The 115,343-nt window shown below is 35.5% G+C and carries 109 protein-coding genes, 1 other RNA gene, 1 pseudogene and 2 other annotated features (2 of these 113 running past the window's edge); of the genes and pseudogenes, 81 read left to right on the top strand and 30 right to left on the bottom strand.

Features of this window, described 5'->3' with window-relative positions:
• The 24 genes from BKP37_RS03615 to BKP37_RS03505 all read left to right on the top strand — a co-directional run.
• On the top strand, positions 1-563 hold the 3' portion of the coding sequence (locus BKP37_RS03615; RefSeq protein WP_071308317.1) for a glutathione ABC transporter substrate-binding protein. The gene continues 1,030 nt to the left of window position 1, outside the view; only the last 563 of its 1,593 coding nucleotides appear in the window; its start codon lies off the left edge, out of view; it ends in the stop codon at positions 561-563.
• 403 nt (positions 564-966) lie between these two features.
• Complete coding sequence (locus BKP37_RS03610; RefSeq protein WP_071308316.1) at positions 967-1,494, top strand: cytochrome c3 family protein; 528 nt, start codon at positions 967-969, stop codon at positions 1,492-1,494.
• 5 nt (positions 1,495-1,499) lie between these two features.
• Positions 1,500-2,972, top strand: coding sequence for an ammonia-forming cytochrome c nitrite reductase subunit c552 (locus BKP37_RS03605; RefSeq protein WP_084034528.1), 1,473 nt, complete (start codon positions 1,500-1,502; stop codon positions 2,970-2,972).
• Positions 2,973-3,566: 594 nt separating this feature from the next.
• Entirely contained in the window at positions 3,567-4,070 is a 504-nt protein-coding gene (locus BKP37_RS03600; protein ID WP_071308314.1) for a cytochrome c3 family protein, read from the top strand.
• A gap of 25 nt (positions 4,071-4,095) precedes the next feature.
• Positions 4,096-5,541 carry an ammonia-forming cytochrome c nitrite reductase subunit c552 gene (locus BKP37_RS03595; protein WP_071308313.1) on the top strand — a complete coding sequence of 482 codons (1,446 nt, stop codon included), beginning with the start codon at positions 4,096-4,098 and terminating at the stop codon, positions 5,539-5,541.
• 269 nt (positions 5,542-5,810) lie between these two features.
• Complete coding sequence (locus BKP37_RS03590) at positions 5,811-6,812, top strand: hypothetical protein (RefSeq protein ID WP_071308312.1); 1,002 nt, start codon at positions 5,811-5,813, stop codon at positions 6,810-6,812.
• Between the two features lie 15 nt (positions 6,813-6,827).
• On the top strand, positions 6,828-7,268 hold the full coding sequence (locus BKP37_RS03585) for a cytochrome c maturation protein CcmE domain-containing protein (RefSeq protein WP_071308311.1): 441 nt from the start codon (positions 6,828-6,830) through the stop codon (positions 7,266-7,268).
• Positions 7,269-7,364: 96 nt separating this feature from the next.
• Positions 7,365-9,344 carry a heme lyase CcmF/NrfE family subunit gene (locus BKP37_RS03580; protein WP_071308310.1) on the top strand — a complete coding sequence of 660 codons (1,980 nt, stop codon included), beginning with the start codon at positions 7,365-7,367 and terminating at the stop codon, positions 9,342-9,344.
• A complete protein-coding gene (locus BKP37_RS03575; protein ID WP_071308309.1) occupies positions 9,344-9,838 on the top strand; it encodes a cytochrome c-type biogenesis protein in 495 nt (164 codons plus the stop codon). Before BKP37_RS03580 ends, BKP37_RS03575 begins: the two co-directional genes overlap by 1 nt.
• Positions 9,839-9,849: 11 nt before the next feature.
• Positions 9,850-10,326: a cytochrome c-type biogenesis protein CcmH gene (locus BKP37_RS03570; RefSeq protein WP_071308308.1), complete on the top strand. Its 477-nt coding sequence runs from the start codon at positions 9,850-9,852 to the stop codon at positions 10,324-10,326.
• Positions 10,327-10,339: 13 nt separating this feature from the next.
• Positions 10,340-10,699: a hypothetical protein gene (locus BKP37_RS03565; RefSeq protein WP_071308307.1), complete on the top strand. Its 360-nt coding sequence runs from the start codon at positions 10,340-10,342 to the stop codon at positions 10,697-10,699.
• The gene (locus BKP37_RS03560) at positions 10,699-11,094 is read left to right on the top strand and encodes a hypothetical protein (protein ID WP_071308306.1); all 396 of its coding nucleotides are present in this window, start codon (positions 10,699-10,701) and stop codon (positions 11,092-11,094) included. Before BKP37_RS03565 ends, BKP37_RS03560 begins: the two co-directional genes overlap by 1 nt.
• A 15-nt stretch (positions 11,095-11,109) precedes the next feature.
• Entirely contained in the window at positions 11,110-11,811 is a 702-nt protein-coding gene (gene ccmA / locus BKP37_RS03555) for a heme ABC exporter ATP-binding protein CcmA (protein WP_071308305.1), read from the top strand.
• Complete coding sequence (locus BKP37_RS03550; RefSeq protein WP_071308304.1) at positions 11,808-12,491, top strand: heme exporter protein CcmB; 684 nt, start codon at positions 11,808-11,810, stop codon at positions 12,489-12,491. The genes ccmA and BKP37_RS03550 overlap by 4 nt, the downstream gene beginning before the upstream one ends.
• 6 nt (positions 12,492-12,497) lie before the next feature.
• Positions 12,498-13,235: a cytochrome c biogenesis protein gene (locus BKP37_RS03545; protein WP_071308303.1), complete on the top strand. Its 738-nt coding sequence runs from the start codon at positions 12,498-12,500 to the stop codon at positions 13,233-13,235.
• A 15-nt stretch (positions 13,236-13,250) separates the two neighbouring features.
• Positions 13,251-13,379 (top strand): CcmD family protein, encoded by a 129-nt coding sequence (locus BKP37_RS19055; protein WP_084034527.1) that lies wholly within the window; start codon positions 13,251-13,253, stop codon positions 13,377-13,379.
• A gap of 40 nt (positions 13,380-13,419) precedes the next feature.
• Complete coding sequence (locus BKP37_RS03540) at positions 13,420-13,938, top strand: peroxiredoxin family protein (RefSeq protein WP_071308302.1); 519 nt, start codon at positions 13,420-13,422, stop codon at positions 13,936-13,938.
• Between the two features lie 468 nt (positions 13,939-14,406).
• Positions 14,407-14,877: a tRNA adenosine(34) deaminase TadA gene (gene tadA / locus BKP37_RS03535; protein WP_139193046.1), complete on the top strand. Its 471-nt coding sequence runs from the start codon at positions 14,407-14,409 to the stop codon at positions 14,875-14,877.
• A 193-nt stretch (positions 14,878-15,070) separates the two neighbouring features.
• Positions 15,071-15,336, top strand: an RNA gene (gene ffs, locus BKP37_RS03530) — signal recognition particle sRNA large type.
• 329 nt (positions 15,337-15,665) lie between these two features.
• The gene (gene dnaX, locus BKP37_RS03525) at positions 15,666-17,345 is read left to right on the top strand and encodes a DNA polymerase III subunit gamma/tau (RefSeq protein WP_071308301.1); all 1,680 of its coding nucleotides are present in this window, start codon (positions 15,666-15,668) and stop codon (positions 17,343-17,345) included.
• A gap of 19 nt (positions 17,346-17,364) precedes the next feature.
• Positions 17,365-17,676, top strand: a complete 312-nt coding sequence (locus tag BKP37_RS03520; protein ID WP_071308300.1) for a YbaB/EbfC family nucleoid-associated protein — start codon at positions 17,365-17,367, stop codon at positions 17,674-17,676.
• 261 nt (positions 17,677-17,937) lie between these two features.
• Positions 17,938-18,534 (top strand): recombination mediator RecR, encoded by a 597-nt coding sequence (gene recR / locus BKP37_RS03515; RefSeq protein WP_071308299.1) that lies wholly within the window; start codon positions 17,938-17,940, stop codon positions 18,532-18,534.
• 17 nt (positions 18,535-18,551) lie between these two features.
• Positions 18,552-18,779: a YaaL family protein gene (locus tag BKP37_RS03510; protein ID WP_071308298.1), complete on the top strand. Its 228-nt coding sequence runs from the start codon at positions 18,552-18,554 to the stop codon at positions 18,777-18,779.
• A gap of 82 nt (positions 18,780-18,861) precedes the next feature.
• Positions 18,862-19,125 (top strand): pro-sigmaK processing inhibitor BofA family protein, encoded by a 264-nt coding sequence (locus BKP37_RS03505; protein WP_071308297.1) that lies wholly within the window; start codon positions 18,862-18,864, stop codon positions 19,123-19,125.
• A gap of 618 nt (positions 19,126-19,743) precedes the next feature.
• Positions 19,744-20,196 (top strand) — a sequence feature (most likely nonfunctional fraction of RNA operon).
• A 550-nt stretch (positions 20,197-20,746) separates the two neighbouring features.
• Here BKP37_RS03505 and BKP37_RS03495 read toward each other — a convergent pair.
• Complete coding sequence (locus BKP37_RS03495) at positions 20,747-20,941, bottom strand: sigma factor G inhibitor Gin (RefSeq protein WP_139193045.1); 195 nt, start codon at positions 20,939-20,941, stop codon at positions 20,747-20,749.
• A 226-nt stretch (positions 20,942-21,167) separates the two neighbouring features.
• Here BKP37_RS03495 and BKP37_RS03490 point away from each other — a divergent pair, with 226 nt between their 5' ends.
• From BKP37_RS03490 to rsmI, 8 genes are all read left to right on the top strand, one after another.
• Entirely contained in the window at positions 21,168-22,598 is a 1,431-nt protein-coding gene (locus BKP37_RS03490; RefSeq protein WP_071308296.1) for an aminotransferase class I/II-fold pyridoxal phosphate-dependent enzyme, read from the top strand.
• 16 nt (positions 22,599-22,614) lie between these two features.
• A complete protein-coding gene (gene tmk, locus BKP37_RS03485; RefSeq protein WP_071308295.1) occupies positions 22,615-23,247 on the top strand; it encodes a dTMP kinase in 633 nt (210 codons plus the stop codon).
• Between the two features lie 405 nt (positions 23,248-23,652).
• Positions 23,653-23,982: a cyclic-di-AMP receptor gene (locus BKP37_RS03480; RefSeq protein WP_071308294.1), complete on the top strand. Its 330-nt coding sequence runs from the start codon at positions 23,653-23,655 to the stop codon at positions 23,980-23,982.
• A 12-nt stretch (positions 23,983-23,994) separates the two neighbouring features.
• The gene (holB, locus tag BKP37_RS03475; RefSeq protein WP_071308293.1) at positions 23,995-24,981 is read left to right on the top strand and encodes a DNA polymerase III subunit delta'; all 987 of its coding nucleotides are present in this window, start codon (positions 23,995-23,997) and stop codon (positions 24,979-24,981) included.
• A 6-nt stretch (positions 24,982-24,987) separates the two neighbouring features.
• Positions 24,988-25,821: a PSP1 domain-containing protein gene (locus BKP37_RS03470; protein ID WP_071308292.1), complete on the top strand. Its 834-nt coding sequence runs from the start codon at positions 24,988-24,990 to the stop codon at positions 25,819-25,821.
• A gap of 7 nt (positions 25,822-25,828) precedes the next feature.
• Positions 25,829-26,182 (top strand): DNA replication initiation control protein YabA, encoded by a 354-nt coding sequence (yabA, locus tag BKP37_RS03465; RefSeq protein WP_071308291.1) that lies wholly within the window; start codon positions 25,829-25,831, stop codon positions 26,180-26,182.
• A 186-nt stretch (positions 26,183-26,368) separates the two neighbouring features.
• Positions 26,369-27,106 carry a tRNA1(Val) (adenine(37)-N6)-methyltransferase gene (locus tag BKP37_RS03460; RefSeq protein WP_071308290.1) on the top strand — a complete coding sequence of 246 codons (738 nt, stop codon included), beginning with the start codon at positions 26,369-26,371 and terminating at the stop codon, positions 27,104-27,106.
• A gap of 166 nt (positions 27,107-27,272) precedes the next feature.
• Entirely contained in the window at positions 27,273-28,139 is an 867-nt protein-coding gene (gene rsmI, locus BKP37_RS03455; RefSeq protein ID WP_071308289.1) for a 16S rRNA (cytidine(1402)-2'-O)-methyltransferase, read from the top strand.
• Positions 28,140-28,340: 201 nt separating this feature from the next.
• On the opposite strand, the gene BKP37_RS03450 is transcribed toward rsmI, so the two are convergent.
• Positions 28,341-28,628 (bottom strand): transition state genes transcriptional regulator AbrB, encoded by a 288-nt coding sequence (locus tag BKP37_RS03450; RefSeq protein WP_071308288.1) that lies wholly within the window; start codon positions 28,626-28,628, stop codon positions 28,341-28,343.
• Positions 28,629-29,520: 892 nt separating this feature from the next.
• Between BKP37_RS03450 and metG the strand changes: the two genes are divergently transcribed.
• The 29 genes from metG to BKP37_RS03305 all read left to right on the top strand — a co-directional run bounded on the left by metG (position 29,521) and on the right by BKP37_RS03305 (position 61,117).
• Positions 29,521-31,470 carry a methionine--tRNA ligase gene (gene metG / locus BKP37_RS03445; RefSeq protein WP_071308287.1) on the top strand — a complete coding sequence of 650 codons (1,950 nt, stop codon included), beginning with the start codon at positions 29,521-29,523 and terminating at the stop codon, positions 31,468-31,470.
• Between the two features lie 114 nt (positions 31,471-31,584).
• Positions 31,585-32,352, top strand: coding sequence for a TatD family hydrolase (locus BKP37_RS03440; protein WP_071308286.1), 768 nt, complete (start codon positions 31,585-31,587; stop codon positions 32,350-32,352).
• Positions 32,353-32,582: 230 nt separating this feature from the next.
• On the top strand, positions 32,583-33,812 hold the full coding sequence (locus tag BKP37_RS03435; protein ID WP_071308285.1) for a resuscitation-promoting factor: 1,230 nt from the start codon (positions 32,583-32,585) through the stop codon (positions 33,810-33,812).
• Between the two features lie 287 nt (positions 33,813-34,099).
• Complete coding sequence (gene rnmV, locus BKP37_RS03430) at positions 34,100-34,660, top strand: ribonuclease M5 (protein WP_139193044.1); 561 nt, start codon at positions 34,100-34,102, stop codon at positions 34,658-34,660.
• Positions 34,653-35,528: a 16S rRNA (adenine(1518)-N(6)/adenine(1519)-N(6))-dimethyltransferase RsmA gene (rsmA, locus tag BKP37_RS03425; RefSeq protein ID WP_071308283.1), complete on the top strand. Its 876-nt coding sequence runs from the start codon at positions 34,653-34,655 to the stop codon at positions 35,526-35,528. Before rnmV ends, rsmA begins: the two co-directional genes overlap by 8 nt.
• A gap of 575 nt (positions 35,529-36,103) precedes the next feature.
• Complete coding sequence (yabG, locus tag BKP37_RS03420) at positions 36,104-37,000, top strand: sporulation peptidase YabG (RefSeq protein ID WP_071308282.1); 897 nt, start codon at positions 36,104-36,106, stop codon at positions 36,998-37,000.
• A 284-nt stretch (positions 37,001-37,284) separates the two neighbouring features.
• A complete protein-coding gene (gene veg, locus BKP37_RS03415; RefSeq protein ID WP_071308281.1) occupies positions 37,285-37,551 on the top strand; it encodes a biofilm formation stimulator Veg in 267 nt (88 codons plus the stop codon).
• Between the two features lie 190 nt (positions 37,552-37,741).
• A complete protein-coding gene (locus BKP37_RS03410) occupies positions 37,742-37,921 on the top strand; it encodes a small, acid-soluble spore protein, alpha/beta type (protein ID WP_071308280.1) in 180 nt (59 codons plus the stop codon).
• Between the two features lie 462 nt (positions 37,922-38,383).
• The gene (gene ispE / locus BKP37_RS03405) at positions 38,384-39,247 is read left to right on the top strand and encodes a 4-(cytidine 5'-diphospho)-2-C-methyl-D-erythritol kinase (protein WP_071308279.1); all 864 of its coding nucleotides are present in this window, start codon (positions 38,384-38,386) and stop codon (positions 39,245-39,247) included.
• A gap of 57 nt (positions 39,248-39,304) precedes the next feature.
• Positions 39,305-40,150 carry a pur operon repressor gene (gene purR, locus BKP37_RS03400; protein ID WP_071308278.1) on the top strand — a complete coding sequence of 282 codons (846 nt, stop codon included), beginning with the start codon at positions 39,305-39,307 and terminating at the stop codon, positions 40,148-40,150.
• A complete protein-coding gene (locus BKP37_RS03395; protein WP_071308277.1) occupies positions 40,150-40,524 on the top strand; it encodes a RidA family protein in 375 nt (124 codons plus the stop codon). Before purR ends, BKP37_RS03395 begins: the two co-directional genes overlap by 1 nt.
• Positions 40,525-41,025: 501 nt before the next feature.
• Complete coding sequence (gene spoVG, locus BKP37_RS03390) at positions 41,026-41,319, top strand: septation regulator SpoVG (RefSeq protein WP_071308276.1); 294 nt, start codon at positions 41,026-41,028, stop codon at positions 41,317-41,319.
• 290 nt (positions 41,320-41,609) lie between these two features.
• A complete protein-coding gene (gene glmU / locus BKP37_RS03385; RefSeq protein ID WP_071308275.1) occupies positions 41,610-42,983 on the top strand; it encodes a bifunctional UDP-N-acetylglucosamine diphosphorylase/glucosamine-1-phosphate N-acetyltransferase GlmU in 1,374 nt (457 codons plus the stop codon).
• Positions 42,984-43,011: 28 nt separating this feature from the next.
• Positions 43,012-43,962 carry a ribose-phosphate diphosphokinase gene (locus tag BKP37_RS03380; RefSeq protein ID WP_071308274.1) on the top strand — a complete coding sequence of 317 codons (951 nt, stop codon included), beginning with the start codon at positions 43,012-43,014 and terminating at the stop codon, positions 43,960-43,962.
• Positions 43,963-44,204: 242 nt separating this feature from the next.
• Positions 44,205-44,837, top strand: coding sequence for a 50S ribosomal protein L25/general stress protein Ctc (locus BKP37_RS03375; protein ID WP_071308273.1), 633 nt, complete (start codon positions 44,205-44,207; stop codon positions 44,835-44,837).
• Between the two features lie 133 nt (positions 44,838-44,970).
• Positions 44,971-45,528 carry an aminoacyl-tRNA hydrolase gene (pth, locus tag BKP37_RS03370; protein WP_071308272.1) on the top strand — a complete coding sequence of 186 codons (558 nt, stop codon included), beginning with the start codon at positions 44,971-44,973 and terminating at the stop codon, positions 45,526-45,528.
• A gap of 172 nt (positions 45,529-45,700) precedes the next feature.
• Positions 45,701-45,931, top strand: a complete 231-nt coding sequence (gene fin, locus BKP37_RS03365) for an anti-sigma-F factor Fin (protein ID WP_071308271.1) — start codon at positions 45,701-45,703, stop codon at positions 45,929-45,931.
• 157 nt (positions 45,932-46,088) lie between these two features.
• The gene (mfd, locus tag BKP37_RS03360) at positions 46,089-49,616 is read left to right on the top strand and encodes a transcription-repair coupling factor (protein WP_071308406.1); all 3,528 of its coding nucleotides are present in this window, start codon (positions 46,089-46,091) and stop codon (positions 49,614-49,616) included.
• Positions 49,617-49,873: 257 nt separating this feature from the next.
• On the top strand, positions 49,874-50,413 hold the full coding sequence (gene spoVT, locus BKP37_RS03355) for a stage V sporulation protein T (protein ID WP_071308270.1): 540 nt from the start codon (positions 49,874-49,876) through the stop codon (positions 50,411-50,413).
• Positions 50,414-50,688: 275 nt separating this feature from the next.
• The gene (locus BKP37_RS03350) at positions 50,689-52,278 is read left to right on the top strand and encodes a putative polysaccharide biosynthesis protein (protein WP_071308269.1); all 1,590 of its coding nucleotides are present in this window, start codon (positions 50,689-50,691) and stop codon (positions 52,276-52,278) included.
• Between the two features lie 99 nt (positions 52,279-52,377).
• The gene (yabN, locus tag BKP37_RS03345) at positions 52,378-53,838 is read left to right on the top strand and encodes a bifunctional methyltransferase/pyrophosphohydrolase YabN (RefSeq protein WP_071308268.1); all 1,461 of its coding nucleotides are present in this window, start codon (positions 52,378-52,380) and stop codon (positions 53,836-53,838) included.
• A 65-nt stretch (positions 53,839-53,903) separates the two neighbouring features.
• Positions 53,904-54,179: an RNA-binding S4 domain-containing protein gene (locus tag BKP37_RS03340; protein ID WP_071308267.1), complete on the top strand. Its 276-nt coding sequence runs from the start codon at positions 53,904-53,906 to the stop codon at positions 54,177-54,179.
• Between the two features lie 267 nt (positions 54,180-54,446).
• The gene (yabP, locus tag BKP37_RS03335) at positions 54,447-54,755 is read left to right on the top strand and encodes a sporulation protein YabP (protein ID WP_071308266.1); all 309 of its coding nucleotides are present in this window, start codon (positions 54,447-54,449) and stop codon (positions 54,753-54,755) included.
• Entirely contained in the window at positions 54,752-55,339 is a 588-nt protein-coding gene (gene yabQ, locus BKP37_RS03330) for a spore cortex biosynthesis protein YabQ (RefSeq protein ID WP_071308265.1), read from the top strand. Before yabP ends, yabQ begins: the two co-directional genes overlap by 4 nt.
• A gap of 35 nt (positions 55,340-55,374) precedes the next feature.
• Entirely contained in the window at positions 55,375-55,755 is a 381-nt protein-coding gene (locus BKP37_RS03325) for an FtsB family cell division protein (protein ID WP_071308264.1), read from the top strand.
• A 70-nt stretch (positions 55,756-55,825) separates the two neighbouring features.
• Entirely contained in the window at positions 55,826-56,299 is a 474-nt protein-coding gene (locus tag BKP37_RS03320) for a S1 domain-containing RNA-binding protein (protein WP_071308263.1), read from the top strand.
• 558 nt (positions 56,300-56,857) lie between these two features.
• Positions 56,858-59,296 (top strand): stage II sporulation protein E, encoded by a 2,439-nt coding sequence (spoIIE, locus tag BKP37_RS03315; protein WP_245712440.1) that lies wholly within the window; start codon positions 56,858-56,860, stop codon positions 59,294-59,296.
• A 158-nt stretch (positions 59,297-59,454) separates the two neighbouring features.
• Positions 59,455-60,183, top strand: coding sequence for a VWA domain-containing protein (locus BKP37_RS03310; protein ID WP_071308261.1), 729 nt, complete (start codon positions 59,455-59,457; stop codon positions 60,181-60,183).
• Complete coding sequence (locus BKP37_RS03305) at positions 60,155-61,117, top strand: protein kinase domain-containing protein (RefSeq protein ID WP_071308260.1); 963 nt, start codon at positions 60,155-60,157, stop codon at positions 61,115-61,117. Before BKP37_RS03310 ends, BKP37_RS03305 begins: the two co-directional genes overlap by 29 nt.
• 194 nt (positions 61,118-61,311) lie before the next feature.
• Here BKP37_RS03305 and BKP37_RS19880 read toward each other — a convergent pair whose 3' ends face one another.
• Positions 61,312-61,467 (bottom strand): hypothetical protein, encoded by a 156-nt coding sequence (locus BKP37_RS19880; RefSeq protein WP_169823072.1) that lies wholly within the window; start codon positions 61,465-61,467, stop codon positions 61,312-61,314.
• A 42-nt stretch (positions 61,468-61,509) separates the two neighbouring features.
• On the opposite strand from BKP37_RS19880, the gene BKP37_RS03300 reads away from it, so the two are divergent.
• From BKP37_RS03300 to lysS, 17 genes are all read left to right on the top strand, one after another.
• Complete coding sequence (locus tag BKP37_RS03300; RefSeq protein WP_071308259.1) at positions 61,510-62,265, top strand: threonine/serine exporter family protein; 756 nt, start codon at positions 61,510-61,512, stop codon at positions 62,263-62,265.
• A 16-nt stretch (positions 62,266-62,281) separates the two neighbouring features.
• Positions 62,282-62,725 carry a threonine/serine exporter family protein gene (locus tag BKP37_RS03295; protein ID WP_071308258.1) on the top strand — a complete coding sequence of 148 codons (444 nt, stop codon included), beginning with the start codon at positions 62,282-62,284 and terminating at the stop codon, positions 62,723-62,725.
• Positions 62,709-64,100: a tRNA lysidine(34) synthetase TilS gene (gene tilS / locus BKP37_RS03290; RefSeq protein ID WP_071308257.1), complete on the top strand. Its 1,392-nt coding sequence runs from the start codon at positions 62,709-62,711 to the stop codon at positions 64,098-64,100. Before BKP37_RS03295 ends, tilS begins: the two co-directional genes overlap by 17 nt.
• Before the next feature lie 180 nt (positions 64,101-64,280).
• Positions 64,281-64,820 carry a hypoxanthine phosphoribosyltransferase gene (gene hpt, locus BKP37_RS03285; RefSeq protein ID WP_211271421.1) on the top strand — a complete coding sequence of 180 codons (540 nt, stop codon included), beginning with the start codon at positions 64,281-64,283 and terminating at the stop codon, positions 64,818-64,820.
• 71 nt (positions 64,821-64,891) lie between these two features.
• On the top strand, positions 64,892-66,898 hold the full coding sequence (ftsH, locus tag BKP37_RS03280; protein WP_071308255.1) for an ATP-dependent zinc metalloprotease FtsH: 2,007 nt from the start codon (positions 64,892-64,894) through the stop codon (positions 66,896-66,898).
• Positions 66,899-67,251: 353 nt separating this feature from the next.
• Entirely contained in the window at positions 67,252-68,019 is a 768-nt protein-coding gene (locus BKP37_RS03275; protein WP_071308254.1) for a type III pantothenate kinase, read from the top strand.
• 78 nt (positions 68,020-68,097) lie between these two features.
• A complete protein-coding gene (gene hslO, locus BKP37_RS03270) occupies positions 68,098-68,976 on the top strand; it encodes an Hsp33 family molecular chaperone HslO (protein WP_071308253.1) in 879 nt (292 codons plus the stop codon).
• 184 nt (positions 68,977-69,160) lie between these two features.
• Positions 69,161-70,084, top strand: a complete 924-nt coding sequence (cysK, locus tag BKP37_RS03265; RefSeq protein WP_071308252.1) for a cysteine synthase A — start codon at positions 69,161-69,163, stop codon at positions 70,082-70,084.
• A gap of 523 nt (positions 70,085-70,607) precedes the next feature.
• Complete coding sequence (locus BKP37_RS03260) at positions 70,608-71,954, top strand: anthranilate synthase component I family protein (RefSeq protein ID WP_084034543.1); 1,347 nt, start codon at positions 70,608-70,610, stop codon at positions 71,952-71,954.
• Between the two features lie 13 nt (positions 71,955-71,967).
• On the top strand, positions 71,968-72,546 hold the full coding sequence (gene pabA / locus BKP37_RS03255) for an aminodeoxychorismate/anthranilate synthase component II (protein ID WP_071308251.1): 579 nt from the start codon (positions 71,968-71,970) through the stop codon (positions 72,544-72,546).
• Between the two features lies 1 nt (position 72,547).
• A complete protein-coding gene (pabC, locus tag BKP37_RS03250; RefSeq protein ID WP_071308250.1) occupies positions 72,548-73,402 on the top strand; it encodes an aminodeoxychorismate lyase in 855 nt (284 codons plus the stop codon).
• Positions 73,403-73,406: 4 nt separating this feature from the next.
• Entirely contained in the window at positions 73,407-74,234 is an 828-nt protein-coding gene (folP, locus tag BKP37_RS03245; RefSeq protein ID WP_071308249.1) for a dihydropteroate synthase, read from the top strand.
• A gap of 3 nt (positions 74,235-74,237) precedes the next feature.
• Positions 74,238-74,603 (top strand): dihydroneopterin aldolase, encoded by a 366-nt coding sequence (gene folB, locus BKP37_RS03240; RefSeq protein ID WP_071308248.1) that lies wholly within the window; start codon positions 74,238-74,240, stop codon positions 74,601-74,603.
• Positions 74,596-75,129 carry a 2-amino-4-hydroxy-6-hydroxymethyldihydropteridine diphosphokinase gene (gene folK / locus BKP37_RS03235; protein ID WP_071308247.1) on the top strand — a complete coding sequence of 178 codons (534 nt, stop codon included), beginning with the start codon at positions 74,596-74,598 and terminating at the stop codon, positions 75,127-75,129. Before folB ends, folK begins: the two co-directional genes overlap by 8 nt.
• Positions 75,081-75,287, top strand: coding sequence for a helix-turn-helix domain-containing protein (locus BKP37_RS03230; protein ID WP_071308246.1), 207 nt, complete (start codon positions 75,081-75,083; stop codon positions 75,285-75,287). Before folK ends, BKP37_RS03230 begins: the two co-directional genes overlap by 49 nt.
• A gap of 25 nt (positions 75,288-75,312) precedes the next feature.
• Positions 75,313-76,314, top strand: a complete 1,002-nt coding sequence (gene dusB / locus BKP37_RS03225; protein WP_071308245.1) for a tRNA dihydrouridine synthase DusB — start codon at positions 75,313-75,315, stop codon at positions 76,312-76,314.
• A gap of 255 nt (positions 76,315-76,569) precedes the next feature.
• On the top strand, positions 76,570-78,066 hold the full coding sequence (lysS, locus tag BKP37_RS03220) for a lysine--tRNA ligase (protein ID WP_071308244.1): 1,497 nt from the start codon (positions 76,570-76,572) through the stop codon (positions 78,064-78,066).
• A gap of 552 nt (positions 78,067-78,618) precedes the next feature.
• Positions 78,619-78,977: a sequence feature (16S ribosomal RNA rRNA prediction is too short), on the top strand.
• Positions 78,978-79,403: 426 nt separating this feature from the next.
• On the opposite strand, the gene BKP37_RS03215 is transcribed toward lysS, so the two are convergent.
• The 9 genes and pseudogenes from BKP37_RS03215 to gnd all read right to left on the bottom strand — a co-directional run bounded on the left by BKP37_RS03215 (position 79,404) and on the right by gnd (position 88,031).
• Complete coding sequence (locus tag BKP37_RS03215; protein ID WP_071308243.1) at positions 79,404-80,270, bottom strand: Cof-type HAD-IIB family hydrolase; 867 nt, start codon at positions 80,268-80,270, stop codon at positions 79,404-79,406.
• Positions 80,271-80,567: 297 nt separating this feature from the next.
• Positions 80,568-81,566 (bottom strand): C-terminal binding protein, encoded by a 999-nt coding sequence (locus BKP37_RS03210; RefSeq protein WP_139193042.1) that lies wholly within the window; start codon positions 81,564-81,566, stop codon positions 80,568-80,570.
• 7 nt (positions 81,567-81,573) lie between these two features.
• The gene (locus BKP37_RS03205) at positions 81,574-82,470 is read right to left on the bottom strand and encodes an AEC family transporter (RefSeq protein ID WP_071308241.1); all 897 of its coding nucleotides are present in this window, start codon (positions 82,468-82,470) and stop codon (positions 81,574-81,576) included.
• A 24-nt stretch (positions 82,471-82,494) separates the two neighbouring features.
• Positions 82,495-83,448 (bottom strand): sugar kinase, encoded by a 954-nt coding sequence (locus BKP37_RS03200; RefSeq protein WP_071308240.1) that lies wholly within the window; start codon positions 83,446-83,448, stop codon positions 82,495-82,497.
• 230 nt (positions 83,449-83,678) lie between these two features.
• Complete coding sequence (locus BKP37_RS03195; RefSeq protein WP_139193041.1) at positions 83,679-83,942, bottom strand: HPr family phosphocarrier protein; 264 nt, start codon at positions 83,940-83,942, stop codon at positions 83,679-83,681.
• Between the two features lie 37 nt (positions 83,943-83,979).
• Positions 83,980-85,248 (bottom strand): TRAP transporter large permease, encoded by a 1,269-nt coding sequence (locus tag BKP37_RS03190; RefSeq protein ID WP_071308239.1) that lies wholly within the window; start codon positions 85,246-85,248, stop codon positions 83,980-83,982.
• 12 nt (positions 85,249-85,260) lie between these two features.
• Positions 85,261-85,785, bottom strand: coding sequence for a TRAP transporter small permease (locus tag BKP37_RS03185; RefSeq protein ID WP_071308238.1), 525 nt, complete (start codon positions 85,783-85,785; stop codon positions 85,261-85,263).
• Between the two features lie 161 nt (positions 85,786-85,946).
• Positions 85,947-86,996 carry a TRAP transporter substrate-binding protein gene (locus BKP37_RS03180; protein WP_071308237.1) on the bottom strand — a complete coding sequence of 350 codons (1,050 nt, stop codon included), beginning with the start codon at positions 86,994-86,996 and terminating at the stop codon, positions 85,947-85,949.
• A 139-nt stretch (positions 86,997-87,135) separates the two neighbouring features.
• A pseudogene (gene gnd, locus BKP37_RS03175) lies at positions 87,136-88,031 on the bottom strand (phosphogluconate dehydrogenase (NAD(+)-dependent, decarboxylating)).
• A gap of 234 nt (positions 88,032-88,265) precedes the next feature.
• Between gnd and BKP37_RS03170 the strand changes: the two are divergent.
• Together BKP37_RS03170 and BKP37_RS03165 are read left to right on the top strand one after the other, a co-directional pair.
• On the top strand, positions 88,266-89,114 hold the full coding sequence (locus tag BKP37_RS03170) for a MurR/RpiR family transcriptional regulator (RefSeq protein WP_071308236.1): 849 nt from the start codon (positions 88,266-88,268) through the stop codon (positions 89,112-89,114).
• 13 nt (positions 89,115-89,127) lie between these two features.
• A complete protein-coding gene (locus BKP37_RS03165) occupies positions 89,128-90,654 on the top strand; it encodes a gluconokinase (RefSeq protein WP_425424968.1) in 1,527 nt (508 codons plus the stop codon).
• Positions 90,655-90,873: 219 nt separating this feature from the next.
• Here BKP37_RS03165 and BKP37_RS03160 read toward each other — a convergent pair whose 3' ends face one another.
• The 14 genes from BKP37_RS03160 to BKP37_RS03095 all read right to left on the bottom strand — a co-directional run bounded on the left by BKP37_RS03160 (position 90,874) and on the right by BKP37_RS03095 (position 109,251).
• A complete protein-coding gene (locus tag BKP37_RS03160) occupies positions 90,874-91,962 on the bottom strand; it encodes a LysM peptidoglycan-binding domain-containing protein (RefSeq protein WP_071308235.1) in 1,089 nt (362 codons plus the stop codon).
• A gap of 519 nt (positions 91,963-92,481) precedes the next feature.
• Positions 92,482-94,182 (bottom strand): methyl-accepting chemotaxis protein, encoded by a 1,701-nt coding sequence (locus tag BKP37_RS03155; protein WP_084034524.1) that lies wholly within the window; start codon positions 94,180-94,182, stop codon positions 92,482-92,484.
• A 296-nt stretch (positions 94,183-94,478) separates the two neighbouring features.
• Entirely contained in the window at positions 94,479-96,143 is a 1,665-nt protein-coding gene (gene ilvD, locus BKP37_RS03150) for a dihydroxy-acid dehydratase (RefSeq protein ID WP_071308233.1), read from the bottom strand.
• A 17-nt stretch (positions 96,144-96,160) separates the two neighbouring features.
• A complete protein-coding gene (locus tag BKP37_RS03145; protein ID WP_071308232.1) occupies positions 96,161-97,042 on the bottom strand; it encodes a dihydrodipicolinate synthase family protein in 882 nt (293 codons plus the stop codon).
• A 330-nt stretch (positions 97,043-97,372) separates the two neighbouring features.
• Complete coding sequence (locus BKP37_RS03140; protein WP_071308231.1) at positions 97,373-98,653, bottom strand: ABC transporter substrate-binding protein; 1,281 nt, start codon at positions 98,651-98,653, stop codon at positions 97,373-97,375.
• Positions 98,654-98,747: 94 nt separating this feature from the next.
• Complete coding sequence (locus BKP37_RS03135; protein ID WP_071308230.1) at positions 98,748-99,575, bottom strand: carbohydrate ABC transporter permease; 828 nt, start codon at positions 99,573-99,575, stop codon at positions 98,748-98,750.
• A complete protein-coding gene (locus BKP37_RS03130) occupies positions 99,575-100,504 on the bottom strand; it encodes a carbohydrate ABC transporter permease (protein WP_139193056.1) in 930 nt (309 codons plus the stop codon). Before BKP37_RS03130 ends, BKP37_RS03135 begins: the two co-directional genes overlap by 1 nt.
• 232 nt (positions 100,505-100,736) lie before the next feature.
• Positions 100,737-102,332 carry a response regulator transcription factor gene (locus BKP37_RS03125; RefSeq protein WP_071308228.1) on the bottom strand — a complete coding sequence of 532 codons (1,596 nt, stop codon included), beginning with the start codon at positions 102,330-102,332 and terminating at the stop codon, positions 100,737-100,739.
• On the bottom strand, positions 102,313-104,112 hold the full coding sequence (locus BKP37_RS03120) for a sensor histidine kinase (protein WP_071308227.1): 1,800 nt from the start codon (positions 104,110-104,112) through the stop codon (positions 102,313-102,315). The genes BKP37_RS03125 and BKP37_RS03120 overlap by 20 nt, the downstream gene beginning before the upstream one ends.
• A 118-nt stretch (positions 104,113-104,230) precedes the next feature.
• A complete protein-coding gene (locus BKP37_RS03115; RefSeq protein ID WP_071308402.1) occupies positions 104,231-105,196 on the bottom strand; it encodes an ROK family glucokinase in 966 nt (321 codons plus the stop codon).
• Between the two features lie 144 nt (positions 105,197-105,340).
• Complete coding sequence (locus BKP37_RS03110; RefSeq protein ID WP_071308226.1) at positions 105,341-106,393, bottom strand: Gfo/Idh/MocA family protein; 1,053 nt, start codon at positions 106,391-106,393, stop codon at positions 105,341-105,343.
• Positions 106,394-106,418: 25 nt separating this feature from the next.
• A complete protein-coding gene (locus BKP37_RS03105) occupies positions 106,419-107,387 on the bottom strand; it encodes a sugar phosphate isomerase/epimerase family protein (protein WP_071308225.1) in 969 nt (322 codons plus the stop codon).
• Positions 107,388-107,475: 88 nt separating this feature from the next.
• Positions 107,476-108,501 carry a Gfo/Idh/MocA family protein gene (locus BKP37_RS03100; RefSeq protein WP_071308224.1) on the bottom strand — a complete coding sequence of 342 codons (1,026 nt, stop codon included), beginning with the start codon at positions 108,499-108,501 and terminating at the stop codon, positions 107,476-107,478.
• A gap of 12 nt (positions 108,502-108,513) precedes the next feature.
• A complete protein-coding gene (locus BKP37_RS03095) occupies positions 108,514-109,251 on the bottom strand; it encodes a ThuA domain-containing protein (protein WP_071308223.1) in 738 nt (245 codons plus the stop codon).
• Positions 109,252-109,806: 555 nt separating this feature from the next.
• On the opposite strand from BKP37_RS03095, the gene BKP37_RS03090 reads away from it, so the two are divergent.
• Complete coding sequence (locus BKP37_RS03090) at positions 109,807-110,583, top strand: AraC family transcriptional regulator (protein ID WP_071308222.1); 777 nt, start codon at positions 109,807-109,809, stop codon at positions 110,581-110,583.
• A 109-nt stretch (positions 110,584-110,692) separates the two neighbouring features.
• On the opposite strand, the gene BKP37_RS03085 is transcribed toward BKP37_RS03090, so the two are convergent.
• The 4 genes from BKP37_RS03085 to BKP37_RS03075 all read right to left on the bottom strand — a co-directional run.
• Entirely contained in the window at positions 110,693-112,441 is a 1,749-nt protein-coding gene (locus tag BKP37_RS03085) for a methyl-accepting chemotaxis protein (RefSeq protein WP_071308221.1), read from the bottom strand.
• A 319-nt stretch (positions 112,442-112,760) separates the two neighbouring features.
• Positions 112,761-114,440 (bottom strand): glycoside hydrolase family 13 protein, encoded by a 1,680-nt coding sequence (locus BKP37_RS03080; protein ID WP_071308220.1) that lies wholly within the window; start codon positions 114,438-114,440, stop codon positions 112,761-112,763.
• A gap of 102 nt (positions 114,441-114,542) precedes the next feature.
• Positions 114,543-114,737 (bottom strand): HPr family phosphocarrier protein, encoded by a 195-nt coding sequence (locus BKP37_RS20935; protein WP_169823071.1) that lies wholly within the window; start codon positions 114,735-114,737, stop codon positions 114,543-114,545.
• A 71-nt stretch (positions 114,738-114,808) separates the two neighbouring features.
• Positions 114,809-115,343: the 3' portion of a glycoside hydrolase family 13 protein gene (locus BKP37_RS03075; RefSeq protein ID WP_071308219.1), read on the bottom strand. 1,223 nt of this gene lie beyond the right edge of the window; 535 of the gene's 1,758 nt are visible here — the last part of the coding sequence; the start codon falls outside the window, past its right edge; its stop codon occupies positions 114,809-114,811.

The raw sequence follows: 115,343 nt of genomic DNA, 5'->3' as shown, positions 1-115,343 counted from the left end.
GTTTTAATGAAACTGTTTCTCCAATTAGCTACGATGTTGAAAAAGCTAAAGAACTTTTAGCAGAAGCTGGTTATGAAGATGGTTTCAAAACAACGATTTGGACTAATGACAACCCTGCTCGTATGGATACTGCAGAATTTGTACAGTCTCAATTAAAAGAGATTGGTGTTGACGTAGAAATTGAAGTTATGGAGTGGGGTGCATATTTAGCGGGTACAGCTAGTGGTGAACATGATATGTTTATCCTTGGTTGGGTAACTGTTACAGCTGACGCTGACTATGGTATGTATGCATTATTCCATTCTAATAATCATGGTGAGGCTGGTAACCGTTCATTTATTGCAAATGACGAACTAGATGAGATTTTAGATGCGGCGCGTCAAGAATCTAATCCAGAAGTACGCCATGAACTTTACACACAAGCACAAGAAATTCTTGTAGAAGAAGCTCCAATGCTTTACACACACCACCAACAATATCTTGTAGGTGTTAGTGAGAATGTTCAAGGTTTCTGGCAACATCCAAATGGAATGTTCCAATTAGGGAATGTAACAATAAAATAAGGATGATAACGTAAAAGGGGCTGACTCTTAGATCGCATTATGCGTTTCTACAGAGTTAGTCTCTTTTTGTTGTTTGTTTTCATAAAATTAAACATTTTTTTGAAAGAAAATATAAAAAGGTTGGTTCAAATATTAAATAGTAGCTACTAAATACACTAAATAGTGCTTTTTTAGCCCGCGAGAATAAATTTTTGCTTTTTTCTTTTTGGATAAATCATCGTTCACAACTACGTCACAAAAAAAGTGATTTTTATCACATTGTGGGAAAATGTATGAAAGTATGATAAAAGCATAGAGAAAAAAATCATTTTTACTTTTATACATGTTCTTAGTTTCGGTATTAAGCTCCGTTATTAGGTGTTTAATCAATAGTGTACTTACTTAAGAAAGGGGAGAGAGACCGGTGAGAGATTTGCTGAGAAAACTAGACAAGAAAGTTTTATTATTTACTTTGATTGGTATTTTTGCAGGTATCGTTCTTTTTGCAGGGACTGCTGGAACGATGAAAGCGACGGATACGGGTGAGTTCTGTTCTAGCTGTCACATCATGGGGACGGCATTTGAAACTTTCGCAAATTCTAATCATGCTGCATTAACTTGTAATGATTGTCATGCACCACGTGATAGTTTTACAGCTAAAATGGCCTTTAAAGCAAAAGCAGGGGTAGGTCATATGTACATGAATACTCTTGGAGCTAGTAAAATTCCTGATGTATTACATGCCACAGCCGATTCGCAAGAAGTTATTAATAACAATTGTATTAGTTGTCATGAACCAGGGTTACAAAACGTAGATCACAGTGGTGCATATGATAGCTGTATCGATTGTCACCGTCAAGTACCGCATAATAAAGGTGACTTTAGACCGGCTGAATGGTTTGAGCCTGGACAATTTAAATTTGCAGAACCAACTAATAATAGAAAGGAATGAATATAATGCGTAGCACTAACAAAAAATCGCTTTTGTTACTAATAATATCTGCCATCTTAATGCTTGTATTAGTAGGGTGTTCAGGATCTCAAGCGCAAGAGAAAGAGCCAATGAACACTGGACTAGATCCAAACGAATGGAATAACTTAGCATTTAAAGATAAGTTTCCTCTACATTGGGAAAGTTATATGAAAAACATGGAGAATGAAAAAGAAGTAGTACCCAAAAATGATCCTTCAATTGAGCCACTTTTACCGATTGTTTGGAACGGATTTGGTTTTGCGGTTGAATATAACTTAACACGCGGTCACACATATGCGTTTGAAGATCAAATGAATGTTAGACGAATTACTGGAAACCCAAATGCAGTTTCTGCTTGTATGTCATGTAAGACAACTGTCTTCCCTGCAATGATTGAGGAGTTTGGTCCTGAACGTGCATATAAACTTAACTATCATGAAGAAGCACTACCATGGTTAGAAGAATTCGCAGGCGATGATAAAGGTATGATGACTGATGGTAAAGGAAATGTTGCTGAGTGGGGCCATGCATCTGTTGGATGTGCTACATGCCATGATCCTGTAACTATGGAATTACGTATTTCTCTTCCGCAATTAACTGACGCATTAGATAGATTAGGGTTTGATTATGAAAATGCAACCCAACATGATATGCGTTCTCTAGTTTGTGCCCAATGTCATGTTGAATACTATTTCGATCCATTAAATGATTTACAAACAACATTCCCTTGGGGGTATGGATTAACATTTGAAGATCAGTGGGAATACTCTGAGTACCAAGCTTCAAGAGAAGGTGGTTTTAAAGGTGAGTATGTTTCTACTATTTCTAATACACCAATCTTAAAAGCTCAACATCCTGAATATGAATTATGGAGCTATGGTCCTCACCAAACAGTATCGTGTGCGGATTGTCATATGCCATATCAAAGAGTAGACGGTAAGAAAAAGATTTCATCCCACCGTTGGGGCTCACCACTATTAACAATTGAAGAATCTTGTCGCACTTGTCATGGTGATAAGTCACAAGACTATTTAGAAACCCGTGTGGGAGATATTCAAAAACGTCATAAAGAACAATTATTAAGAGCACAAGATATTGGTGCAACTGCTCACTACTATGTAAACCGTATGATTACTCGTGGTGTTGATGAAGAAAAGATTAAAGAAGTTCAAGCGCTAGTGCGTGAAGGACAATGGTTCTGGGATATGCCTGCTGCTGAAAATTCGTATGGGTTCCATAATCCAGACGGTGCGATGGCGTCATTTGCAAGATCAATTGATCGATCTCAAGAAGCTATTCTTGTTGCTACAAGAGCATTAATGGCTATCGGGGAAGATATTGATGAGTTAGAGCGTCAAATTGAAGTAACAAAACAAAATGTTATCAATGAAACAGTTTCTCATGAAAAACATAAGCAGGCAATTAACGAATGGTTCCCGAATGTTCGTGATAACTAGTTTATAATTTTAGCAACTCCTTTCAAAGATCATCACTTTGAAAGGAGTTTTTTTATATTTTTCAACTTTTTGTTCATGAATTTGTCACAATGAAATGTGATGATGATCACAGTTGTGGCATTTTTGCTCATGTTAAAAGTTGTTTTGTGTGCCAGTCATTTCTAAACATATCAATAGTGAAAAAATGATTTTTTTTAACAAAATCTCTATATCCTTTGATAATAAGCTTCAAAGCGACATGACTAGGAGGTGAGAATATTCTATATATAAAGGTTAAGAGTTTTTTTGCATAATCACAATTTATAAATTTCTAACTTGAAAACTGTCTAGCTCCAGGCGCGCGCCTTGCGCTTTTCTTTTTAAGTTTGTTCAAAAAATGTTCACAAAGATGAGTGATATTTCTCACAGTGGTGTCAAAGGTTTGAACGTAATCTTATAGTAGATTATATAATTTTGTGTGAAATTATGATTTTAATGTTGAATGGTTTTACATACCAAGGACTTGTTAGGTACTAATTTTAGGTAATATTCCATTTAACTATTACCTAGTTAACCTATAAAATTACTAAAGATACTTTTGGGAGGGGGGAGAACGTGAAAAAACTACTAGAGAAACTGAACAAAAAACTTCTACTGTTTACATTAGTCGGTGTCTTTATTGGTATAGTAGGGCTTGCTGTAACAGAGGGGGCGATCAACGCTACTGATACTCCAGAGTTTTGTGCTAGTTGTCACGTCTATGAAAGAACAATAACAACATTTAATAACTCTAATCATGCTGCTCTTAACTGTAACGATTGTCACGCACCTACAGATAGTAAAATCGCAAAATATACGTTCAAAGGAATTAGTGCAGTAAGTCATGGTTATATGACAACAATTGGTGCTAGTAAAATACCAGATGTCATTCATGCCACTGCAAAATCTAGAGAAATTATTGAGAAAAACTGTATTAGTTGTCATGAACCAGGGTTACAAAATATTTCACATGACGCTAAAGGCTCATGTATTGATTGCCATCGTCAAGTACCACATATGAGTGGTGATTTCCGACCTGATGAGTGGTTTGAACCAGGTAATTTTGAGTTTAATAGGTAATTAATAGTTGAAAGGGATGAAATAAATGGGGAACTTCAAGAAAAAGTCACTTTTGTTAATAGCGTTGTATTTCTTGTTGCTCACAGCCTTAGTGGCGTGTAGTAGTTCTGAAGCAAAAGAAAATGAACCTATGGACACAGGTTTAGACAAAAATGAATTTTTGAATATAGCATTTAAAGATCAATTTCCTCTACAATGGGAAAGTTACATGAAAAATATGGTCAATGAAAAGGACGTTATTCCTAAAAGTGATCCTTCAATCGAACCGTATCTTCCGGCTTTATGGAGTGGGTATGGATTTGCAGTTGAGTATAATACAACACGAGGTCACACATATGCCTTAGAAGATCAAATTAATATTAGACGAGTTACAGATAAGACAGGTGGTTCATGCTTAACATGTAAATCATCTGTAGTACCTCATCTACTTAGTGATGAAGAATTTGGAGATGAATATTGGGCAGCTAATTTCAATAATGAAATTCTTCCACGTATTACTGAACTTGGGGCTCCTGGAGTTAGTGAAGAATTAGGAGAATGGGGGCATATTTCAATTGGTTGCTCAGATTGTCATGACCCGGTTACAATGGAATTGAGAGTGACTCGACCATCTTTCACAAATGCAATGGAAAGAATGGGAGTAGATTTATCACGAGCAACTCAAAATGATATGCGTACTTATGTATGTGCACAATGTCACGTAGAATATTATTTTGAACCAGAAAAGAATAAAGTAACATTCCCTTGGGACTTAGGTTTACGAGTTGAAAATATATATGAATATAAAGAAACAATTGCTAAAGAGCAAGGTTTTGATTACGATTGGATACACCAAATTTCTGGAACTCCTTCACTAAAAGCTCAGCACCCTGAATTTGAGTTATCTAGCTATGGGCCGCACGGAACAGCAGGTGTTTCTTGTTCAGACTGTCATATGCCTTACCAACGTGTCGATGGTAAAAAGAAAATCTCTTCTCACCGGTGGGGATCTCCTTTAGAAACTATAGAAGAATCTTGTCGCACATGTCACGGTGATAAAACACCAACACAGTTAGAGGATCGTGTTAAAGACATTCAAGAACGTCATAAAGTTGCATTACTAGAGGCTCAGGAGTTAAACACAATTTCCCATTACTATGTGAACCGCATGATCACTGCAGGAGTATCAGAAGAAAAAATTGGAGAAGCACAGCAACATGTTAGAAAAGCTCAATGGTATTGGGATTTTATAGCTGCTGAGAATTCTTATGGTTTTCATAACCCTGATGGATCAATAGATGCGTTTAGAATTTCTTCAATTGAATCTCAAGCAGCAATTGTTAAGGCTACTGAAGAATTAGCAAAATTAGGTGAAGATATTGAAGAGTTGAAACGCCAAATTGAAGTAACGATGCAAACTATTTATGATGAAGAAGATCATTTTGAAAAACACAAACATGCAATAAATGAATGGTTCCCAGCACAATATTAAAAAAATATGTAAAAACACCGCAAATATTTTGTGGTGTTTTTTTCTTTAGTTTTGGCAATAATGGATTTTGTTAGTTTTAACATCGTTTTTAATGGTTTTTTGTAATTGTTGTTTAATATTGGAAAATCCCACATTATCACATAAATCAGTCACAGTTATTTCACTCTCTCCTGTGACATTTTTCACAGTTATTAAATCGATTACATTATAAAGTCAAACTAGGGAGTATTTATATAGAGACATAGATGAATAGAAGGGGAGAAATATATATGAAAAGGAAATTTAGAGGCTTTGTCCTATTTGCACTGATCCTCTTAATACAAATAACCATCTTACCAGTAAACGAGGTATATAGTAGTGAGGCTGAAATTTCTTTAACAGAATTAGATATAAAAGTAATGCCAGAGTTTATAAATCCTGAAGATTGGGATGATACTATTCCTTCTTTGCTAGTTGGTTATCATGGAACATTTACTAACCATTCTGATAGCGTTTTTAATGGTGAAATTACAATAAGTGTTCCTACTCATTTGCCACTTTTTAAAGAAGGTTTTGTGGCTCAATTTAAAGATCCAACTGATACTCAACCAACAGAAGAGGCCTATACAGTTAATTTTGAGGAGCAATACTTTTCTTGGTCTCCATCGAACCCTATCCAACCTAATGATGAGTACTATTTCGTTTTGGAATATTTCAGTGCTCCTATCGAAGGAGAGGTTGAACGAAATTTCCAATATGAATATATTCCAGACTCTGATATTCAATATTTGAGTTTAACATTTTACGCCCCTTTTCAAGCAGAAAATTTTCAAATTAATAAAGAAGCAGATTTAATAACACAATCATTTGGAGTAGAAATACAAGTTTTTGAGTATAACGATATAAAACAAGGTGAGATTCTTGATTTTAACGTTTCTTATAAGAAGGATAGTATCGTAACTACAGTTGAAGCATTTAACGACTTCACGATGCCTAATGATGAAACACACGCAGGTCTTAACCAACAAGCACCTATACAAAATCAAGGTAATGAATCTTTTATGAATGCTGAAAATATTGTCATGGTAATATTAATGTTCCTAATGATAGGAGCTTTTATCTTTATTATTATTCGCAAAAAGAATATGCCACAAACTCAAACTAAAGAGAATAAAGACACGCCGAAAAAGATTGTTAATAAAGATGAAGAAATAAAAAAGCTTAGAAAATTATTAGCCGATGGGCAAATTGATGAAAGAACATATAAAGAAAAAAGATCAAAGTTAGATTAAAGGGGAGGCGTTAAGATGAAGAAAAATACTAAAGTTTTACTGGGTGGAAGTACAATTATTATAGCTATCTTAATATTATTAATTGCTGCAACACCAGGAGCTAGTGGTACGGAGATCCCTCTTCACGAAGCAATCACAAACCCAGAGAAATACAAGGATCGTTACATTACGACAGAAGGATTCCTAATTGAAGATTCTATTGATTGGAGAGCAGATGAAATAGAGCTACGCTTTGATATTGTTGATGAAGATGGGAATGTGCTATCTGTTTTCCACGATCGTCCGAGGCCAGATAACTTTTCAGAAGGAGTTATTGTTATCCTAGGGGGGTATATTGAACCAGGGGAACCGTTCCGAGCAGAACGTGTCCAAACGAAATGTCCGTCAAAATATGAAGGAGAGGATCCTTCTAACTATGATGCTGAGTTCCATAAAGAGCTTCTAGAGAACGATTAAGAAACAATACACTAAGGGTATTTAGGCCTTGCAGGGTTACTCCTTGTGAAAGGCCTCTTTTATCTTAGTGATCTAAAAACAAAGAAGGTGAACATCGTGCATATTATCGGAAATTTATCAATTTATTTGGCGTTAGCTTTATCAATTTATGCATTTATTATATTTATTTTAGGGATATATAAACAAGATCAAAGGTTAGTAGATAGTGGGAAAGCGGCTACTTTAGCTGTCTTTATTTTAGCGACTATTTCCATGGCAATATTATTTATTGCCTTAGGTACTAGTCAATTGCAGTTTGAGTATGTTGCATCATACACGAGTACGGATCTACCTTTAGTTTATAAGTTAGCAGCTTTATGGGCAGGGAATGCAGGCTCTTTACTACTTTGGACATTTTTCTTAACGATGTATACCTTTATGGTTGCATATTCAAAGAAAATGAAAAACAATCCATTAACCCCTTATGTTTGTTCGATTATGCTAGCTAATACAATTTTCTTCTACCTTATATTAAGTTTTGTAACGAAACCATTTATATTGCTAGATTATGTTCCAGCTGAAGGTCGTGGATTAAATCCGATGCTACAAGACCCTGGAATGCTTCTTCACCCGGTGACCTTATATCTAGGTTATGTTGGATTAGCAGTACCGTTTGCTTTTGCAATTGCTGCACTAATTATTAAAAATATCGATGCTTTTTGGCTTCGCATGACTAGACGTTGGACGATCGTTGCTTGGGTGTTCTTAACTTTAGGAAACGTAATTGGTGGTTATTGGGCATACATGGAATTAGGTTGGGGCGGTTATTGGGCTTGGGACCCAGTAGAAAATGCCTCATTTATGCCGTGGTTAACGGTAACTGCATACTTACACTCTGTCATGATCCAAGAACGAAAAGGTATGTTGAAAATCTGGAACATTAGTTTAATTATTCTTTCTTATGCGTTAACACTCTTTGGAACGTTTTTAGTAAGGAGTGGAGTGCTAACTTCAGTACATGCCTTTGGTGATTCAAATCTAGGTGCGTATTTCTTAATCTTCATGGCGTTAGCAGTTATATTCTCTTTATATATTTTAATGAGTAGATATCATTTATTGAAACAAGATAGTGGTCAGTTTGAATCGTTTTTATCAAAAGAAAGTAGTTTCCTAGTTAATAATTTAATTTTAGTTGGTGGTACGTTTGCGGTGTTTTGGGGAACGATTTTCCCGTTAGTATCTGAGGCAGTAAGGGGCTACAAGGTAACAGTAGGGATTCCGTTTTTTAACACAGTTATGTCACCAATTTTACTAGCGTTAATTTTTGTTATGGCTGTTTGTCCTTTAATTGCTTGGCAACGCTCAACGACTAAGAATTTACGAGATAACTTCTTAATTCCGGCGATTATTAGCTTAGTTATTGTTGGTTTGTTAGCAGGCTTAGGAATGAGAGCCGCTTATCCGATCATCTCCTATGGTATTATTTCGTTTATGATACTAACACATATTTTAGAATTTTACCGTGGAGTGAAGGCGAGAAGAAAAGTAACAAAAGAATCGGTTCCAGTAGCTTTATATTGGTTAATGGTTAAAAATCGCCGACGTTACGGTGGGTATATCGTACACTTTGGTATTGCTCTTATGGCAATCGGAATTGTTGGTTCAAACTTTGATAGTGAAACGATGAAAACTATTCCAAAAGGCGGAACGATTGAAATTGAAGACTATGTTTTAACGTATGAATATATTGCACAACGTTCGGAAGGCTTAAACGATGTAGTATTTGCTAATATTCGTGTACAAAGAGATGGTAAAGAAATTGGTTATGTCCAACCTGAACGAATTTTTTACGGGAATTGGGAAGAACCTTCAACAAATGTGGCGGTATTAGGAAACCTTCGTGAAGATTTATATGTCGTTTTAAGTGCTTGGGAAAGTGATGAAAGAGCAACTTTTGTTGTTAAGGTAAATCCGTTAGTTCGTTGGGTTTGGATCGGTAGTTATGTATTAGTTCTAGGATCAATCTTTGCAATCTGGGGTGGGAAATATGGAAACATTACACCAAGGTATAAAGGTCCAAATAGGAAGGTGTCGTAATGAAAAAAGTCTTTTTTGTTTTGGTGCTCCTGTTGTCAATGGTTGCATTGCCTGTTTCTGCCGTTGATCAATACGACTTTAAATCACAAGAGTTTAAAGAAGTGGCTAGTCAATTTATGTGTATGTGTGGCTGTGGTCAAGATCATTTCGAATGTAATATGCAAGGTTGTGGTTTAAATGATGCCTTTAAACAAGAAATGAAAGAAATGATGGATGATGGGCTAAATAAAGATGAAATAAAAGATTACTACGTGAGTATGTATGGTGAGGAAATCTTAACAGCACCAGAAAAACGTGGGTTCAGTCTTGCTGCATGGATATTGCCATTTTTTGTACTAGGTACTGCTGGAACTGGCCTTTTCTATGTTATTCGAAAATGGATCAAAGTAAACCGTAGTTCTGAGAATGTAAGTTCTGATACTACGGACCTTGATGAGACAGAAGATGAAATTCTGAAATCAATCATTGACGAAGAACGTAAAAAATATTATTAGGATGTTGAATAGTGAAAACAATTATAACAACAATATTATTTTTCATAGTTTTTCTTAGCTCAAATGTAGGTTTAGTTAATGGAGAGTTTTATGATATAAACTCTCCTGAAGTAAAAGAGGTTGCTAGTAAGTTTTCAATGCAAGGTCATGAAAATCATGATTTGGCAACCTGTGCAACAAAACAACGATATTATGAAGATATCGCAAGTCTATTAAATGAGGGTAAGAGTGAGCAAGAGATCCTTGATTACTATTACAGTATGTATGGCGAAGAAGGGTTAATAGTACCTGAAAAACGTGGTTTTAGTTTAGCTGCATGGATTACGCCTTTCTTTGTATTGGGTGTGGCTAGCTTTATCCTATTTATAGGGTTAAAAAATATTATTATAAATAAAAAAGGAAAACTTTTTGAGAAAACTAAAGTAGAGAATGTAGAAGATGAAATTATGCAATCGATCATTGACGAAGAACGTAAAAAGTACTACTAGGATGTGAGAGCTCATGGCTTATATAGTTGCTTTATTAATAACGGCATTTTGCTTGTATATTGTAATTACTCCTTTATTAAGACCGAAAGTGGAGTTAGAGGCAGTAAAAATAGTAGATGATATGGATGATATTTCGCTAAAAAATATCTATGCAACACTAAATGAATTAGAAATGGATTATCATATGCAAAAGTTGTCTGAAGAAGATTATAGTAGGTTAAAAGTTGAATATGAGAAACTAGCCGCAGAATTTATTGCAAAAGAAAATCGTGATAAAACAACGACAAACACAAATGAAAGTGTAGTGAAAGATATTGAAGCTGAAATAGAAGAGGAGTTGGCGAAACTCCGAAAAGAAAGAAGGGGAGATTAATGATCGACCTGATTTTGGCTTCAGCAATCACACGTTCTTCTCCTGCATTTCATAACCCAGGCCATTTGCGAATGTGGTACGATTCGCCACTTAGAAACTTTGACGCCCATCTTTTTACTGCGATTATCGTGATGATTATTTTTGCAGGCGTAGGTTGGTTTGTATACTTTCAAATGAAAAATAGAGCATCAGAAGAGAAATTGGAAGCGAACACAGATGAAAAGAAGTTCCATGATTTAGTTGTAAAACAAAAAGTCATTATGAATAAGTTGTTAGAGTTAGAAGAAATGAAAAAAACAGGTAACCTTTCAGATCAAGAATACGAAACCAAAGCTAAAGCATACCGTGAGCACCTTGTAAAAGTGAAAGTGCAATTGCAACAGTTTATGGACTAAAAAGGAGATAAGACCATGATTGAAACAAAAGGACTCATTAAAACAATCGGAGACAAAATGATTCTTCGTGGTATTAACCTTTCAATTGAAAAAGGAGAAACTGTTGCAATACTAGGGCCGAATGGAGCTGGCAAAAGTACAGTGCTGAAAATTTTGGGTGGTTTAGTTAAAGCTAGTTCTGGCGAAGTGAAAATTGCTGGACTGGATATGAAAAAAGATTCTTATGATAGCAAAAGAAAAATAGGATTTTTAGCGCATAATAGTTTTTTATATGATCATTTAACGCCATTAGAAAATTTGAAGTTTTTTGGAAAGCTTTACGGTGTTCAAGATGTTGAAGAACGAGCGAAAAAATTAATTGATGAAGTAGGGCTTAGTTTTTTTATGCATGATCCAGTTAGATCGTTTTCACGTGGGATGATTCAAAGAATTGCTATCGCCCGAGCGATCATTCACGATCCTGAGATTTTATTGTTTGATGAACCACACACAGGCTTAGATCAACAAGCTATTCAGCTATTAAATAAAGTTATTTTGCGTATGAAACAGGAAGGTGCGACGATTATAATGGTCACACATGATTTTGGGCAAGCCTTAGAAACTTGTGATCGATTCGTCATTATAAAGAATGGTAAAGTAGTTGATGATTTACAAAATATCGAAAAAAATCTTGAAGCCATAACTGAAAAATACATGGAACAGGTGGCAAGTCTATGAACAACTTATTCAGATCAGCCTTTATTATAGCTGGTAAAGATCTTTATTCCGAATGGAAAACAAAGCAAATCGTTTCAACGATGCTCATATTTTCTGGGCTTGTTATCGTAACCTTTAGTTTTGCTTTTGACCCATCTAATAATACTGTTCGTGCCATCATTCCTGGACTGATTTGGGTTATTACTATTTTTGCAGCTATTCTAGGTTTAAATCGTTCCTTTTTGTCTGAAACAAAAAACGACAATCTTTACGGAATGATTGTTTCACCTACTGATCCTTCTAGTATTTACTTAGGAAAAGTTTTAGCTAATTTTGTTTTCGTATTGTTAGTTCAACTTATTTCCATTCCGGTATTATTTCTATTATTTGATTTCCGCTTTGTTGGGAACTTAGCTTTGTTTGTAGGAGTAGTTTTTTTAGGTACATTTGGGTTTATTAGTGTAGGCACATTTTTAGCAGGGTTAGCAGCTAATTCTAGAAGCAGTGAAATGCTTTTACCGATTTTACTGTTTCCTATTGTAAGTCCGCTTCTTATTGCTGCTGTTCAAGCAACAAGAATTCTATTAATAGATATAGAGCAACTATCAAGTGCAATTTCTTGGATGCAGTTAATGGGAGTTTATAATTTACTCTTTTTTGTATTATGTTTAATTCTTTTTGAATATGTGTTGGAGGTGTAAAAGGGTATGAATAGTAAAAGTGGGGACTTAACTGATATCCCAAAAGAAACCCTTTCGTATAAAATTTTGTTTTATATTTCTATTCCGATGATGGTTGTGGCCTTATATTTAGCATTTGTTTGGACTCCTGTTGAAGCTGTGATGGGTGTCGTACAGAAAATATTTTATTTCCATGTAGCTTCTGCTTGGGTTGCTTTCTTCGCCTTTTTCGTTGTAGCTTTGTTTAGTATTCTGTATCTAATTAAACGAAACAGAATATTTGATTTATACGCAGGTTTCTCTGCAGAAATTGGGGTTGTCTATACAGCTATTGTCTTAACAACTGGTCCAATATGGGGACGGTCTTCTTGGAACGCTTGGTGGAGTTGGGAGCCAAGACTGACGACTACTTTAATCATGTTTTTTATGTATATTGCTTACATTATGATTAGAAAAATGGAAGGTCCTTGGGAAAAGAAAGCCCGTCTTGCTTCCGTGTTTGGTATCATAAGCGTTATTAATGTACCAATTGTATTTATGTCAATTCGGTGGTGGAATTCGAGACTTCATCCTGTAGTTTTTGGTGAAGGAGCGAATGAGGTCGGTGGCGGAATTGAACCATCAATGCTATTTGCTCTTATTTTCTCAGTCTTCACAATGACAGTGGTATATTTTGTGCTCTTACAAAAAGGAGTCTATATTGAAAAACTTAAAATTCATGCAGATCGTATAAAAGAACGTATGCAAGAAAAGATGCTTGGTTAAAGGGGGATATTTGATATGGCATACTTATTTGCGGCTTATTCAGTTATTTGGTTATTGTTAGCAGGATATATTTTTACTCTTGGTAAACGTCAGAGTGATATTGCAAAGCAACTGAAATTTCTACAAGAGTTAGAAAAAAAGTGATTGTTTTACAACCTCAAGTGAACAAGGCGGTGGTTTGTTAATGAAAAAAACAAAAGTAGTACAGATGATCGTTTTAGTTTTTGTTATTGCGATGTTAGCCACCATGGTCTTAGGTTTACGATCAGTTGGTAATACTGTAGGTATTGGTGAAGAGGCATACGATTTCGAATTACAAGATTTAGACGGTAATACCCATCGACTTTCTGATTACCGTGGTGAAATTGTTATTTTAAACTTTTTCGCTACATGGTGTGTTTCCTGTGTTGCTGAAGCACCTGAACTTGAAAAGTTTAACGAAGAATTTAAGGATGAGATGAATTTATTTATCGTTGTTAAAGGAGAGCCTTTAAACACTGTAAAAAGGTATGTTGAAGAAAAAAATTCAAACAAAACGTACATTCTTGACTTTAACAATCATGTATCGAGACGTTTTGGTGCACTTGGACAACCTGAGACGATTATGATTAACGAAGAAGGTATCATTGTTGAACATTTCATTGGTGGGGTAAACCGAGACTTTTTAGGAGTTAAACTAAAGGAATTACAAGGTTTAAGATAATTAATAATTCAAAAAGGGACCGGTATGGTCTCTTTTTTCAGTATCAGAATTTATAAATTTCTAACCTGAAAACTGTCTAGCTTCAGTCGCCATCGGCTCGATCACTTCAGTCAAGGCTCTGATTTCACTGACTTCCTGGTTTGCTTCTTTGATGATGCTTCATGCTACTTTGCTTCGAGGAAGCCTACTTCGAAGCATTGCTGTCAGACGCAGAAGCACATAGATTGCGGTCAAAGAGCAGACCGCTACTTGCCGACCTTCCAGTGTTTGTCTCCGTTAGGCAGGCGCCTTTTGCTTTTCTTATTTATACTACTAAAAGAGTTTTTTCTAAATAAGTCATACTCAGCATTTATACACGAGTGTTGTCAAATAAGGTTGATAGTTGTTTAATGAAATTAACATTATGGATTTTCATTATGGTATGAAGGTATAGCATTGGAAGTATGATCATGAAGTGGAGGTTAAGAAGTGTTTGTAGAAGAAGATATTTTATTTATGAGGAAGGCGCTTGAGGTTGCTCAACAAGCTGAAAATATAGATGAGGTACCAATTGGTGCTGTTGTAGTTAAAAATGGTGTGATTATTGCCACTGGTTACAATAGACGTGAGATTGACCAGAGAGCTATTGCTCATGCGGAGTTATTAGCGATAGATGAAGCTTGTCGAGTGTTGGGTACATGGCGTTTAACGGACTGTACTTTATATGTAACACTAGAGCCTTGTCCAATGTGTGCTGGGGCTATTGTTCAATCAAGAGTTGAGCGAGTTGTTTATGGTGCGAGTGACCCAAAAGGTGGTTGTGGAGGAACGATTTTTAACCTTTTAAATGAGGAACGTTTTAATCATCAGTGTGTCGTTGAAAAAGGTGTATTAGAACAAGAATGTGGCGAAAGACTAACCAACTTTTTTAGAAAGTTAAGGAAAAGAAATAAAAAATAATTAAAAAACATCAACTTTTAGGAAGAAAGGTCAAATTGAGTTTATTATAGTATGAGCTTTAAAACATAGCCTTTTCCTTACTTTAACTACCTTTCCTAAAACAAGTCTCCTCGTCCACTTGCTTTTTTTTATGAAAACGTCTATACTAAATTATGCGTCACACAAATGGCGCGTAAAAAAGTTTATAAATTTGTCGTGCTAGGTGGGGAGGTAGCGGTGCCCTGTACTCGCAATCCGCTATAGCGAGACGGAATCCCTTCCCTAGGTCTTGTTATCGTGGGGTCTGCCCTAAGTAAGTGGTGTTGACATTTGGGTTCTACGCAACGGAAACCCATGAACCCTGTCAGGTCCGGAAGGAAGCAGCAGTAAGTGGCCCCTTCCGTGTGCCGTAGAGTCGCCTGAATCGAGCTAACTGCTTAGGTAACGCCTGGGGTAACTTGATCAAAGGAAGGTGCACGGCAGTAAATTTATAAAGGAGCAATTCTCAAATGAGAGTTGCTCCTTTTAATGTCTTCAAGTTAATGAGTACGTTGTTGAAGGCAAAACTTTATTTATAGGAAAACGATAAAATCACAACTGATTTTATCGTGTGTATATTATCATTATATCGCTTCCTTAAACCTTGAGAATTTTAAAAATGAAGAAGGAAGTTACCGCTATTATGAAGTTTAGATCAAACATAATTATACTTATCACGAAAGTGTACTAATCTACATTATATACACTTTGAAATCTATCAATTGAAAAGGTATAATATTTACTAGTGAAGTTCCCCGGGAGGTGAACAAATGAGCTATCAAGCATTATATCGAGTGTGGCGTCCGAAGCAACTTAGTGATGTGGTCGGCCAAGAGCATATTACAAAAACAATAAAAAACGCACTCATTCAAGAGAAATTATCCCATGCGTATCTTTTTACAGGACCTAGGGGAACAGGGAAAACTAGTGCTGCTAAAATTATCGCTAAAGCGGTTAATTGTCAATGTGCACCGGTTGATGAACCTTGTAATGAATGTGAAGCTTGTATTGGTATCTCAGACGGTTCTATTGTTGATGTTATTGAAATTGATGCCGCATCAAATAATGGAGTAGACGAGATTAGAGATATTCGAGACAAAGTTAAGTTTGCTCCAAGTAGTGGTATTCGTTATAAGGTATATATTATTGATGAAGTCCACATGTTATCTACCGGAGCATTTAATGCTCTGTTAAAAACGTTAGAAGAACCTCCGAAACACGTTATTTTTATTTTAGCTACAACAGAGCCACATAAAATTCCTTTAACAATCATTTCTAGGTGTCAGCGATTTGATTTTAAAAGAATTACAAGTGAAGCTATGATTAGTCGAATGCAATTTATTTTAAGTCATTATGACACTAACGTTAATCAGGATGCTTTGTCGATGATCGCTAGAGTATCTGAAGGTGGTATGAGGGATGCATTGAGTTTATTGGACCAAGCGATCTCTTATTGTGATGAAGAAGTTTTATTAGAGGATATACTTACAATAACGGGAGCGGTTTCTCAAGGGCTTTTGATGGAAGTAGCAGATGCTCTAGTTACAGCTGATGTAGTAAAAGCATTAAATTCTGTTGATAAACTTGTATCTGCAGGAAAAGATCCAACTCGGTTTATAGAAGATTTTATCTTCTTTTATCGAGATATGTTATTGCACAAAACGGCACCTCAGCTTAGTGGTGTACTTGAAAGAGTATCGGTCGATGATAAGTTCATTAACATTAGTGAAAAAACTAATACGAGTTGGATTTATCAAACCATTCAAATTTTAAATGAAATTCTTCAAGATATGAAATGGTCGAGTCATCCTAAAATTTTTATTGAAGTTGCGATTGTGAAGATTTGTAATACTCAAATTCAGGTAAATGAAGCAAAAGGTGAAGACTACCAACTATTAGTGAAAAAAGTTGAGTTTTTAGAAAAACAATTAGCGAATATTCAAACTCTACCTCAAACGCACTCCAACCAGTCGCAAGAAAAACCAAAGAAAAATCAAGGTCAATTCAGAGGCGGTGCTAGGAGTAGTGTTAGTTCAAATCAAGTAAAAGAAATGCTTAAACAAGCTACAAAACAAGATTTGCAGCGTATAACTAGTAGTTGGGGACAAATAATGGAATTAGTTAAGAAGCAAAGTGTACCAGCTCATGCATGGTTGTCTGATAGTAAACCAGTTGCAGCTTCTAAAAATATGATCTTACTTGCTTTTCAAAATGAAATGCATAGAGATATGGTTGATTCGAAATTCCGTCAGATGATAGAACAAATATTAGTTAACGTTTTTTCAGATCAACTTAAATTTTTGACCATATTAACAAATCAATGGGAAGGAATAAAAGAAGATTTTGTTAGAGAACAACGTGGTGATGCGGATCCGACTTCTGATGGTGATCCGATTGTTGAGGAAGCTATGAAATTAGTAGGTTCAGAGTTAATTGAAATAATTGATTAATGAAAGCGAGGAAAAAGTGATGAAAAACATGGGAAATATGATGAAACAAATGCAAAAGTTACAAAAACAAATGGCTAAGGCTCAAGAAGAACTTAAAGAAAAAACGGTAGAAGCAACTGCTGGTGGTGGAATGGTAAAAGTCATCGCTTCTGGGGAAAAGAAGATTCTTGAAGTGATCATTTCAGAAGAAGTTGTTGATCCGGATGATATTGAAATGTTACAAGATTTGATTTTAGCTGCAACAAATGAAGCATTAAATAAAGTTGATGATTTAATTAATCAAGACATGGGTAAATTTACAAAAGGTATGAATATGCCAGGTTTATTCTAAACTAATGGTTGTAGTTGAGTAAGGGTGCTGTGTGCTTTTTTTGTTAAGCTTTCAGTGCCCTTATTTAATCAAGTTACTGATTTTTAGTTACTGATACTACTTTGAGAAACTGCATGTACTTTGCTTCAAGGCAAACTACTACGAAGCGGTGCTTGCAGACGCAGAAGTACTGGGGAGCCGAGAAATGACCTCTGTCAGAGGGGTTTCATACCTATTGCTCATAATCAAGGCGCTTGCGCTTTTCTATTAGGAGGAAAACACGTGCAATATCCTGAACCGATATCGAAATTAATTGAAGGATTTATGAGATTGCCAGGAATTGGTCCAAAAACGGCGACCCGACTGGCTTTTTTTGTATTGGATATGAAAGAAGATGATGTTTTAGATTTTGCAAAAGCTTTAGTTAATGCTAAAAGGGATCTTACTTATTGCTCTGTTTGTCATAACATTACTGATACTGATCCTTGCTATATTTGTGAAGATACAAGAAGAGATAAATCAATTATTTGTGTTGTACAAGATGCCAAGGATGTTATTGCGATGGAAAAAATGAAGGAATATCGAGGGTTATATCATATTTTACAAGGTGCAATATCCCCAATGGAAGGAATTGGTCCAGAGGATGTTAAAATTCCAGAGTTATTAAAGAGGCTTCAAGATGATACCATTCAAGAAATTATCCTAGCTACAAATCCTAATATTGAGGGTGAGGCAACTGCTATGTATATATCTCGTCTAGTGAAACCGACGGGAATTAAAGTGACTAGAATTGCCCACGGTCTTCCAGTTGGTGGTGACTTGGAATATGCTGATGAAGTTACACTTTCAAAAGCGATAGAGGGTAGAAGAGAACTATAATAAAAAGGGGTAATGAGATGCGGCTTTTTAAGAGGAAAGGGAAAATAAGAAAGCTTGAAGATCAACGTTTAGTGTCTCATATTGAAGAATTAAAAGTAAATCTTGTTAATCAAACTGAATTAGTGAAAAAGAGTTTGGATCCATCTGGAGAAGTATTATTTAACCTTAAATTAACTGAAGCGAAATATTTATTTTTATTAAAAGAAGCAAGATGTAGAAAAAAGAACATAGGTAAATCTTATTAAAGATTTCCTGTGTTCTTTTTTTTATAGTTCAGAATAGGATGATATTAGAGAAGCTTGTCACAAAGTTTAGGAGGGGAAGATTGTGGATCCTATTATTATTGTAGCTTTATTAAGTGGTATGGTATTTTTATTACTTATATTAGGGGCGCCGATTAAACCGTTACGTTTTATTGGACAAGGAATGATTAAAGTAATTATTGGTGCATTGTTTTTATTCTTTTTAAATGCTTTTGGTTCGGTTTTTGACTATCAGATACCAATTAACTTAGTCACCGCATCAGTGTCAGGCTTTTTAGGTATTCCGGGTTTAGTGGTTTTGGTCGCGATTGATCATCTAATTTTATAGAAGACCTGAGTCAAGAACTCATGGTCTTTTTTACAAAGTAAGAAAGTAAAAAAATTCTAACTTAGAACCGTCTAGCGTAAGCAGCCTACGAGCTCGGTCACTTCAGTTAAGCTAGTGCTTTCAATTATGAAACACATCTCTAAATGGCTTCGTGCAGTTTTGCTTCTGCGAAGCCTTTTTTAGACCGCTGCTAGAAGAGCAGCTGCATTTAAAGTTGTGGTTGAGACATTTATATTTTAATATAAAAAAATATTTATAAATACTTGCATAGTTTATGGAGTCATGGTATATTATAAAAACGTCATTCGGAATTCATTTTTCGTCAAAGACTGACAAAATTAGTTGTTGACAACTAATTATCCGAGTGGTATGATAATACACGTCGTGTTTGATTGGAGTTTTAGTAAAATCGAACGAAAAAAAAGATTGACAACGGAATGTTACATTGGTATAGTTAAATCCTTGTCGATTTAAAGACGAAAGTATTGTTCTTTGAAAACTGAACACACAGCCAAGCGAATTAAAGAGATAGTAAATATCTCGTCAATGAATTTAAATTTTTGAGCTTTATCAAACACTTTTATGGAGAGTTTGATCCTGGCTCAGGACGAACGCTGGCGGCGTGCCTAATACATGCAAGTCGAGCGAACTCAATTAAAGCTTGCTTTATGAGAGTTAGCGGCGGACGGGTGAGTAACACGTGGGCAACCTGCCCTGTAGACTGGGATAACTTCGGGAAACCGAAGCTAATACCGGATAATCTTTGGAGCCTCATGGTTCTAAAGTGAAAGTTGGGTTTACCTAACACTACAGGATGGGCCCGCGTCGCATTAGCTAGTTGGTAAGGTAACGGCTTACCAAGGCGACGATGCGTAGCCGACCTGAGAGGGTGATCGGCCACACTGGGACTGTTATCTAGTTTTGAAAGAATGATTTCTTTCAACTAAATATATTATCTAGTGGCGATAGCGAAGAGGTCACACTCGTTCCCATGCCGAACACGATCGTTAAGCTCTTTTGCGCCGATGGTAGTTAGGGGCTTCCCCTTGTGAGAGTAGGACGTTGCTAGGTAAGTTAAAGAACACATTCCAATGGAGTGTGTTCTTTTTGTTTTCGGAAATTGAGTATTTGCGTTAAGTGGTGCTGCATCTGCGTCTGCTAGTATCGCTTTGAAGTAAGCTTCCTCGATGCAAAGCAGCACGTAGTAAATTCAAAGAAGTATATTCATGAGGTAAACGAAGTCAGTAGCTTTTCTGCGTCTAAGAGTGTCGCTTCGCAGTGTGTTTCCTCGATGCAATGCTGCAGTATGCATATTCTAAAGAAATAACTCATGAAGGCCAATGCAAGGCTGCTGCATAACAAGCTTTAATTTTAACTTAGGGAAATAGCATTAGTAGAACATATATTTAATAAGGAAATGTTATATAAATAAAGGTACGTACGTTACTGAATTTAATGAAGTAGGATAAAAATGGTAACGTAAGCCCTGAAATGTGCTTGAACTAATTTAATAACAGCTAAACGGGCCCATGCTTTTGTTTAATTATCAACTAGTAATTGCTGTTAGTGTCATCCTGGAAAAATATCAAAAAAAAAAATAGACCCTTTAAGTAAGAGCCTTCTAAGAGATATTTAACAATGAGTGCTTTAATTTTCTTAATTTTTGTAAGTAGTACCTGTAAAATTCGTCACTTACATCAGAATTTACAATTTCTCGTTCACAGTTTTCACAAATATAAATATCGCAAATATGAATTCCATTCTCATTATTTTGTTCACAAACCGAACACTTTTCTACGCATTGTTTTTCTTTCATTATTGTGTTCACCTCCATAGTCCAATCATTTCCAATGAAAGGTAAACTATACATAAAAAATTCTGATTTTTATTAAAATAGTAACTCTTTTAATTATATGCATGAAATCACCATATTGTGTATGTCTTCATTAATGTAACAATGATTTTTATCATTATAGTCAGAAATTCGTTATAATAGGTGAAGTGATAATTAAACATTACTATATAAAAGGAATTGAATACGTATGGATCAAAAAAGGATACCTCTTTTCGAAGCTCTATTAGCACATAGAAAACGTGAACCACTTTCTTTTCACGTTCCTGGACATAAAAATGGTGCAGTATTTTCAGAATACGGCGCAGAATTATACCGTCCTTTATTATCAATGGATGTAACAGAACTAACTGGCTTAGATGACTTACACAATCCTACAGGAGTAATCAAACAAGCTGAGAATTTAGCTGCAGATTGGTATCGGTCAAAACAATGTTTTTTTCTTGTAGGTGGTTCAACTGTAGGAAATTTAGCAATGATTATGGCAACCTGTAAAGCAGGTGAGACAGTTCTTGTTCAAAGAAACAGTCATAAGTCAATTTTAAATGGGCTAAGATTAGCAAAAGTTCACCCTATTTTTTTGCAGCCTGAATTTGACGAAATTGCTCAAATACCTACAAATTTAAAAGAGGCTTTTGTCTTAGATACAATTAATAAATATCCATATGCAAAAGCATTGATCATTACTAATCCAAACTACTATGGATATTCAATGTCATTAGAAAGTATTATTAAAGAAGCACATAAACATAAGATGGTGGTATTAGTTGATGAGGCACATGGAGCTCATTTCAGTCATCCTTCTAATTTCTTTCCGAAGTCAGCTCTTGAATATGGAGCAGACATTGTTGTTCAATCAGCTCATAAAACATTACCAGCAATGACAATGTGTTCGTATTTACATTATAATAGCTCGCTCATAAGTTTAAAGAAACTTACTTATTATTTACAATTGTTACAATCGAGTAGTCCATCTTACCCCTTGATGGCCTCTCTTGACTTAGCTAGACATTTCCTAGCATCTATATCAGAAAAAGATATAGAAAAGACAATCTTTGATATAAAAACTTTTAAAGATGATATTAATAAAATTCCGCAGTTAAAAATTGTTGAAAATAAGCTATATAAGACTGATCCTTTAAAGGTGACGATACAATCATGCTGTGAACTTAGTGGGTATGAATTGCAACAACTTCTAGAAGAAGAAGGAATCTATACTGAATTAGCAGATCCAAATAATATATTAATGGTCATGCCTTTACTAAATACAATAAACCTTCGCAGAATAGGAGAAATAATAAAATGTAAAATAAAAGATTATAGTGTTATCGAGCGTTCAACAGTAACTCACCGCTTATTTGAAAAAAAGTGTACAAGTTTAGCCCTTTCGTATGAAGATATGGAAGATGAAGAGGAAGAACTTGTACCGTTAACAAAGTCAGTAGGGCGAATTATTTCTGAAGAAATTACGCCATATCCTCCAGGTGTACCTTTGTTAGTAACTGGAGAACAAATTGAAATGGAGCATGTTAAGTACCTGTATGAACTAAAAGAAGTAGGAGCTTATCTTCAAGGAGAAGACATACATAAAGTAGGAGTTAAAGTTTTTAAAAAAAGATAAAGTGAGGACACATAGGATGAATGAAAAATTTATTACTTTTGAAGGTGGCGAAGGGGCTGGGAAGACTTCTGTAATTCAAGAACTATCTGCCTCCTTTGATCAAAAAGGTTACCAATTTATTACTACTAGAGAACCAGGTGGAATAGATATAGCTGAAAATATTCGTGAAATTATACTAGATACAAAGAATACTGCAATGGATGGCCGAACTGAAGCATTATTGTATGCTGCTGCTAGAAGGCAGCATCTCGTAGAAAGGGTAGTACCTGAGTTGAGGGCAGGTAAAATTGTTCTGTGTGACCGGTTCTTAGATAGTAGCTTAGTTTATCAAGGAATGGCTAGAGGTATTGGTTTGGAAGAAGTTTATGCGATAAACTCTTTTGCCATTGAAAATTGCATGCCAAAACTAACCATTTATTTTGATATTGAACCAGAAAAGGGGTTAGCAAGGATAGCCAATAATACAGGTCGAGAAATTAACCGTTTGGATCAAGAGAATATACAGTTTCATTATGAAGTTCGTGAAGGTTACTTAAAATTATTGAGAATGTATCCCGAAAGAATAGTCTTGGTTAATGCGGACAGGACTTTAGAAGAAGTCGTAGCTGAAACAAAAAGGATAGTAGAAGATTTTTTGGAAATGAATTAATATAACTTAGATACATTAAAGAGTTATTAAGATAATCAATTCAAATATCATATTCATTATTTTTCTACCACGAAATTATATAGTTTCGTATCTCACTTTTAGTGTTACGAAATTTACTCAAATATAAAAGAGATTATAGTTAGTTGTTTCCTGAAGTTACCTCCTTATGTAAAGTTGTAATATGAGTAAAGTAAGATCTATATATTGAAATTCATGAAGAGAATTCAAAAAAATGGACCACTTTGAAGGATTTTTCCTATTAAAAATCGTATATTATCTTAACAAATTTTCTATAATAGTCGTCTAAAGCGAAGTTCTGTTATAATAGGGAGAAATAATACAAGCTTTTGATTTACATGTAATTTTTATAATATCAAAGGTAGCTTTCTTAAGGAGGTATGAATAATGAAACTTGTTGTTGCAGTTATTCAAGACAAAGATAGTAGCAACCTAGCCAGTACCTTAGTCGCTGCAAATTTTAAAGCGACAAAGCTTGCTAGTACTGGTGGTTTCTTAAAAGCAGGAAATACTACCTTTATTATTGGTACAGAAGATGAACGCGTCGATGATGTGTTAGAAATTATTAAAGATAGTTGCAAAAATCGAGACCAACTAGTAGCTCCAGTTTCTCCAATGGGTGGAAATGCTGATACATATATTCCTTATCCAGTGAATGTAAAAGTTGGTGGTGCTACTGTTTTTGTACTGCCAGTAGATCAGTTTGAAAAATTTTAGGTGTGGTAAACAATGACTTGGAATGAAATAAAAGAAACACAAGAAAAAGTTGTGAAAATTATTACAAATAGTATTCGAAAACAACGCCTTGCTCACGCCTATTTATTTGAAGGAGCAAAAGGGACTGGTAAAAGAAAGGTAGCTCTTCAATTAGCAAAAACATTTTTTTGTGATGAAAAAGAAGGCGTAGAAGCTTGTGGGACATGTTCTGATTGTAAACGAATCGAATCGGGAAATCACCCAGATGTTCATATCATACAACCAGATGGACAAACAATAAAAATTGACCAAATACGTAACTTGAAAAAAGAATTTTCTTATCGTGGGATGGAATCTATTCGTAAGTTTTATATTATTGAAGATGCCGAAAAAATGACGATAAGTGCGGCTAATGGTTTATTGAAGTTTCTTGAAGAACCTGATGGACAATCAATTGCTGTATTAACAACAACAGAAGTACATCGAATCTTAAGCACAATTTTATCGAGAACACAAATTCTCTCCTTTGTACCACTAACACCATTAAAATTAATGGAAACCCTTGAAAAAAATGGTGTTATAAAGCCGATTACAAGGCTTTTAGGTCAGCTAACAAATGATATTGAAGAAGCTTACCAGCTTTACCATGATGATTGGATTGTACAAGCTCGAGCCATAATGATACAATTAGTAGAAGAAGTGTCTACAAGACCGCATCAGGTTTTCCTCACTTTACAAGAAAATTGGTTTCCTCACTTTAAGGAGAAAAACCAATTAAATTTAGGGTTAGATCTACTATTACTTTGGTATCGGGATGTATTACGTACCTTAATAGCAACTGAAGATCAACTCATATTTGTTGATCATACCGATAAATTAGAACGACAAGCTTTAAATAGCTCCCAGAGAAAAGTTGGCCAGCAAATGGCTGCTATTTTAGAAGCAAAGAGACGTCTAAGTGCAAATGTAAATCCTCAACTACTGATGGAACAATTAATGATGAGGTTACAGGAGGGATAGTGTATAGTGCATCAAGTAGTAGGTGTCAGATTTAAAAAAGCGGGAAAAATATATTATTTCTCCCCTGAAGATATAGACGTACAAAAAGGTGAGCTAGTAATCGTTGAAACTGCTAGAGGCATTGAGTACGGAAAAGTCGTCATTGGTAAGAAAATTGTTGACGATCAAGATGTAGTTTTCCCTCTCAAAAAAGTAGTTCGTATCGCAAATGAAAATGATAAAACTACAGTAGAAGAAAATAAAGTAGCGGCTAAAGAAGCTTTTGAAGTATGCCTAGAGAAAATCCAAGAGCATAATTTAGATATGAAGTTAGTCGATGTTGAATATACATTTGATCGCAATAAGGTATTATTCTATTTCACAGCAGACGGTCGTATAGACTTTAGAGAGCTTGTTAAAGACTTAGCAGCAATATTTAGGACAAGAATTGAACTTAGACAAATTGGTGTACGTGACGAAGCAAAGATGCTAGGTGGAATTGGTCCTTGTGGAAGGATTTTATGTTGTTCATCGTTTTTAGGCGACTTTGAACCGGTGTCAATTAAAATGGCTAAAGATCAAAGCTTGTCTTTAAATCCAACAAAAATATCAGGTCTTTGTGGCAGATTAATGTGTTGTTTAAAGTATGAAAATGACAACTATGAAAATGCTAAGCAAGAACTTCCGGATATCGGTAAAACAATCCAAACTGTCCATGGAAAAGGTCGGGTCATTGGTCTAAATATTTTGGAAAAATTGGTGCAAGTTGAGCTGGTTGATGAGCGAATTATGGAATATACAATCGACGAGCTGATAAATAATGGAGCAATAACTACTCATACCACAAATATTGAGGTGTAAAGCTAACGTGGATAAAAAAGAGGTCTTTTCGCGAGTAAGTCTTATGGAAGAAAAGATAGGTGGCCTTTACCGTGAACTAGGAGAGTTGAAAGAACATTTAGCACTCCTTTTAGAAGAAAATCAGCATCTTAAGATTGAAAACGACCATCTACGTTCTCGGATTGAAGTAAAAACGGAACAGAAACCAAAAAAGCAACTAAAAGAAGTAAAAGAAAAAAATGAAAAGGTCGATATAGGTGAAGGATATGATAATCTAGCTCGACTTTATCAAGAAGGATTTCACATTTGTAATCTTCATTACGGAAGTATTCGTAAAGAAGGAGACTGTCTCTTCTGTTTGTCGTTCTTAAATAAAAAGTAATGTGCATAGAGATGGACTTTAAAGTCTGTCTCTTTTTTTATGAGTAGAAACTCCTTTCAAAATCACTAGCTTTTTCTCATATGAAAAATAAAGTATAATCTAGACGTAAGAAACTTGTAGATGTTAGAAAATTAGATTTTTTACCATCTACAAACTAAAGGAAGTTATAAATGAGAGGATCCTATTATGGTTAAAATAGAGCATGATGAACGTATCGATTACTTACCAAACCAAAAATTAAAAATTATTCAAAGTCCCACTGTATTTTCCTTTTCTATGGATGCAGTCCTACTATCAAAATTCTGCTATTTACCAATTCAAAAAGGAAAAGTTGTTGATTTGTGTAGTGGGAATGGAGTTATTCCATTACTATTAAGCGAAAGATCTAAAGCAATAATTGTAGGAATTGAAATTCAAGATCGCCTATACGATATGGCTTTGCGAAATGTTAAGCTAAATAACTTAGAAGATCAAGTACATTTTTTTCATGACGATATTAAAAATGTGGTACCTAAACTTGAAAAAGGCCAATTCGATGTAGTAACTTGTAATCCACCATATTTTAAAACAGTGACTGAAAAAGAGTGGAATGAAAATAAACACTTTGCTATTGCCAGACACGAAATATATTGTAGCCTAGAAGATGTTATTCGGATAAGTAGTGATCTTGTAAAACAAAAAGGAAAAGTGGCACTCGTTCATCGGCCCGAACGTTTAATAGATATCATTTCTTTGATGCAAAAATATCAAATCGAACCAAAACGTATTCAGTTTATTCATCCCAAAAAAGGAAAAGAAGCAAATATTCTACTTATTGAAGGGATAAAGAATGGTAATTCAGGAGTAAAGATATTAGAGCCCATCATTGTTTATAATAATGACGGTACATATACAGAACATTTTAAGGAGATTTACTTCGGTTAATATAAGTAAATAAGTTGCTACACATAATTTCCGAATTTTTTTAAGCCTTGTTTATAAAAAAAGGGTTAGAATCGAAAGAAGAAGCGTAACAAGTTGAATATTCGATAAAGAATTTAACGAGGCAAAAAGAAGGAACGGTTAATTAAAAAGGAGGGCTGCATGAATAATGTGGATTCAACAGAGTTTCCGTAATATTGAAGAAGGTGCACTATACTTAGTTCCTACGCCTATTGGAAATTTAGAAGATATAACGTACCGGGCATTGACTATTTTAAAGGAAGTCGATGTAATAGCCGCTGAGGATACAAGACAAACCAAAAAGTTATGTAACCACTTTGAAATTTCAACAAAATTAGTTAGTTACCATGAGCACAATAAGGAATCGAGTGGGAATAAATTATTAGAAGAAATAAGAACAGGAAAAAAAGTGGCGTTAGTTAGTGATGCAGGGATGCCGGCAATTTCTGACCCTGGTTATGAGCTAGTTGCCAGTTGTATAGAAGAAGAAATAGCAGTTATACCATTACCAGGTGCAAATGCGGCATTGCCAGCACTAGTAGCCTCAGGATTACCAACAGAATGTTTTTTCTTTTATGGTTTTTTACATAGACAAAAAAAAGAGAAAAAGAAACAGCTTGAGGCAATTGCAATGGTAAAAAGTCCGATTATCTTTTATGAATCTCCTCACCGTTTGAAAGAAACGTTACAAATACTATTGGACCAATTTGGTGATAGGAAGATATCAGTGTGTCGTGAGCTTACAAAAAAATTCGAGGAATTTCTTCGAGGACAAATAAGTGAAGTCATTGAATATTATGAACAGGAAGATCCAAGAGGAGAATACTGTTTAGTTGTAGAAGGTTCTGTTGAAGAATTTAAAGAAAATGAAATTGAGTGGTGGTCGGAGCTTACTATTATTCAACATATTGATCATTATATTGCATTAAAGCTTTCTTCTAAAGAAGCAATAAAGCAAGTTGCAAAAGATCGTGGATTACAAAAAAGAGAAGTTTATCAATTATATCATAAATAAGATAGATGATTTTTCAAAGAAAAAAAGGCTGACAATCGTTAGCCTTTTTGGTATATGTCGTTTGATCCACTGACGTGGTGATGAATAAACGCTCTATATTTTTTTCTGATATGAGTTCAATTTCTTCGATCTGGCTAGTACAATCACTTACTATCCGAAAATATTATGATATAATGAAATATAAAGCGCTTTCTTCAAAGGTTATTTATTTGTATTAGCAACGTAGTTCTGAAGCTCTGCAATAATTTCCTTTGCACCATTTGGACTTAAGATAATTTTTCCACCAGCAAGTGATAGATTCTCGTCATTAACTTCACCAGTTACTTGGCAAGTCATATTTGGTTTATATTTCTTTAAAATGATTTTATCACTGTCAACATAGATTTCTAAAGCATCCTTTTCTGCAATATCAAGTGTACGGCGAAGTTCGATTGGAATAACCACACGACCTAACTCATCAACTTTACGAACAATTCCTGTAGATTTCATAAATTTACCTCCTAAAAAATTTTCTTTTATTTATCGACTGATTCTTCAAAATTCGACATTTTTCTCTGCAAACTAAGAATACCAGTGTTTCCAAAAGAAGTCAATTAATTTATTCAAATTTTTACAAGTTTTCTAGATTTTTTTAATCTCGACTCATGGTAAAATATTGATTTAACAATATTCTACCCAAAATGCTTTTGGTTTAAAAGTAAAATTTTGAAAGAAATTAAAAATATATTTTTTACATTTTTTTGATTGGTTTTAAGCAATAATCTATTGTTGTTTCGACAAAATACTACTAAGACTGATATGAGTTCGACATATTCAACAAACTTTGTTTTGTGCAGGCGGGTTTTTTTATTATTTTTTTGGGTAAACTTGACAATGGTACAGTTGTTTAGGTATATTTTTGCCAGGGGAACTGTAGTATTTTTGAACCATAAAGAAAATCAAAAAAATTCATACGCTTCCATTGAAAAGATAAGTAAAAAGGAAGACCTATTTGGAAACTTAAAGAACCTATGCTTTCGCTAACATATCCATGCGAACACTGAGTTCTTAGTCGATGCAGAGAGCCAGGGGAGCTGAAAACTGGTATAGGGTGAACTTTTGAAAATGGTCTTGGAGGATTTGTCTTCGAGTTGTTAATCAATAAGGGGACAACGCATACTTGGCGTTATTAAAGTATAGTTACTATTGTGGCTAGTCGTCGTTAAAGAACTTTTTATGGTGAGAATAACGATTCAGGACTTTTCTTAAGTAAGTAGTAACTTTTTGAGCCTTGTTTTCGTAAGAAGCAAGGGAAATTGGGTGGTAACACGTGAGAAAACTAACTCTCGTCCCTTTATAAGGGCGGGGGTTTTTTATATTTTTTTAGGAGGTAAACCAAATAATGTCGAAGAAAACATTCTATCTTACAACACCAATTTATTACCCGAGTGATAAGTTGCATATTGGTCATGCTTATACAACGGTTGCGGGTGATGCTATGGCCAGGTACAAACGTTTACGTGGCTATGACGTTATGTTTTTAACTGGAACTGATGAACATGGACAAAAAATTGAACGAAAAGCTGAGGAGAAGGGTGTTAGTCCACAACAATTCGTAGATACGATTGTTAATGGTATTCAAGATTTATGGAAAAAGCTCGATATCTCTTACGATGATTTCATTCGTACAACTGAATCTAGGCATAAAAAGATTGTTCAACAAATTTTTGATCAGTTATTGAAACAAGGGGATATCTATTTAGATGAATATGAAGGGTTATACTGCACTCCTTGTGAGTCGTTTTACACAGAGAGACAATTAAAGGAAGGTAACTGTCCTGATTGTAACCGACCTGTTGAAAAAGTAAGAGAAAAATCTTATTTCTTTAAAATGAGTAAATATGCAGATAGGTTATTAAAATATTACGAGGAAAATCCTCAATTTATCCAACCAGAATCAAGAAAAAATGAAATGATTAATAATTTCATTAAACCAGGGTTAGAAGATCTTGCTGTTTCTCGAACGTCATTTGAGTGGGGAATAAAAGTTCCAAATGATCCAGAACACGTTGTTTATGTATGGATTGATGCTTTATCAAACTACATTACAGCTTTAGGGTATGGATCTGAAAATCAAGAGAAGTATGAGAAATATTGGCCGGCAGATGTTCATTTAGTAGGTAAAGAAATTGTTCGCTTCCATACAATATATTGGCCAATCATGTTGATGGCTTTAGATCTACCTTTGCCGAAAAAAGTTTTTGGTCACGGGTGGCTCTTAATGAAGGATGGAAAAATGTCGAAATCGAAGGGTAATGTCGTTGATCCAGTACCATTGATTGACCGCTACGGTTTAGATGCATTACGTTACTATCTACTTCGTGAAGTTCCTTTTGGTTCTGATGGTGTCTTTACTCCTGAGAGTTTTGTCGAAAGAGTAAACTTTGATTTAGCAAATGATTTAGGAAATCTATTAAATCGTACGATAGCAATGGTCCATAAATATTTTGATGGAGAAATTCCAGAATACGTAAAAGATACTACTGAATTTGATGCAAGCCTTATACAACTTGTTGAAGAAACAAAAGTTAAAGTCGAAGAAGCAATGGAAGATATGGAGTTTTCCGTAGCATTATCAGCGATTTGGCAGCTTGTTAGCAGAACTAATAAATATATTGATGAAACACAACCATGGGTATTGGCGAAATCAGAAGAAAATCATAAAGAATTAGGGTCTGTTCTTTACCATTTAGCCGAAGCATTGCGTCATATTTCTATATTAATACAGCCGTTTATGACAACTACGCCAAAGAAAATTTGGGATCAATTATCTATTACTGAGGAACAAACGAAATGGGATAGTATGAATGAATTCGGTGTACTTCATTCAGGAGTGAAAGTGGCAAAAGCAGAACCGATCTTTCCTAGGTTAGATGTGGCTGAAGAAGTCGCTAAAATCGTTGAAATGATGGAAGGACCTTCGCAAAAGCCTGTAGTTGAGGAGCCTCAAGTAGAAGCACCTGAGGTTGATGAAATTACAATTGATGATTTCTTCAAGGTTGATTTAAGAGTGGCCCAAGTTTTAAAAGCAGAGCCAGTGAAAAAGGCAAATAAGCTTTTGAAAATTCAATTAGATCTAGGTTATGAACAGCGTCAAGTTGTTTCAGGGATAGCCGAATATTATAAGCCTGAGGAGCTAGTTGGAAAAAAAGTGATTTGTGTGACAAATTTAAAGCCGATTAAGCTCAGAGGAGAATTATCACAGGGGATGATTTTAGCAGCTTCCCACGGTGGAAAATTAACATTAGCGACAATAGAACAATCACTACCAAATGGTTCACAAGTTAAGTAAATATAATTTTTAGAATGTAGAATGTTGAATTGCCGGTCTGATACTTTATGTATAACTGAAATATTCGGCATTCTACATTTTCAATTTTTATTAATTAAGTGGAGGTATTTATCGATGTTATTCGACACGCATGCTCATTTAAATGCGGATCAGTTTGAGGAAGATGTTGAAGAAGTAATTAAGAGGGCGCAAAAACAAGGTGTATCGAACATTGTTGTCGTCGGTTTTGATGAAAGGACAATCAAGGGAGCGCTTGAAATTGCTGAAAAGTATGAATTTATTTACGCCGCAGTTGGTTGGCATCCAGTCGATGCTATTGATATGACAGATGATCATTTAATTTGGCTTGAAGAATTAGCAAGTCATCCGAAAGTTGTTGCATTAGGGGAAATGGGCCTCGATTATTATTGGGATAAATCTCCTAAAGAAGTACAAAAGGAAGTATTTCGTAAGCAAATTCATCTGGCAAAAAAAGTGAGGCTTCCTATCATCATTCATAATAGGGATGCGCACGAAGACGTTGTAAAAATTTTAAAAGAAGAAAATGCTAATGAAGTTGGAGGTATTATGCATTGCTTTGGTAGTAGTTTAGAAATTGCCAAACAGTGTCTTGATATGAATTTTTATATTTCCTTTGGTGGTCCTGTTACGTTTAAGAATGCTAAACGACCGAAAGAAGTAGCCAAGGAAATTCCCCTAGAACGTTTATTAATTGAAACAGATTGTCCTTATTTAGCTCCACACCCTTTTAGAGGAAAAAGAAATGAACCAAGTTATGTTACGTTAGTAGCAGAGGCAATTGCTGAACTAAAAGAAATAACTTATGAAGAAGTTATCGAAAAGACAACTGAAAATGCAAAGAGAGTTTTTTCCATAAAGTGATATCGAATTTAATCAATTTATGCGTAATTATGTCTATCAAAACCTAGCTTCTATTTTGTTCTACATGAAGGGGACCGCACATATGCTAGTCTTGTCGAAAGGTTTTTGTTCCTTTTTTTTCTTTTTTTATGGATAATTCAACATAAGACAATCAAGGGAGGGATTTATTGCCATTGACAATAATATTGTAACTCTATATAATTCGGTCCGTAGAGAGGGGAGTTTTTAACATGACAGCAAACATGAAAAAACTTTTTTCCGTTGCTACATCTGGAAAAGGGTTAATCATGTCCATCGTTAGTATGATATTACTGGTTGGTGTTATCAGTTTCTCGGTACACGAGTTTACGAAAAGCACTGTTACTCTAGTAATAGACGGAGAAGAAAGATCTCTGAAAACTCATGCCAAAACTGTAGATGAACTAATGTTGGAAAATGAAATTTTAGTAGGGGAACATGATTACATTGAACCGTCGTTAGATACTGAGTTAACAAACGATGCCAATGTTGTTTGGATTCCCGCAGTGCTAGTCCATTTTACAAACAATGGTGAAAAAACACCAATATGGACCACATCGAGTACGGTACAAGATTTGTTTAACGAATTAAATATAGACATTGGCAGTTATGATAGGGTAGAGCCAAGTCTAGAAAAAGCTCTTGTTGAAGATATGCAAATCAATTATGAGTCCGCTTTTACTGTCACGCTAAATAGTGACGGTGAGGAAACAGAAGTATGGACGACTTCGACAACTGTCGCTGATTTTTTAAAAGCAGAACAGGTCATTCTAGGAGAGCTTGATAGAGTAGAGCCAGAGCAAGAAGAAATTGTAAAAGCTAATACCGAAATCAATGTCATCAGAGTAGAAAAGGTCACCGATGTTGTGGAAGAAGCAATAAACTTTGCCACTGTAACGAGAAATGACAACTCGATTACAAGAGGATCTGAGCGTGAAGTTCAAAGTGGTCAAAAAGGAAAAGTTGCAAAACATTATGAAGTTATTATCGAAAATGGAAAAGAAGTTTCACGAGAATTGATAAAAACTGAAACAATTCAAGATAGTCGTGATCGAATAGTAGCAGTCGGAACAAAACAAGTGACACAATCTGTTTCTCGTAGTAGCAGTCCTACTAGTACGAGTAGTGGGTCACAAGGAGACTGGGTTACATTTCAGTCGACAGCGTATACTGCCAATTGTGCGGGTTGTTCAGGAATTACTAGTACAGGGGTAAACTTAAAAGCCAATCCTAATAGTAACGTAGTTGCTGTTGATCCGAGTGTAATTCCGTTAGGGTCAGTTGTTGAAATAAAACATAACGGAAGGTTATTAGGTCGATATAAAGCGGCTGACACAGGTGGTGCTATAGTTGGACGGAAAATTGATATTTTTATGTCTAGCAAAAACTCTGCCATAAATTGGGGTCGTCGAAACGTACAAGTAAGAGTAGTAAATAATTAGATTTCGCATTAGGGGGGGTGACTATAAGTCATCCTCTTTCTTTATGACCTTTCTTGTATCGTATATATAGACGCTATATACTATGAATTAGTTTCACTAATAAGAGAGAAACGCGAAATTTTTTTGAAGTGTTTTAAAGTGATGCATTAATGATTTCGTAATGGAGGTTTATGTCTGTAAGATAGTATTCATTTAAGTTAGTGTGTTCTTAACTAGATATAGCTTTATGTGACTCGATTATTGCGTTATGAAATTCACTTATTAAGAAAATGGAAAATGGAGGCTATATGAAAATAAAAGAAATTATCGTCGTTGAAGGTAAGGATGATACTGTTGCCGTTAAAAACGCCGTAGATGCCGATACAATCGAAACAAGTGGGTCTGCCATAGGTAAGAAGGTTATCGAGCAAATTAAGTTTGCAAAGGACCGTAGAGGCGTTATTGTGCTAACGGACCCTGACTATCCAGGTGAAAGAATTAGAAAAATAATCAGTGAGCAGGTTCCTGGTTGTAAACATGCATTTTTGCCTAAAAAAGAAGCGATTTCAAAAAAGGGCAATAATCTTGGTGTGGAAAATGCTACAGCTGATGCAATTAGGTTAGCGCTGAAGGATGCTCAACAAGAGTCGGATGATTGGCTAGAACAAATTAGTTCAGACGATTTAATGGCCTTTGGGTTAATCGGTGGAAAAAATGCTAGAAAACGAAGAGAACGGTTAGGTGATCTTTTAAAAATTGGTTTTACTAATGGAAAACAGCTTTATAAACGGTTACTTATGTTTAAAATAACAAAAGAAGAATTTTCTGAAGCAATTTGTCAAGTGTTAAAGGAGGAAGAAAATGAGTAAGGATATAGCGACACCCAATAGAACGAAGGATATTTTAAAAAAGTATGGGTTTACTTTTAAGAAGAGTCTTGGTCAAAATTTTTTAATTGATACTAACATATTAAATAATATTGTTGATTGTGCAGATCTTGAGAATGAATCAGGGGCAATTGAAATTGGCCCTGGTATCGGAGCTTTAACAGAGCAAATAGCGAAAAGATGTGAAAAGGTAGTTGCCTTTGAAATCGATCAACGATTATTACCGATTTTAAAAGAGACGCTTTCTGCGTACCCTCACGTTACAGTGGTTCACTCCGACGTGTTAGAGGCTGATATACATAAAGTTATACGTGAGAACTTTAAAGAGAACCAAGATTTAATGGTTGTAGCTAATCTACCGTATTATGTGACAACACCTATTCTGTTAAAGCTTCTTGAAGAAAAGTTACCAATTCGCGGGATTGTTGTAATGATACAAAAAGAAGTTGCTGAGAGGATTGCTGCGAAACCAGGAACAAAAGATTATGGTTCATTATCAATTGCTGCACAATACTATGCAGAGGCACGAACAGAGATGATTGTTCCTAAAACAGTATTTGTACCTCAACCGAATGTTGATTCGGCTGTATTAAAACTTACATTAAGAAATGAACCCCCAGTGAAGCTTAAAGATGAGGGATTTTTCTTTAAACTGATTCGTGCAAGTTTTGCCCAACGTCGCAAAACGTTAATGAATAACCTTACTAACAATTTATATACAAAAAATGAAAGAGAAAAACTAGAAAAAGTTTTACAAGAGTGTGAAATTGATCCTACTAGAAGAGGAGAAACGTTAAGTATGGAAGAGTTTGCGTTATTAGCAAATGCTCTCATAGATATGGAAATATAAAGTTGTAAATATTGGATAAAGTTTCAGTATTAATAAACAAGAATTTTTAAATGATAAGCAAAAAACGTACAGAGTCTGTACGTTTTTTTGCTTATCAGAATTTATAAATTTCTAACTTGGAAACTGTCTAACGCAAGCAGCCTACGAACTCGGTCACTTTAGTCAAGTTTCTGACTTCACTGACTTCCTGGATTGCTTCTTTGATGATGCTTCATGCTACTTTGCTCCTGCGATTACTCGTCGCACGGAAAACAATTGCTCCTGCGATTACTCGTCGCACGGAAAACAATTGCTCCTGAGCAAATGGAGTGGCAAAGTAGCAGCTGCTCGCCACCAAGGCGCTTGCGCTTTTCTTGTGCTTTTTTAACTGTTGTGAATTTAGGACAAATCTCTTTGGTTTAAAAAAGTACTTTAATATTTTGGTGGAGAGAAGTTCTTATGATTAAAGTCGTAAAAACTACTAACCGCAAACTAGATATAGTATCTTAGTGGCGATAATGATGGATTATGAAATTCATTAAGTGTCCGCACTGTTTTACACCTTCTCTCATAGGCTGTAGATGAGGAGGTGTGCTATGAAATTCAAAGTCGGCGATTTTGTTTTGAGAAAATCATATGATTATGATATATTATTCCGAATTTATCAAATAGATAATGACAAAACTGTCACAATTGTAGGGGAAGAGATGAGACTCATTGCAGACGCTCCAATAAATGACCTAGTTTTAGTCAATGAACAAGATAGAAAATTGAGACATGAAGAAGAAAAGAAGAAACAAGAAAATTGCTATCGGTTATTTAGACAAGATAGTCGTATGTTAAGGCAAAAGAGTGAATATGTGATGACGGCTGGATACCGATCAAATAGTTCCTATTTTGAACTTCCTGGAAGGATTTTGCACATTGATGGAGATCCTGTATATTTGAAGAGGTGTACAGATTTGTATGAGAAACTAGGTGTCCCTATTTATGGTGTCCATATGGAAGAAAGAGAGATTCCTTTACAAATTACCTCTTTATTAGAAATGGTCCGACCGGATATCCTTGTTGTTACTGGTCATGACGCATACATGAGCAGTAAAGGTGATCAAAATGAGATGAAAGCTTATAGAAATACAAAATATTTCGCAGAAGCTGTAAGGGAAGCTAGGAAATTTGAACCGCATATTGATCATTTGGTTATTTTTGCAGGCGCTTGTCAATCTTACTTTGAAACTTTAATAAGAGCTGGGGCTAATTTTGCAAGCTCTCCTGACCGAATAAACATTCATGCCTTAGATCCAGTATACATTGCAGCGAAAGTTAGTTTAACGTCGTTTATGGATAGTGTAAGTGTCTGGGAATTGTTAAGAAATACACTAACCGGAGAAAAAGGTTTAGGTGGTATTGAAACAAGAGGGCTATTAAGAAGGGGAATGCCAACCAAGAATGATGATGAAATTTATTACGATAGAAAGAATGATAAGAAATAAAATCTTTTCTTTTTCTACGTTTATTGACAAAAAGCAGGAGCGGCATTGCTCCTGTTTAATTTCTGTAGTAGTAAAAAAAGACTGAGTTATAGGAATTCATAGTGCATAAAAATTAATTTACATAATATCTAAAATATAAGCCATACTAAAATTTGTGATATTTAGTCAAAAAAAGTTGAAAAAATAGTATTGACAATCGATTCATTTCCTTGCTATAATTTTAATTTTGTTTGACATTATTGCTCGATTATGTTACACTTTAACTAAGTGAGGTGGTTTCAATAATGGGAAAAACGTTAGTTGATATTAAGCGAACGTTAGACGCTAATATTGGAAAGAGGATTACAATAAAAGCGAATGGTGGCCGCAGAAAGACTGTTGAACGTTCTGGTTTACTTGAAGAAACATACCCGTCTGTATTTATTATTAAGCTAGATGAAGAGCAAAACGCCTTCGAAAGAGTGTCTTACAGTTATACAGACGTTTTAACAGAGACCGTACAATTAACTGTGTGTGAGGATGAAAGCCCTACAGCTGTAGAGGTTGAATAGTTACTAGTTGGAAAAGAGGTATGCTCATATGAGGTTTGACTTCTCCCTAGAAAAGTATTTATTAAATACTTTTTAATGGAGGTGCCAAATTTAGACATGTGAGTATACCTCTTTTTGTTTTGATAAAATTAGTTCTCAGCAGGTTATACTATTAATGTCGTAACATTTCTACAACAAAGGAGTTGTTTGTGTGGCCAGAAGGCGAGGAGTTATGTCTCAGCAATTTAAAGAAGAGCTAGCTAAAGAGCTTGGCTTTTACGATGTTGTCCAAAAAGAAGGCTGGGGTGGAATACGTTCGCGTGATGCTGGAAATATGGTCAAGCGCGCCGTAGAGATTGCTGAACAAAAGCTTGCTAATAAAAGGCAATAGCAATAACAATAACTAGTTTTGTTACGATAACTGGCTCGTTAGGGGATGATCCTTAAATGAGTCAGTTTTTTTACTGTATCAGAATTTATAAATTTCTAACTTGAAAACTGTCTAGCTCCAACGTCGTAACGACTAGAAAGCTTGCTCGCCCCAGTCAAGCTACTGACCTAAATTACTACATGAAAGGAAGCCTGCTTCAGAGCATTACTAGAAAGCGCAGAAGCATAATTTCTTTTTACACCTAGAGCTGTGACGCTTGTGCTTTTCTAATAGGCTTAAGAAAAATATACATTTAATCTTAATTCAAAGGTTATATACTTCTTTCTACTAGGTAATGCTGATAAAATCTAATAGGAGTAAGCGCTAGAAAATTTTGTCATGATTTACATGAAATTTGTGGTTTGTAGAGGCAACAAATGATAAAATAGCCTAAGCATATGGAACAGTAGAAGGTGATTTAAGATGAAGATATCTATAAAAGCTCCTGCGAAAATTAACTTATCTCTTGATGTTCTTCATAAAAGGGAAGACGGTTTCCATGAAGTTGAGATGATCATGACGACAGTTGACTTAGCAGATCGTATTGAATTAACTTTATTAAAAGAAAATCGTATTATCGTTGATGTTTCTGAGGGTTTTGTCCCAAATGACAGTAGAAACTTAGCTTATCAAGCAGCTCAGTTATTAAAGGACCGCTATCAAATTAATAAAGGCGTACATATTTCAATTAAGAAAAATATTCCGGTTTCAGCTGGACTTGCAGGTGGTAGTAGTGACGCAGCTGCTACTCTGCGAGGTTTAAACAAACTTTGGAGTTTACATTTGAGTATAGATGAATTAGCGACTCTAGGGGCATACATCGGTTCAGATGTTTCTTTCTGCGTTTATGGTGGCACGGCATTAGCAACAGGTAGAGGTGAAAGGATTGAACATATTACCGCCCCACCTCCTTGTTGGATAATATTAGTGAAACCTCCTATCGGTGTATCTACTGCAGAAATATATCGGAACTTAAAGGTAGATCAGATTGACCACCCTGATATAAATGAGATGATATCAGCAATTAACAGCAGTGATTATGAAAATATTTGTAAACAACTAGGGAACGTACTAGAGTCAGTAACGTTTAAGCTCTATCCAGAGGTGCAACGAATTAAAGAGCAGATGATCCGCTTTGGCGCTGATGGTGTATTAATGAGTGGGAGTGGTCCAACTGTTTTTGCCCTCGTCAAGCACGAATCGAGAGCCGCGCGCATTTATAATGGTTTAAGGGGTTTTTGTAATGAAGTATACGCTGTACGATTACTGGGAGAACGTTACTATTGATAAAATCCGTACAAAAGTGTAGTATTACTGTTAAATATTCGGGTTTTGGAGGTAGTTATGAAGAAGTTTCGTCGAAGTGGCCGTTTAGTAGACATGACCAATTACTTAATACATAATCCACATCAGTTAATACCGTTAACTTATTTTGCAGATCGATACGAGTCGGCAAAATCGTCTATAAGTGAAGATTTAACAATCATTAAAGAAATGTTTGAAGATCAAGAGATTGGTTTGTTATTAACAGTAGCAGGTGCTAGTGGAGGAGTAAAGTATATCCCTACAGCTAGTAATGATGAAATAGTGGTATTTCTCGAAGATTTGTGTCAAAAGTTAGAGGACCCTAATCGCGTATTGCCAGGTGGTTATTTATACATGATGGACATCATAGGTAATCCAAAGCTTATGAATGAAATTGGTCGTTATTTTGCCACTATGTTTGCAAATAAGAAAGTCGATGTAATTATGACTATGGCCACTAAGGGAATACCTTTAGCGTATGCAGTAGCTACTTATTTAAACGTTCCTGTTTGTATTGTTAGACATGAACATCGTATTACAGAAGGCTCTCTCGTTAGTATTAATTACGTATCTGGATCGTCGAAGAGAATACAGACAATGTCTTTAGCTAAACGAAGCCTTAAAGAAGGCTCAAATGTTTTAATAATCGATGACTTTATGAAAGCCGGTGGAACGGTACGAGGGATGATAAATCTTGTAGATGAATTCCAGTCAAATGTTGTTGGTACTGGTGTATTAGTTGAGGCTAATCATCAAGAGGAAAGGCTTGTTGACCAATATATTTCAATGACTAAATTGTCAGAGGTTAATACTAAAGATAAATTAGTGAAAGTAGAATTTGGAAACTTCTTTGAAAAACTAAAACAAATGAAGGAGAATGAGTAATGAAGATTGTACAAACATCTGCAGCTCCAGCTGCTATTGGTCCTTATTCACAAGGAGTAGTTGTAAATAATTTGTTTTATAGTTCGGGTCAAATACCGTTAAAGCCTAATGGGGAACTGGTTGAGGGAAATGTTCAAGAGCAAACGGAGCAAGTGCTAAAAAATATCGATGCTGTGTTAAAGGAAGCTGGTGCATCAGCTGAAACAGTAGTAAAAACTACAGTTTTTATTAAAGATATGAACGATTTTCCTTTAATTAATGAAGTGTACGAAAAATACTTTTCAAACCATAAACCAGCTAGATCTTGTGTTGAGGTAGCTAGATTACCGAAAGATGTATTGATTGAAATAGAGGTAATTGCTTTAGTTAAGTAAGCTTGCTTTTAGCAATGTCTAGTGTTGGTTAAGAGAATGATAAAAACGAAGTGGCTAATATTTGGGATGGTATATTTGATAAAAAACCAATACCCAAATATTAGCTTTTTTTACAGTATCAGAATTTATAAGTTTCTAACTTGGAAACTGTCTAGCTTCAGCGCCTACGAGCTCGGTCACTTCAGTCCTTTTCGGAAGCCAAAGAGCGGCTTCTGTCAAAGGCCGCCCCAGTGAAGCTACTACTTGGATTACTTCGAAGCTGCTTTGCGACGAGCAAACGGAGTGGCACAGGAGCAGCTGCTCGTGACCAAGGCGCTTGCGCTTTTCTTGTTAATAAATAGGCGCATATGTTTATTAGATTTGGAAATTTTGTGAACGTTGTTTAAAAATGAAGAAAACTAAGTTTATTTTTATAATTTTTCGTTTTTTTAAGAAGGAAATGAAGATTTAGTGTTGAATTTATTAAAAGACTTATTTAACTGGAAAAAGGTGGTGGCAGAAGTGGAAGTAACAGACGTGAGACTACGCCGTGTTAATACGGAAGGGCGCATGCGTGCAATAGCATCCATTACGATCGATCATGAATTTGTTGTCCATGACATCCGAGTGATTGACGGAAATAATGGTATGTTTGTAGCAATGCCAAGTAAAAGAACTCCAGATGGCGAATTTAGAGACATCGCACATCCAATTTCCTCTCAAACGAGAGAAAAAATTCAATCAGCAGTATTAGCTGAATATGAAAAAGCTGGAGATATTGAACAAGTTGAATATGAAGAAGCAGGTGCTTCATAACAACAAATACCGAAATGACTAAGGGTTTATAAAATCCTTAGTCATTTTTTTTGCGAAAATTTTTCGGTGGTATTTAAATCTAAGACACGCGAATAGAGTTTGTAAATTCCTGTAAAAACGTTTGTCCTTATTCTATATAAAATGTATATTTTTAGTAATAAATCAAAATCTTATAAGTAAATGTACACATATTCTAAAAACGTTTTTAACGAAATGTTAATGTTAGCTTGAAAAGACAACCGTTTTAAGATATATTCGTAATGGAAAAAAAGAACCGTTGGAGGATAGCTATGAACAATCGTTTTGCGGTAATCTTAGCCGCTGGTCAAGGGACTAGAATGAAATCCCGACTTTATAAAGTTCTTCATTCTGTTTGCGGTAAACCTATGGTACAACATGTAGTGGATCAAGTCTCCCAAATTGGGGTTGAAGAAACTGTTGTTATTGTTGGACATGGTGCCGAAAAAGTAAAAGAACAATTAGGTAACGGAGTAACGTACGTATTACAAGAAGAACAGTTAGGAACGGGTCATGCAGTTATGCAATCGGAGTCTTTGTTAAAGGATAAAGATGGAGTTACTATTGTACTCTGCGGTGATACACCTCTCATTACGAAAGAAACGATGGAAGAGTTACTAAATTACCATGAAGAACTTGGAGCAAAAGCTACTATCCTTACAGCAGAAGCTAGTAACCCTACTGGTTACGGGAGAATAGTACGAGATCAGAGTGGGGTAGTTAAGAAAATTGTCGAACAAAAAGATGCGTCAGAAGAAGAGCTTTCGATAACTGAAATTAATACAGGAACTTACTGTTTTGATAATAAAGCACTTTTTGAGGTGTTAAAATTAGTAGGAAACAATAACGCGCAAGGTGAGTATTATTTACCAGATGTTATTGAAATTTTACAAAAAGAGAACCAATTAATTGCGGCATACCAAACGAGCAGCTTTGATGAAACATTAGGAGTTAATGATCGTGTTGCCTTATCAAATGCAGAAGAAATTATGAAAAAGCGCATTAATGAAATGCATATGAGAAATGGTGTTACACTCATTGACCCTCAAAATACGTATATCGAGGCTGATGTTACTATAGGGAGGGACACTATTATTCTTCCTGGGACAATGTTAAAAGGAAAAACAATTGTAGGTGAAGATTGTCAAATCGGACCTAATACAGAACTAATTAATAGTTCGATAGGAAACGAAACTTTTATTAAACAATCGGTTGTATCTAATAGTGAAATTGGAAATCATGTTACTATCGGTCCTTTCGCACATATTAGACCAGAATCACAAATTGGTGATGAAGCGAAGATAGGTAATTTTGTAGAGGTTAAGAAATCTACATTTGGTAAAGGGAGTAAAGCGTCTCACTTGAGTTACATTGGTGATGCCCACATAGGCAATGATGTTAATTTAGGGTGCGGATCTATTACTGTTAATTATGATGGAACAAATAAACATTTAACAAAAGTTGAAGATGGAGCATTCATTGGTTGTAATTCAAATTTAATAGCACCGGTGACAATCGGTGTTAACGCATATGTGGCAGCAGGTTCTACAATTACTCATGATGTGCCAGGAGATGCATTAGCTGTTGCGCGAGAAAGACAAACAAACAAACCTGATTATGCCAAGAAGTTAAAAGGAAAAAAATAAGTATTTATTCATGGGGGTAAGTCCGATAATGGTCAAATATGATGATCCAAGTTTAAAAGTATTAACGTTAAATTCAAATCCAATGCTAGCAGAACAAATTGCAGAAAAGATTGGTGTTCCACTATCAAAAAGCTCAGTAGCGAGATTTAGTGACGGTGAAGTTCAAATTAACATTGAAGAAAGTATTCGAGGTTGTGATACATTCGTTATTCAATCGACTTCAGCACCTGCTAATGAACATATTATGGAATTATTAATCATGATCGATGCATTAAAGCGTGCATCGGCAAAAACGATAAATGTTGTATTACCTTATTATGGTTATGCACGTCAAGACCGTAAAGCAAGAGCTCGTGAGCCGATCACAGCTAAACTAGTTGCAAACTTACTGGAAACAGCAGGTGCAACTCGTGTTATTACATTAGATCTACATGCTACGCAAATTCAAGGCTTTTTCGATATTCCAGTTGATCAACTTCAAGCTGTGCCTCTTCTTTCGGATTACTTTAAAGAAAAGCAACTTGATGACATCGTAATCGTATCACCAGACCATGGAGGTGTAGTTCGAGCAAGAAAAATGGCAGATCGACTAAAGGCTCCAATTGCAATCATCGATAAGCGCCGTCCTAAGCCAAACGTATCAGAAGTTATGAACATTGTCGGCAATATTGAAGGTAAAACAGCTATTATTATTGATGACATCATTGATACTGCTGGAACAATTACTCTAGCAGCAAATGCATTAGTAGAGAGCGGAGCGAAAGAAGTTTATGCATGTTGTACACACCCAGTTCTTTCTGGTCCGGCGATTGAAAGAATTGCAAATTCAAAAATTAAAGAATTAGTTGTTACAAACTCAATTCCATTAAGTGAAGATAAATTAATTGATAAGGTTAAGCCGTTGTCTGTTGCTCCGTTATTAGCAAAAGCTATTATTCATGTTCATGAAGAAAGATCTGTAAGTGTACTTTTTGATTAAGTTCTTTATTTAATGAATAAATAGTTTACTAAATAGGATTTAATATAGTTATTGCTTTAAGAAGCTACGTTTAGTTGGGCGACATGGTTCTTGACTAGATGTAGCTTAAAGTTCACTTTTTAGGGGAATTCAAATTTACAATAATTTTGATTATGAAATTTTTTCATAGTAATTATTGGTTAAAAAGCCTCGGTAATGGGTACACCATATAAAGTAATGAAAAATTATGAGGTGAAAAAACAATGGGAACTATGTTGAAAGCAAGTAATCGAGATGAACTAAAAGGATCTGAGTTAAGGGCACTTCGAAAAGAAGGCAATGTCCCTGCAGTTGTTTATGGGAAAGGCCTCCCTAGTGAAGTGATTTTTGTGAATGGAATAGACTTTTTAAAGACAATAAAGGTTACTGGTAAAAATGGGATTATCTTTTTGGCAACGGATAGTGGGACTCATGAAGTAATCGCTAATGATATTCAAGTTGATGACTTGAAAGGTGATCTTATCCATGTTGATTTTTACAAAGTTAACATGAAGGAAAAGATGGATGCTAATGTACCGGTTCATTTAGTTGGTGAAGCAGCAGGAATTGCAGATGGTGGTATCATTCAGCAAACTCTTTATGAAGTTTCTGTTCGATCATTACCAGCTGATATACCTGAAGCAATCGAAGTTGATATTACACATATGATGATAGGTGACTCCTTACAAGTTAGGGATTTACCAGTTAGTAATAAATATGAAATCAACAATGAGCCAGAAGAAGGGATCATGTCAATTTTAGCACCAACATTAGCAAATGAGCCAGACGAACAGCAAGAAAAAGCTGATAAAGAAGAAGTCCAAGCTGAAGCTGAAAATTCAGCGCAAGAAGAATAAAATTTGTAAGGTATAGCCGTTAGGTTATGCCTTTTTATGTAATTAAGGATTTATTAAAGGAATTCATAAAGTTTTAGCGAATGTAGGGAAGATAGATATTTATGTGTTAGTGAAGGAAAGCGAGGAAATATAGGTGAAGTTAATTGTTGGACTTGGTAACCCAGGAAAAAAGTATGAGGATACTAGACATAATGTTGGGTTCCATGTAATAGACCAGTGTGCCAAAAACTTAAACATTACCTTAAATCAAGAAAAGTGGAAAGGTTTATTTGGCTATGAGACCATTGGTGGTGAAAAGGTATTTTTATTAAAACCGCTTACCTATATGAATTTATCAGGTGAAGCAGTTCGACCTTTAATCGATTTTTATAAAATCGATATCGATAATGTACTGGTTGTTTATGATGATTTAGATCTACCACCAGGAAAAATACGCCTACGGCAAAAAGGTGGTCATGGTGGGCATAATGGTATAAAATCATTGCTAGCCCATTTAGGTACCGAAAATTTTAAAAGGATTAGAGTTGGTATTGGAAGGCCTGAATCTGGAATTGCGGTAGCTAATTATGTTCTTAGTACTTTCCCCCCAACCGAAAAGCAAGATGTTCATGATTCTGTTCAACATGCAGCGAATGCTTGTGAAAGTTGGTTAAGTAAAGACTTCCTGAATGTGATGAATAGTTTTAATTAATAACTGCATAGAATACCTCCCTATCGTTCATACTATAATAAGAATTTTTCATGTCTTTTACTTTGTGTGTTTTTTAGTTAAAGTGGTTCTTCTCATCTTACTAAGAAGAGTGAAAAGAGACTTTTACATACTAAAGGCGAGAGAAAAATGTTATGATTAGGGAGGAATATTTATGACTATCCATTATCAGTGTCGCCATTGTGGGATTTCTGTAGGAAAAATAGAACAAAATCAAATAGAAGCTCAAAAATTAGGATTTCATCAGTTAGATCAATCTGAGAGAACTGAAATGATCAGATATGATGAAACAGGAGATATTCACGTTGATACGATTTGTGAAGACTGCCAGGAAGCATTAGAGCGAAATCCGCATTTTCACGAAAATCAAACGTTTATTCAATAATTCAGGGAAGTTAATATTTTGTACGAGACGCTTAGCTTTGGTGCCTACCAAAGCATTTTCGCTTTGGTTAAAACAAGTAATTGAATATGAGCGGAAGTTGAAAAAACATTTTTCGAGATAAAGAGGTACAATGTATATAAAGGGGGAGGCAAAAGCTTTGTTCGGTTTGAAAAAGTTTTTTTTACAAGATGATGATGTAAGAGCCGTTTTGGATGGTATTGAAGCTCAGTTGACTGAACAGATGATATCAGGGCTAACAGGCTCGGCAAGAACTTTATTGCTAGCTTCCATATTTGAACAATCGAAGCGACCACAATTAATAGTTACCAATAATCTATTTCAAGCACAAAAATTATATGATGATTTAGTTAGTCTTGTGGGAGAGGAGCTAGTTTATCTATATCCTGTAAACGAGTTAATCTCGTCTGAAATTGCTGTTGCTAGTCCAGAAATGCGAGGGCAACGAATAGAAGTTTTAAATTTTTTAAGTAAACAACAATCAACAGGAATCGTAATTGCGCCAATTTCAGGCTTAAGACGGTTGTTACCACCTAAAGATATTTGGAAACAGTCTCAAATAGTATTTAAAGTGGGCGATGAGATTAATGTTGAGCAAACACTAAAAAGATTAGTGCAGGCTGGTTTCCAAAGGTCTGATATGGTTTCTAGTCCGGGGCAGTTTAGTTTACGCGGCGGGATTATTGATATTTACCCTTTAACAGAAGAAATGCCTTTAAGAATTGAATTATTTGATACAGAAGTAGATTCAATTCGATTTTTTGACGTCGATTCTCAAAGATCTCAAAAACAGTTAAAACATATAAATATAGGACCAGCTCAAGAAGTTATTTTGGAAGAAAAAAACTATGAGTTAGGAGCGAAAAGGTTAAAGGAAGGTTTATCTACTACTTTAACAAAAGTAAAAAATGCAAAAGTTAAAGAAGCATTAGTAGATCAAATAAATTACGAAGTCGAGCTATTAAATAGAAAAAGTTCATTTGAAGGTATGTACAAATACATGTCTTTGTACTATGACAAAGTAACGACCCTCATTGATTATTTGCCAGAAAATGGTGTCGTTTTCATAGATGAAATTAGTCGTGTGCAAGAAATGGGTGTCAATCTTGAAAAAGAAGAAGCCGAATGGCAAACAACATTATTAAGTCAAGGTGCTATTATTTCTGAACTTACGATGTCAAAAAATTTGGATGAAATGATTCAACAGACAAACGTCCCATTTGTTTATTTTTCACTTTTCTTACGGCACGTTCCTCATACGAGTCCAAAAAATATAGTTAATTTCAACTGTAAAACAATGCAAAACTTCCATGGTCAATTAAACCTTTTAAAAAGCGAAGTAGATCGATGGTTAAAAGCAGAGTATAAAATTGTGATTTCTTCAGCTGATCTAGAGCGGGCTAAGCGAATGGAAGATATTTTGGAAGATTATAAGATTGGTGCAAACTTATTAGAAAGTTCTTCTGAACTTGTTGGTGGTTCATGTCAAATTACTGTGGGCCAATTAACAGGTGGCTTTGAGTTGCCTCTACAAAAGCTAATTGTGATAACAGAAGAAGAGATATTTACGAAAAAAACAAAACGACCAAAAAGAAAACAAAAGCTTTCAAATGCCGAAAGAATTAAAAATTATTCTGAGTTAAAAGTTGGAGACTTGGTTGTTCATATTAATCATGGGATCGGAAAGTATCTAGGTATTCAAACCTTAGAGATTAATGGAATCCATAAAGACTACCTCCATATTACGTATGCAGGGAATGACAAGTTATATGTTCCAGTTGAACAAATTGATCAAGTTCAAAAATATGTTGGTCAAGAGGATAAAGATCCTAAGATTTATGCTTTAGGTGGCACTGATTGGAAAAAAGTTAAGAAAAAAGTTCAATCTTCAGTTGAGGATATTGCTGATGACTTAATTAAGCTTTATGCAGAAAGAGAGGCTAGTGTAGGCTATGCGTTCTCAAAAGATAGTCTCGAACAAAGAGAATTTGAAGGATCTTTCCCGTATGAAGAAACCGAAGATCAGCTTCGTTGTATTCAGGAAATAAAAGAAGATATGGAAAAACAACGGCCAATGGATCGCCTACTTTGTGGTGATGTTGGGTATGGGAAAACAGAAGTAGCAATTCGTGCTGCGTTTAAGGCAATAATGGATGGAAAGCAGGTTGCATTCTTAGTTCCAACAACTATTTTAGCTCAACAGCATTATGAGACGATCCGTGAGCGTTTTAGTGACCATCCAATTAATATTGGCCTGTTGAGCCGTTTTAGAACAAGAAAAGAGCAAAATGAGACACTTAAAGGGTTGAAGTCAGGAGCCGTAGATATTGTGGTTGGAACACACCGCCTCTTATCTAAAGATGTTATTTATAAGGATTTAGGGTTGCTAATTATTGATGAAGAACAGCGTTTTGGTGTTACACATAAAGAGAAAATTAAGCAACTAAAAGCGAATGTAGATGTATTAACATTGACAGCCACACCGATTCCAAGAACATTGCATATGTCGATGTTAGGGGTTCGTGACTTATCGGTTATTGAAACTCCACCAGAAAACCGTTTTCCGGTTCAAACCTATGTTGTTGAATATAACGAAGGTCTAGTACGCGAAGCAATTGAAAGAGAGTTAAGTAGAGGTGGGCAAGTATACTTCCTATATAATAGAGTAGAAGATATTGCTCAAATGGCTGATAAAATTGCTATGCTCGTGCCGGATGCAAGAGTATCGTTTGCCCATGGAAAAATGAATGAAACTGAGTTAGAGTCTATTATTATTGATTTTCTAGAAGCGAACAGTGATGTTTTAGTAACAACAACGATCATTGAAACTGGTGTAGACATTCCAAATGTGAATACGTTAATTGTATATAATGCTGATAAAATGGGCTTGTCACAGCTATATCAGTTAAGAGGACGGGTAGGACGCTCCAATCGCGTAGCCTATTCTTATTTCACGTATCAAAAAGATAAAGTTTTATCTGAGGTTGCAGAAAAAAGGTTACAAGCAATTAAAGAGTTTACCGAGCTAGGGTCTGGATTTAAAATTGCCATGCGAGATTTATCTATCCGAGGAGCAGGAAACTTATTAGGAGCGCAGCAGCATGGTTTTATTGCTTCTGTAGGTTTTGATTTATATTCCCAAATGCTAAAAGAGGCAATCGAGGAACGTAAAGGAGATAAGGGAACAGAAGCTGTTCGAAACCAAGTAGAACTGGATCTAAACGTCGATGCCTATATCCCAGAGTCATACATTAATGATTCAAAGCAAAAGATTGATATGTATAAGCGTTTTAAGTCCATCGAGTCAAAAGAAGATATTGAAGATCTTCAAAGTGAGATGATCGATCGTTTTGGCGATTTCCCACAAGAAGTAAATTATTTATTAAAAATAGCTTCTATCAAATTGCTAGCTCAAAAGGAACAAGTAGAATCGATAACAGAAGACCCTCAACAATGTTCCATTGTCTTAACAGAAGAAGAAAGTCAACGTATTGATGGAGTGAAGCTTTTTGAAATGATTAGTAAAATGGGCCGTGAGTTTTCAGTCGGAACATCTGGGCAAAAAATAAAAATAAATATTAAAACAAAATCGTTTACATCAATACGATATTTGGAGATTCTCGAAGAAATATTAACAAAAATTTGGACAGTGAAAAAAGAAGAGTAAGTAACGACCTATTTCGTCATTTGACGATGCCTTTTTGAATAATGTTCACTAAAAAAGAAAAACTAAGCTTGCCGTGATAAAAATGGTAAAAGCCAGTTATTACAATTAAGCAAATAATTGAAGAAATGGTGAATAGTTCTTACTTAAAGAAGGATAATAAGACTAAGAATTAAGTATTAATTTCTTAGTTCTAAGCTAAAGAAATTGATTCCTTAACATCAAGTAACTACAACAAAGAAAGTGAGGCATCATCAGAAATGAAAGCTACTGGAATTGTACGTCGAATTGATGATTTAGGTCGTGTAGTAATCCCAAAAGAGATACGCCGAACGCTAAGAATTCGTGAAGGCGATCCATTAGAAATTTTTGTCGATAGAGACGGAGAAGTGATCCTAAAGAAGTACTCCCCAATTTCTGAGTTAGGTGACTTTGCCAAAGAATATGCGGAAGCGCTTTTTGAAAGTTTGAATCATGTCGTTCTTATAGCTGATCGCGATACATATATAGCTGTTGCGGGCGGTTCAAAGAAAGATTACTCTAACAAAAATATTGGTGAAATTGTTGAGACTGCTATGAATGACAGACAGTCTATCGTTCAAACAAGCCAGGGTGAATATAACATTGTAGGGGATTCTACCGAAGAGATTACATCATATGTAGTTGCCCCTATTGTAGCAAACGGTGATCCAATTGGTGCTGTAGTTATGTTATCAAAAAATGATCGAACAATGGGTGACGTTGAACAAAAATTGTCTGAAACAGCAGCTGGATTTTTAGCAAGACAAATGGAACAATAAAAGTAATAAATATAAGAGCCATTAGAAGGGTTATTGACCCTTCTTTTTCTATTTCCCTAAAAATATATCAATAAATTTTTTCCTGCTGGTTCCATCATACAAATTTGGAGAGCATTAACTATATTTAGTTAAATTGAAATGCTTCGGTATGGACTGGTGTGATTGAAAGAGTATGATTATGGAATTGGCTCATTTGATAAAACATTAGAAATACTTGGAGTTGAAACGGTATGCTATAATAGCAAGAGTTTTGTGAAAGGTTTAGGTGGAATAAAATGCAAAGCGAATTGAATAAAGGAAAGAAGCTATGGAAGGGTGCATTGTATTTGTCCCTCGCGGCGGTCGTGATAAAAATCTTAAGTGCGATTTATCGGGTACCATTTCAAAACATCGTTGGAGATGTAGGGTTTTATGTTTATCAACAAATTTATCCTATCTATGGAGTTGCGGTTGCTTTATCTACATATGGATTTCCGATCATTATTTCTAGGTTGATTTTAGAAAGAAAAAATGAGCGTCATACAATTATTAAGAGTGCTTTTTGGAGCTTACTAACATTCAGCTTTTTAGGCTTTATCCTTATTTATTTTACTACTCCAACGTTAGCTAAATTTATGGGCGATGAAAATTTAGAAACCCCTTTAAGAGCCGTTTCGTTTATCTTTTTTATCATCCCTTTTCTTTCTGTATTGCGAGGTTTTTTTCAAGGTCAGGAGGAAATGTTGCCAACAGCTGTTTCTCAAGTTAGCGAACAATTCTCTCGAGTATGTGCCATTTTATTTGTTACCTATATTTTTATCATAAATGGTTATGGACCCTATGCTGCGGGAACGGGAGCGGCAATAGCTTCAGTTATTGGAGGTTTTATTGGTTTTTTTGTCCTTTTATTTTATTATCAAAAATATAAAAAAACTGATCCACCTCTACACAACAAACGAATAAGTATGGACATAGTAAAAATCATTTTTATACAAGGGATTATGGTATGTCTGAGTAGTCTTTTATTGATTATTTTTCAACTTATTGATTCAATCACTGTATTAAGAATTTTACTCGAAAATGGGGTAGCTTTAGAAGTTGCAAAGGTATCTAAAGGAGTCTTTGATCGTGGACAACCTCTTGTGCAGATGGGTACAGTAATTACAACGTCTTTCTCTTTAATAATCGTGCCGCTTATTGCGAAAGTAAATTTAGAGGGAAAACAAGATTTAGTCAAAAAGTATAGTGGCCTTGCCTTTCGTATTAGCTTTCTCATAGGTGCAGCGGCCTCAATAGGTCTTGCAGTCATTATAGATCCTACTAATGTGATGCTTTTTAAAGACGATAAAGATTCTGTTGTGCTTGGTACTATGGGTATGGCGATATTTTTTACATCTATTTTTCTAACTACATCAGCTATTTTACACGGGTTAAACAAAGTTTATGTTACTGTTGTTCATGTAATAGTTGGTTTACTCGTTAAATTAATACTTAATCTTTGGTTAATTCCTGTACACGGTACATTGGGTGCAGCCATGGCTACGGTAATCTCATGTGCTATCTGTGCAAGTTTAAATTTCTATGTGTTACGAAAGAACAATGTTTTGCCGACGATACACTATCCAAGGGGAATTAAGACAATCCTTTCTTTGGTGGTAATGGGGTTAGTTACTTTTATATGGAAGCAAAGTAGTTTAATTATTTTTAATGATTTAGTCTATAGTCGAATTGGTAATGCATTTATTGCTATAAGTAGTGTAACCATTGGAGTTTTTATATTATTAATATTGATGATTATAAATAAGCTATTTTCAGAAGATGAGTTAGAACATATACCGAAAATTAGAAAGCTTGCAGCGTTTATGCAGTCAAAAAATAGTACATAACTAGGTTATTGTTATTAAAATGTTCATCAGGCTTATGTTGTTAAATTCAATAGAAATGTTATCTTATAAACTTAATACACATCTGGAAGGAGCAAGGTAATGGGGAAAATTGTTATTTTAGGTTTAGGGGCTGGAGACCTTAATCAAATGCCTTTAGGTATATACCATACGTTAATGAAGTCTGAAAATGTGTATCTCCGAACGAAAGAACACCCAGTTGTCGAACAACTTGAAGCTGAAGGATTTACTTATCAATCCTTTGACCACGTATATGAAAATAATGACCAATTTAAAGATGTTTATCAAGAAATCACATCCCAACTAATAAAAAAAGCAAAAGAAAAGGATATTGTTTATGGTGTTCCTGGTCACCCTTTTGTTGCTGAAAGTACTGTACAGTTACTAGTACAACAATCAAAAGAACACAATATTACTTTAGAGATAGTTGGTGGGCAAAGCTTTCTAGATAATATGTTTCAAGCCCTACAAATTGACCCTATTGAAGGCTGTCAAATTGTTGATGGGACGGCGCTTTTAAAAGCGGAAATACAAGTAAGACATCATATAATCATTTGCCAAGTCTACGATGCGTTTATTGCAAGTGAAGTGAAATTAACTTTAATGGATCTATTACCTGATGAATATGAAGTTACGATCGTCACTGCAGCAGGGAGTAGCCAAGAAGAGATCAAAAAGGTACCACTATATGAGTTAGATCGTGTAGCTATTTTAAATAACTTAACAGCCGTTTATGTACCACCGGTTAAAGACGAAACAATTCTTTATCGTGATTTTGAGAAACTAAGAGAAGTAATTGCTCACCTAAGAGGCCCTAACGGATGTCCTTGGGATAAAAAGCAGACTCATACCTCTTTGAAAAAATATTTATTAGAAGAAGCATATGAAGTTCTTGATGCTATTGATGAAGAGGATGAGGATCATTTAGCAGAAGAACTAGGTGATGTTCTCTTGCAGGTTATGCTGCACGCTCAAATTGGTGAAGATGAAGGAATGTTTTCGGTAGACGATGTTATTTCTTCTCTCACAGAAAAAATGATTAGAAGACATCCACATGTTTTCGAAGAAGGAAATTTATCTGATTCAGAAGAAGTTATTAAGAAGTGGGATGAAATTAAGCGACAGGAAAAAGAAACAAGTGGCCAAAGTGATCAATCGTTTTTATCAGGAGTTCCTAAAAGTATGCCTGCCTTATCGCGGGCAAGTAATCTTCAAAAAAAAGCAGCAAAAGTTGGCTTTGATTGGGATGAAGTAGCCCCGATTTGGATGAAGGTTCAAGAAGAAATTGCTGAATTTATGATTGAAACAAAGCAAAATAATTCAGAAAAAACAAGAAAAGAGTTCGGTGACGTATTGTTTGCTTTTGTTAACTTGGCTCGATATTATCAGATCGATCCTGAGTTAGCGCTCCACTCAACAAACGAGAAATTTTTTAACAGATTTGCTTATATTGAAAAAACACTACAAGAACGTGGGCTAACCTTCGCTGAAGTGGACTTGGCGTATTTAGATGCCATATGGGAAGAAGCGAAAAAGATGTAATTTGGTTGCTAGCATCAAAAAAATGTTTAAATCAACTGTAATCTAGTTAATTTGGGGGGATAAAATTGAGGTTAGATAAATTTTTGAAAGTGTCACGCTTAATCAAGCGTAGAACTCTAGCGAAAGAGGTTTCTGATCAAGGAAGAATTTCGATAAATGGGCAAGTTGCAAAAGCAAGTTCAACGGTGAAAATTGGAGATGAATTAAAAGTACGCTTCGGTCAAAAGATGGTAACTGTTAGAATTGATGATATTAAGGAAACATCTAAAAAAGATGAAGCAGCGACTATGTACACGATATTAAAAGAGGAACCAGTTCATACAACAGAAAATCAATTTTAGAAAAAGGAGATGACCTCGGTCACTCCTTTTTCTAAATATTAGTATAGAGAGAAATGCTACTAGGTCAGTCATTTCAGTCAAGCAACTGCTTTAATAACTATATGAAATACATCTCTGATTGCCTTTATGCACGGTTACTCGTCACACAAAACCTGCTTCTACGGTTACACTTTTTACAAAACACCGCTTTGAAAAAAGGCTTGTTCTATTCTTTAACTCGTTTACATAAATATAAGCGTAAATAGAGGATACGAGGAGGAATTTAGTATGGATCAGTATGAATTCGGCACTCCAATGGGGAGAGATAAAAAGATGAAAGAACATAATATTACTATGCGGGGGAGAAAACACTTAGATATTACAGGAGTAAAGCAAGTGGAAAGCTTTGATAACGAAGAGTTCTTAATGGAAACAGAATTAGGCTTTTTAGCAATTCGAGGGCACAATCTTCACATGAAAAACCTAGATGTAGATCAAGGTATTGTTTCTATTGAAGGAAAAATTTACGACCTTGTATATTTAGATCAGCAACAGAATGATAAGGCCAAAGGCTTCTTTGGGAAGTTATTCAAGTGAGTCTAACAGTTCAACTGCAAACCATGCTTATTATGGTGGCTATGGGTGGATGGCTAGGTATGGCTATCGACACCTATAGCCGCTTAATTAGAGGTCGTAAGTGGAAAAAATGGATTACAGTCATTAATGATAGTTTGTTTTGGGTTTTACAAGGGCTTATTGTATTTTATATTTTATTGCAAGTAAATGAAGGGGAAATGAGATTTTATATTTTGCTTGCTCTGTTGTGTGGTTATTCCTGCTATCGAGCTCTTTTATTTAGTATATATCTAAAGATTCTAGAAGCACTTATCTCAACAATTATTAAAACCTATAAATTTTGTAAAGCTGCTTTATTTATGCTTATTATAAATCCTACGAAAGAGTTGTTGAAACTTTTATACAAGCTGTGTATGATGATAATAAGTTTTACAATATCAGTCATATTTTTCCTTTTAAAAGTCATTTATACACCTTTCATTTGGATTGGTAAAGGAATTTGGAGGCTTTTGCCGAAGGAAAAAATCAAAAAATATAAAAGTAAACTAGGATTTTTAAGCAAAATAAAGAACTATATAAAACAACGGCTTAATAAAAAAGAGTAAGTTTATAATATAAGAGTCGTAAAAGGGTGATGAGGATGAATAGCGCACAACAAAGGAATGTAAGAGAGCTCAACTCTCATTACAATGAACAGCATGATAAGAAAATAGAGCAGAAGTCAATAAGTAATAAAGGACTTGTTCGTCGCCTTAGTGCCTTAGGTTTATTTGTTGCGACTGTAATGGTAGCTACAGTAATAACTCTACAATCACAACATACTGTTCTTAGTCAGAAAATAGAGAAAAAACAATATCTAGAGAATGAACTAGTTCAGTTACAGTTAGTGGAGAGAGATCTCATAGACGAAATAGAAAATTTAAATAGTCTTGAGTACATTGCAGAAATTGCTAGAAGAGATTATTTCTTAACCAAACCAGGAGAGATTATCTTTAAACTCCCAACTATTACTGCTGATTGACACTTGTTTTTTTTATCATGTATAATTAGATAGTATTATAATTATGTTTTTAAGGAGGAGCATTTTTTTCATGTCAATCGAAGTAGGCAGCAAGTTACAAGGGAAGGTAACAGGTATCACCCATTTTGGAGCATTTATTGAGCTGCCAGGTGGTATTACTGGGCTTGTTCACATTAGTGAGGTAGCGGATAATTATGTTAAAGACATCAATGAAATATTAAAAGTTGGTGACGAAGTTGAGGTTAAAGTTATTGCAGTTGAAAAGGACGGTAAAATTGGACTTTCAATAAGAAAGGCTAAGGAGCGTCCACAAGAAGAGCAACCAAGACCTCAAAAAAGGCCGCCACGTGATCGTGATCAAGAAAGACCAGGAAACAAACAATATGGATCTCGTAATAATGGCAATAGGAATAACCAAGCTCGTCCATCCCTTTCTTTTGAGGATAAAATGAATCGCTTTTTAAAAGATAGTGAGGAAAGACTTACTTCTTTAAAGCGTAACACAGAATCAAAACGTGGAGGTCGAGGTGCTAGACGAGGCTAACTTGCTGCATTTGACAATTGAACATAATAAATATCTTTAATATATAATAAAACACCCTTCGGAAAGAAGGGTGTTTTAGTTTTAAGCTAAGAAAGAATAAAATTTCTTTGCTTAAAAACTGTCTATCTCCAGGCGCCTACGAGCTTCGTCACTTCAGACAAGCAACTAACTTCAATCACTGCATGAGATCCTTCGTCGATTAACTTCACGCAGCTTTGCTCCTGCGGTTACTCGTCGCACGAAAACCAATTGCTCCTGCGGTTACTCGTCGCACGAAAACCTTTTTCCAAATTTCGCCTTTTCGAATTGGTTTTGTAGTACAATTCGAGATGCTTTTACATATACTAAAATTATTGTGCAATCTTTGAGTGTTTTTTTGACTAGCTTACTAGAAACGAGTCGAACACTTTTTTAGACAAGCTCTGTTGTTTTGACAAAAATTGAATGAAAGATCTGCTTATAATAGAAACACGATAAAAAAACGGGTGGTGGATATAAGTGTTTCGAAAAGTACTGAAAGCAGTTGAACCAATGAGAGGAACGGTACTGTCAAATTCAATGAATGGGGATAACTACCTAAAGGAAAGTGAGACGGATCGATTTGGCAAACTATTTTCACTTATCTTCTATAAATGGGGATTTTTAATTTTCATTATTGGATTTTTACTTGGACGGGCAATCATTTTATCAGAAATGCTACCTTTTATCTTGCCGTTTTTTGCAGCAATCTTTCTATTAAAACGTGAAAAGGCTACTATTGCTATGTTAGCTTTAATAGCCGGTGCAATCACGATTGATCCTATTAATGGTGGTTATGCTTTTGTTTCTATTTTAACTTTTTTATTTTTATATCGCTTATTTAATAGATTATATGACAACAAGTCAAGGTTATTACCATTTTTAGTCTTTGCTGCTATTTTTATTTCGAAAACGTTGCTTGCGTATGTTTTAGAAGGAACAATTACAAATTATGTTTGGTTAGTATCGGTTGTTGAGGGTGGTCTAAGTTTTATTCTGACGATGATTTTTATTCAAAGTGTTCCAATTATTACAGAGAGAAAGCGCAAACATTCTTTGAAAAATGAAGAAATCATTTGTTTAATTATTTTACTTGCTTCAGTTATGACAGGTACGATCGGTTGGATTTTTTACGGTATGGCAGCTGAAAATATATTAGCTAGATACTTAGTGTTAATTTTTGCTTTTGTCGGTGGAGCTGCTATCGGTTCAACAGTTGGAGTGGTAACAGGGCTAATTTTAAGTTTAGCGAGTGTTGCAAGTCTTTACCAAATGAGTTTATTAGCATTCTCAGGTTTGTTAGGTGGCCTATTAAAAGATGGGAAAAAAATAGGCGTTGGTATTGGACTCTTAGTTGGAACACTATTAATAGGCTTATATGGAGACGGGAGTGGAACCATTACATTAACCGTAATGGAATCACTAGTAGCTATACTTATATTTATAATAACCCCACGAAATTTAATTATGAGAATTTCTAAGTATATTCCAGGTACTGCAGAATATTGGAAGGAGCAACAACAATATTTACGGAAATTTAGAGATGTAACAGCTGGAAAGGTTGAACAATTCTCAACCCTATTTCAAACATTATCAAATAGTTTTTCTAACGTCCAAGTAGATACTGATGAGGAAGACCCAGAGCGAGAAGTTGACTACTTTTTAAGTAACGTTACGGAAAAAACATGTCAAATGTGTTTTCGAAAGGAGCAGTGTTGGACGAAAAATTTTGATAAAACGTATAATCATATGCAAGAAATTATGCTTAGTTACGAAAACGACCACCAAGTAAATAAACGGTTAAAAGCTGATTGGGAAAGATATTGTTTGAAGGCGGAGAAAGTAATTCATGTGATTCAACATGAATTAAATCAGTATCAAGCAGGAAAAAAATTAAAAAGGCAGTTACTAGAAAGTAGAAAACTTGTTGCAGACCAACTTTTAGGAGTTTCAAAGGTAATGGGCGATTTTGCGAAAGAAATACAAAAAGAAAGGGAAAATCTTCAAATTCAAGAGGAGCAAATACTAGATGCGCTTCGTGATGCAGGGGTAGATATTGGACATGTAGAGATATTCCAACTTGATGAGGGGAATGTAGATATTGAAATTAGTGTACCTACAAATGAACATGGGGAATGTGAAAAAATCGTTGCCCCGATGTTGTCTCATATTTTAGAAGAAACGATCGTAGTAAAGAAAGTTGATATAAACTACTACCCTAACGGTTATACGAATGTATCATTCGGTTCTGCTAAACAATTTGTTGTGGAGACTGGTATTGCTACAGTTGCTAAAGGTGGTGCATGGATTTCTGGTGATAGTTACTCAACGATGGAGATTGGGGCTGGTAAATATGCCGTTGCAATAAGTGACGGAATGGGAAATGGTGAGAGAGCTCATTTAGAAAGTAATGAAACATTGCAGCTTCTTCAAAATATATTACAGTCTGGCATAGAAGAAACAGTGGCTATTAAGTCTGTGAACTCAGTTCTATCTTTACGTTCTACCGATGAAATTTTCTCTACATTGGATTTAGCGATGATTGATTTGCAAGATGCTTCTGCAAAATTCCTGAAAATCGGCTCTACTCCTAGTTTTATAAAAAGGGGAGATAAAGTTTTTATGGTAGAAGCTAGTAATCTACCAATGGGAATTATAAATGAATTTGATGTCGATGTTGTCAGTGAGCAATTAAAGGCTGGAGATTTGTTAATTATGATGAGTGATGGAATTTTTGATGGTCCAAAGCATGTTGAGAATAGTGAAGCTTGGATGAAGCGTATCATAAAAGAAATTAAAGCAACAGAACCACAAGAAGTCGCTGATTTAATAATTGAACAAGTAATTCGTACAGGGGATAATAAAATAGATGATGATATGACTGTTGTTGTAGCGAATGTGAAAAGAAATTTACCGAGGTGGGCGACAATACCTATGTATCAGACAGTTGGATTAAATAGAAAGAAGAAAGCACTGTAGGCTTTTAAAGCCACTCCAGAATAAGATGAGAAGGTGGGTGAATCGTTGTTAAAGTTTGTAAGATACCATTTAATACTTAAATTCTGAATATTAAAGTATATTCCCTCCTAAAAAAGTGAATGATGGTAACATTCGTAAAAATGGAGGGGAAACAGCTTATGGGAAAAGGAACGTTAAAGCAAATACTATTATTAACCGATGGGTGCTCAAATCAAGGGGAAGATCCAATTGCTATTGCGGCCTTGGCTAAAGAGGAAGGAATAACTGTTAATGTTATTGGTGTAGTTGAAGATGACCAAATCAGTGAACAAGGTATAGAAGAAATTAAATCAATAGCTATGAGTGGTGGTGGAATTAGTCAAATTGTTTATGCAAAGCAGTTAGCAAAGACTGTTCAAATGGTGACAAGAAAAGCTATGACACAAACTATTCACGGGGTTGTTAATAGAGAGCTTACCCAAATACTAGGGCAAAACCAAGAAATAGAAGATCTGCCACCGGAAAAAAGAGGACAGGTTATGGAAGTCGTTGATGAACTAGGTGAAACAATGGACTTAGAGCTGTTAATATTAGTTGACACTAGTGCTAGTATGAAAAATAAACTAGTAATGGTTCAAGAAGCTCTAACTGATCTATCGATTAGTCTCAATTCGAGAGTAGGTACAAATCGTTTTTCATTGTATTCATTTCCGGGGAAACGAAAAGCTGTTGACAAATTAGTCGGTTGGACACCGAAAATTGAATCTCTAACTGGTGTATTCCATAAGCTATCTCTAGGTGGTATTACACCTACAGGTCCGGCATTACAAGAAGCTATCTCCATGTTTCCAAGAAAAAGTAGAAGGAGTCTGATTTCTGATGAGTATCAAGAAGAGTCAGGTATGTAATTTATCTCCTAATACAAAAATTTTAGGGAAATGGCACAAGCAGCCTTACAAAATAGTAAAAGAGCTTGGTAACGGAGCGACAGGTTCTGTTTACTTAGCAGAGTCGCCAAAAGGGTTGGTCGCTTTGAAAATAGGTTTAAACAGTATGGCAATTACTTCAGAGGTAAATGTCCTCAAGCATTTTTCCAAGGTCCAAGGGCAAATCCTTGGGCCTTCTTTAATCGATGTCGATGACTGGGTAACTCAAGAAGGGACCTTTCCTTTTTATGCCATGGAATATTTAAAGGGACAAGGACTTATCCCTTTTATGCAAGGGAAAGGAAGCGAGTGGGTTGGAATTCTTATTGTACAACTTCTTGGTGATTTAGATCGTTTACATCAAGCAGGTTGGGTGTTTGGTGATTTAAAGCCTGATAATTTAATTGTTATCGGACCTCCAGCGCGAGTGCGTTGGATTGATGTAGGTGGCACAACATTATTAGGGCGATCAATTAAGGAGTATACGGAGTTTTTTGATCGTGGTTACTGGGGTTTAGGAACACGTAGAGCTGAGATTACGTATGATCTCTTTAGTGTCGCTATGATCATCATCAATATATGTTACCCTAAGCGTTTTGAAAAAAACGGCGAAGGCTTGAAGCAGCTGAAGGAAAAAATTGAAAAGCAATCTACTTTAAAGCAGTATGATTTTGTTCTTTTAAACGCATTACAGGGTAAATACAGCAATGCGCAGCTAATGAAAAAAGATGTTATTAGTGCAATTAGTAAAAGTAAGTCATCTTTTACCAAGTCCTCGATGAAACAACCTAAAAAACCAACAACTACAAACAAAGACTCAAGGGGAGAAAAATCAAATGGACTTATCGAAACATTTTTATTTGCCTCTTTCCTTCTATTAGCATATATCCTATACTTATTTGGACAAATGATGTAGAATTGTTTTTTTAACAAGGTAAGAAAGCATAAAATTTCTAACTCGGAGACTGTCTAGCGCAAGCAGCCTACGAGCTCGGTCACTTCAGTCCTTTTCGGAAGCCAAAGAGCGGCTTCTGTCAAAGGCCTTCCAGTGACTTTCGCTCGTGACCAAGGCGCTTGCGCTTTTCTTACAGTATCAGAATTAATAAATTTCTAACTTGGAAACTGTCTAGCTTCAGCGCCTACGAGCTCGGTCACTTCAGTCCTTTTCGGAAGCCAAAGAGCGGCTTCTGTCAAAGGCCTTCCAGTGACTTTCGCTCGTGACCAAGGCGCTTGCGCTTTTCTTAGTGGCGTAGGGTGTTTAATCATTACATAACAATTCTACATTTTCTTAAATAAGGGAGGATTGGAATGGGCAAGGCTGATCAAATGATGGACGTGTGTTTGCTTGCGGGTGAAATAATGCTTACATACGGGGCAGAGACATATCGTGTAGAAGAAACATTAGAGCGAATGGCTAATGCTGCTAATTTAAAAAATGTACATAGCTTTGTTACAACAACAGGTATTTTTCTCTCTTTTGAAGAAGATGGGCGAGGCGACATTATGCAGATGATTCGTATTGATGACAGGAATTATGATTTAAACAAGGTATCACTTGTCAATCAAGTTTCTCGTGAATTTGTTACTGGTAACCTAACTACTGAACAAGCCTATTTAGAGCTTAAAAATATCGCAAGTGCAAGGCTTGCATATCCAATTTGGCTTATACATATAGCTTCTGGAATTGCAGGGGGGGGATTTTCCTATTTATTTGGTGGTGGTATCAAAGACTCCCTTCCTGCTTTTATTGCTGGGATAACGGCAAGCGTATGTCTGATCGAGGTTGAAAGATATTTAAAGGTGAAGTTCTTTGCTGAGTTTATAGCTGCTTTTATGGGTGGAACCGTGGCGATTGGTCTCGTTTACTTTGGACTTGGTACCAACTTAAATCAAATAATTATTGGTACGTTAATGCCTTTAGTCCCTGGAGTTCCATTAACTAACGCGGTAAGAGATTTAATGAGTGGAGATCTTGTTGCTGGGGTTAGTCGCGGAGCTGAAGCAACCATCACATCCTTATCTATTGCCACGGGTATTGCCTTGGCAATAACATTATTTCTGTAAAAGCTAGGTGTATAAAATGATAATAGAATTGATTGTTTGTTTTTTTGCTACTGTTTCCTTTGGAATTATTTTTAGTGTTCCTAGAAAATCACTTTTAGTAGGTGGATTTATTGGGATGCTTGCCTTTGGTATTTCTCGTACACTTCCAGAGTATGGTGTTACCGCTATATTCGCAACAAGTATTGCTTCTATTACTGCGGCGACACTAGCCCACTTTCTTGCAAAAAAATTTCGGATTCCGGCTACCGCGTTTACAATTCCAGGGATTATACCATTAGTACCCGGAAGTAGAGCGTATTATACAATGTTAGCATTTGTTGAAGGGGATTATTTAGGTGGTTTGCAATTAGGGATTGAGACGATGTTACAAGCAGGAGCGATAGCAGCAGGCGTAGTATTTGCCTTATCTGTATTTTCATTAGGGAAGGGGAATAGTTACCGTTATGAGGCAAATCGTTAATCGTTTCATAAAGAAACATTCGCTACTACTTAATGGCGAGATCGTTATCGTTGGAGTTTCTGGGGGCCCAGATTCTATTGCTCTCCTTCATTTCTTAAAAGAACAGGAGCATAGTTATAACCTTACCTTAGTTGCAGCTCATGTAAACCATATGCTCCGTAAAGAAGAGGCGGAGTTGGATTATATGTTCGTTCAGCAATTTTGTGCTGAAAGTGGTATTGCTTTTGAGGGTGCAAACATAGACGTTTTATCATATCAACGTACGCACAATGTTAGTACTCAAGTCGCTGCACGAGAGTGTCGATACCGTTTCTTTCAAGAGGTTATGATGAAGCATGCTGCAGATAAGCTTGCTTTAGCACACCACGGTGATGATCAAGTAGAGACTATTCTCATGAGGCAAGTACGAGGTGCATATGGAGCCGGTTTAGCTGGTATACCTGTAAGAAGACGGTTTTCCACTGGTGAAATTATTAGGCCGTTTTTATGTGTTTGTAAAGATGAAATTAATACTTATTGTGAAACCCAGAACCTTGCTTCACGTCTTGATCAAAGTAACCTATCATCAAAATACTTAAGAAATAGGATAAGAAATAAAGTATTACCTATATTAAAAGAAGAAAACCCATCGGTACATCTTAGATTTCAACAGCAAAGTGAGTTAATGTTAGAGGATCAAATATTATTAGAAGAACTTGCTGAAACAGAAATCCGTAAAGCATTCATCCGAACAAGGGACAAGGAGCTAGTACTTTCTATAACTACTTTCAATCATATTGCTGTCCCTTTACAAAGAAGAGGCTTTCAACTAATATTAGATTATCTTTATAAAACAAACATGCCTGAAATTACCACTATACATATTGAGGAGTTTTTATCTTTCTTGAAAAATTCTCACCCTTCTGGACAAATACAATTTCCAAAAGGGTTAACCATAAAGAAATCTTATGACGAATGCACGTTTACTTTCAACCGAATAACACAGACTACTAGTTATCAATTTGATTTCCCGATACCAGGGATTGTTACAGTGAAAAAGGGTAATATAATTGGAGAAGTGCTTGAAGCTCTCCCTAATGTTAACCTTAATGAAAATGCCATAGTATGTGATTTGGAAAAGTTAACCCTTCCTCTAACGATACGTACACGTAAAAAGGGTGATCGTCTCTCATATAAAGGGCTAAAAGGAACTAAAAAATTGAAAAGCCTATTTATTGATAATAAAGTTGAACGAGAAAAAAGAGATGATTGGCCAATTTTGGTAGATGGTAATGGTGAGATTGTTTGGGTACCAGGTTTAAAGAGGTCCACTATCGCAACTATTTCTAGCGAGACAAAGAAATTTCTTTTGGTATATTATAAAGAAGGTAATTGAAGTTATATAAGTTTACATACTAAGTTGAATGATAAAAGCATTGCTATGGGGTTATCCTTATTACTCTTTATGAAGGCCAAAAGGTATACTGGTAAGAAAACTTAAGGCTACTACAGCATTGGGAACTTGGTGAAATGTTTTTATTTTACATTTATTTTAGGGGGTTATTTTTTAGTCATGATGAAAGATGAGATTAAAGAGGTATTGATATCTGAAGAGGAAATTCAAACGAAAGTTAGAGAATTAGGTGCTAATTTATCTAAAGAATATAGTGAAAGTTTTCCTCTAGTGGTTGGTGTATTAAAAGGAGCAATGCCTTTTATGAGCGACCTTATTAAAAGAATGGACATCCACTTAGAGGTGGATTTTATGGACGTTTCTAGTTATGGAAATGAAATGGTTTCATCAGGCGAGGTTAAAATCATAAAAGATTTAAATACATCCGTAGAAGGAAGAGACGTACTAATTGTTGAAGATATTATCGATAGTGGACTAACATTAAACTATTTAGTTGAATTGTTTCATTATCGTAAAGCAAAATCTGTTAAGGTTGTAACATTGTTAGATAAACCAGAAGGTCGTAAAGTAGATTTAACACCTGATTTGGCCGGGTTTATAGTACCTGATGAGTTCGTTGTTGGGTATGGATTAGATTTTGCAGAGCGTTATCGAAATTTGCCGTATATCGGCGTATTAAAACCAGAGGTTTATCAAGGGTAATTGATTGTGAAAAACTATACTTTTATGGTAATATTATCTAAGCTTTATTTGTCAGCGGGAGGAGGTAAAGGATGAATCGAATTTTTCGAAATACAATCTTTTATTTATTAATCTTTTTAGTCATTGTTGGGATCGTAAGTTTTTTTAATGGACCACCAACAGAGACAGAGGAAATGACTTATGGTGATTTTCAAACAAGGTTAGAAAATCGTGAGGTTGCCAACATTACAATGCAGCCAGAACGAGATGTATACGTAATTCGTGGTCAATTGAGAACAATGGCTGAGGATGAATTCTTCATTGTAAACGTACCTATATCTGATATTGCCATTGAACAAGTTCTCGAAACTGCTAAACTGGGTGATACAAGGTTAGAAGTATTAAAGGCCGAACAAACAAGTGGTTGGGTAACGTTTTTTACATCTATCATTCCATTTGTGATTATCTTTATTTTATTCTTTTTCCTACTTAGTCAGGCACAAGGTGGCGGAAGCCGTGTTATGAATTTTGGAAAAAGTAAAGCAAAGCTTTATGACGATAAAAAGAAGGCGAAGTTCAAGGATGTAGCTGGTGCTGATGAAGAGAAGCAAGAGCTCGTTGAAGTCGTAGAATTTTTAAAGGATCCTCGTAGATTTGCAGCTATCGGAGCAAGAATTCCAAAAGGTGTTCTATTGGTTGGACCACCGGGAACGGGTAAGACGTTACTTGCTAGAGCGGTAGCTGGTGAAGCCGGAGTTCCATTTTTCTCAATAAGTGGTTCAGATTTTGTTGAGATGTTTGTAGGTGTCGGTGCATCTCGAGTTCGTGACTTATTTGAGAATGCAAAGAAGAATGCTCCTTGTATCATTTTTATTGATGAGATCGATGCAGTTGGTCGTCAACGTGGAGCTGGTTTAGGTGGAGGACACGACGAACGTGAGCAAACACTAAACCAATTGCTAGTTGAAATGGATGGTTTCGGAGTTAATGAAGGTATTATTATTATTGCTGCTACAAACAGAGCTGATATTTTAGATCCTGCATTACTTCGTCCGGGACGTTTTGACCGTCAAATTTTAGTTGGACGACCTGATGTTAAAGGTCGAGAAGAAGTATTGAAAGTTCATGCTCGAAATAAGCCACTTGCTGAAGATGTAAATCTTAAAACGATTGCTACTCGTACACCTGGTTTTTCTGGAGCAGATTTAGAGAATCTACTTAATGAAGCAGCATTAGTGGCAGCTCGTCGTAATAAGAAGAAAGTTGATATGAACGATATTGAAGAAGCGATTGATCGTGTTATTGCTGGTCCAGCCAAGAAGAGCAGAGTTATTTCTGAAAAAGAGAAAAACATCGTAGCTTATCACGAAGCTGGTCACACCGTTGTTGGAGTGAAACTTGAAAGTGCTGATATGGTACATAAAGTAACCATTGTCCCACGTGGTCAAGCTGGTGGTTATGCTGTAATGCTTCCGAAAGAAGATCGTTACTTTATGACTAAACCAGAATTATTAGATAAGATCGTTGGGCTTTTAGGTGGTCGTGTTGCTGAAGAAGTTATCTTTGGTGAAGTAAGTACTGGTGCACATAATGATTTCCAACGAGCGACAGGTATAGCTCGTAAAATGGTTACAGAGTATGGAATGAGTGACAAGTTAGGTCCAATGCAATTTGGGACATCTCAGGGCGGCAATGTTTTTCTAGGTAGAGATATTAATAATGATCAAAATTATAGTGATGCGATTGCTTATGAAATTGATCAGGAAATGCAACGAATTATTAAGGAATCCTATGAGCGTTGTCGTACGATATTAACTGAAAATAGAGATAAGCTTGAGCTTATTGCAAAAACGTTAATGGACGTAGAAACTTTAGATGCAGAGCAAATTAAATCATTGATGAATGATGGAAAGCTACCAGAGAAGCATCATTCAAATAATAATCATGAAACAGCGACTTCCTCAACGGAGAGTACAGAAGATGTGAAAGTAAACATTCACGCTAAAAAAGATGAAGCTCCTCCATCAAATGGTGAAGGAGAACAGGTAACAACTGACAACTCAGAAGATAAGAATGAAGAAGGCAACAAAAAAGAATAACAAAAATTAAAAAGGTGTCTACACTAGGACACCTTTTTTCTACTTTTCATTTTGCTAAGGCTTTATATCGAAAGTAAACTAAGTTAATTTTGAAAAAGTTTTAACGGTTTTAAAAGATAAGAAAGCATAAAATTTTTAAAGTTACAAAGCTTTCAAGTGCAAGTGATTACTCATGGCACAAGCCACTGCTTCAAAGCTATGCTAGAAGACACAGATGGGAAATTACTTTTTATGTCTAGAGCTGCAGCGCCCGTACTTTTCTTAAAAATACACATTTTTGTTATTCATTTTTCTTTTTAAACTATTATACTTATATGGTACAAATAGAAAAACCTTAAAAGTAGGTGGATAAAATGTTATTGGTTTTAGATGTCGGAAATACGAATATTGTTTTAGGGGTATATGATGGGGATACGCTTAAATATCATTGGCGTATAGGAACTGACCGTCATAAAACAGAAGATGAGTATGGAATGATGGTAAAACAATTATTTTCATACGAAGGGTTAACGACAAGAGATATTAACGGAATTATTATTTCTTCTGTAGTTCCACCCATTATGTATGCACTAGAGCAAATGTGTAAAAAATACTTTTCGGTTACGCCTAAGGTTATTGGACCAGGAATTAAAACAGGACTAAATATAAAGTACGACAACCCTAAAGAGGTTGGAGCTGATCGAATTGTAAATGCTGTAGCGGCAATTGAACTTTATGGCAGCCCGTTAATTGTTATTGATTTTGGTACTGCAACTACATACTGTTACATTAACGAAGAAAAGCAATATATGGGTGGAGCTATTGCCCCGGGAATAAGTATTTCAACTGAAGCATTGTACACAAGAGCTTCTAAATTACCACGAATTGAAATAGTTAAACCTAAAGATATTGTTGGTAAAAATACAGTAAGTGCAATGCAAGCTGGTATTTTATATGGATATGTTGGACAGGTTGAGGGAATTGTAAATCGTATAAAACAGCAATCAAAAGGCAATCCTCAAGTAATAGCAACAGGTGGTTTGGCTTCTTTAATTGCCAATGAATCAGCGATGATAGACGTTGTCGATCCGTTTCTAACACTAAAAGGATTAAAGTTAATTTATCAAAAAAATATTGAGTAAAATTTGAGGATGGACAACTCAACTCCTGTTAAGGATGAAGTTTGTTCCATCTCTTTGTACTATTATGAGGTGAATAAAATGAGTGATTATTTAGTAAAAGCGATTGGTTTTGAAGGCAAAGTAAGAGCATATGCTATTAAATCGACTAATATGGTTGGAGAAGCAGTTAGACGCCATGGAACGTGGCCGACGGCATCAGCAGCTTTAGGTAGAGCAATGACTGGGACAACATTGATGGGAGCAATGTTAAAGGGTGAAGAGAAGCTAACTGTTAAAATAGAGGGCGGTGGCCCAATCGGACCTATTATCGTTGATAGTAATGCTAAAGGTGAAACGAGAGGTTATGTAGCGAACCCTAAGGTTGACTTTGAATTAAATCAGCATGGTAAGTTAGATGTGGCCCGTGCTGTAGGGAAAGATGGCTTGCTTGCGGTTGTGAAAGACTTAGGTATGAGGGATCATTTTACTGGAAGTGTGCCACTTATTTCAGGTGAGTTAGGTGAAGATTTTACTTATTATTTTGCTTCTTCAGAGCAGACGCCATCATCTGTAGGCGTAGGTGTGTTAGTTAACCCTGATATGAGTATCCTTGCCGCTGGTGGGTTTATTATCCAGTTGATGCCTGGAGCTGATGATGAAACTATTGATTTTATTGAAAAAAGGCTTAGCACCTTACCACCTGTATCTAAATTAATAGAGGCTGGCATGCCCCCTGAAGAATTACTGTTGGCTCTATTAGGTGATGATCATGTAAAAATAATTGATAAGATGGATGTTACTTTTAAATGTAATTGTTCAAAGGAAAGAATTGCAAGTGCGTTAATTAGTCTAGGTAAAGAGGAACTTACAGATATAATTGAAAAAGATGGCCAAGCCGAAACAGAATGTCATTTCTGTAACGAGAAATATATGTTTACAAAAGCGGAACTTCAAGAGTTAAGAGAAGATTCAAATTAAGAGATAGCCTTTACTTTGGTGCGCCGAAAATGAAAAAGGTACGATTCATTAACGAATTCTACAAATGGGTAATTTTTTACAAAGAAATATATTGACAGTTTAAGAATCCTCTGATAAATTAATAGTAATTAAACCAATGAATTTACTCGGTATTAAAATAATAGCGTCGAGGAGGATTTTATTTATGAAAGTAGCAAATTCAATTACAGAATTAATCGGTCAAACACCTTTAGTGAAATTAAATCGCCTTGTTTCAGAAGATCATGCAGATGTTTATTTGAAGTTAGAGTACATGAATCCAGGAAGTAGTGTAAAAGATCGTATTGCGCTAGCAATGGTTGAAGCGGCAGAAAAAGATGGTAGACTAAAAGAAGGTGACACAATTATCGAACCAACTAGTGGAAACACTGGGATTGGTTTAGCTATGGTTGCAGCTGCAAAAGGTTACCGTACAATTTTAGTTATGCCTGAAACAATGAGTTTAGAGCGTCGTAACCTACTTCGTGCATATGGAGCTGAATTAGTTTTAACACCTGGACCAGAAGGAATGGGTGGTGCTATTCGTAAAGCTACTGAATTAGCTAAAGAAAATGGTTATTTCATCCCGCAACAATTTGAAAATGAAGCAAATCCAGAAGTTCACCGTTTAACGACTGGTAAAGAACTATTAGAGCAAGTTGGTGACCAATTAGATGGTTTTGTTTCAGGAATTGGTACAGGGGGAACAATCACAGGTGCTGGTGGAGTGTTAAAAGAGAAATTCCCTAATTTACACATTGCAGCGGTTGAACCGACTGACTCACCTGTCCTATCAGGTGGAAAGCCAGGTCCACATAAAATTCAAGGAATTGGAGCAGGGTTTGTTCCTGACATCCTAAATACTGAGATCTATGATGAAGTTATTCAAATTACTACGGAAGAAGCTTTCGAACACGCGCGTCGAGCTGCGAAGGAAGAAGGCGTACTAGGTGGAATTTCTTCAGGAGCGGCAATAGCAGCTGCGTTAAAATTAGCGAAAAAACTTGGTAAAGGTAAAAAAGTAGTCGCAATTATTCCGAGTAACGGTGAAAGATATTTAAGTACACCATTATATCAATTTGAAGATTAATTTTTGAAAGCAGTCCTTCTTGGGCTGCTTTTTGTTATAATCAGAATTTATAAATTTCCTAACTTGGAAACTGTCTAGCGCAAGCAACCTACGAGCTCGGTCACTTCAGTCAAGTTTCTGACTTCAATAACTACATGAATAACGCCTCTGAATAGCTTCATGCAGCTTTGCTCCTGCGCTTACTCGTCGCACGGAAAAACAATTGCTCTTGAGCAAACGGAGTGGCACAGGAGCAGCTGCTCGTGACCAAGGCGCTTGCGCTCTTCTTGATATGGTTTTATAGGCGATAAAGATAATTAAAAACTTTTATTATTCAATGATATTTATCAACTTCTTTATGTCTTATATAGATTAGTGATAAAATAAAAATAGGACAAGTCAGAGAAACTAAATTATAAAAAGTATTATTTGGAGTGTGAATGTTATTTTGCGACAAACTAACGAAAACATTCAACGTTTGCCATTAGGTAAATCGTTTAAAGCAAAAGGGTTCGATTGGTATAATAAGTATAGACAACTTTCAATGAATAAAAAACACCATATCCTTCTTGAAAGTGGTCGCGGTGGTAAATATAGTATCATCGGGTTAGACCCTTGGGCGATTTTATCTGGTAAAAATGATGAATTAAAAATTACAATAGATAAACAAACAGAAACAAAAAAAGGACCACTTCTTACTTCAATGAAAGAGTGGATGAACTGTTACCGAACAGCCGTTATAGATGATTTGCCAGAATTTCAAGGTGGGGCAGTCGGATTTATAAGTTATGACCTAATTAGGCAAATCGAAAGTTTACCACTGCTTAGTGAAGATGATTTAGAAACAGAAGATTTATTTTTTTACATTTTTGACGATGTCTTTATTTTTGATCACCAAAAAGATTTGTTTTGGATTATTACTCATTATAGTGAAGGTCAGAAGACTAAATCAGAAAAAAGGCTAAAAGAGCTTGAGACAATGTGGTTTGAACCTTTAATTGAACCAACATATGATTTTAGTGGAGATGCAACAATAGAAGAGGACTATTGGAACACATCTCTTTCTGAAGAAGCTTTTAAGAACGCGGTAGAACGAGTTCAAAATTATATAGCAGCGGGCGATGTGTTTCAAGTGAACCTATCTGTTCGGCAAGAGAAGAAATTAAAAACTCATCCGATGGAGATTTACGATAAGTTAAGAGAAATAAATCCCTCTCCTTATATGGCATTTCTTCAAGCTCCTCATTTTCAATTAGTTAGTGGTTCACCAGAACTTTTAGTTAAAAAGCAGGGAGATGACATTAGTACTCGTCCTATTGCTGGGACAAGATCAAGAGGTAAAAATGCCTTTGAAGATGAAGAGTTAGCTAAAACTCTTATTGAAAATGAGAAAGAAAAAGCCGAACACGTGATGTTGGTTGATTTAGAAAGAAATGACTTAGGTAGAGTAAGTCGTTTTGGTACAGTAGAAGTTAATGAATTAATGGTGATAGAGAAATACTCTCATGTAATGCATATTGTTTCAAATGTAAGAGGAAAACTTGACTCGTCATATGATGTATATGATGTTGTGGAAGCGACTTTTCCAGGTGGAACAATTACAGGTGCACCAAAAGTTCGGACTATGGAAATAATAGAAGAACTTGAACCTGTTCGTCGAGGGGTTTATACTGGTTCTATCGGTTGGATAGGTTATAATGGTAATATGGAATTAAATATAGCTATCCGAACAATGGTTTCCAAAAATGGTTATGCTTATGTTCAGGCTGGAGCGGGAATTGTTATTGATTCTAACCCTAGGGCTGAATACAAAGAATCACTTAAAAAGGCAATGGCTTTATGGAAAGCCAAAGAGCTTAGTGAAGAAGAGAAAAGTCAAGTGAAGAGCTGAGGAGGAGAAAAAAATGATTTTAATGATTGATAATTATGATTCTTTTACGTACAACCTAGTTCAATATTTAGGGGAAATGGGTCAAGAGCTATTAGTAAGACGAAATGATAAAATAACAATCGAGGAAATTGAACAATTAAATCCCAGTTATTTAATGATTTCTCCTGGACCATGTAGTCCTAATGAAGCAGGAATTAGCATGGAAGCAATTAAGTATTTCGCAGGAAAAATTCCTATCTTTGGAGTTTGCTTAGGTCATCAATCAATTGCGCAAGTGTTTGGTGGAGATGTTGTAAGAGCGGAACGTTTAATGCACGGGAAAACTTCTGAAATGCTCCATGATGGGAAAACAATTTTTGAAGGTATATCCTCTCCGCTTACTGCGACTAGATATCACTCATTAATTGTAAAAAGAGAAACGCTTCCTGATTGTTTTGAGATTTCTTCTGAAACAAATGAAGGAGAGATAATGGCCATTCGCCATAAAGAGTTGCCGATTGAAGGAGTGCAATTTCATCCAGAATCGATCATGACTAATGATGGCAAACAAATGTTAAGAAATTTCATCAATTCCTATTCGAGGGTAAAATAAAATGTATATATATTTTAATGGGGAGTACGTTTCACAAGAGAAAGTAAGAATTTCTCCTTTTGACCATGGTTTTTTATATGGACTTGGTGTATTTGAAACATTTCGTATTTATAATGGTCATCCATTTTTATTGGATGACCATTTTCGTCGATTAGAAAGAAGTGTAAAAGAGTTAAACATTATATTTAATTTAAAGAAAGAGGATTTGCGAGAGATTGTTAATCGGCTTTTAACTATAAATGATCTAAAGGATGCGTATGTTCGCTTTAATGTTTCTGCGGGTGAGGCGCCTGTTGGTTTGCGTACTGAAGCTTACAGTTCTCCTAATATAATTGCTTTTATCAAGCCGATTTACGGTAAGTTAGTAAGTACAAAACAAGCAGTTCTCTTAAACACTCCAAGAAACACACCTGAAGGAAAAGAACGTCTGAAATCACATCATTATTTAAATAATATAGTTGGTAAACGTGAAGTTCCTAACGGTGATCATGAAGGAATTTTCCTTACGATTGACGGTTATGTAGCTGAAGGGATTGTTTCTAATGTTTTTTGGGTTAAAAATGGACAAGTATTCACTCCCTCTGTGAATACTGGCATTTTAAATGGAATAACAAGACAGTTTATTATTCAGATACTAAAAGATAATGAGATGCCGTGTCGCGAAGGATACTACACGGCCCAAGAATTGTTAGAGGCAGATGAGGTATTTGTCACTAATTCCATACAAGAAGTTGTAGCAATTAGTATGGTTGATAAACATGAATATACAAAAGATAAGAAAGTGACAACTTTATTGCAAGAGCTATATCAAAAATATATATATCAACGCCTTTGGTCGATCGAAGAAAGGACGTGACCGTATGCTTAGGCACAATATAATAAAATGTGGAACAAAAGAAATAGATGTTTCAAAAAAAACAATTATTATGGGTATTCTAAATATAACACCAGATTCTTTTTCTGATGGTGGTAAATATACTGTGTTAGGTGAGGCGGTAAGTAGGGCTGTTAAAATGGTTGAGGAAGGTGCTGATATTATCGATATTGGTGGGGAATCGACTCGACCTGGTGCCAAAACCGTAGGTGAGGAAGAAGAACTTGAGCGTGTACTCCCAATAATTGAAGCTGTCTCCATGGTTGTAGATGTTCCAATCTCTATTGATACCTATAAGCAGTCGGTTGCTAAGCAAGCGGTTGAAGCTGGAGCAACAATTATTAATGACGTATGGGGAGCTAAACAAGAACCAGGAATAGCAGAGGTTGCTGCTAATCATAATATACCCATTGTTCTAACTCATAACCGACATAGTAAAGAATACAACAATTTAATTGAAGAGGTCATCGCTGACCTAAATGAAAGTATTTCTCTTTGTAAACGGGTTGGCGTTGAAGATGCGCAAATCATCTTAGATCCGGGTATTGGTTTTGCTAAAACATACAAGCAAAACATTGAAGTGATGCAAAATTTAGATAAAATTGTAGAACTAGGATATCCAGTTTTATTAGGGACATCAAGGAAATCCTTCATTGGTATAACTTTAGATTTACCGGCTGATGAACGACTAGAGGGAACGCAATCAACTGTCTGCTACGGCATCATGAAAGGGTGTCAAATGATGCGGGTTCATGACATATTACAAATATCAAGAACAGCCAAAATGATGGACGCTCTAGTTGGGAGGGAATAGAAAATGGACAAAATATATATAAATCAAATGGAGTTTTATGGGTATCATGGTGTCTTACCGGAAGAAACAAAGCTTGGGCAGAAGTTTATTGTTGATCTTACAATAGAGTTAGACTTAAATGAAGCTGGGTTGACAGATAATTTAGTGAATACGGTTAACTATGCAGAGGTCTATCAGATAGTGAAAGGGATTCTGGAGGGTCCACCTTTCAAATTAATTGAGGCAATAGCCGAGAGAGTTGCAGAGAAAGTGCTTGGCCAATTTTCTGTCGTTGATCGTTGTACTGTAAAAGTAATAAAGCCTAACCCGCCGATTGTAGGTCATTATCACTCAGTAGCGGTGGAAATTAATAGAGGTAAGAATGACTAACGAAAATACTGTTTATTTATCAATGGGATCAAATATGGGGAATAGATTGTCTTTTTTAAAGTATGCGGCAAAATGTATGAAAGAGGATGTAAATATATCCCTTACTCGATATTCATCAATTTATGAAACGGCTCCAATCGGTTATACCGATCAAGAGAACTTTTTGAATATGGTGATTGAATTAAAGACATCTTACTCACCTTTGCAATTGTTAAGTCGTACTCAAAAAATCCAAGACAATGCTGGTAGAGAATACAATATACGTTGGGGTCCAAGGACATTAGATCTTGACATTTTGTTATATAATCATGAAAATATTAAAATGGAACAATTAATTGTTCCTCATCCAAGAATGTTTGAACGAGGTTTTGTGATTATCCCACTTAGGGAAGTAAATCCAGTTCTTTACTTTCCGTCAATTGAGAAATCGATAGATGCAGTTTACGAACAACTAAGAGATAAAGAAGGTGTTTACTTATGGAAGAAACCATTTGGGGAAGAAGAATTCGGGCATTCCGAAAGCTGAAAGGCTATACTCAAGAACAACTAGCGTACCAAATAGGTGTATCAGTTTCTGTTTTAGGGGAAATTGAGCGAGGAAACCGTGTTCCTACAGAGGAATTAATAAACCAAATTTCTGTTGTTTTAAATATTGCCAAAGAAGATTTAAACACAATTAATTAATTCATATAGATTGGAGGTGGCATCCGTGTTGAAAATCGGTGATGTTACCATGAAAAATCCTGTTGTTTTAGCACCGATGGCTGGTGTTTGTAATCCGGCATTTCGTTTAATAGCTAAAGAATTTGGTGCCGGTTTAGTTTGTGCTGAAATGGTTAGCGATAAAGCGATACTATATAAAAATGAAAAATCTCTACAAATGTTATATGTTGATGAAAGAGAAAAACCACTAAGTTTACAAATTTTTGGTGGCGATAAAAAGACATTAGTGGAAGCTGCTAAAGTAGTAGATCAGCAAACGAATGCTGATATTATAGATATCAATATGGGGTGTCCGGTACCTAAAATAACGAAGTGTGATGCAGGGGCAAAGTGGCTACTTGACCCTAATAAAATTTACGAAATGGTAGCAGCGGTTGTTGATGCTGTTCAAAAGCCTGTAACCGTTAAAATGCGTATGGGTTGGGATGAAGAACATATTTACGCTGTAGATAATGCCCTTGCAGTAGAACGAGCTGGTGGAAAAGCAGTTGCCGTACACGGTAGAACGCGTGTACAAATGTATGAAGGTACTGCAGATTGGGATATTATTAGACAGGTAAAGGAAGCTGTTAATATACCGGTAATTGGGAATGGAGATGTCAAGGACCCCCAAGGTGCCAAACGTTTACTAGAAACAACCGGGGCAGATGGTGTCATGGTTGGTCGGGCAGCTTTAGGTAATCCTTGGATGTTGTATAGAACTGTACAATATTTAGAAACTGGTGAACTTTCCCCTGAACCAACTCCTCGAGAAAAAATGAATGTTTGTATGATTCATTTAGATCGTTTAATTGATCTAAAAGGTGAAAAGGTAGCCGTGCGAGAAATGAGGAAACATGTTGCTTGGTATGTTAAAGGAATGCACGGGGCGTCAAAGATTAAGGATCAAATTAACCAATTTGAATCTAGAGAGAAAGTTAAAGATGTTTTAGAAAGTTTTGTTGCGGAAATAGAAGCTAGACAAGGTGAAGGGACATTCGTCCGTTAATTTGACAATCTTCGCTATGTAACCTATAATACCTCTGAGATTAGTAACTGCCAGCTAGATGCGGGCAGTTTTTCTTCATAGATTGAGTAGTTCACCATTATCTCAAAAACTAAGGAGCGCCCTCGGTTTTGATACGATTTCTAATAGCGAACCTTATACTGTTCGTGATAAATGGATATAAAGAGTAATAGCGCAATTATACATATACACTACTTTGGTAAGGCAGAGAACTTACAAATATAGGAGATGAGAAGAATGGCAAACGAATTAGAATTAAATGATCAGTTACGGGTGCGGAGAGAAAAACTAAAAAGTTTATTTGATGAAGGGCTTGACCCTTTTGGGAAAAAGTTTGAGAGGACTTTTACAGCTAACCAATTAGAAGTAGAGTTCGGACCGCTTTCTAAAGAAGATTTAGAAGCCAAAGATATGGAAGTGACTATCGCTGGGCGAATTATGACAAAAAGAGGAAAAGGGAAAGCTGGTTTTGCTCACTTGCAAGATTTAACTGGACAAGTTCAAATCTATGTACGTAAAGATAATGTAGGCGACCAGCAATATGATATCTTTGATAGTATTGATATTGGAGATATTGTTGGAGTTACAGGTGTAGCTTTTAAGACGAAAGTAGGAGAGCTTTCTGTAAAAGTAAAAGATTTTCAGTTACTTACTAAATCTCTACGACCTTTACCGGATAAATTCCATGGTTTAAAAGATGTTGAACAGAGGTACCGTCAGAGATATGTAGACTTAATTATGAATCCGGAAGTAAGGAATACATTTGTAACGAGAAGTAAAATTCTTAAATCGATGAGAAATTATTTAGATAATCAAGGTTATTTAGAAGTTGAGACTCCGATGATGCACTCAATCGCTGGTGGTGCGTCAGCTAAACCTTTTATTACTCACCATAATGCTCTTGATATGCAGCTTTATATGCGTATTGCAATAGAGTTACATTTGAAACGATTAATAGTTGGTGGCCTAGAGAAGGTTTATGAAATAGGTCGTGTGTTTAGAAATGAGGGTGTCTCAACACGACATAATCCGGAATTTACAATGATTGAGTTATATGAAGCGTATGCGGATTATAAGGATATCATGGCGTTAACTGAAAATTTAATCGCGCATATAGCAAAAGAAGTGTTAGGGACAACAACAGTTCAATATGGAGAATATGAAGTAGATTTGAAGCCAGAATGGAAAAGGCTTCATATGGTTGACGCAATTAAAGAATACACTGGTGTAGATTTCTGGCGTGAAATGTCCGATGAGGAGGCGAGAGAAATTGCTAGGCAGCATAATGTTCCTATTAAAGAAACGATGTCATATGGTCATGTGGTGAATGAGTTCTTTGAGCATTTTGTTGAAGAAAAATTAATCCAGCCGACGTTTATCTATGGCCATCCAGTAGCGATTTCACCTTTAGCTAAGAAAAATCCAGAGGATGAAAGATTTACTGATCGATTTGAATTATTTATCGTTGCTAGGGAGCATGCGAATGCTTTCACTGAATTAAATGACCCGATTGATCAACGTGAGCGTTTTGAAGCACAGTTAGTAGAACGTGCTCAAGGTGACGATGAAGCTCATATGATGGATGATGATTTTGTTGAAGCATTAGAATATGGAATGCCTCCAACAGGCGGGTTAGGTATCGGTATTGACCGATTAGTTATGTTGTTAACTAATTCGCCGTCAATTAGAGACGTACTTTTATTCCCGCAAATGAGACATAGAGAAATAGACTAGTTGGTGTTAAAAGAGCAGATCGATTTTCGGTCTGCTCTTTTTTGCAGTATCAGAATTTATAACTTTCTAACTTGGAAACTGTCTAGCTCCAGGTGCCATCGGTTCGATCACTTCAGTCAGGTTTCTGACTTCAATTACCTCTTGAAATCTTTCGTTGATTAGCTACATGCAGCATATGTATAGAGCTGTGGCGCTTACGATTTTATTATTATAAAAATAGTGTGATGAAAAAATAATGAGTTCATCAATAATGTTTTTTTAAAAAGTTGTTGATAATATAGGTTAATGATGTTATATTATTACTTGTCGCTTTAAACGAAAGTTACAAAAAAATGTTTTTTAATAATTGTTGACAGTGAGTTGTTGATATGATATATTAATTAAGTCGCTGTCGGGTGACGTCGAAATTAGAAGAATGTTCTTTGAAAACTGAACACACAGCCAAGCGAATTAAAAGAGATAGTAAATATCTCGTCAATGTTTTATTTTGAGCTTTATCAAACACTTTTATGGAGAGTTTGATCCTGGCTCAGGACGAACGCTGGCGGCGTGCCTAATACATGCAAGTCGAGCGAACTCAATTAAAGCTTGCTTTATGAGAGTTAGCGGCGGACGGGTGAGTAACACGTGGGCAACCTGCCCTGTAGACTGGGATAACTTCGGGAAACCGAAGCTAATACCGGATAATCTTTGGAGCCTCATGGTTCTAAAGTGAAAGTTGGGTTTACCTAACACTACAGGATGGGCCCGCGTCGCATTAGCTAGTTGGTAAGGTAACGGCTTACCAAGGCGACGATGCGTAGCCGACCTGAGAGGGTGATCGGCCACACTGGGACGTTTTCGATGACGGTGTTCTTTTTATTTACTGCCATTTGGTTTACACCAAACTTTAACGAACATACGTCAGCAGGCACACAAAATCGATTGTTAGGCGTTTTTTCAAAAGTCAAGTTATTTCTCTATATTTCAATGATTATTTTACGGGACTTTGATAGTAGCTCATTACAAAAAAAGAAGCAGAAAGTAACACGGACTGCTGAAAAAGTCCAAATTTTTTTATCTGAAAAATAATATTCAAAAAACGAGCCTCTAGAATCGCTTCTAAGGCTCGTTTGAGGGTTAGGGCGACATTTTTGCCCCCCTATAATCATTCGTTTTTCAAAAACATTCACTTTTTCAGTGGCCTCAAAGTAACATTCCAATATTTGTATCCTTAGCCTGATGACATTGGGGTCTTACTGCCCCTTAAGGGTGGGATAAAATTCAGCTACACAAAGTTATCTCAAGTTTAGAACGTACTAATTCAAAAATAGTACCCTTGTAGTATAAAATCTGTATTATTCATTCCCTTGTTTTAATACGTATTTCCGCAAAGCATAGGCTACACCGTCTTCATTATAATTACGTGTTGTATATGTACTTTGTTTTTTGACTTCTTCTTCTCCGTTACCCATCGCTATGCTCATTCCAGCTACTTTGAACATTGCAAGGTCATTTAGATTATCACCAATCGCAACTGTATCTTTCATAGGAATATCTAAATGATTAGCCATATAAGTTAATGCATTTCCTTTACTTACTTCTTTATGGGCGATCTCAAGTTTATGCCACCCTGAGGTAGTTAGTGAAAGATCTTGCCTCCCGGTTAGCATGTTTTCGAGTTCTTTCAAGTAATCCTTATTAAAGGATAAGACAAAAATTTTATATATTTCTAATTCAGATATATTGATATCTTGATAATGCTTCATATAACTAATCCCATGTTGTCGTAATTGAATATTTATTTCGTTATTTGCCCATTCAACCGGAAATTCCAAATCACTTTCTTTCATTGAGAGAATCTCATTTTCTAATCTACTCTTACCATTTTCTAGTAATGTAATTCCTTGGTTAGTATAAAGTTCGTAATAATAGCCTTTTTGTTCTAACACCGGAAGAAATTCATTAATAACACAATCTGGTATTACAAGTCTTTGAATGAACTTATTTGAATGAAATCCAATCGCTCCATTACCAGTAATAATTGGACAATCAATTTCAGCAGTTAATAAAATTTTTTGTGTATCATGAAGGGAACGCCCAGAGCAAATTGTAATAATATTCCCCTGGTTCTGTGCATCATAAATCACCTCTCTATTTTCTCGGCTAATAGTTCCATCATCAGATAATAATGTTCCGTCTAAATCAATTGCAATTAATTTCAATTTTCTCACCCTAACTAATCGCTACAACAACGTACATGTTGTGATGATTTTTATTTTTTTAAGGAATCCTCTTTTTTATGATATTTTCAGTAACTCCCAAATTATGCAATTGGCTGATAATTTTACTTTCTCCAGTTAACTAATATTCCCCTTCAAAAGTAGTAAATTTCCTTCTCACTTAATAAAGTTGTATCAATAACAATACGTTTTATGCCATTTATAACAGTTTTTTATTCTTAAAAATTCCATAAACAAGAAACCAATCCCCAGAATTCCAGATTGGTTTTATTAATTATTTTATTTGCACATCACTTTTAAATCTAGTAAATCTTTTACTGAATTGTTTACTATATATCTTGGGAAATAACCACTCAGTACATCTACAACATTTTGAGCTGTTTTTCGTTTTAACTCTTCCTGTGCTTCTTCTGAATACCAAGCAACGTGTGGGTTTATAATAACATTCTCCATTTTGAGTAAAGGATTATCTAAATTTATTGGTTCTTGTTCAACTACATCAATTGCTGCACCGGCAACTTTCTCTTCTTGTAAGGCTTTAATTAGAGCTTTTTCATTAATAACAGCACCTCTTGCAGTATTAATAATAAAAGCCTCTTTTTTCATTAAATCAAATTGTGCATCACCGATCATTCCACAAGTATGCTCATTAAGAGGAGCATGAACGGATATAAAATCAGATACTTTACATAGTTCACTTAAACTAAGTAGCTGGACATTCAATTTTTCGGCTACATCTATAGGGACAAACGGATCAAACGCCTTAACTTGTAGTCCAAATGCTTGTGCTTTTTTTGCAAGAGCTTGAGGAATTTGACCAAAGCCAACTAAACCTAACACGCGTCCTTTTAACCGAAAAATTGGAACACCAACATTAAAATTCCAAACTCCCTTTTTTACTTCCTTATTCAATAGTACTACCTTCCTTGCTGCACTTATCAATAATGCAAAGGCGTGGTCTGATACTTCATCAATACAATAATCTGTAACATTACTAACGATGATACCTTTTTCTGTAGCCGCACCTATGTCAATCGTATTAACACCAACTCCGAAACGGGCAATGACTTTACAGTTCTCAAGCTTCTCAATTACCTTTCTCGTAATTGGTGCATACTGGTTTAATAAGGCATCTGCGTCTTTACATGCCTCGATAACCTCTTCCTCTGTTTGACATTGGACAGCTGTTAACTCTACTCCTATCTTTCTCAATACTTCTTTTTCAGGTGCTAAGCTACTATATTCATAATCTGTAATAACTACTTTATACATAACCACTCACTCCTTAACCTAAAATAGCTAGTAAAATAGTAATCGTAAAAATACTTATAATGGTCGTCACCAACGTAATAGCAGAAACTAATCTCGGCTTTGCATTAAACTGAACTGCATACATGACTATAGTTGCTGCAGAAGGCATGGCTGCCGAGACTATTAGCACTTTGGCAAGTAATGGATCAAACGGGAATAATAATGTGATGCCATATGCGATCAGCGGTGAGATGATTAATCGGATAATCACTCCAAAAGAAATATGACCCCATTCAAACTTCGTCCACTGAATATTTGCTAACTGCATCCCTAAAATCACCATTACCGTTGGAATTGTAGCATCTGCAATAATATCAACTGTTTGATACAAGTTACTAGGTAATTCTAAATGTAATCCTTTTAAAATTAAGGCAACGATGACTGCATATGTAGCTGGCATTTCAAAAACGGAACGGACAGATACTCTAATATTTGCTTTACCGCGAGCAGCATAATAAACTCCGAAAAAATTCATAATAATTGCTTGTAATACCAGAAAAGACACGGAGTAAGCAAAACCAATTTCGCCATAAGCAAATAAAATAATTGGGGCACCGTAATTTCCAGAGTTCATAAAAGCTGTTGAAAGGATTAAACCACTTTCAATTGACTGAGAATGTCCTTTTACTTTGGCATAGATTTTATTTATTAAAATAATAGCCACCAGTAAAATAACTGAAAATATCACCATGTATAAATATTGCAAATCAAGTTCTGCTGAATAAAACGTTCGAAAAACTAAACAAGGTGTCATAACATATATAGCAATCGTAGAAATAGATGTAATTTCAACCTTTTTCCATTTCTGAACCACGTATCCGATCAAGAATACTAAGATAACCGGAAGTACGACCTGAAAGAATATTTCCATAAAATTAACCCTCTTTAAAACTTATTATCTTGTAACATCATCTACCGCCTTATCACTAGTAAAATCCAATAATTCTTGCTTTGTCGGAAGACCTTCAAAATCTCCTCGATACATCGTAACTATTGCTCCAGTCGCACAACCTCTAGCAACGGACTCTCTAGTTGTAAGACCGTCAAGTAGTCCTGATATAAATCCCGCTGCAAAACCATCCCCTGCGCCCACTGGATCTACAACATGTTGCACCTTTATACTTGGAACTAATTCATGATGATCATCAGTAAAATAGTAGGCACCTTTAGCACCAACTTTCAAAACTACAAGCTTTGCTCCAAGGGTTAAGATTTTCTTTCCTAACAATTCAGGACCTTTATCTCCAAACATAAATTCAGCTTCTGTAATTCCTGGTAAAACAATGTCTGAGCGACTAACTAGTTCAATAAGCACTTCTCGGGCACGTTCTTCACTCCACAGCTTGCGCCGAACGTTTGGATCAAAAATCACCTGAACCTTATGCTTTTTAGCTATATCAATTGCTTTATGAACAGTCTCATAACAACTATCACTTAAAGCAGGTGTAATTCCTGAAATATGCAAATACCTTGCTTTTTTTATATAATCTTCATCAATGAGATCAGGTGACATTCTTGAAGCTGCTGAACCACTCCGATAATAATAAACCGAAATATTTTGTTCTGTCTTAATTTCCTTAAAAAACACACCTGTTTGAGCACTTTCATCGACCGATACGTAACTTACATCAACTCCTTCTCCACGAACAAAAGAAATTAACGCCCTACCAAATTCATCATCTCCAACTCGACTTATCCAGCCAACTTTATGACCTAAACGAGCCAAGCCAATGGCAAAATTAGATTCAGAACCTCCAAAACTACGTGTAAATTGCCCTGCATATCTCATTGGTCCGTTTGTTATCGGTGTAAATAACACCATTGTTTCACCTATTGTTACAACATCCACCCTAAATACCTCCCACCATAAGAAAAGCGCAAGGCGCCCGCCTATCGGCGACAAACACTGGAAGGCCTACTCTAGCGGTCGTTTTTTGGCCGAAAGAGTAGGCCTGAAGTGGTCGAGCCGATGGCGCCTGGAGCTAGACAGTTTCTAAGTAAGAAATTTTATACCTTCTTACCTTGGTACAAAGAAAAGCGGTACACTAATGTACATACCGCTTTTTCTTTGTTGTGTTATTAAGTTAGGTAATTTACAACTTCTTGTATTGCAGTCTCACAGTCATCTCCAACAGCACGAACCTGGATTTTGTCGCCATTCTTCAACTGCAATGTAATTAATCCGAGAAAACTTTTTAAGTTTACTTCAATAATCATCCCACGTACCATCTTTTTTAAAAATATTTCTGACTCAAGTGGTTGAATAGAATTACTTAAACCTGTAATGGTTTGCTCTTCTGTTATGTTTACGACAATTTCCTTGCTACATTCTTTAGCCACCATCAGTTACCTCCTTAAGATAATATTTACATTTTATTTACTATAGAAAAATCAGTGAGATTTGTGGTAAGAAAATAACGATAAATAACGTAAATAACATAACTAAGAAAAATGGAATGATTGCTTTTGATAACGCTTCAATCGATAACCCCGAAATACCAGATCCAACAAACAAGTTCACTCCAAGTGGTGGAGTAATAAAGCCTATGGCTAAATTTAAGACCATAATGATACCAAAGTGAATTGGGTCATATCCTATGTTTGTAGCAATTGGTAATAAAATTGGTGTTAAAATAATAATGGCAGCTAATGTATCCATGAAACAGCCAACAATCAATAATAATAAAGTAATTAATAAGATAATAACAATCGGACTTTCCGAGATTGATAACATTGCTTCAGCAACTTGATTCGGAACTTGTTCAATTGTTAGTAGTCTTCCAAATGCTGTAGCTGTTCCAACAATTATTAAGATGGTAGCTGTTGTAAGTGCCGAATTAGCAAACACACTTGGTAAATCTTTAATCTTTAATTCACGGTAAAAGAATAATCCAGCGATAAGACCATAAACAACTGCAATAACTGCTGCCTCTGTAGGTGTAAAGATCCCACCGTAAATACCACCTAAAATGATGACTGGAATTAACAGTGCCCATTTAGCATCCCATGTTGATCTAGCTATGTTAGCAAGTGATGTTTTTTCTTTTAAACCTGTATAACCCATCTTTTTTGAATAAAAGTATGCGTAAACAATAAGTGCAAAACCAACTAGTAAACCTGGCAAAATACCAGCAATAAACATATTAGCAATCGATACACTTCCAACTACACCATAAATAACCATAGGAATACTTGGTGGAATAATAACTCCTAATGACCCTGCAGCACAAACTACCGCAGTAGCAAACCGCTTATCATAACCTTGCTTAACCATTGCCGGGATCATAATCCCCCCAATAGCTGCTACTGTTGCTGGAGCAGAACCTGAAATAGCGGCAAAGAACATACAAGTAATAATTGTAGCAATCGCAAATCCACCCGTTTTATTTCCAACAAGGGAATTAGCTACGCGAAATAGGCGATCTGAAATCCCACCTTTACCCATAATTTCACCAGCAAGAATGAAAAACGGTACGGCCATTAATGGAAACGAATCTACTGATGTTATTAATTCTTTTGCTAGAAAGTCTAATGGTAATGAACCTGAATAAACAATAGTAACTAATGTTGATAACCCAAGGGCTACCCCAATTGGAACACTTAATAAAAGAAAAACAGCAAATGTAACGAACAAAACTACTGCAACCATAAATCTCGCCTCCTACTCCTCTTGTAATTTTTCTTGAGTGGTTTTAATATCAATCTCTTCAAAACCTAGTAATCCTCTAATTTGTTTCACTAAGTGTTGAATAATTCGGATGGCGGTTAATCCCATTCCAACTGGTGCCGCTAAATATACAAGCCCCATCGGGATTTGGTTTGCAGGGGATTTCTGTCCCCATTCTAGTAGTTTAAATGCTATGTCTGATCCATATTTAATAACAAATAAACAAAAGAATAAGAATAAAAGGTTAGAAATAATCGTAAAGATTAACCTAGCTTTATCTTTGAATAATAAAAGTAATACATCTACTTTTATATGACGCTGCTTTTTGACTCCGTAACTAATACCAATATAAACGAGCCAGATAAAACAGTAGCGTGCTAGTTCCTCAGACCATGAAAGTGAGTTGTCAAAAACATAACGCATAATTACTTGTAAAAAGATTACAGCAACCATAATGACCGAGAAAATTCCTAAAATAACTTCTTCCGTATGATCATCTAACCACTTTAATACTTTCATTTTGTTCCCCTCTTTCCATTTATACTAAAAATAACTACTCCCATTTCATTTAAGGAAAGCAAAGCTGTACACCTATGTATGGGTAGAAAACAGATATACACTTTTGCTTTCCTTTTTTTATAGGAGAGAAGGTGTTTAAAAATACCTTCTCTCCTAATCTATTATTTTTGAGCTTCTGTTACAGCGTCAAATACGGCTTCTACTGTTTCTCTACCAATTTGATCTGTGAATTTTTCAATTACCGGTTGTACAAGATCTACCATTTCTTGACGTGCTTCTGGAGTAATTTCTGTGAAAATCATACCTTCTTCTTGTAAGTTAGCTAAATATTCTGCACTAGCCTCACGATTCATTTCACGTTGGTAAGCACCTGCGGCATAAGCAGCTTCCGTAACAATTTCTTGTTGTTCTGGAGTTAACCCATCAAAGAACGGCTTACTCACTAAAAATGACCATGGGCTATAGATGTGGTGAGTATTAGACACATACTCTTGAACTTCAAAGTACTTTTGCAAATAAATAGTTGAATAAGGGTTTTCTTGTCCATCTACTGTTCTTTGTTGCATCGCAGCAAATAACTCAGTGAAGGCCATTGGTGTTGGATTAGCACCTAAAGCGCGAAACGCTTCTAAATGCAATTGATTTTCCATTGTACGAATTTTTAACCCTCTGAAATCTTCCGCTGTAGCTACTGGACGAACACTGTTTGTTAAGTCTCGGAAACCATTTTCCCAGTAACCTAACCCTACTAAGTTTTGTGCTTCTAATTTTTCTAATAATCCTTCTCCTACTTCACCACCTAAAACAGCATCAGCAACTTTTTCATTTGGGAATAAGAATGGAATATCAAATACAGCAAATTCAGGAACAAAGTTAGCAATAACTGCAGTTGATGGAATTGTAATTTCCTGTGAACCTAATTGTAACCCTTCGATCATCGTACGATCGTCACCAAGTTGTCCACTATGATATGTTTCGACTTTAATTGCTCCATCAGTCTTTTCTTCTACAATTTCTTTAAACTTAAGTAAGCCCTTGTACTGAGGATGTTGATCATTTAGACCAATACCAGCACGCATCGTTTTTGTCTCTACTTTTGCGTCTGATGATGGGTCTGTCTCTGTTGTCGAGCTTTGGCTTCCCCCACCACATGCTACTAAACCAATTGCCAACACCGCAGTACTTAACATTAACCCTAACTTTTTCTTCATCTCAGGTTTCCCCCTTGAAATTTTTATTTTATTAAAATGGAATTAAAGAAGCATTCCAATTTTAGCAACTCATTCTCAATTTCTTTGACAACTTTGTTAACGTTTCCATTTATAATTAAATTTTTTTGATCTTATATCTCTATTTTTTTTCTACTGCATGACCACCAAATTCATTTCTAAGTGCAGCTACGACTTTTCCTGTAAAAGTATCATCCTCTAGCGATCGATAACGCATCATCAATGCTAAAGCTGTTACAGGTGCTGCAACTTGTAAATCAAGCGCTGTCTCAACTGTCCATTTTCCTTCACCAGATGAGTGCATCACACCACGAATTTCTTCTAAGTTAGCATCCTTTGAAAAAGCTGCTTGTGTCAATTCCACTAACCAAGATCTGATTACTGAACCATTGTTCCATACTTTCGCAACAGATTCATAATCATAATCAAATTGACTTTTTTAAGAATGTCAAATCCTTCTGCGATAGATTGCATCATACCATATTCGATGCCATTATGGATCATTTTTAAAAAGTGTCCACTACCAACTGGACCAGTATATAAATAGCCATTTTCAACTGAAATATCTTTAAATAGTGGTTCTATTGTTTTAAATACTTCAGGATCTCCACCTATCATTGTGCAAGCGCCTTTTCTTGCACCTGCTATTCCACCACTTGTACCAATATCAAAGAAGAAAATTCCTTTCTCCTTTAGTAAAGCACTTCGTTGGATTGAATCTTGGTAATGAGAATTCCCACCGTCTATGACAATATCACCATCTAATAATAATTCAGACAATTTTTTTATTACCTGTCCCGTTACTTCACCAGGTGGAACCATAACCCATATAACTCTAGGTGTCGGAAGTTGTTTTACGAGTTCTTCAATTGTATGAACACCATCGCCACCATCTGTAGTAATTTTTTTTACTAGTTCAGCATCTACATCTGTACCAACTATTGAATGACCGTTATCTATGATGTTTAATGCCAAGTTGTAACCCATCTTACCGAGGCCAATCATTCCTAGTTTCATTGCTTCCTCCTTTTTAAAAGCCGTTTTTTTTTGAAAAATCCGTCTTTTTAAAATACATGAATGTAAGGGTGAAATTTTGTTTCGCTTTTAGTATTATGAAATAAATTTCCTTACAAGTTTTATTATATGATAAATTTTTTCTTTTTCAAGACTTTTTACGAAAAAATATTTTTTTATTAACCGTTTTCATATATTATATAGGTAGATCCTAATTTTTAGCGAGGAGTGTTTAAAATGATTCAAACACATTGTATTGCTCGAATAAAATCATCGTACTCTGATTTTAGTGATAAAGAGAAAAAGATAGCTGATTATATTATGGATAGTCCTAAAAACATTATTCATTCAACCATCAACCAAGTTGCCGAGGATCTAGGCGTTGCTGAAGCTACTGTTTTTCGTTTTTGTAAACGGATTGGATTTAAAGGCTACCAGGCCATGAAAATCGCTCTAGCTTCTGAGGTTGTAACCCCGATGAATAATATACATGAAAAAATTCAAGTAGGGGATGATGAAAAAGCTGTAGCTGAAAAAGTGTTCAAGTCGAATATTCGTACGTTAGAAGAAACGCTACGGGTCATTGAACAAGAATCGTTTAAAAAAGCTGTTGATGCCATACTAAATGCCGATAAAGTTGCCTTCTATGGAAATGGTGGTTCAGGGGCTGTTGCCGATGATGCTCACCACAAATTTATTCGTACAGGAATTCAAACAGCTACTTACAGTGATTCCCATTTGCAAGTCATGTCTGCTTCACTGTTAAGTAAAAATGATGTTGCTATTCTAATTTCTCACTCCGGGTCAAACTTAGACATGCTACAAGTATTAAATGTGGCCAAAGAAGCTGGTGCAACGACAGTAGCTATCACTACTTTAGCTAAATCACCTCTTAGTCAAGGCGCAGACATCACTCTTTATACAGTTAGTGATGAAACGGAATACCGCTCAGAGGCTTTATCTTCTCGTCTAGCACAATTAAGTATCATCGATGCTCTTTATGTAAATGTAAGTATCGCTCGAAAAGAGCTCATGCAAGAATCACTAAATAAAATACGAAATGCCATTTCATTAAAAAGATTTTAAGGGAGTGAATATAATGGAGAAATACGTCATTGGTTTAGATATTGGAACCACAAGTGCGAAAGCAGTTTTGTTTAAAAAAAATGGCTCAGTAATCGCTGAGAGTGAATGGGGATATTCTGTTTCCCATCCTAACCCATCGTGGAGTGAACAAGATCCTATTATTATCGAAAAAGCTGCAATCACTGCGATTCGCTCAGTTACAAAAAAAGCTGGAGTAATGAAAAAACAAGTTATAGCTGTTGGTATATCAACGGCTATGCACTCACTAATTTGTGTAGACAATAAATATAATCCTCTTTCTCCATCTATTATTTGGGCAGACGGTAGAAGTGTAGAACAAGCTAATAAACTTCGTCTGCAAACTGACATTTATTTAAAAACTGGTACACCTATTCATCCAATGTCACCTTTATGTAAGCTTGTTTGGATGAAAGAAAACGATTACCAACCTTATATAGAAGCTGCAATGTTTGTTTCAATTAAAGAGTTCCTTTTGTTAAGATGGTTTGGAGAAGCAGTTGTCGATTACTCCATTGCTTCAGCAACCGGACTTTTTAATATCCATACATTCGACTGGGATGATGATGTACTAGAAGTTGCAGGGGTTACTCGTAACCAATTATCAAAGCCGGTAGGTCCAACTGCTATTTGCCAAGGCTTAACTAGTGAGCTTGCAAATTTGTTAGGCCTAGAAACCGATACTCCTTTTGTGCTTGCTGGCAGTGACGGGCCATTAGCAAACTTAGGAATTGGTGCGATTGCCCCTGGTGATGTTGCGATTACCGTTGGAACAAGTGGTGCCATACGGCAAATGGCTTCGAAACCGCAGACAGATAACCGACAAGAAGTTTTCTGTTACGCTGTAACCGAAGACCGTTGGATTATGGGCGGACCAACAAACAATGGTGGGATCGTCTTTCAGTGGCTACGAGATGTTTTAGGTGAAAAAGAAGTTGAACTAGCATTAACCAAAGGGGAAAATGCTTATGAGCTCCTTACCAAATTAGCGTCTACAGTTACTCCTGGATCTGACGGACTTTTATTTTTACCGTTTTTAAATGGCGAAAGAGCTCCATATTGGGATGCGAATGCACGAGGGAGCTTTATTGGTCTAACGATGGCACATAAAAAAGAACATATGATACGTGCAGGTTTAGAAGGTGTCGTTTTTAGCTTGTACAGTGTTGCTGTAGCCCTAGAAAGGCTAGCCGGTGAATCTATTAATATATTTGCTAGTGGCGGATTTGCACGTTCCCCACTTTGGTTACAAATTGTGGCTGATATTTTTGGGCAACCAGTTCATGTACCCCAAAGCCACCAAAGCTCAGCTTGGGGGGCAGCATGGTTCGCTCTTCTTGCTGTGGGTGAAGCTTCGTCTTTAGAGTCTATTAAGGATTCAATACCAATGAAGCAAACATACGAACCTAATAATCTAGCTTCTAATAATTACAAAGAATTATATAAAACTTATTATCAACTATATGAAGTTTTAAAGCCTCATTTTTCAACGATAGCCAATTACCAGCGTAACGTGAAGTAATGTATATAAGCAAGTAAACACATCAGATTGTTGAGAAACCCTACTTTTTTCAAAAGTAGGGTTTCTCGTCTAAACAATTCACTTTTATTTCTATGTTAATTTTTGTTTTAAAAGAAGATAGTCAACCCTCTCACATGTTTGTTTATTTGCTTCTTTTTATTTAGATTTGTTTTCGAACATTATTCATGACCCTTTACAAGTTGTGCAACACCCAGAAGGTCATTCTCCCCAAAATGGAGTATAGTTAATTAGAGTAGGAGATGGTCCATCAAAGAAGAAGATCGTAACCTTTTGACCTACCAATGCTTCGTAATGTTTCGCCTGACCATAAGGAATTTTAAGAACGCGTTCCACGTGGTTAGCAAAAAAAGCTACATGTGTACTGTCAACTGTACCAATCACTTCAGCTTTTGTTGATAGAATATCACTGTGACTAATGATTAATTTTTGTCCAATCAAAATAATATCGTCTTGTAATCCGTTCATGTGCTTAAGTTCATAAACTGGAAGGTTAAATCGCCTTGAAATACCCCATAACGTATCTCCCGGGACAGCAGTGTAGATAGCACTTCTGACTTGTTCAGTTTGTGTATCATCTTTCTGTCTTATATTATTTATAACTGCATTATCATATTTCTGCTCGGCTTTTGCAGTAACATTCAATTTTTGTCCAACTCGAATCAAGTCAGATGGTAAATTATTCAAACTCTTAAGTTCTTGAACACTTGTATTATGTATGCGTGCAATTCTAAATAGCGTATCTCCTTGAACGACAGTATAAGTTGAAGCTAGTTCTTGTTCGTTTTGACCGCTAGGTATTGAGACTTCGTTGACAATTTTTGAACTAGACGTTTCGGGCATGATTAGTGTTTGATTGACTTGTATATGATCAGAAGTCAAATTGTTCACCATTTTTAAATCTCTAACGGTAACTTGATGTTTTTTTGCTATAGAGAAAAGGGTATCACCAGGTAAAACCGTGTAATAGATGGCAGGCAGTTCTAATTTTTGTCCAACTTTAATGTGAGATGTTGCAAGATCATTTGCACTCTTAATCTGATCTACTGTCACGTTGAACATCTTTGCTAAAGAATATAGTGTATCGCCTTGTTGGACTGTATAGACTTGAGAACACGCTTCAACCTTTGCCGATCCAACATAATTAACATTCATGAAAGCATTTGTAGCCACAGTTCCAGCTAAAACGTATCCTGCAAGTTTGACTTTTTTTCTTTTATTAGCTTTGAACCTTTCCTCTACTATTCTCTCTTTCCGTGTTCTAGTAATTTCTATGTTTTCTTTTAACATTGAATATCCTCCCTATGTAACAAAGTCCCCAAAAATCTACTTTGTTTGACAACCTCACTTATTATTAGACAATTTCTCACGTTTGGGAAGAGACTTTGCTAAAAAGGGGAAAATAGTACTTTCATTAAAATTACTTAACAGGCAAAAGGGAGTAGTGGTGAGTTGTACGGTAGGGGGATTTTTCCTAGGAAACGTTTTCTATAGCTGCGCCAAAAGACTTAGCGAAAGATCATCCTGTTACTACTAATACAAAGTAGGAACAGGTAAGCAAATAAGCAACTCCCTCTATACTTTTTTATTCAAAGTAAAAACTCCTTTGTAAAAGACTTATTTGTTTAGGAACAAAACAAGGTCCACTTCTTCTACAATAGGAGTTTTTTGTATTCTAACCCGTAAAATGACCATCTGTAATTAAAGCTACTCTCTCAAACCTTTCTATTATTTTCATTTTAAAACTCTAGATTTCAGATTAATTGCTGGTAACTATTATTCATCTTTACTTGATTCTTTTCTTAATTATTAGCTGATTTTAAAATTACTAATTTCAGCTCGAAGCTCTTGAGCTAAATGACTTAAGTTTTTAGTTGATGCTTTTATTTCTTCCATCGATAGTAACTGTTGCTCTGCTCCTTGTGCAATAGATTGGAAACTATCAGATGTTTCTAAAGCAATATTGGCTATCCCTTCTACCGACGCACTTATTTGCTCTGAACTTGCGGACATTTCTTCTGCGGTTGCAGAAACTTCCTGTATTTGAGTTGATACACTTTGGATAGTGGATAAAATTCTTTCAATAATCAAGCTTGTTTCTTGGACTACTTCTATTCCTGTTTTCACTTCTTTTGTTCCGTTATCCATCGTTTTAACTGCTAAAGACGTATCTTCTATGATCTCATAAATAACAGATGAGATTTTCGAAGCTGAGCATCGAGATTCTTCAGCCAACTTTCGAACTTCATCAGCAACAACTGCAAAACCTTTTCCATGCTCGCCCGCTCTGGCAGCCTCAATAGCCGCATTCAATGCTAATAAATTTGTCTGATCCGATATATCCGTTATTACTTCAAGTATTCTATTAATTTCTGAAGATCTTTCTCCAAGGCTTTTAATAGTAGTAGAAGCTTCACCAACAGCTTTATTTATTCTATTCATTTGTTGTTGAACTAGATGTAGTGATCGATTCCCCTTTTCAGCTTCATTAGTTGCATCTAATGAACTTGATGAAACTAGTGAAGCTGATTCTGCGATACTTTGAATTCCTAACGCCATTTCTTCCATTGCACGAGAACTTTCTTTTGTGCCTATTACAGTTGTATCTGCTCCTTTGGCAACTTTTTGAATTGTCCCTGAAATTTGGTGAACAGCTATAGTAGTTTCATCGGAACTAATTGTTAATTTCTCCGAAGCTGCAGCTACTTGCTTTGATGCTTCGACTGTTCTTCCTAATAATTCACGTAAATTGTCTGTCATCTTATTAAAAGATATAACTAGACGTCCGATTTCATCATTAGTCTTTATTTTAATTTGTTGACCTGTTAAATCTCCTTTGGACACTTTTTCTACTTCAGATACCACTTCTACAATTGGAGCAGTAATTCGTTTTGCCGTTATCATTGCAACAAAAATTGATATGACTACACCTAAAATTACTGCAATAATATTAAATAAAATCATTTTTTCTCCGTGATGCAACATTTCTTTTCCATTTAACACAATATTTTCTTCGGCTAAATTAGCTATATTACGATAACCTTCCATAATTTCCTCAGCTAAAGGATCAACTTGAAAACGGATATTTGCAGATATATAACCCGTACCGTTTTCTTCATATAACGGAAATATTCGATTTGTAATCAATTCATTCCAAACTTGGTTTTTTGAGAGTAACTCTAAAGCAAATTTGTCTAATTGTTCATCATAGTGAGTAAATTTTTGAATCGTTTCACCTAGTTCATAACTTGCTGCTTCTAATTCTATAAATCGTTTTTTATAATCTTCATCTCCTACTAATACATAACCTCTCACTAATGCAAGTCTTTCAGACATGTTTGAAGCAAGCATTTCGCTAATAGAAAATCTTTGCAAATCCTCTTGAACGATTTCTTTCACATTCGTATTCATACTATAAATAGTAAATAGACTGTATGTAGAAACAGAGATTAATAAAATTAATACAAAGCTAAAACCTATTAGTATTTTAAATCGTAAATTTTTCATCATACATACTCCCCGTTAAAATTATTAAGGTTGAAATTAGTCTTATAACTCATGAAGAATTTTCAAATGAGTGAACTTCATAATTACCAAAAACGAGTTACATCAATCTTTATTTAGTTACGAACGGTTCAACGTAACTAAATATAGCATCTTAGTGACGAGAATAACGAATTATGAAATTCATTAAATAATAAAAGATAAAAATAATACCAAAACAAACTTAAACGTTTTCAATTTTGTAATAGAGAAAAAGGTGACTCAGCCGCCACGATGTGAAGAGGTTTTGAGTCACCTTTAGTTTATTTTAAAATTGGTTCGTTTTCTTTTTCTTCAACAACACGAATTCCACCAGTAGCTGCCGACGAAGCATTGTTCGCATACATACGTAAAAACTTACTTGCTTCACGCTTAAGAATTTCTAGGTGTTCAGCACGACGAGCTAACTCTTGCTCAGAAACGTTTAACGTAATCGAACGATTCGGGATATCGATATCGATCATATCTCCATCTTGCACAAGTGCCATCGTTCCACCATCTGCCGCTTCTGGACTAGCATAACCGATTGAAAGTCCTGCACTTGCACCTGAGAAACGACCATCTGTAATTAACGCTACTCTCTCGAACTTTCCTAGTACTTCTGTACAACGATGTAATTCCCTCATTCCAGGGCCACCTTTTGGTCCTTCGTAACGGATAACTACTGTATCGCCTTCTTGGATGTTATCAGCTTCATAAGCAGCCACGAAGTCTTCTTCAGAGTTAAAGACTTTTGCAGGACCTGAGAATGTTAATAGTTCTTTTGAAACTGCTGATTGTTTAATCAGCGCTCCGTCCTTTGCTAAATTTCCTTTAAGGACGGCAATACCACCTTCTTTTGTTATTGGTTTTTGAAGTGGATAAATGATTTCACGATCAAGAACATCATGACCTTCAATATTCTCTCCAACAGTTTTTCCGTTTACAGTTATTGCATCTAAATGAAGTAATGAACGTAATTCTTGCATTAATGCTGGCATTCCACCTGCACGCTGCAAATCATTTGTTGTATATTCATTATTATTAGGTGTAACCCCAGCGAGGAACGGAACTTTTCTGCTAATCTTATCAAAAAGATCAAACGGAAGCTCAAGTCCTACTTCGTGAGCAATTGCTGGTAAATGTAAACATGCATTTAAAGATCCACCCATTGCTAATAAAACAGAAATTGCATTTTCAAAAGCTTCCTGTGTCATAATGTCTTTCGGTGTAATACCTTTTTTCACTAATTCCACTACTTGACGCCCAGCTTCTTCAGCAGCATCTAATTGCTCATCAGAAAGAGCTTGCATCCAAGACGTTTTCGGAAGTGCCATACCAAGAGCCTCTGAAAGACCTTGCATCGTATTAGCAGTTCCAAGAAACGGACATGCTCCTGCACTCGGATAATACTGATTCGTGATTTTGACTAAGCCTTCTTCATCAAGCTTTCCTGCTAAAAAGTCTTTTCTAGCAGCTTTTGATTCATATGGTTTAATATGGTTTGGCATAACTCCACCTAATACCGCTAAACTCGGTAAATTCAAACGACCTGCTGCCATCATCATCCCTGGAACAATTTTGTCACAAGAACTTAAAACGACCATTCCATCAAACATACCGTGACCTTTTACCATAATTTCCACACTATCTGCAATCGTTTCACGACTAGGTAGTGAATATCGCATTCCTTCGTGACCTTGGGCAATTCCATCACACACAGAAATGGTATTAAACTCAAGAGGTAAACCGCCAGCTTCACGAATCCCTTTTTTTACACGTTCAGAAAGTTCACGTAAATGGACGTGTCCAGGAACAATTTCATTCCAAGAATTTGCTATTGCAATGACTGGTTTATCCATACTTTTATAATCTACACCACATGAACATAAATGCGCTTTTAATATTGCTCTTGTAAATGGAGCAATTTCGTTTATTTTATCACCCATGATTTGATCGTCTCCTTTTATAATAAGTTAAGATTTACTAATCCTTTTCTTAATGTTTCTTTCTCTGTATCAGTTAATGGTCGAAGTGGTAATTTCACTTCACCTGCATCAATTCCTTGTAGCTTTAGCGCTTCATAATAAGGCGTTATATAAGAACCAAGCTTAAGTACATCACGTACTTTATTAGCTCGATATTGTAATTCCTTTGCTTTCTCTAAATCTCCAGAAACATATGCATCATATAACTCTACCATTACCTCTGGGAAGCAATTTCCTACTGCAGATACAACCCCAGTAGCTCCCATAGCTAATGCCGGATAAACTAGTGCGTCTGTTCCAACAACAACATCATAGCCCTCTCCTAATACTGCGATGTAATCTTGTAATCTCGCTAAATCTTTTGAACTATCTTTAATCCCTTTGATATTTGATAGTTTGTCAGCTAATTTTTTCACTAATTTAGGTTTCAAATCATTTTTTGCATTTCCCGGTATGTTATATAAATAGATAGGAAAGCTCGGTACTGCTGTTGCAACTGCTGTAAAGTGCAATTCTAACGAAATATCATCATGTGGAAAATACCAAGGGGCTACTACTGCAGCTGCATTCGCGCCCACATTAGCTGCATACTCTGTTAACTCAATTGTTTCCTCTGTAGAAATTCCTCCAGTATGAACAATCACTGGGACACGCTTATTTGTTACTTCAACAATGATTGAAATAGCTTTTTTTCGATCTTCTAAGGACATTAATGGACCAGAACCATTTGTACCTAATGGAAATAAACCATGTACTCCTTTTTCTATTAAAAAATCAACATAATTACGTAAAGCCTTTTCATTTAGCTCCCCACTAGCTGTAAAAGGTGTTAGAACTGCTGGAATTACTCCGTGTATCATGTATAGACTCCCCTTTTCAAGAAAAAAAGTTTTTTGTTATTTTCATTATACGAAATTTTATTTCTTTTATCTACAAAAATATGAATTTTTTTTTAAAAAGTTAAAATAACATGAAATTTTATTTCAACAATTGGTATAAGTTATCCTTTATCATTCCCATTTCCCTACCTATTCTCCGTTTATAACGAATCAAAAAATGATCAACAATGTTTTCATTTTCTAAAAAAAGCTTCAATCGCAATAGTTAGACTCTTACTTTTTCTTTAATAATAGATCAAAAGAAGCACATCAAACTTGATGTGCTTCCTTATATAAAGGGGGTATAAACAATTACTTTCTACTATCCCAAGCAGTTTGTAGGCGCTCTAACATTGTCTCATAATCAATTTGTTCTGCTGCATATTCTTGAATGGCTGCTCCGAAATCCTGGTTAGCTCCATCAAGCCACATGAACCATGTCCATGGTATCGTTTTATCTGCTAAAGAATACTCTAAAATAGACTCTCCTAATGCCCCTAATCCAGTAGGTTCAATATTATCGAAAGCAGGAATGAATGCAAACTCTTCTGTAATATAGCGTTTTCCTACTTCTGAAGAAACCATCCAATTTAAAAATAACTTTGCCTCTTCAATATGTTCAGAGTTTTTGTTAATAACCCAACTATTTGGAACCCCTACAGGTAAGCGATCGGCACCTTCTTCATCATTTAATGGAATCGGTAGAAATGCCATATTCATATCAGGATTAATTTCATAAATCATGTTTTCAGTCCAGTTTCCTTGCTGAAGCATTGCAGCTTGTCCTGTAGCAAATAATGTAACTTGTGTATTGTAATCTGTTGTTAATGGATTTGTATTTCCAAATTTAATTTCTGCATCTATAATTTGTTTGAAGTTTTCAAAATGAGAATTACCTTTAAAAGTTTCTGTACCATTTGTTAGGTTCTCGATAAAAGCATTTGGATCATCTTGTTGAGCAAAAGGAACATTAATTAAATGCTGTCCTACAACCCACCATTCACCATAACCTGCTGCAAATGGAGTAATACCATTTTGTTCTAATTTTTCAGCTGCATCAATTAATTCGGATATTGTCTTTGGTGCCTCAGTAACTCCTGCTTGTTCAAATAAATCTTTATTATAAATAAAACCATATCCTTCAAGGTTAAAAGGCATACCATAAAGTTTTCCATCTTCATCAGTCATTGGTGCTGCTCCAATCGGTAGTAAATGTTCTACCCATGGCTCATCTGATAAATCTACTAAATGTTCTTTCCAAAGTTCTAACTGATTGAAACCACCATTTGGAAAAATATCAGGTGCTTGCCCAGATGCAAATTTTGCTTTTAATGCTGCATCACCATCTGCACCACCACCTATTGTCTCAAGAGTAAATTTAATATTTGGATGTTCTGCTTCAAATTCTTTTAGCAATTCTTGTAACTCATCAGCAGTTTCAACTTTAGGATTGAATATGTTTAGGGTTACCACCTTATCACTACCATCAGATTTAACTTCTCCTCCAGAACTTTCTTCTGAGTTACTACCACAAGCTGCAAGAATACCTACCGATAAAACCATTGATAAACAAAAACCTAGTAAACGTTTCATAAGACCATTGACCTCCTCAAACTTTTTGATATTTATTTATATAGTTTTGCAACAAAGCTGCAAAATTTAATAACAGATTTAGTACATTAACACTCTATTTAATAGATCCTGATGCAATCCCTTTAATAATATGCTTTTGTAAAAATAAGAAGAAAATGATAATTGGTGTAATCCCTAATACTAATGCCGCTAGTCCCATATCCCACTGCTTCGTATATTGGGCAAAAAACGAGCTAGTTGCAAGTGGTATTGTTCGTAAAGATGCATCTTGTAAGACAAGAAGCGGTAATAAGTAATCATTCCAAATCCATAATGTATTTAAAATAATGACTGTTATCGTAATCGGTTTTAATAGCGGAAAAACTATTCTCCAAAACACGCCAAATTGTGTACACCCATCGATAGTAGCAGCTTCTTCTATTTCAACTGGTACCGTTTTAATAAATCCATGGTAGAGAAAGAGTGAAAGAGGTACACCAAAACCAAAATACATCATGATAATTCCAGGGATGCTGTTCATAATCCCTAACATTCCGCCTAGTTTGATTAACGGGATCATAACCGTTTGGAATGGTATAACCATCGCTGAAACAAACCAGATAAAGAGGACTTTACTCAAAATTCCAGGTGTTCGCACCATTTTCCATGCTGCCATTGACGAAATGAGCACAATCCCAATAATACTAAAAACAGTGATAACAAAAGAATTTATAAACGCTGATGGAAAATTAAGAATGTCCCACACTTTCGCGTAATTTGAAAATAAAATTTGACTTGGTAAGGCTGCAGCATCTACTAAAATTTCTGAGAAGCTTTTTACTGAGTTTACGATAACGAAATAAAAAGGAACCATGAATAATAATGCTAATAAAATCGCAAAAATTTCCAATGTAAAAGTCTTTTTTGTATATTTGGGATTCATTACGCTTCAACCTCCTTCTTCTTCGTATACATAACTTGTATCGTTGTAACAATTGCTACGATTAGGAAGAATAAAATTGATTTAGCTGTCCCTAATCCGTAATTATTGTTTGTAAATGCTTCTTGATAAATATTAATTGCAACCGATTGTGTCGAGTTAAATGGTCCCCCGCCCGTAAGTGACAAGTTAAGGTCAAAGATTTTAAACGCCATTGAAATCGTTAAGAAAAAACAGATTGTAAACGCCGGTAGAATTAACGGAATAATCACTTTTGTAAGTGTAGTAAAAGCATTCGCACCGTCAATTTTAGCCGCTTCTATTAAAGAGTGATCAACACCTTGTAGGGCTGCAATATAAATAATCATCATATAGCCACTAATTTGCCAAGCAAATACAATGACAATTCCCCAAAAAGCTGTATCGGCATCACCTAACCAAGCTTTTTGAAAGAATGCAATGTTCGTTAAATCACCTACTGCCGCAAACCCTCTAACAAAAATAAACTGCCAAATAAATCCTAGTAGTAGTCCGCCGATTACGTTTGGGAGAAAAAATACTGTACGTAATATATTTTTCGTTTTCAAAGCAGCATTTAATATTAACGCTAAAGTAAAGCCTATTATGTTACTAATTGCAACTGCTGTGAACATAAATTTGGTTGTAAACATGAAGGAGTTAAAGAACCTCTCATCACTTGTAAAAATTCGCTTATAATTGTCAAAACCTACCCATTCAACGACTGAACTAACTCCGTTCCAAGATGTAAAAGAATAGTAAACTCCCATAATAAATGGAATAATTTGAATAACAATAAAGAATAAAAGAGCCGGTCCAACAAAAGCAGCATAGCTTACTATTTTTTTCAACTTAACTCTACTTTTAGATGTCGTCTCAGTTTTTGTATTCGTTTTCAAATTTACTTCCAACATTTTTTCCACGTTACTTTCACCACCCACAATATTTTGATTACGCTTTCATTATATAAATAACTAGGGGTTGAGAATAGTAACAGGATTGACTATAAAGGTGCACTTTTTTGACCTCTTACAGATCAATAATGTACACCTTTATCTATCACTCAAAAACATTCAAAATTTAAGAGGAGAATAGCCTTTCTCCTAATCTCCTCTTAAAAATGTCCAATCCACACGGCCACTTCGATCATTTGTCCATTTTCGGTGTCAGACATCGTATTTGGCTTCGATATTCGTTCGGTGTCATACCTTCTAATTTTTTAAATACTTTAATAAAATATTTATCGTTTTGATAGCCGACAGCCTCTGCAATATCATATATTTTCAAATAAGGATTTTCTAATAACCCTTTTGCTCTTTCAATGCGAATTTTTGTGAGGTAATCTGTAATCGTCTCGTGATATTCTTGTTTAAACTTTCTTGAAATATATTCTCTACTTAAATAAAAACGCTCTGCGATGTCTTGAAGTTTAATGTCTTTTTCATAGTTTGCTCTAATATACTCTTCTATCATTTCAACACTGGATTTTTCTTTTTTAAATTGAACATTAAACACAGTTTCTATCAAATCATAAAATTCTTTTCTCTTCTCTTCTTTAAATTTAGAAAATGAAAAATATCCATATTCGTTCCAATAATCCCTTCCCAGATACAATTCGGTTCGTTTATGAATTTCATATTCTTTTAACCAGTGATCTTTTAATAGCTCAAATTGATTTTCCCAAATTTGTATTTGTTCTAATGAAATATAGTTTTCTTTTTCAAATAATTGATAGATACGTTCTAAAATTACCCCAACTTGTTCGGTGCTTCCGCTTTGTAAAGCCCATTTAATTTCCTCGGAATAATCTAAGAAATGAAAAAATGATTTAGTTATTAATTTTTCTTTTAACACAACTTTTTTATTATTCTCTAATAAATTTAAATGGAATAGTATATTAAGAGCAGAATCATAAGTTTCATTCACTTTTAACGATGAATCACCTACAACAATTGAACAATGAACCGCAGTACATTGGTAGATCATCGTACATATTTCTTCTAAAACTTCCTTCATTCTATATTCTTTCCATAAAAGTAGGGCGATTTCTTCTTCCTTATTCATGTTCCGAAAAGCCATTCCCATATTATGCTTACGTAAAACCTCATTACAAATATTTAATAATGAAAAGTAAGCTAAATCGACATCATCTTGATACTTTTTTTGAATGATCATTTTCATTGAAATTAAAGCAATGGTGATTGGGGAAGAAGAAACATCAATCTTATAGTCTTTTTCTATTTGTTCAATTGCCCGAATAGATAGGTTAGATTTATCCAAAGTTCCAGATAATAAATAATCCCAGAATAATGGCTTTACCTCATTCATCACTTTATTATTCTCGATCGTTGATAATCGGTCTTGATTTTGTTCCTTCCATTGACGTACAGCTTTAACTAGTGTTTCATTTAATACTTCTTCTTGAATAGGTTTTAATATATAATCAAAGCTCCCGCACGCAATTGCGTTCCTCATATAATGGAAATCATCATATCCACTAACAACAATCGTTTTGCAAGTTAATTTTGAAGTATGGATCCATTTTAATAGATCGATCCCATCTCGTTTAGGCATGTTCATATCAGTAAAAATAATTTCAGGCTTATGCTTTGAAATGATCTCTATTGCTTCTTCTACATCTGAGGCTTCAAAAATCGTTTCGATTCCATGATTTTCCCAATCTGCTAATAACATCAAACCTTCTCGAACATGTTTTTCATCATCAACGATGATTGCCTTCATCTCTGATCCCTCCTATTTCAAGTGGGAGCTTCATTGTTACAAGGAAGCCGCCTTCATCTAAATTTTGAAGTTCAAACGTAGCCTTGTTTGAATAATAAAGTTTCAAACGCATGTATACATTTTTTAATCCGATGTTTTTTTCTTCCCGCCCACGGTTGTGCTCTGCATTTAAATGATGAACAATTTCACTGAGGCGTTCTTTCGAAATTCCTGTTCCATTATCACGAATTTTTATTAGTAGATAATCTTCTTCCCGTTTACACTTGAGTATTAGTTTTCCAACTCCATCATTCGTATGAAATCCATGTTTAAAGTAATTTTCAATGATTGGTTGTAAAGTCATTTTTGGTACCTTTACATCTAAGACATCTTCTTCAACGTCTAGTATATATTCAAAATCATCACCAAATCTTTGCCTTTGTAACAGTAAATAGGCTTTAATATAATTAACCTCTTTTACTAGAAGAACAACTCCTTCATCTGTATTCATGCCATATCTCATAATCTGGGAAAGGTCAGTTAACGCAGAGTAAACTTCTTTATTCTTACTTTTCAGAGCCATCGTTCCAATTGATTGAAGTGTATTATATAAAAAATGAGGATTTATTTGTGATTGTAGCACCTTTAACTCGTTTGTTTTGTTTTCTAATTCAAGCTTATATTCTCGATCAATAAGCTGATTAATTCGTTCCATCATATTTTTAAATCGTTCACCTAGTACACCAATTTCGTCATTACCTAGGGATTGGAATTGTGCCTGCATATTTCCTTTTTCGACTTGGCGAATGTTTTTGACAAGGACTCTAATTGGTGAAGTAATTTTATATGAAACAAACAATGTTGCTAAAACAGCAATGAAAATACCAATTACCCCAAAGATAATATTAATCATAGCCACACCATAAGCTCTTTCATGTAACGTATGATACGGAAGACGTTTTACTAACATCCATCCCCCTATTGGAGTTGGAAGTGTCTCATATACTATCACACCATGAAAATTGTCATCATCCCATTCAAAAAATCCGCTCACATCTGGGGCTTCTAAAAGCTTATCCTTCCAAATTTCATTTTCAGTTTCACTGTAAACACCTTTATGAGAATTAAATATAAAACTTCCTTTTGGTGTTAAAACATAAAATTCCTCTTTCTTCTCATCATACAAATGCTTACTCAACTCCCAAATCTTTCCGGGTGTAACTTCTAATGAAATAAACCCTAGGACATCACTTGATGGAACATTAACGATAGAACGGTGTAATGTAAAAGAGTTTACTGTATCTTTAAATTTTGTATTATCGATCGATTCAATATAAAGGTTAAAAGGACTGGCTTTAGCTAATAAGTTATTTTCATAATTAGGGTCACTAACATTTTCAAAGTAAGAAACGGAAGAACGTCTAGAAGCTGTGACCAAACTATTACTTTCTAAATGTGACAAGTAAACTCGTTGTATATCTTCATCTGCATACAACATTGTAAGTATTACACTGCTTGTTACACGTTGTGCTAAATAGTCAACTGGATAAGGACTTATTTTTAAATGATTCATGAAATCTACGTTTCTATAAATCGATAATGTATGGTTGTTTAGTTCATTTAGATAACCTTCGATATTTACTTTTCCTTGATAAAGAAGGTTGAGATTTGTTTGAATAGCTTGATCGTTTAACGATTCCTTCGTATATATATATGTAACTAAAATAGCGCTACCAAATGGGACAATGGTTACTAACAATAATAGGACGATCAATTTATTTCTTATGCTTGTCTTAACCACTGAAATGACCTCCTACTTTTAATTACTTAAATAAAGTATGAAAGCATATCTCGGGTAGATATGCTTTCTGTCGTATATTAAGGGATTAAATCGGCAATCGTTAATGTTTTTTGGGAGATTAAAAACTTGTTTTTGCTAACCAAGCGCCACCAATGACACCTGCGTCGTTACCGATTGTTGCAATTGTTATTTCTACCCCATCTAACACTCTAGGGAATGCAAAGCGAGCAAATTGTTCTTTCACTGGTTGTAGAATTGTATCTCCCGCTTTAGAAACACCACCACCAATAACAATCTTTTCTGGATTTAAGCCATTAGATAAATTTGCTAACGCTAACCCTAAATGAAGTGTTACTTGATCAATAACTTTTGTTGCAAGCTCGTCTTCTTCTCTTGCAGCATCTAGTACTTGTTTTGCTGTTAAGTTCTTTTGCTCATTGTATAACTCTCTTAATTGACTAGGTGTTTCCGTAGAAGTAATCGCTTCTACTGCTAATCGAGCAATACCTGTTGCAGATGCAATGGTTTCAAGACAGCCTTTTTTCCCACAATTACACGGTGCTCCACCTTCTATCACTGATGTTACATGGCCAATTTCACCACCAGCCCCATTAATTCCGTGTACGATCTTCCCGCTTGAGATAATACCGCCACCAACACCTGTACCTAATGTGACAAAAATTAAATCGTTCGCTCCTTCTCCGGCACCTTTCCACATTTCACCTAGTGCTGCTAAATTCGCATCATTGTCAACAACGACAGGTAAGCCAAGTTCTTGCTCAAGAAGCGCTTTCAGAGGGAAGTTTTTCCACCCCAAATTTACAGCTACTTCGATTGATCCATCATGAAAGTTAACTGGACCAGGTGCACCGATCCCAATTCCAATTAGTTTCTCTTTCTGTTGATCTAGTTCTATTAATTTTGTTTGAATAGCTTTCGCAATATCAGTAGGAATTTGTTGTCCATTATTGCTTTTATCTGTGTCAATTTCCCATTTTGTCATGATTTCACCAGCTTCACTAATAAACGCTAGTTTAATCGTCGTTCCACCAATATCAACACCAACCAACCATTTCTCTGCCATTTCCATATCAGTCCTTTTCCTAAATTTTCATTATTTAAAATCGTAAAAACACTGAAAAGAAAGAATCTATAATCTTTTTAAATTTGATTATAGGATCCTTTCTTCTAGTATAAATAAATTTCTTTCACTAATAAATCTAAAATATTAAATACGTACCTCTATTGAACGATCTTCCTCAGCTGACTGGAAGATGACTTCGATCAATTCTAGTACTCTACGAACCTGATGCGGCTTGACAATCAAGTCCTCTTTTCCTTCCATTACACCCACTAAATTTTGGTAAAGTTCTGTCCAATCAGTTTCTACTTCTGGTAGTGGGAAGTCTTCCTTTGTTTCTGGTGGTCGAGGCGCCATCATACGGGTTGGACCTGCAGATGTCATGACAACTACTTCAGCGACTGGCGTATCCGTATAACGTGGTTTCATATAGCCACCCTTTTCACAATCAAAATCATCAATTTGTAATGTACCTTCATTTCCGATAACATACCAGCGAGGTAGCTTATAGAAAGCATACGTTCCTACTTCTACATGTAGTAACGGACCGTTTTCCAATGTAAGTGTTACTTTAAAATAATCGTCTACTTTTTGATCAAGTACAGTCATTAGTTTCGCATAAACATTTGTTACTTTAATATCAGGGTACATACCTAATAATTGGTCAAAGAGGTGGACGCCCCAATCCAAAATCATGCCGCCACCATATTCAGGAAAACTGCGCCAACCGAAGAACGCTCCACCTGTTCCAAATACACGACTTTCGATGGACAAAACTTCACCGATTTTTCCTTCTTCGACAACTTTACGCATCACATTGTAATCTTTATCCCAACGACGGTTTTGGTGAACCGTTAAAATCTGACCCGTTTTCTCACTTTCAGCCACCATATCATCCCAGTCAGCCACTGACATCGTTGCGGGTTTTTCTACCATGACATGCATACCTGCGTGCATTGATTTGATCGTTAATTCTTTATGAACGTCATTTGGTGTGGCAATGACGACAAAATTCATTCCATCATGTTTTAAAAACTCATCTAAATTATCATAAGCTTCAATACCATTGTCTTTCGCCATTTCTAAGCGTTTTGGATCAACATCATAAGCGGCAACTACTTCAACTCCAGCACGTGGTGCATATTCACCATGCCAATAGCCCATGCCGCCATAACCGATAATACCAAGTTTCATTCCCATTTTATCCACTCCCCTTACGTAAGTTTTACACCCACCACGCATCCGTAGGTTTTTCTGCAATGATGACTGATTTTAAATTTGTTACTGCTCGTTGGAAGCCTTCTTCAATCGACATAAGTGGATCTTCATGTTCAATACTGACAACATAGTCATATCCATAAGTGCGTAATGCACTGATCATATCTGACCACTCTTGGATACTATGACCACACCCTACTGAACGGAACGTCCATGCTCTTGTTTGTACTTCCCCATAAGGTTGCATATCTGTTAATCCGTACATATTGACATTCTCTTGGTCAATGTACGTATCTTTTGCGTGAAAGTGGTGAATCGCATTTTCTTTACCTAGAATTTTAATTGCTGCTACTGGATCAATGCCTTGCCACCAAAGATGACTCGGATCAAGGTTAGCACCGATCGCGTCACATGTTGCTTCCCTTAATTTTAAAAGCGTGTATGGCGTATGCACTAAAAACCCACCATGAAGTTCTAGGCCAATCTTCACATTATGGTCTTCGGCGAACTGTCCAACTTCTTTCCAATAAGGGATCAATTTTTCTTCCCATTGCCACTTCAACACATCGCCAAATTCATTTGGCCATGGTGTTACTGGCCAGTTTGGATATTTTGCTTCTTCATGATCACCAGCTGTTCCAGAGAAACAATTAACAACAGGGACATTCATTAAGTTAGCTAGTTTAATTGTATTCAGTAATGTTTCATGTGACTCTTCTGCAAATGACTTTTCCGGTGAAATCGGGTTACCATGACAGCTAAATGCGCTAATTTGGATACCACGAGATTCTATTTTTTGTAAATAATCTTTACGTAACTCTTCACTTTCTAATAGCTCATCAAGATTACAATGAGCATTTCCTGGATAACATCCTGTACCGATTTCTACCGCATTAACACCTGCTTTTTGAACGATATCTAACATTTCCTCAAAATTACTTTGCGAAAATAATACTGTAAATACTCCTAATTTCATCGCAATAAACCTCCTATTTTATCATTCGTCATTATTCTATTAATCAAGTCGATAGTGAGAAGTTCTCACTATCGATGTCTATTAGTTTCTAGATCTTAACGATTTTCTTCGTTTCTTGTGACTCAAGTGCGGCTAGTACGACTTGTAGAGAATTCAATCCTTCTACACCTGATACTGGTGATTCTTCATTATTAATAATCGAATTTACAAAGCGATCAATAACTTCTGTAGACGTTTGGCCACCAGCCTCATTCGTTTGCATTTTTCCTAATTCATACTTGGCAACTTCGCCATTTTGATATTGAATAATTAGAGAATCTACTGGGTTGTCAAGTAGGCGCATAATTCCTTTTTCACCGTAAATAACTGTTGAGTTATCCTCTTGTGAAACATACGACCAGCTTGCTGCTAACGTACCGATAATGCCGCTTTCTGATTTCAGTACACAAACCGCTGTATCATCAACATCAGCATTTTCCTTCGCGCTTGTTTCAACAAAGGCACCAACTTCAACAAATTCCTCACCTAAGATGAAGCGTAATAAATCTGTTTTGTGAACCCCAAGGTCACCCATAGCTCCAATAAAAGCTTCTTCTTTTTTGAAGAACCAGCTATCTGCTCCATCTGCACTCCATCCTTCTGGCCCACCATGACCAAAAGCCGTACGGAAGCTATAAATTTTTCCTAACTCACCTTTTTCAATCAATTGTCTTGCTTTTTGATGAGCAGGGACAAAGCGTTGATTATGAGCAATCATTAGTTTTTTACCTGAAGCTTCTGCAGCTTGAATCATTTCTTCTGCGTCTTCTTTTGAAGTTGCCATTGGCTTTTCACATAAAACGTGTTTTCCAGCATTTAATGCAGCGATTGAAATCGGTGCGTGCAAGTAGTTTGGTGTACAAACACTTACTGCATCAATATCTTCGTTTGCTAGTAAATCTTCATAATTTGTATAAGCTTTTGCCTCGTATAACTCTGCAAACTCAGTTACACGTTCTTTTACAATGTCACACACAGCAACAATTTCTACTTGATCATTTTGTGCATACTCCATAAGGTGACGATGTTTTGCGATACTTCCACAACCAATAACTCCGATTTTTAATGTACTCATCTATACCCACTCCTAATTTTTAATTTTTTGGTTTTTACATTTAATTTCTTCTAATGGTTTTGCATTCCCATATACGGGTTTTGGTAGTTTCGTAGGTTTCGCCCATTCAACACCATTTTTGATAACCTGCTGAATGTCTTTCTGATAATAAGTTGGATACGTCTCGTGACCAGGACGGAAATAAAAGATTTTACCTTTACCTCGTTTAAACGTACAACCACTTCTAAACACTTCCCCACCTTCAAACCAACTCAAGAAAATTACTTGAACTGGGGTTGGGATATCGAAATGTTCCCCGTACATCTCTTCTTTTTCAAGCTCAATACATTCACCAATGCCTTCTGCAATCGGATGACTTGGATCTATTACCCATAACCTTTCTTTTTCGTCAGCTTCACGCCATTTAAGGTCACATGTAGTACCCATTAGCGTCTTGAAAATTTTTGAAAAGTGACCTGAATGAAGAACGATCAGACCCATTCCATCAAGAACACGTTGTTTTACTTTTTCAACAACCGCATCGTCTACTTCATCATGGGCAATATGTCCCCACCAAAGCAATACATCGGTTTCATTTAATACTTCGTCAGTGAGTCCATGTGCTTCATCGTCTAAAGTTGCTGTTCGGACCTCGAAATCTTCCTTTAAAAAGCTAGCGATTGCACCATGAATTCCTTCTGGATAAACTTCTCTTACTAGTGGATTTTTTTGTTCATGACGATTTTCATTCCAAACTGTAACTTTAATCATGAGTGTCCTCTCCTTAATAAAGTAATAATTATATTTTTCTAGTCATTCATGTTGGGTTGTATTCTCTAAGGTTTCTGCTGTCGAAGTTAATTTAACTTCGATAACAATAGACAAACGCTTGCGCATTTATGTGTCACATGGACAACTCTATTCTAAAACTAATACAATCATATAGAAAGAAATACTTGAGCTACAACTTTTAGAGCGTTTTCATTTTTAGAAAAATACAATCTCTATTAATTATAAAACAGAGAGTGTCATTGTTTACTCGAGTTGTAGTTATTGTGACTTCCTATTTGATACTATCATAAGTGATCTAGATTAAATAAAAAATAGATTATATAATTAAAACATATACTATTTTGCTATTTGTTAAAGAAATTTAAAGGTTTGTTACCACTGTGAAGTTCATAATGCCAATAGAACAGCCATATCAAGCTATACTTAGTTGGAAATAATCAAATTCAACTAAGTGTAGGATTCAATTGTTACTAGACAGTATTATGTAATGATAAAAGGAAATTATTATTTAATTTAACAAGAAAGGGGATGCATATGACAGTTCACATTGGATTTTGTGGTTATTCCCATCATACAAAGGGGTATTCTTCTCAAGAAGATAAATCAGGGTTATCAGGCTACCTTTTTCGACTTCAAACAGAAGGTATTTGTGAAATTGCTCTAAACAAAAAAAAGCTGATTTTCAATAAAGGTGGACTCTTATTAGCAAAGCCTGGAGATTTATATGAAATCCATATTGAAGGTAATCAAAACAGTGGTGATTATAATCTTTTTTGTGAAGGAGCTTGGATTGATGAATGGTGGAACCGTTCTAGTAAACCTACCGCCTCTCAAATTAATCTAGATGACAAGGTACTAACATTATGGCGACACCTCACTATTGAAGAACGACGACCAATTTCTGAAAGAAACAAAGAGCTCTCAAGCTATTTGTTAAAAGCACTTTGTTTATCGCTAGAACGCGCGATCAACGAAACAGCTTCTACTGAAAGCCGTCCCTATCCAGTTACTCGGATGATGCGATACATTGAAGAACACGCGACAAACGTATTCAAGGTAGAGGATGTTGCACAATATGCGGGGCTTAGTGTTTCTCGAGCCGTTCACTTGTTTAAAAGCAGTACTGGAAAAACGATTGTTGAATACGCGCAAGAAATTCGGTTATCAACTGCTATTAATCAAATGAAATACACATCAATGACACTTGAACACATCGCTGATAATTGTGGGTTCGGTACCTACGCTTATTTTCATCGAGTATTTAAAAAGAAGTATGGGGTTGCTCCTGGTGAGTATAGGAAACAGGAATAAGTATCACTATAATAACCAAAAGCCAGTAACCTTTTTTTCGGTAACTGGCTTTTTTTGTTAGCTAGTTCTAGTTCTATGTAACAAAATTCAGCATATCTTTTGGCATAAACTAAATTGCTACATTTAACCTTTGAGCTGTATCATTTAAGGAAGCTATCTTTTCATTTAAATCAACTTGACGACTTACTTGTTCTTCAACAACTTCGCTTATTGAATCGTTCTTTAGTTTTATACTTGTAGCACCTTCAACAAGCTCAGCAATCGAATGAACAGCTTCTTCCATCGATTGATTGATTTGCTCGATCGATTCATTAATCTCATAATGTTCTTTCGTCGATTTTGTAACCCCTTCCGAAATTGATTGGAAACTAGAGGATGCTTCTTTTGTTTTTTGAGATGCTACGCTTGTTTCTTTCTTTAATTTTTCATAACTTTCTACGACATTGTTTACTCCCGAGAAGATAGATGTCAAACTTTGGTTCGTTTCTTCAGAAAAAGTTTTGGTTTGTGCAGAAAGATTACGAATTTCATTAGCAACTACCGCAAAACTATTTCCGTGTGCTCCTGCTCTAGCAGCTTCGATTGATGCATTTAAGGCTAGAAGATTTGTTTTGGTTTGTATATCGTTAATACCTTCAATAAATGATGAAATCGCGATTAATTTTTCTTTCATTGAATGAACCTTGTCAGCCGAATTTTCTGCTTCGTTTGAAAGATAATCCATCGTAGATGACAAATCATCCATCAGTGATAAACCTCTATTCGCCTGGTTTTCATTTTCTTTTATCTCTTGCGATAAAAATTCAATTTTTGATTGAATTTCTTGAGTACTAGCCAATACTTGTTCTGTAACAGCAGAAATAGAGTTTGTTACATCGGCCTGTTTATTAAGATCATTTGTGAAATCTTCTATCGTACCTAGTATGTTTCTCATTCCATTAATTTGATCACTTGAAACTCGGCTCGTCCCTTTCACTACCGAAATAACGTCCTTACTAGCATCATGACTACGTATTTGCGAATCATGTAAAGAGTGACCCATGTCCGCTAATGCTCTATCAATGATATGAAACTCGTCTTTTCTCAGTTTTTGTTGTTTAAAGGTTAAATCATGGTCTTGATAGGCATGTATTCTATTTAAAACATACTTAACCCCACTTGTTACACTTCTACCAATGAATAAAAACGCAATGATTGGAATTAAGCATAGTAGAACTAATGAAGCACTAATAAAAAATGACGATGATGTCATTGCTTGTTGTAGTTCTAATGAAACTTGCTCTTTTACGTCTAGTAAATAATCTTGGATCCTCATGTTTGCTTGATCAATTCTTTCTTCATTTCTAGGAACTTGTAAATTTACTGCATGTCTAACATCTACTGCCCTTTCACCAACATAGACATTTGAAAAATAAGTCTCTGATAAATTTGCTTGACTTACTAAAACTTCATCATAGACATTTAAAAACGTTTTCAATACTCGGTTTTCTTCATCAACTGTTTGAATAATATCAGCTAAGGAGTCTCTTGTATTTGAAATTTGTGAATTCATATCTGAAATGAGTTGACTTTCGTACCCTTGATTAGCTAGTCGTAATTGATTTTTATTAATATTAATGACTGACTCATATATTTTTGAATATTCGTATTGGAAATCTGAAGTCTCTTCTAACAATCTAGTATGATTCGTAACAGAAGTATAAGAACTAAACACTAAAACACCCAAAATTGCACTTAAAATTGTGAGTCCAAAGATTAATACATTAATTTTTGTTGATAACTTACTGAGTAAACGAATACCTGATGTTTTACTATTAACACGGAAACTTTCTATGAGTAAAGCAATAAACTTATTCAATAAAATCACCTCTACTTATTTTTTACTCTGATTGTAATATGTATTTTGATTTTACGCGCAATCGTTTGAATAAATACTTAAACACTGTACCAATATAAATTCCCCCCTAATACTAGAAATCTATTTACATCCTTCTTAAAACTATACATTATAAAAGCAACCGTTTTCATAACTTTGATTTTAAATTTAACTGAAAAGTTTGTCAATGACTGAAGTAAAATTACGTAAATTGAAAGAATTGTACATTGGCAACATTATGAGGAATAGTAACTGAAGTGAAGTGAACTCGTTTCTTAACTAAAAACGAGTTCACTTCACTTTAGATAAGTTTATATACAAGTGCTTGATAAGGTTTTAGTTCAAATGCTTCAATTGTTTTCGGTTCGTTTTCATAGTTACCAATCACTAGTTGTTTTGATTGGTACTTAATCTGACTTGGAAGATCAAATTTTATCGCTTCAGTTGAAAAACTACATATCACCAACCACTTTTCGTTTCCGTGTTCTCTAGTATAAGAAAAAATCTCTTCAGAATCTTCATGAAGCAGTTCAAACTTTCCATATACAACAATCTCGTTCTCTTTTCGAAGTTGAATCAATTTTTTATAATAATGGAAAATTGAATTAGGATCTTGTAGGACTTTTTTTGCATTAACCTCTTTATAATTGGGGTTTACGCTAATCCAAGGTGTTAATGTAGTAAATCCGGCATTTTCGGTATCATCCCACTGTACAGGGGTTCTAGCATTATCACGCCCACGCTCGTAAATCGCTTGCATAACTTTGTTGGGATCTTTTCCAAGTTCCTTCACCGCTTCATTGTACATATTTAACGTTTCTAAGTCGCGATAATCGTCGATTGACTCAAATGCAACATTTGTCATTCCAAGTTCTTCACCTTGATAAATGTACGGTGTTCCCTTCATCATATGAAGACATGTGGCAAGCATTTTGGCGGACTTTTCATAATACTCTTTATCATGACCAAACCGCGATACGACACGTGGCTGATCATGATTGTTCCAATATAAGCTGTTCCATCCGTCATCCGCTAAGCCATATTGCCATTTGGTTAAAATCCCTTTAAGCTCTGTTAGTTTCCAAGGCTGTGGAGTCCACTTTCCACCTGGCCCGTTTCCAACATCGACATGTTCAAATTGAAACACCATGTTTAATTCATTACGGCCTTCTCCGGTATAAAGCTTTCCTTGTTCTACATCTACACCTGGCATTTCTCCAACCGTCAACACATCGTATTTAGAGAGTACTTCTTTATTCATTTCTTGTAAAAATTCATGAATCCGTGGCCCGTTCATGAAGTGTTTCGATCCATCACCATACTTGTTTTCACCATGAACCTCACCATCAGGATAGCGACTATCTTTTGAAATAAAGTTAATGACATCCATCCGAAATCCATCGATCCCTTTTTCAAGCCACCATGTCATCATCTTATATACTGCTTTACGCAATGTTTCGTTTTCCCAGTTTAAATCTGGTTGCTTTTTACTAAATATGTGTAAATAATACTCATCCGTCGTTTCATCATATTGCCATGATGAGCCACCAAAGACTGATCCCCAATTTGTCGGGGGATCACCATTTTTTCCTGGCTTCCAAATATAATAATCACGGAACGGATTATCCTTTGATTTTCGCGACTCGACAAACCATGCATGTTCATCGGACGAATGATTAACAACAAGATCCATGACAATTTTAATGTCGCGATCATGTGCATCTTGAAGTAACTGATCAAAATCAGCCATTGCACCAAACTCAGCCATAATATTTTGATAATCACTAATATCATAGCCGTTATCATCGTTTGGCGATTTATATACTGGTGAAAGCCATATCACATCTATACCAAGTTCTTTTAGATAGTCGAGTTTTGTAATGATTCCTTGTAAATCACCTATCCCATCACCATTACTGTCCATGAAACTTCTTGGGTATATTTGATAAACAACACTTTCTTTCCACCATACTTTTTCCATGTATACACACCTGCTATCCATTAATTAAACGTACTATCTTGAGGATGTTCAAAAGTGGCTTTTTTTACACCTTATCACCCATAAAAAACTAGCTTAACTCTTCTAATAGCTCTCCTTCATCAGTTCCACGACAATCAAAGTAATCGTTGTATTAGGAGCAAGCCCTAACGACATAACCCCCATAATACTTTTGTAATCAATTTTCCTATTATCTATTTCTATAAATACATTTGAAGAATATTTTTGTGAGATATTTACGAGTTGATAAGTGGGTCGATCTTGTAGTCCAGTTTCCAATTTTTCAATATATTTTTTGAAATTACGTTACAAACACTTCTTCCAAAAATTTCAGTCTTCTATTCATTAACTCAAATATTTTCAGAAATTTGAATAATGGTAAAACCAAATGGTTCTAACTCTACTTTAGAACTTTTTATTAACTTTGCATCCCATAAATCGATTGGTTTTTTTTCTGTAAAATCATACGGAAGGTTGAGTTGTATGTCTTTATTTGAATTATTTACAGCAATTAGGATTGTTTCCGCAGCTGATTTTTTAGCATAAATGAAGTGATTAGTTTCACTATTTGTTTCAATCGATGAAAATTCACCGTAATTACCCAAAACAGGATACTCTTTTCTTAAAGCAATCATTTTTTTGACAAAACTAAATAATTCAGTATCCTGTTCTTCATCATTCCAAACCATACATTTACGGCAACCAGGATCGTTTTCACCATCTAAACCAATTTCATCTCCATAATAGATGCACGGGGTACCAATAAATGTGAGTTGGAATAAAAATAGTAGTTTCAATTTTTCTTTATTATCTGAACAAATGGTTAATATCCTTGGAGTATCATGACTTCCTAATAAATTAAAAGCTACCTCATTCACATGTTTC

It is taken from the genome of Anaerobacillus alkalilacustris (genome assembly GCF_001866005.1).
Lineage (GTDB): Bacteria > Bacillota > Bacilli > Bacillales > Anaerobacillaceae > Anaerobacillus > Anaerobacillus alkalilacustris.
The sequence above is the reverse complement of the archived record's forward strand: the minus strand, read 5'-3'. Positions and strand labels throughout refer to the sequence as shown.

Excerpts from the sequence above, each read along its gene's own strand:
- ilvD (WP_071308233.1), bottom strand. The coding sequence starts at position 96,143 with ATGGGTGATAAAATAAACGAAATTGCTCCATTTACAAGAGCAATATTA.
- glmU (WP_071308275.1), top strand. The coding sequence starts at position 41,610 with ATGAACAATCGTTTTGCGGTAATCTTAGCCGCTGGTCAAGGGACTAGA.
- BKP37_RS03320 (WP_071308263.1), top strand. The coding sequence starts at position 55,826 with ATGTCAATCGAAGTAGGCAGCAAGTTACAAGGGAAGGTAACAGGTATC.
- BKP37_RS03095 (WP_071308223.1), bottom strand. The coding sequence starts at position 109,251 with ATGATTAAAGTTACAGTTTGGAATGAAAATCGTCATGAACAAAAAAAT.
- lysS (WP_071308244.1), top strand. The coding sequence starts at position 76,570 with ATGGCAAACGAATTAGAATTAAATGATCAGTTACGGGTGCGGAGAGAA.
- fin (WP_071308271.1), top strand. The coding sequence starts at position 45,701 with ATGACTATCCATTATCAGTGTCGCCATTGTGGGATTTCTGTAGGAAAA.
- BKP37_RS03540 (WP_071308302.1), top strand. The coding sequence starts at position 13,420 with ATGAAAAAAACAAAAGTAGTACAGATGATCGTTTTAGTTTTTGTTATT.
- holB (WP_071308293.1), top strand. The coding sequence starts at position 23,995 with ATGACTTGGAATGAAATAAAAGAAACACAAGAAAAAGTTGTGAAAATT.
- BKP37_RS03585 (WP_071308311.1), top strand. The coding sequence starts at position 6,828 with ATGAAGAAAAATACTAAAGTTTTACTGGGTGGAAGTACAATTATTATA.
- BKP37_RS03145 (WP_071308232.1), bottom strand. The coding sequence starts at position 97,042 with ATGATACACGGAGTAATTCCAGCAGTTCTAACACCTTTTACAGCTAGT.
- BKP37_RS03195 (WP_139193041.1), bottom strand. The coding sequence starts at position 83,942 with ATGGTGGCTAAAGAATGTAGCAAGGAAATTGTCGTAAACATAACAGAA.
- BKP37_RS03180 (WP_071308237.1), bottom strand. The coding sequence starts at position 86,996 with ATGAAGAAAAAGTTAGGGTTAATGTTAAGTACTGCGGTGTTGGCAATT.
- yabN (WP_071308268.1), top strand. The coding sequence starts at position 52,378 with ATGGGGAAAATTGTTATTTTAGGTTTAGGGGCTGGAGACCTTAATCAA.
- folK (WP_071308247.1), top strand. The coding sequence starts at position 74,596 with ATGACTAACGAAAATACTGTTTATTTATCAATGGGATCAAATATGGGG.
- folP (WP_071308249.1), top strand. The coding sequence starts at position 73,407 with ATGCTTAGGCACAATATAATAAAATGTGGAACAAAAGAAATAGATGTT.
- BKP37_RS03130 (WP_139193056.1), bottom strand. The coding sequence starts at position 100,504 with ATGTTGGAAGTAAATTTGAAAACGAATACAAAAACTGAGACGACATCT.
- BKP37_RS03310 (WP_071308261.1), top strand. The coding sequence starts at position 59,455 with ATGGGAAAAGGAACGTTAAAGCAAATACTATTATTAACCGATGGGTGC.
- BKP37_RS03135 (WP_071308230.1), bottom strand. The coding sequence starts at position 99,575 with ATGAATCCCAAATATACAAAAAAGACTTTTACATTGGAAATTTTTGCG.
- BKP37_RS03300 (WP_071308259.1), top strand. The coding sequence starts at position 61,510 with ATGGGCAAGGCTGATCAAATGATGGACGTGTGTTTGCTTGCGGGTGAA.
- yabG (WP_071308282.1), top strand. The coding sequence starts at position 36,104 with ATGAAATTCAAAGTCGGCGATTTTGTTTTGAGAAAATCATATGATTAT.
- BKP37_RS03185 (WP_071308238.1), bottom strand. The coding sequence starts at position 85,785 with ATGAAAGTATTAAAGTGGTTAGATGATCATACGGAAGAAGTTATTTTA.
- ftsH (WP_071308255.1), top strand. The coding sequence starts at position 64,892 with ATGAATCGAATTTTTCGAAATACAATCTTTTATTTATTAATCTTTTTA.
- BKP37_RS03375 (WP_071308273.1), top strand. The coding sequence starts at position 44,205 with ATGGGAACTATGTTGAAAGCAAGTAATCGAGATGAACTAAAAGGATCT.
- BKP37_RS03435 (WP_071308285.1), top strand. The coding sequence starts at position 32,583 with ATGACAGCAAACATGAAAAAACTTTTTTCCGTTGCTACATCTGGAAAA.
- hslO (WP_071308253.1), top strand. The coding sequence starts at position 68,098 with ATGAGTGATTATTTAGTAAAAGCGATTGGTTTTGAAGGCAAAGTAAGA.
- BKP37_RS19055 (WP_084034527.1), top strand. The coding sequence starts at position 13,251 with ATGGCATACTTATTTGCGGCTTATTCAGTTATTTGGTTATTGTTAGCA.
- BKP37_RS03605 (WP_084034528.1), top strand. The coding sequence starts at position 1,500 with ATGCGTAGCACTAACAAAAAATCGCTTTTGTTACTAATAATATCTGCC.
- pabC (WP_071308250.1), top strand. The coding sequence starts at position 72,548 with ATGTATATATATTTTAATGGGGAGTACGTTTCACAAGAGAAAGTAAGA.
- BKP37_RS03190 (WP_071308239.1), bottom strand. The coding sequence starts at position 85,248 with ATGGTTGCAGTAGTTTTGTTCGTTACATTTGCTGTTTTTCTTTTATTA.
- BKP37_RS03450 (WP_071308288.1), bottom strand. The coding sequence starts at position 28,628 with ATGAAATCTACAGGAATTGTTCGTAAAGTTGATGAGTTAGGTCGTGTG.
- BKP37_RS03230 (WP_071308246.1), top strand. The coding sequence starts at position 75,081 with ATGGAAGAAACCATTTGGGGAAGAAGAATTCGGGCATTCCGAAAGCTG.
- BKP37_RS03155 (WP_084034524.1), bottom strand. The coding sequence starts at position 94,182 with ATGATGAAAAATTTACGATTTAAAATACTAATAGGTTTTAGCTTTGTA.
- BKP37_RS03560 (WP_071308306.1), top strand. The coding sequence starts at position 10,699 with ATGATCGACCTGATTTTGGCTTCAGCAATCACACGTTCTTCTCCTGCA.
- tmk (WP_071308295.1), top strand. The coding sequence starts at position 22,615 with ATGAATGAAAAATTTATTACTTTTGAAGGTGGCGAAGGGGCTGGGAAG.
- BKP37_RS03170 (WP_071308236.1), top strand. The coding sequence starts at position 88,266 with ATGATTCAAACACATTGTATTGCTCGAATAAAATCATCGTACTCTGAT.
- BKP37_RS03440 (WP_071308286.1), top strand. The coding sequence starts at position 31,585 with ATGTTATTCGACACGCATGCTCATTTAAATGCGGATCAGTTTGAGGAA.
- cysK (WP_071308252.1), top strand. The coding sequence starts at position 69,161 with ATGAAAGTAGCAAATTCAATTACAGAATTAATCGGTCAAACACCTTTA.
- BKP37_RS03160 (WP_071308235.1), bottom strand. The coding sequence starts at position 91,962 with ATGTTAAAAGAAAACATAGAAATTACTAGAACACGGAAAGAGAGAATA.
- BKP37_RS03260 (WP_084034543.1), top strand. The coding sequence starts at position 70,608 with ATGAATAAAAAACACCATATCCTTCTTGAAAGTGGTCGCGGTGGTAAA.
- yabP (WP_071308266.1), top strand. The coding sequence starts at position 54,447 with ATGGATCAGTATGAATTCGGCACTCCAATGGGGAGAGATAAAAAGATG.
- BKP37_RS03305 (WP_071308260.1), top strand. The coding sequence starts at position 60,155 with ATGAGTATCAAGAAGAGTCAGGTATGTAATTTATCTCCTAATACAAAA.
- BKP37_RS03590 (WP_071308312.1), top strand. The coding sequence starts at position 5,811 with ATGAAAAGGAAATTTAGAGGCTTTGTCCTATTTGCACTGATCCTCTTA.
- BKP37_RS03545 (WP_071308303.1), top strand. The coding sequence starts at position 12,498 with ATGAATAGTAAAAGTGGGGACTTAACTGATATCCCAAAAGAAACCCTT.
- spoIIE (WP_245712440.1), top strand. The coding sequence starts at position 56,858 with ATGAATGGGGATAACTACCTAAAGGAAAGTGAGACGGATCGATTTGGC.
- BKP37_RS03380 (WP_071308274.1), top strand. The coding sequence starts at position 43,012 with ATGGTCAAATATGATGATCCAAGTTTAAAAGTATTAACGTTAAATTCA.
- BKP37_RS03205 (WP_071308241.1), bottom strand. The coding sequence starts at position 82,470 with ATGGAAATATTCTTTCAGGTCGTACTTCCGGTTATCTTAGTATTCTTG.
- BKP37_RS03115 (WP_071308402.1), bottom strand. The coding sequence starts at position 105,196 with ATGGCAGAGAAATGGTTGGTTGGTGTTGATATTGGTGGAACGACGATT.
- BKP37_RS03080 (WP_071308220.1), bottom strand. The coding sequence starts at position 114,440 with ATGGAAAAAGTATGGTGGAAAGAAAGTGTTGTTTATCAAATATACCCA.
- BKP37_RS03510 (WP_071308298.1), top strand. The coding sequence starts at position 18,552 with ATGCGGCTTTTTAAGAGGAAAGGGAAAATAAGAAAGCTTGAAGATCAA.
- pabA (WP_071308251.1), top strand. The coding sequence starts at position 71,968 with ATGATTTTAATGATTGATAATTATGATTCTTTTACGTACAACCTAGTT.
- BKP37_RS03595 (WP_071308313.1), top strand. The coding sequence starts at position 4,096 with ATGGGGAACTTCAAGAAAAAGTCACTTTTGTTAATAGCGTTGTATTTC.
- spoVT (WP_071308270.1), top strand. The coding sequence starts at position 49,874 with ATGAAAGCTACTGGAATTGTACGTCGAATTGATGATTTAGGTCGTGTA.
- BKP37_RS03140 (WP_071308231.1), bottom strand. The coding sequence starts at position 98,653 with ATGAAACGTTTACTAGGTTTTTGTTTATCAATGGTTTTATCGGTAGGT.
- BKP37_RS03165 (WP_425424968.1), top strand. The coding sequence starts at position 89,128 with ATGGAGAAATACGTCATTGGTTTAGATATTGGAACCACAAGTGCGAAA.
- BKP37_RS03520 (WP_071308300.1), top strand. The coding sequence starts at position 17,365 with ATGAAAAACATGGGAAATATGATGAAACAAATGCAAAAGTTACAAAAA.
- BKP37_RS03350 (WP_071308269.1), top strand. The coding sequence starts at position 50,689 with ATGCAAAGCGAATTGAATAAAGGAAAGAAGCTATGGAAGGGTGCATTG.
- purR (WP_071308278.1), top strand. The coding sequence starts at position 39,305 with ATGAAGAAGTTTCGTCGAAGTGGCCGTTTAGTAGACATGACCAATTAC.
- hpt (WP_211271421.1), top strand. The coding sequence starts at position 64,281 with ATGAAAGATGAGATTAAAGAGGTATTGATATCTGAAGAGGAAATTCAA.
- BKP37_RS03125 (WP_071308228.1), bottom strand. The coding sequence starts at position 102,332 with ATGAAGGCAATCATCGTTGATGATGAAAAACATGTTCGAGAAGGTTTG.
- ccmA (WP_071308305.1), top strand. The coding sequence starts at position 11,110 with ATGATTGAAACAAAAGGACTCATTAAAACAATCGGAGACAAAATGATT.
- BKP37_RS03395 (WP_071308277.1), top strand. The coding sequence starts at position 40,150 with ATGAAGATTGTACAAACATCTGCAGCTCCAGCTGCTATTGGTCCTTAT.
- BKP37_RS03575 (WP_071308309.1), top strand. The coding sequence starts at position 9,344 with ATGAAAAAAGTCTTTTTTGTTTTGGTGCTCCTGTTGTCAATGGTTGCA.
- veg (WP_071308281.1), top strand. The coding sequence starts at position 37,285 with ATGGGAAAAACGTTAGTTGATATTAAGCGAACGTTAGACGCTAATATT.
- dnaX (WP_071308301.1), top strand. The coding sequence starts at position 15,666 with ATGAGCTATCAAGCATTATATCGAGTGTGGCGTCCGAAGCAACTTAGT.
- BKP37_RS03550 (WP_071308304.1), top strand. The coding sequence starts at position 11,808 with ATGAACAACTTATTCAGATCAGCCTTTATTATAGCTGGTAAAGATCTT.
- BKP37_RS03110 (WP_071308226.1), bottom strand. The coding sequence starts at position 106,393 with ATGGGAATGAAACTTGGTATTATCGGTTATGGCGGCATGGGCTATTGG.
- BKP37_RS03495 (WP_139193045.1), bottom strand. The coding sequence starts at position 20,941 with ATGAAAGAAAAACAATGCGTAGAAAAGTGTTCGGTTTGTGAACAAAAT.
- rnmV (WP_139193044.1), top strand. The coding sequence starts at position 34,100 with ATGAAAATAAAAGAAATTATCGTCGTTGAAGGTAAGGATGATACTGTT.
- BKP37_RS19880 (WP_169823072.1), bottom strand. The coding sequence starts at position 61,467 with ATGATTAAACACCCTACGCCACTAAGAAAAGCGCAAGCGCCTTGGTCA.
- BKP37_RS03325 (WP_071308264.1), top strand. The coding sequence starts at position 55,375 with ATGAATAGCGCACAACAAAGGAATGTAAGAGAGCTCAACTCTCATTAC.
- ispE (WP_071308279.1), top strand. The coding sequence starts at position 38,384 with ATGAAGATATCTATAAAAGCTCCTGCGAAAATTAACTTATCTCTTGAT.
- tilS (WP_071308257.1), top strand. The coding sequence starts at position 62,709 with ATGAGGCAAATCGTTAATCGTTTCATAAAGAAACATTCGCTACTACTT.
- BKP37_RS03090 (WP_071308222.1), top strand. The coding sequence starts at position 109,807 with ATGACAGTTCACATTGGATTTTGTGGTTATTCCCATCATACAAAGGGG.
- BKP37_RS03105 (WP_071308225.1), bottom strand. The coding sequence starts at position 107,387 with ATGAAATTAGGAGTATTTACAGTATTATTTTCGCAAAGTAATTTTGAG.
- rsmA (WP_071308283.1), top strand. The coding sequence starts at position 34,653 with ATGAGTAAGGATATAGCGACACCCAATAGAACGAAGGATATTTTAAAA.
- BKP37_RS03275 (WP_071308254.1), top strand. The coding sequence starts at position 67,252 with ATGTTATTGGTTTTAGATGTCGGAAATACGAATATTGTTTTAGGGGTA.
- BKP37_RS03100 (WP_071308224.1), bottom strand. The coding sequence starts at position 108,501 with ATGAGTACATTAAAAATCGGAGTTATTGGTTGTGGAAGTATCGCAAAA.
- metG (WP_071308287.1), top strand. The coding sequence starts at position 29,521 with ATGTCGAAGAAAACATTCTATCTTACAACACCAATTTATTACCCGAGT.
- BKP37_RS03565 (WP_071308307.1), top strand. The coding sequence starts at position 10,340 with ATGGCTTATATAGTTGCTTTATTAATAACGGCATTTTGCTTGTATATT.
- BKP37_RS03295 (WP_071308258.1), top strand. The coding sequence starts at position 62,282 with ATGATAATAGAATTGATTGTTTGTTTTTTTGCTACTGTTTCCTTTGGA.
- BKP37_RS03480 (WP_071308294.1), top strand. The coding sequence starts at position 23,653 with ATGAAACTTGTTGTTGCAGTTATTCAAGACAAAGATAGTAGCAACCTA.
- rsmI (WP_071308289.1), top strand. The coding sequence starts at position 27,273 with ATGTGGATTCAACAGAGTTTCCGTAATATTGAAGAAGGTGCACTATAC.
- BKP37_RS03460 (WP_071308290.1), top strand. The coding sequence starts at position 26,369 with ATGGTTAAAATAGAGCATGATGAACGTATCGATTACTTACCAAACCAA.
- folB (WP_071308248.1), top strand. The coding sequence starts at position 74,238 with ATGGACAAAATATATATAAATCAAATGGAGTTTTATGGGTATCATGGT.
- BKP37_RS03490 (WP_071308296.1), top strand. The coding sequence starts at position 21,168 with ATGGATCAAAAAAGGATACCTCTTTTCGAAGCTCTATTAGCACATAGA.